The organism is Mucilaginibacter oryzae (genome assembly GCF_003148845.1).
GTDB lineage: Bacteria > Bacteroidota > Bacteroidia > Sphingobacteriales > Sphingobacteriaceae > Mucilaginibacter > Mucilaginibacter oryzae.
This window is the reverse complement of record NZ_QGHA01000002.1, coordinates 312,929-418,783: the sequence shown is the minus strand read 5'-3', so window position 1 is coordinate 418,783 and position 105,855 is coordinate 312,929. Positions and strand designations below refer to the sequence as shown.

The 105,855-nt window shown below is 44.0% G+C and carries 80 protein-coding genes and 1 other RNA gene; 44 read left to right on the top strand and 37 right to left on the bottom strand.

Features of this window, described 5'->3' with window-relative positions:
* Positions 1–178: 178 nt before the first annotated feature.
* The 3 genes from LX99_RS07100 to LX99_RS07090 all read left to right on the top strand — a co-directional run bounded on the left by LX99_RS07100 (position 179) and on the right by LX99_RS07090 (position 4,708).
* Complete coding sequence (locus LX99_RS07100; protein WP_109607225.1) at positions 179–1,474, top strand: DEAD/DEAH box helicase; 1,296 nt, start codon at positions 179–181, stop codon at positions 1,472–1,474.
* Between the two features lie 153 nt (positions 1,475–1,627).
* Entirely contained in the window at positions 1,628–3,934 is a 2,307-nt protein-coding gene (locus tag LX99_RS07095) for a family 20 glycosylhydrolase (protein WP_109607224.1), read from the top strand.
* 21 nt (positions 3,935–3,955) lie between these two features.
* On the top strand, positions 3,956–4,708 hold the full coding sequence (locus LX99_RS07090; protein WP_109607223.1) for a PliI family lysozyme inhibitor of I-type lysozyme: 753 nt from the start codon (positions 3,956–3,958) through the stop codon (positions 4,706–4,708).
* A gap of 182 nt (positions 4,709–4,890) precedes the next feature.
* Here the strand turns inward: LX99_RS07090 and LX99_RS07085 are convergent, their stop codons facing one another.
* The 6 genes from LX99_RS07085 to LX99_RS07060 form a co-directional block, all read right to left on the bottom strand.
* Positions 4,891–7,170, bottom strand: a complete 2,280-nt coding sequence (locus tag LX99_RS07085; protein WP_109607222.1) for a GH92 family glycosyl hydrolase — start codon at positions 7,168–7,170, stop codon at positions 4,891–4,893.
* Positions 7,171–7,275: 105 nt separating this feature from the next.
* Positions 7,276–8,790: a RagB/SusD family nutrient uptake outer membrane protein gene (locus LX99_RS07080; protein WP_109607594.1), complete on the bottom strand. Its 1,515-nt coding sequence runs from the start codon at positions 8,788–8,790 to the stop codon at positions 7,276–7,278.
* A gap of 21 nt (positions 8,791–8,811) precedes the next feature.
* The gene (locus LX99_RS07075) at positions 8,812–12,216 is read right to left on the bottom strand and encodes a TonB-dependent receptor (RefSeq protein ID WP_109607221.1); all 3,405 of its coding nucleotides are present in this window, start codon (positions 12,214–12,216) and stop codon (positions 8,812–8,814) included.
* A 275-nt stretch (positions 12,217–12,491) separates the two neighbouring features.
* Positions 12,492–13,688: a FecR family protein gene (locus tag LX99_RS07070; protein WP_109607220.1), complete on the bottom strand. Its 1,197-nt coding sequence runs from the start codon at positions 13,686–13,688 to the stop codon at positions 12,492–12,494.
* 102 nt (positions 13,689–13,790) lie between these two features.
* Positions 13,791–14,387 carry an RNA polymerase sigma factor gene (locus tag LX99_RS07065; protein ID WP_022829819.1) on the bottom strand — a complete coding sequence of 199 codons (597 nt, stop codon included), beginning with the start codon at positions 14,385–14,387 and terminating at the stop codon, positions 13,791–13,793.
* A 171-nt stretch (positions 14,388–14,558) separates the two neighbouring features.
* Complete coding sequence (locus LX99_RS07060; RefSeq protein ID WP_109607593.1) at positions 14,559–15,110, bottom strand: pyridoxamine 5'-phosphate oxidase family protein; 552 nt, start codon at positions 15,108–15,110, stop codon at positions 14,559–14,561.
* A 471-nt stretch (positions 15,111–15,581) separates the two neighbouring features.
* Here LX99_RS07060 and LX99_RS07055 point away from each other — a divergent pair, with 471 nt between their 5' ends.
* From LX99_RS07055 to LX99_RS07035, 5 genes are all read left to right on the top strand, one after another.
* On the top strand, positions 15,582–17,171 hold the full coding sequence (locus tag LX99_RS07055) for an alginate lyase family protein (protein ID WP_109607219.1): 1,590 nt from the start codon (positions 15,582–15,584) through the stop codon (positions 17,169–17,171).
* A 156-nt stretch (positions 17,172–17,327) separates the two neighbouring features.
* Positions 17,328–19,526, top strand: coding sequence for an outer membrane protein assembly factor BamB family protein (locus LX99_RS07050; protein WP_109607218.1), 2,199 nt, complete (start codon positions 17,328–17,330; stop codon positions 19,524–19,526).
* 15 nt (positions 19,527–19,541) lie between these two features.
* Positions 19,542–19,979, top strand: a complete 438-nt coding sequence (locus LX99_RS07045; RefSeq protein WP_109607217.1) for a hypothetical protein — start codon at positions 19,542–19,544, stop codon at positions 19,977–19,979.
* A 165-nt stretch (positions 19,980–20,144) separates the two neighbouring features.
* A complete protein-coding gene (locus LX99_RS07040; protein WP_146203075.1) occupies positions 20,145–20,684 on the top strand; it encodes a M15 family metallopeptidase in 540 nt (179 codons plus the stop codon).
* A gap of 196 nt (positions 20,685–20,880) precedes the next feature.
* On the top strand, positions 20,881–22,089 hold the full coding sequence (locus tag LX99_RS07035) for a glycoside hydrolase family 88 protein (protein ID WP_109607592.1): 1,209 nt from the start codon (positions 20,881–20,883) through the stop codon (positions 22,087–22,089).
* A gap of 192 nt (positions 22,090–22,281) precedes the next feature.
* Here the strand turns inward: LX99_RS07035 and LX99_RS07030 are convergent, their stop codons facing one another.
* The 3 genes from LX99_RS07030 to LX99_RS07020 all read right to left on the bottom strand — a co-directional run bounded on the left by LX99_RS07030 (position 22,282) and on the right by LX99_RS07020 (position 25,645).
* Positions 22,282–23,595 (bottom strand): hypothetical protein, encoded by a 1,314-nt coding sequence (locus LX99_RS07030; RefSeq protein WP_109607215.1) that lies wholly within the window; start codon positions 23,593–23,595, stop codon positions 22,282–22,284.
* Positions 23,596–23,660: 65 nt separating this feature from the next.
* Positions 23,661–25,007, bottom strand: a complete 1,347-nt coding sequence (locus tag LX99_RS07025) for a porin family protein (protein ID WP_109607214.1) — start codon at positions 25,005–25,007, stop codon at positions 23,661–23,663.
* A complete protein-coding gene (locus LX99_RS07020; protein WP_109607213.1) occupies positions 25,004–25,645 on the bottom strand; it encodes an RNA polymerase sigma factor in 642 nt (213 codons plus the stop codon). Before LX99_RS07020 ends, LX99_RS07025 begins: the two co-directional genes overlap by 4 nt.
* A gap of 277 nt (positions 25,646–25,922) precedes the next feature.
* Between LX99_RS07020 and LX99_RS25595 the strand changes: the two genes are divergently transcribed.
* Positions 25,923–26,099, top strand: a complete 177-nt coding sequence (locus LX99_RS25595) for a hypothetical protein (protein ID WP_022829832.1) — start codon at positions 25,923–25,925, stop codon at positions 26,097–26,099.
* A 231-nt stretch (positions 26,100–26,330) separates the two neighbouring features.
* Positions 26,331–27,134, top strand: a complete 804-nt coding sequence (locus LX99_RS07015) for a glycosyltransferase family 2 protein (protein ID WP_109607212.1) — start codon at positions 26,331–26,333, stop codon at positions 27,132–27,134.
* A gap of 27 nt (positions 27,135–27,161) precedes the next feature.
* Here the strand turns inward: LX99_RS07015 and LX99_RS07010 are convergent, their stop codons facing one another.
* Together LX99_RS07010 and LX99_RS07005 are read right to left on the bottom strand one after the other, a co-directional pair.
* The gene (locus tag LX99_RS07010) at positions 27,162–28,364 is read right to left on the bottom strand and encodes a glycosyltransferase family 4 protein (RefSeq protein WP_109607211.1); all 1,203 of its coding nucleotides are present in this window, start codon (positions 28,362–28,364) and stop codon (positions 27,162–27,164) included.
* Positions 28,361–29,779 carry an oligosaccharide flippase family protein gene (locus LX99_RS07005; protein WP_170122651.1) on the bottom strand — a complete coding sequence of 473 codons (1,419 nt, stop codon included), beginning with the start codon at positions 29,777–29,779 and terminating at the stop codon, positions 28,361–28,363. Before LX99_RS07005 ends, LX99_RS07010 begins: the two co-directional genes overlap by 4 nt.
* A 207-nt stretch (positions 29,780–29,986) precedes the next feature.
* Here LX99_RS07005 and LX99_RS07000 point away from each other — a divergent pair, with 207 nt between their 5' ends.
* The 6 genes from LX99_RS07000 to LX99_RS06975 all read left to right on the top strand — a co-directional run bounded on the left by LX99_RS07000 (position 29,987) and on the right by LX99_RS06975 (position 37,201).
* Complete coding sequence (locus LX99_RS07000; protein ID WP_109607209.1) at positions 29,987–31,663, top strand: hypothetical protein; 1,677 nt, start codon at positions 29,987–29,989, stop codon at positions 31,661–31,663.
* On the top strand, positions 31,656–32,675 hold the full coding sequence (locus LX99_RS06995; protein ID WP_109607208.1) for a glycosyltransferase family 2 protein: 1,020 nt from the start codon (positions 31,656–31,658) through the stop codon (positions 32,673–32,675). Before LX99_RS07000 ends, LX99_RS06995 begins: the two co-directional genes overlap by 8 nt.
* Positions 32,665–33,867 (top strand): glycosyltransferase, encoded by a 1,203-nt coding sequence (locus LX99_RS06990; RefSeq protein ID WP_109607207.1) that lies wholly within the window; start codon positions 32,665–32,667, stop codon positions 33,865–33,867. The genes LX99_RS06995 and LX99_RS06990 overlap by 11 nt, the downstream gene beginning before the upstream one ends.
* Complete coding sequence (locus LX99_RS06985; RefSeq protein ID WP_109607206.1) at positions 33,806–34,933, top strand: DUF1972 domain-containing protein; 1,128 nt, start codon at positions 33,806–33,808, stop codon at positions 34,931–34,933. Before LX99_RS06990 ends, LX99_RS06985 begins: the two co-directional genes overlap by 62 nt.
* Positions 34,911–36,176, top strand: coding sequence for an O-antigen ligase family protein (locus LX99_RS06980; protein WP_109607205.1), 1,266 nt, complete (start codon positions 34,911–34,913; stop codon positions 36,174–36,176). The genes LX99_RS06985 and LX99_RS06980 overlap by 23 nt, the downstream gene beginning before the upstream one ends.
* Positions 36,177–36,238: 62 nt before the next feature.
* Positions 36,239–37,201 (top strand): hypothetical protein, encoded by a 963-nt coding sequence (locus LX99_RS06975; RefSeq protein ID WP_146203074.1) that lies wholly within the window; start codon positions 36,239–36,241, stop codon positions 37,199–37,201.
* 60 nt (positions 37,202–37,261) lie between these two features.
* Here the strand turns inward: LX99_RS06975 and LX99_RS06970 are convergent, their stop codons facing one another.
* From LX99_RS06970 to LX99_RS06955, 3 genes are all read right to left on the bottom strand, one after another.
* The gene (locus LX99_RS06970; protein WP_109607203.1) at positions 37,262–38,725 is read right to left on the bottom strand and encodes a hypothetical protein; all 1,464 of its coding nucleotides are present in this window, start codon (positions 38,723–38,725) and stop codon (positions 37,262–37,264) included.
* Positions 38,726–39,004: 279 nt separating this feature from the next.
* Positions 39,005–39,538, bottom strand: a complete 534-nt coding sequence (locus tag LX99_RS06965; protein WP_109607202.1) for an OmpA family protein — start codon at positions 39,536–39,538, stop codon at positions 39,005–39,007.
* A 798-nt stretch (positions 39,539–40,336) separates the two neighbouring features.
* Positions 40,337–40,624 (bottom strand): hypothetical protein, encoded by a 288-nt coding sequence (locus LX99_RS06955; protein ID WP_022832425.1) that lies wholly within the window; start codon positions 40,622–40,624, stop codon positions 40,337–40,339.
* 109 nt (positions 40,625–40,733) lie between these two features.
* Here LX99_RS06955 and LX99_RS06950 point away from each other — a divergent pair, with 109 nt between their 5' ends.
* Positions 40,734–41,885 (top strand): tetratricopeptide repeat protein, encoded by a 1,152-nt coding sequence (locus LX99_RS06950; protein ID WP_109607200.1) that lies wholly within the window; start codon positions 40,734–40,736, stop codon positions 41,883–41,885.
* Between the two features lie 82 nt (positions 41,886–41,967).
* On the opposite strand, the gene LX99_RS06945 is transcribed toward LX99_RS06950, so the two are convergent.
* Positions 41,968–42,552, bottom strand: coding sequence for a riboflavin synthase (locus tag LX99_RS06945; protein WP_031266918.1), 585 nt, complete (start codon positions 42,550–42,552; stop codon positions 41,968–41,970).
* 76 nt (positions 42,553–42,628) lie between these two features.
* Positions 42,629–43,129: an SRPBCC family protein gene (locus tag LX99_RS06940; protein ID WP_022832428.1), complete on the bottom strand. Its 501-nt coding sequence runs from the start codon at positions 43,127–43,129 to the stop codon at positions 42,629–42,631.
* An 80-nt stretch (positions 43,130–43,209) separates the two neighbouring features.
* Here LX99_RS06940 and LX99_RS06935 point away from each other — a divergent pair, with 80 nt between their 5' ends.
* Positions 43,210–43,671: an NUDIX domain-containing protein gene (locus LX99_RS06935; RefSeq protein WP_022832429.1), complete on the top strand. Its 462-nt coding sequence runs from the start codon at positions 43,210–43,212 to the stop codon at positions 43,669–43,671.
* Here the strand turns inward: LX99_RS06935 and accC are convergent.
* Entirely contained in the window at positions 43,668–45,152 is a 1,485-nt protein-coding gene (gene accC / locus LX99_RS06930; RefSeq protein ID WP_109607199.1) for an acetyl-CoA carboxylase biotin carboxylase subunit, read from the bottom strand. The genes LX99_RS06935 and accC overlap by 4 nt on opposite strands.
* 474 nt (positions 45,153–45,626) lie before the next feature.
* Positions 45,627–46,106, bottom strand: coding sequence for a c-type cytochrome (locus LX99_RS06925; protein WP_109607198.1), 480 nt, complete (start codon positions 46,104–46,106; stop codon positions 45,627–45,629).
* A gap of 327 nt (positions 46,107–46,433) precedes the next feature.
* Between LX99_RS06925 and LX99_RS06920 the strand changes: the two genes are divergently transcribed.
* Both LX99_RS06920 and LX99_RS06915 read left to right on the top strand, forming a co-directional pair.
* Positions 46,434–46,790 (top strand): BlaI/MecI/CopY family transcriptional regulator, encoded by a 357-nt coding sequence (locus LX99_RS06920; protein WP_022831839.1) that lies wholly within the window; start codon positions 46,434–46,436, stop codon positions 46,788–46,790.
* An 11-nt stretch (positions 46,791–46,801) separates the two neighbouring features.
* Positions 46,802–48,715 (top strand): M56 family metallopeptidase, encoded by a 1,914-nt coding sequence (locus tag LX99_RS06915; protein ID WP_109607197.1) that lies wholly within the window; start codon positions 46,802–46,804, stop codon positions 48,713–48,715.
* Between the two features lie 94 nt (positions 48,716–48,809).
* Here LX99_RS06915 and LX99_RS06910 read toward each other — a convergent pair whose 3' ends face one another.
* The 6 genes from LX99_RS06910 to LX99_RS06885 all read right to left on the bottom strand — a co-directional run bounded on the left by LX99_RS06910 (position 48,810) and on the right by LX99_RS06885 (position 61,296).
* Positions 48,810–49,895: a DNA topoisomerase IB gene (locus LX99_RS06910; protein ID WP_109607196.1), complete on the bottom strand. Its 1,086-nt coding sequence runs from the start codon at positions 49,893–49,895 to the stop codon at positions 48,810–48,812.
* A 236-nt stretch (positions 49,896–50,131) separates the two neighbouring features.
* A complete protein-coding gene (locus LX99_RS06905) occupies positions 50,132–52,405 on the bottom strand; it encodes a GH92 family glycosyl hydrolase (protein ID WP_109607195.1) in 2,274 nt (757 codons plus the stop codon).
* A gap of 67 nt (positions 52,406–52,472) precedes the next feature.
* Positions 52,473–54,590: an alpha-L-fucosidase gene (locus tag LX99_RS06900; RefSeq protein WP_109607194.1), complete on the bottom strand. Its 2,118-nt coding sequence runs from the start codon at positions 54,588–54,590 to the stop codon at positions 52,473–52,475.
* A 9-nt stretch (positions 54,591–54,599) separates the two neighbouring features.
* A complete protein-coding gene (locus tag LX99_RS06895; protein WP_109607193.1) occupies positions 54,600–56,894 on the bottom strand; it encodes a family 20 glycosylhydrolase in 2,295 nt (764 codons plus the stop codon).
* A 12-nt stretch (positions 56,895–56,906) separates the two neighbouring features.
* Positions 56,907–59,579 carry a glycoside hydrolase family 2 protein gene (locus LX99_RS06890; RefSeq protein WP_109607192.1) on the bottom strand — a complete coding sequence of 891 codons (2,673 nt, stop codon included), beginning with the start codon at positions 59,577–59,579 and terminating at the stop codon, positions 56,907–56,909.
* A gap of 277 nt (positions 59,580–59,856) precedes the next feature.
* Positions 59,857–61,296: an alpha-L-fucosidase gene (locus tag LX99_RS06885; RefSeq protein WP_109607191.1), complete on the bottom strand. Its 1,440-nt coding sequence runs from the start codon at positions 61,294–61,296 to the stop codon at positions 59,857–59,859.
* Positions 61,297–61,478: 182 nt separating this feature from the next.
* Here LX99_RS06885 and LX99_RS06880 point away from each other — a divergent pair, with 182 nt between their 5' ends.
* The 5 genes from LX99_RS06880 (at position 61,479) to LX99_RS06860 (ending at position 69,390) form a co-directional block, all read left to right on the top strand.
* Complete coding sequence (locus LX99_RS06880) at positions 61,479–62,123, top strand: RNA polymerase sigma-70 factor (protein WP_157446218.1); 645 nt, start codon at positions 61,479–61,481, stop codon at positions 62,121–62,123.
* 51 nt (positions 62,124–62,174) lie between these two features.
* Complete coding sequence (locus tag LX99_RS06875) at positions 62,175–63,275, top strand: FecR family protein (RefSeq protein ID WP_109607190.1); 1,101 nt, start codon at positions 62,175–62,177, stop codon at positions 63,273–63,275.
* Positions 63,276–63,464: 189 nt separating this feature from the next.
* Positions 63,465–66,785: a SusC/RagA family TonB-linked outer membrane protein gene (locus LX99_RS06870; protein WP_109607189.1), complete on the top strand. Its 3,321-nt coding sequence runs from the start codon at positions 63,465–63,467 to the stop codon at positions 66,783–66,785.
* A 23-nt stretch (positions 66,786–66,808) separates the two neighbouring features.
* Positions 66,809–68,974, top strand: coding sequence for a glycoside hydrolase family 3 N-terminal domain-containing protein (locus tag LX99_RS06865; RefSeq protein ID WP_109607591.1), 2,166 nt, complete (start codon positions 66,809–66,811; stop codon positions 68,972–68,974).
* Positions 68,975–69,051: 77 nt separating this feature from the next.
* On the top strand, positions 69,052–69,390 hold the full coding sequence (locus LX99_RS06860) for a TfoX/Sxy family protein (protein WP_109607188.1): 339 nt from the start codon (positions 69,052–69,054) through the stop codon (positions 69,388–69,390).
* A gap of 34 nt (positions 69,391–69,424) precedes the next feature.
* Here the strand turns inward: LX99_RS06860 and LX99_RS06855 are convergent, their stop codons facing one another.
* Both LX99_RS06855 and LX99_RS06850 read right to left on the bottom strand, forming a co-directional pair.
* On the bottom strand, positions 69,425–69,799 hold the full coding sequence (locus LX99_RS06855; protein WP_109607187.1) for a DUF779 domain-containing protein: 375 nt from the start codon (positions 69,797–69,799) through the stop codon (positions 69,425–69,427).
* An 84-nt stretch (positions 69,800–69,883) separates the two neighbouring features.
* The gene (locus LX99_RS06850) at positions 69,884–71,386 is read right to left on the bottom strand and encodes an aldehyde dehydrogenase family protein (RefSeq protein ID WP_109607186.1); all 1,503 of its coding nucleotides are present in this window, start codon (positions 71,384–71,386) and stop codon (positions 69,884–69,886) included.
* A 151-nt stretch (positions 71,387–71,537) separates the two neighbouring features.
* Here LX99_RS06850 and LX99_RS06845 point away from each other — a divergent pair, with 151 nt between their 5' ends.
* A complete protein-coding gene (locus tag LX99_RS06845) occupies positions 71,538–72,479 on the top strand; it encodes an AraC family transcriptional regulator (protein ID WP_109607185.1) in 942 nt (313 codons plus the stop codon).
* A gap of 15 nt (positions 72,480–72,494) precedes the next feature.
* Here the strand turns inward: LX99_RS06845 and LX99_RS06840 are convergent, their stop codons facing one another.
* The 4 genes from LX99_RS06840 to LX99_RS06825 form a co-directional block, all read right to left on the bottom strand.
* The gene (locus LX99_RS06840) at positions 72,495–73,838 is read right to left on the bottom strand and encodes a PhoH family protein (protein ID WP_109607184.1); all 1,344 of its coding nucleotides are present in this window, start codon (positions 73,836–73,838) and stop codon (positions 72,495–72,497) included.
* Positions 73,839–74,489: 651 nt separating this feature from the next.
* A complete protein-coding gene (locus LX99_RS06835) occupies positions 74,490–75,248 on the bottom strand; it encodes a TIGR03915 family putative DNA repair protein (RefSeq protein ID WP_109607183.1) in 759 nt (252 codons plus the stop codon).
* A gap of 2 nt (positions 75,249–75,250) precedes the next feature.
* Positions 75,251–76,507, bottom strand: a complete 1,257-nt coding sequence (locus LX99_RS06830) for a putative DNA modification/repair radical SAM protein (protein ID WP_109607182.1) — start codon at positions 76,505–76,507, stop codon at positions 75,251–75,253.
* A gap of 141 nt (positions 76,508–76,648) precedes the next feature.
* Positions 76,649–77,092 carry an Hsp20/alpha crystallin family protein gene (locus LX99_RS06825; protein ID WP_109607181.1) on the bottom strand — a complete coding sequence of 148 codons (444 nt, stop codon included), beginning with the start codon at positions 77,090–77,092 and terminating at the stop codon, positions 76,649–76,651.
* 137 nt (positions 77,093–77,229) lie between these two features.
* On the opposite strand from LX99_RS06825, the gene LX99_RS06820 reads away from it, so the two are divergent.
* Entirely contained in the window at positions 77,230–77,676 is a 447-nt protein-coding gene (locus tag LX99_RS06820) for an acyl-CoA thioesterase (RefSeq protein ID WP_022833334.1), read from the top strand.
* Positions 77,677–77,837: 161 nt separating this feature from the next.
* Here LX99_RS06820 and LX99_RS06815 read toward each other — a convergent pair whose 3' ends face one another.
* Positions 77,838–79,235 (bottom strand): FAD-binding oxidoreductase, encoded by a 1,398-nt coding sequence (locus LX99_RS06815; protein ID WP_109607180.1) that lies wholly within the window; start codon positions 79,233–79,235, stop codon positions 77,838–77,840.
* Positions 79,225–79,596 (bottom strand): dihydroneopterin aldolase, encoded by a 372-nt coding sequence (gene folB, locus LX99_RS06810; RefSeq protein ID WP_109607179.1) that lies wholly within the window; start codon positions 79,594–79,596, stop codon positions 79,225–79,227. The genes LX99_RS06815 and folB overlap by 11 nt, the downstream gene beginning before the upstream one ends.
* 523 nt (positions 79,597–80,119) lie before the next feature.
* Here folB and LX99_RS06805 point away from each other — a divergent pair.
* From LX99_RS06805 to LX99_RS06795, 3 genes are all read left to right on the top strand, one after another.
* The gene (locus LX99_RS06805) at positions 80,120–81,301 is read left to right on the top strand and encodes an acyl-CoA dehydrogenase family protein (protein ID WP_109607590.1); all 1,182 of its coding nucleotides are present in this window, start codon (positions 80,120–80,122) and stop codon (positions 81,299–81,301) included.
* Positions 81,302–81,394: 93 nt separating this feature from the next.
* A complete protein-coding gene (locus tag LX99_RS06800) occupies positions 81,395–83,509 on the top strand; it encodes an ATP-binding protein (RefSeq protein WP_109607178.1) in 2,115 nt (704 codons plus the stop codon).
* Between the two features lie 290 nt (positions 83,510–83,799).
* Positions 83,800–85,740, top strand: a complete 1,941-nt coding sequence (locus tag LX99_RS06795; RefSeq protein WP_170122650.1) for an ATP-binding protein — start codon at positions 83,800–83,802, stop codon at positions 85,738–85,740.
* 36 nt (positions 85,741–85,776) lie between these two features.
* Here the strand turns inward: LX99_RS06795 and LX99_RS06790 are convergent, their stop codons facing one another.
* Entirely contained in the window at positions 85,777–87,141 is a 1,365-nt protein-coding gene (locus LX99_RS06790; protein WP_109607176.1) for a GH1 family beta-glucosidase, read from the bottom strand.
* A gap of 292 nt (positions 87,142–87,433) precedes the next feature.
* On the opposite strand from LX99_RS06790, the gene LX99_RS06785 reads away from it, so the two are divergent.
* From LX99_RS06785 to LX99_RS06745, 9 genes are all read left to right on the top strand, one after another.
* Positions 87,434–87,901 carry a DinB family protein gene (locus LX99_RS06785; RefSeq protein WP_109607175.1) on the top strand — a complete coding sequence of 156 codons (468 nt, stop codon included), beginning with the start codon at positions 87,434–87,436 and terminating at the stop codon, positions 87,899–87,901.
* A gap of 46 nt (positions 87,902–87,947) precedes the next feature.
* Positions 87,948–88,358 (top strand): lipoprotein, encoded by a 411-nt coding sequence (locus LX99_RS06780; RefSeq protein ID WP_022830866.1) that lies wholly within the window; start codon positions 87,948–87,950, stop codon positions 88,356–88,358.
* Entirely contained in the window at positions 88,358–89,011 is a 654-nt protein-coding gene (locus LX99_RS06775; protein ID WP_109607174.1) for an SCO family protein, read from the top strand. Before LX99_RS06780 ends, LX99_RS06775 begins: the two co-directional genes overlap by 1 nt.
* Positions 89,008–89,424: a c-type cytochrome gene (locus LX99_RS06770; protein ID WP_109607173.1), complete on the top strand. Its 417-nt coding sequence runs from the start codon at positions 89,008–89,010 to the stop codon at positions 89,422–89,424. The genes LX99_RS06775 and LX99_RS06770 overlap by 4 nt, the downstream gene beginning before the upstream one ends.
* A gap of 2 nt (positions 89,425–89,426) precedes the next feature.
* On the top strand, positions 89,427–89,879 hold the full coding sequence (locus LX99_RS06765) for a hypothetical protein (protein WP_022830869.1): 453 nt from the start codon (positions 89,427–89,429) through the stop codon (positions 89,877–89,879).
* 31 nt (positions 89,880–89,910) lie between these two features.
* Positions 89,911–90,295, top strand: an RNA gene (rnpB, locus tag LX99_RS06760) — RNase P RNA component class A.
* A 179-nt stretch (positions 90,296–90,474) separates the two neighbouring features.
* Positions 90,475–91,860: a sigma-54-dependent transcriptional regulator gene (locus tag LX99_RS06755; RefSeq protein WP_109607172.1), complete on the top strand. Its 1,386-nt coding sequence runs from the start codon at positions 90,475–90,477 to the stop codon at positions 91,858–91,860.
* A 99-nt stretch (positions 91,861–91,959) separates the two neighbouring features.
* Positions 91,960–92,436, top strand: a complete 477-nt coding sequence (locus LX99_RS06750) for a hypothetical protein (RefSeq protein WP_109607171.1) — start codon at positions 91,960–91,962, stop codon at positions 92,434–92,436.
* Positions 92,437–92,582: 146 nt separating this feature from the next.
* Positions 92,583–94,208 carry a hypothetical protein gene (locus LX99_RS06745; RefSeq protein WP_109607170.1) on the top strand — a complete coding sequence of 542 codons (1,626 nt, stop codon included), beginning with the start codon at positions 92,583–92,585 and terminating at the stop codon, positions 94,206–94,208.
* On the opposite strand, the gene LX99_RS06740 is transcribed toward LX99_RS06745, so the two are convergent.
* Positions 94,205–95,071, bottom strand: coding sequence for a fructosamine kinase family protein (locus tag LX99_RS06740; protein WP_109607169.1), 867 nt, complete (start codon positions 95,069–95,071; stop codon positions 94,205–94,207). The two genes, LX99_RS06745 and LX99_RS06740, sit on opposite strands and share 4 nt — an antisense overlap.
* A gap of 93 nt (positions 95,072–95,164) precedes the next feature.
* Here LX99_RS06740 and lepA point away from each other — a divergent pair, with 93 nt between their 5' ends.
* Positions 95,165–96,952 (top strand): translation elongation factor 4, encoded by a 1,788-nt coding sequence (lepA, locus tag LX99_RS06735; protein WP_109607168.1) that lies wholly within the window; start codon positions 95,165–95,167, stop codon positions 96,950–96,952.
* Positions 96,953–97,341: 389 nt separating this feature from the next.
* Entirely contained in the window at positions 97,342–98,223 is an 882-nt protein-coding gene (locus LX99_RS06725; RefSeq protein ID WP_109607166.1) for a bifunctional 5,10-methylenetetrahydrofolate dehydrogenase/5,10-methenyltetrahydrofolate cyclohydrolase, read from the top strand.
* Between the two features lie 73 nt (positions 98,224–98,296).
* On the opposite strand, the gene LX99_RS06720 is transcribed toward LX99_RS06725, so the two are convergent.
* Positions 98,297–98,629 carry a Rieske (2Fe-2S) protein gene (locus LX99_RS06720; protein WP_109607165.1) on the bottom strand — a complete coding sequence of 111 codons (333 nt, stop codon included), beginning with the start codon at positions 98,627–98,629 and terminating at the stop codon, positions 98,297–98,299.
* 11 nt (positions 98,630–98,640) lie between these two features.
* Positions 98,641–99,405 (bottom strand): hypothetical protein, encoded by a 765-nt coding sequence (locus LX99_RS06715; protein ID WP_109607164.1) that lies wholly within the window; start codon positions 99,403–99,405, stop codon positions 98,641–98,643.
* Positions 99,406–99,642: 237 nt separating this feature from the next.
* Here LX99_RS06715 and LX99_RS06710 point away from each other — a divergent pair, with 237 nt between their 5' ends.
* Complete coding sequence (locus LX99_RS06710; RefSeq protein WP_022831340.1) at positions 99,643–100,266, top strand: 7-carboxy-7-deazaguanine synthase QueE; 624 nt, start codon at positions 99,643–99,645, stop codon at positions 100,264–100,266.
* Between the two features lie 40 nt (positions 100,267–100,306).
* Positions 100,307–102,208, top strand: coding sequence for an OmpA family protein (locus tag LX99_RS06705; RefSeq protein WP_109607163.1), 1,902 nt, complete (start codon positions 100,307–100,309; stop codon positions 102,206–102,208).
* Positions 102,209–102,294: 86 nt separating this feature from the next.
* Here LX99_RS06705 and recQ read toward each other — a convergent pair whose 3' ends face one another.
* On the bottom strand, positions 102,295–104,487 hold the full coding sequence (gene recQ, locus LX99_RS06700; RefSeq protein ID WP_109607589.1) for a DNA helicase RecQ: 2,193 nt from the start codon (positions 104,485–104,487) through the stop codon (positions 102,295–102,297).
* Positions 104,488–104,743: 256 nt separating this feature from the next.
* Between recQ and LX99_RS06695 the strand changes: the two genes are divergently transcribed.
* Positions 104,744–105,829, top strand: coding sequence for a mannose-1-phosphate guanylyltransferase (locus tag LX99_RS06695; RefSeq protein WP_109607162.1), 1,086 nt, complete (start codon positions 104,744–104,746; stop codon positions 105,827–105,829).
* The last annotated feature ends 26 nt before the right edge of the window (positions 105,830–105,855 follow it).

Genomic DNA, 105,855 nt, shown 5'->3' with positions numbered 1-105,855 from the left:
AATGCCTGGCAGGCGGTTATTATTTAAACGAATTACACGAATTATTTTATGAATTTGTAAGAGGCCTGGTACACTTGCTTGTAGCCAAAATTGGTGTCATTAGTATCAATTCGTGAAATTAGTGTCTAATAGTTATTAAATTGGTACCTTTGCACCCTCATTTTAAATTTGTATCCTGATGGCGTGGTCTGATAAATTGAAGCTTAATAAACAACTGTTACGTTCTGTAAACGAGGCAGGTTTTGCGAACCCAACCGAGGTGCAGCTTAAATGTATTAACCGTATTATTGGCGGCCAGGATATCATCGCCGTTGGCCCCGAAGGCTGCGGCAAAACCACTACCTATGTTTTAGGTGTTTTAAACCGCTTTAATTACGCGCCCGAAGGTGTACCCCGCATTTTGGTGCTTGTTGCCGATAAAGAACAGGTATTTGCAGTGATTGAACAGTTTAACAAACTCAATAAAAACCAGGCGATCAGGATTGTGCCGCTGTATGTAACTCCGGGTACCGAAGCCCAGATGGACGACCTTGCCGAAGGTGCCGATATTGTGGTGGCCACACCCGATCGCGCACGCGCTATTTATCTGAAGTTAGGCCTCAATTTGAATAAAGTTGACCTGCTGGTTGTTGACAATGCCGACCAGATTGTAGCTAAAGGCCTGCAATTACCTGTTGTTGAGCTGGCTAACAGCATTGACAAAGGCCAGCATCTGGTTTTTACCGAAGTGCTGCATGCCAAGCTTGAGAAAATGATTGCTCCTTTTATGAGGCAGCCGGCTTTGATAGAGGTAGATGAATTTGGCGATGAAGCGGTTGAAACCCATGAACAATTGCTTTACAACGTACCCAATTTTGGCACCAAGCTTAATCTGCTTAATTTATTTATGTACGATGAAGAACTGTTTACCAAAACAGTTTTGTTTGTTAACACGCAAACAACTGCCGAAACTGTTTTTAAAAACTTAAAAAGCCGATTGGGTAAAGGCGTAGCTTATTTTAATCCTAAGTTTTTTGATACCAAAGGTTTTAAAAACATTGATGATTTTAAAGCCGATAATACATCGCGCATACTGATAGTGGTTAACGAAAACCATGATGAGGTTGATTTGACCGGAATCCCCTTTATTATGCAGTTTGACATACCCGAAGATGCGGGTCAGTTTGTCAGCCGCATTAAAAGGTCCGGCTTTCAGGAATCGAACGATACGCTGGCCATTACTTTTGCTACCGATATTGAAATGAGCGCGATGAAGAAGATAGAGCAGCTTATCGGCAAAAAAATCCCTGCTGCACAACTCCCCGAAGATTTGGTTATCATAACGGAGCCTAAACCTAAAAAAACCGAAAAGGAAGATAAAAAGCCTGCAGGAGTTGGTGAAGCTTTCCACGAAAAAAAGGCATCCAACGCTAAAGATTATAACTACAGCGCCAGTTCAAAGGCAAAAATGAATAAGAAGAAAAAACACGGATAAATATCGGCCGCGTTAATTCGAGTGCCCGGCATATGACCTTGTAAGGCGTTAAACTGTACCAATAAGCCGTTAAACTTTTTACACGCCAAAACTTCTTATATTTTTTTAAAATCTTTTATCTTACAGGCCTGTACTAACCTGATAGATATTTATATGTTAAAAAAATCCTCATTAGTGCTGCTGGCATTGCTCGCGGTAGGTTTCACTACGGTTAAGGCCCAACAAAACACCGATCCGAATATGGGCATTATCCCGGCGCCGGTTTCTTTAAAAAAAGCTCCCGGCCAATTTGTTTTAAGCCAGGAAACAACCATCCAGGCCGATACCCCATCAAATAAAGCTGTATTGTTTTTTAAGGATTACCTGGCCAATAACCAGGCCTACAACAAACCTGTTAAGGTTAAAGGCAATGCAACAAGCAATGTAATTACCCTCACCGCCGCCGGAACTGACGGCCTGCCGGCCGAAGGTTACCGTTTAACCATTACGCCGCAGCAGGTAACTATAGCAGGCAAAGGATCAGGATTGTTTTACGGTGTACAAACCCTTTTGCAATTAATGCCGCTTGAACATGCCGCTACCATCAAACTGCCATGTGTACAAATTGAAGATTACCCGCGCTTCGGTTACCGCGGTGCCATGCTTGATGTAGGCAGGCACTTTTTTGGCGTAGAAATGGTAAAAAAATACATCGATCTGCTGGCAGCCTATAAACTCAATACATTTCACTGGCATCTTACCGAAGACCAGGGCTGGCGTATCGAGATCAAAAAATACCCTAAACTAACCCAGATTAGCAGTATGCGCGCTCAAACCCTGATTGGAGGCTACCGCGACCGTACCCCGCAGCAATTTGACGGCACACCTTACGGCGGTTTTTATACACAAGACCAGATTCGCGAGGTGGTAAAATATGCTTCAGACAGGTTTGTGACCATCGTACCCGAAATTGAAATGCCCGGGCACTCGCAGGCTGCTCTGGCGGCCTATCCGGAGTTAAGCTGCGATCCGTCAAAAACCTATAAACCGGCTGAAACCTGGGGCGTATTTAAAGATATTTATTGCCCTAACGAAAAAACGTTTGCCTTTTTACAGGATGTGCTGACCGAAGTAATGGAGCTTTTCCCGAGTAAATATATCCACATCGGTGGCGACGAAGCACCCAAAGATGCCTGGAAAAACTCGGCCTACTGCCAGCAGCTTATCAAAAAATTAAAATTGAAAGATGAGCATGCCCTGCAAAGCTATTTTATACAACGGATTGAAAAATTCCTGAACTCAAAAGGCCGCAGCATTATTGGCTGGGACGAGATCTTAGAAGGTGGCCTGGCCCCTAACGCCACGGTAATGAGCTGGAGAGGCGAGGAAGGCGGCATTGCGGCGGCGCAGCAAAAACATGATGTGATCATGACCCCGGGTAGCCATGGCCTGTATATAGATCACGGACAGGGGAAACCAAGCCAGGAGCCTTTGAGCATAGGCGGGAACGAGCCGCTGTCAAAAATTTACAGCTACGACCCTACCCCCTCGGTGCTATCGCCCGAGCAGCAGAAATACATTAAAGGCGTGCAGGCCAACTTATGGACAGAATATATCGCTACCGACGCCAAAGTACAATTTATGTTACTGCCACGCTTATTAGCGCTTTCGGAAGTAGCGTGGTCGCCGCTCGCTAATAAAAACTATAGCGATTTTGCCGATACCCGCCTACCCGGGCATTTGGCCTGGTTAGATAAAGAGGGGTTGGATTATCACGTACCAACAGCTATTGGCGCCAGCGACACCGTAATGATAGGTAGTACCTTAACGGCTGTATTGAAACCATCGGTAGAAGGTGCAAAGGTTTATTATACTATCGACGGTTATACGCCCCGGGAAACTGACCTCATTTACACAACACCGATAAATTTACAAATCCCGGCCGATCAGTACCGCGAATTACAAACCATTGTGATCACACCGTCGGGAAAACGCAGCAACGTTACCCGTACGGTTGTTTATAATAAGGCACCGATGCCTACGGTTAGTTATACAGGTTCGGCAACAGGTGTAAAATATGTTGTTTACCCGGGTTCGTATACCAGTACGGGGCAATTAGGTGTTATGCCTGCCGACAGTGGTGTAACCAAAACGTTTAATACCGCCGACCTGCGCAAAAGCAAAGGTAAATATGGGGTGATTTATACCGGCTATATCAATATAGATAGCGATGGTAATTACGGCTTCGCAACAGCATCCGCCGGTGGTTCGGTATTATTGATAGACGACCAGACTGTTGTTGATAACGATGGCAAACATACGATGAACGAACAAATGGGTGCCGCACCATTATTAAAAGGTTATCATAAAATAACAGTAAAATACTTTGATCAGGGTAGCGGTCAAAATACTTTGAAAGTGTTTATCACCGCGCCAGGAAAAGCTAAAGCCGAGTTAACGCCCGATACATTATTTAATTAAGCCGATATTATAGCAGATAACATGAACAACAGGTTTTACCTTTTTGCGCTTGCGATAAGCGCGATAACGGCAGGATGCGGCGGCCCTGAAAAAAAACAGGCAACCCTGCCCCCTGCTCCTAAAAAGTCGGAATTAATGAGTCCTTTCAGGTACCATAAACTGATTGAAGTATCGCCGGGCCAGAGTTATGATATTTTAAGCTGGGGCCGCGGCTCGGAAGAAGCAGGCGCGTTCATGATCCTGCATTCCGATTCGGCAGGAATAAAATACACAACCACAACCGGCGATTTAAACGGGGCCATTGTGGACGTATATAATTCGGATATGGATGCTGACGGAAACCCGGAAATTTTGGTGCAAACCAAATCAAAAGATACTGTGAATTATGTATCGGTAGCCGCATTTGAGTTTAACGACAATAAAGCCAACAAGCTTGATTTCCCGAAGCTAACCGGTTCGCAGCGCAAAGGCTACCGCGGAGGTGATAATTTTTATATCAGGGACGGTAAGCTGATACGCGAGTTCCCTATCTATGATGGCGGCGGCAAAGATGCCAAGCCATCCGGCGCAAAACGCCAGTTTGAATACGGCTTGCGCGGAAATGAGTTTACAGTTAAACAGTTGAGTAAAGATTCGACCACCACTGCTGCTAAATCTCCCGCCGAACAGACTGCGAAAAAGGAAGAAAAGAAAACATCCGACAATAAGAAATCGGAAAACAAAAGTTCATCATCATCTTCCTCAAAGAAAAAGCACAAAAGGCATAGGGACTAAGGCATCTCCTTATTTAAATTTGTACACTTGAGTTAATAAACTTATGCTATTTTAAAGCAGGGGTACATTGCGCTAAACCCGCGCCAGTTATGAGTGACAAAATTAACAAAGGCGAGGTGAAACCTCGCCTTTGTTAATTTATAAAATATCCGCTATAGTTTCCCCTTCAGGGGTTTTGGGGGTTACTCCGTAGACAGGGAATACGGCACATCACTTACTTTAGTGCCCCTTGCTTTATTGGGCTGAGGCGCCATGTTAAAGTTAAGCACCGCTCCTTTTTTAAGTTCAGAGTGGCTTAACCAGGTTAAACCATATGGTTTACCGTTAACGCTAAGCGTGTTGATATATTTATTCGCGGGACTGTTATTAGCCGCGTTGATCTCGATCTTTTTACCGTTTTCGAGATTGATAGTTACCTTTTTAAACAGCGGCGTACCCAAAACGTACTGATCGCTGGCTGGTGTTACCGGATAGAAACCCATAGCCGAGAATACGTACCAGGCCGAAGTTTGGCCATTATCCTCATCTCCGCAATAACCATCAGGCGTTGCCTTGTACAGTTTTTCCATAGCATCGCGTACATGGAATTGCGTTTTCCATGGCTCACCGGCATAGTTGTACAGGTAGATCATGTGCTGAATGGGCTGGTTGCCGTGCGCGTACTGGCCCATGTTCATAATCTGCATTTCGCGGATCTCGTGGATGGTTTCGCCGTAATAGCTATCATCAAAAATTGGTGGCATGCTGAATACCGAATCCAGTTTCATGATAAATTTATGACGGCCGCCCATCAAATCAACCAGTCCCTGCATATCCTGGAATACGCTCCAGCTATAGTGCCAGCTGTTGCCCTCGGTAAAGGCATCGCCCCATTTAAACGGGCTGAAAGGCTTTTCAAATGTGCCGTCCTGGTTTTTACCGCGCATCAGCTTGGTTTCCGGATCGAACAGGTTTTTATAGTTCATGGCACGTTTTTTATAAATGCCAATTTCTGATTCCGGCTTGCCCAATGCTTTGCCCAATTTGTAAATGGCAAAATCATCATAAGCATACTCTAAAGTACGGGCAGCATTTTCGTTAATCTTGACATCATAAGGCACATAACCCAATTTGTTGTAATACTCAACACCTTCCCTGCCTGTGGCTTGCGGACCAGCATTGTTGGCGCCATGCACCAAAGCATCCCATAAGGTATTGATGTCGTAACCACGCAAACCTTTCAGGTAGGCTTCAGAAACAACCGAAGCCGAGTTGTTACCGATCATCACTGCGGAATAACCTGGGCTCGACCATTCGGGCAACCAACCGCCTTCTTTGTAATCGTTGATGAGGCCTTCCTGCATCTCTTTGTTGATAGATGGATATACCAGGTTCAGGAAAGGATATAAAGCCCTGAAAGTATCCCAGAAACCGGTACCGGCAAATTTATACCCCGGAAATACTTTACCGGTTGAGGCGCTGTAGTGAACAATTTTATTGTCTTTGTCTATCTCGTACAATTTGTTCGGAAAGAACACCATGCGGTAAAAACAGGAGTAAAAAGTGCGCATCTGATCAACCGATCCGCCTTCAACCTGTAAATGGTTCAGGGTTTGATTCCAGGTATCTTTCGCTTTTTTACAGGTTACGTCAAAGCTGTCTTTACCTTGCTCACGCTCCAGGTTAAGCTCGGCTTGCTCAATGCTGATAAATGACGATGCAACGCGCAAATGCACTTTCTCGCCATGAGTTGTTTTAAAACCAACTAAAGCGCTGGCATGTTCGGCTTTCAACTCCAAACCATCGGCCTGAACGGTATCGCTGAATACATGAGCGTAGGTGATCGGCTTATCTACATAAATAACAAAGTAGTTTTTAAAGTTTTTAAGCGGACCGCGCGCGTATTTGGTTGAGTAGCCAACAATCTTTTTCTGATCGGGCATGATCTTTACGTACGAACCTTTGTTTAAAGCATCGATAACAATGAACGAGCTATCCGTTTTAGGATAGGTAAACCTGAACTGCGCCGAGCGCTCGGTAGGCGTAATCTCGGTAGTTACGTCATGATCGGCCAGGTAAACGCTGTAATAGTACGGCTTGGCGGTTTCAGCTTTGTGCGAGAACCAGCTGGCCCTTTTATCCTGGTTTACCACGGCGTGTTTGGTAACCGGCATAATGGCAAACTGGCCGTAATCATTCATCCATGGAGATGGCTGGTGGGTTTGTTTAAACCCGCGGATTTTGTGGGCATCATACGTGTAGGCCCATCCATCGCCCATGGCGCCGGTTTGCGGTGTCCAGAAGTTCATGCCCCAAGGCAGGGCTATGGCCGGGTAGGTATTGCCGGTAGAAAGATCATAATGCGAATCAGTACCCATCAGCGGGTTAATGTACTCAACGGGATCGGTAACCTTATTTACCTGCTGCGCAAAGGCACCTGCGGCTGAAAGCAGGGAGGTGATAAGTACCAGGGCTTTTTTCATGTGTTAATGTTGATTATGTTTTTGGTTAAACGTTTTACTGGCCGTAAATATAAAAGACCGGCATGGTATTGCCAGTCTTTTATATACTTTATTTATTAAACTTTATTACCAACCGGGGTTTTGGGTAAGCTTATTGTTTGTACTGATCTCACGCTGCGGAATAGGCCACAGGTAATATTGTGCTTTAAAGGTTACCCCTTGTTCGGTTTGCGATGCAGTAGGATCTGCAAAACTGTTTGATTGCGGCAGATAAGCCATATGCGTACGTTGCATGTCAAAATAGGCCTTGTTTTCGTAGGCAAGCTCATGGTAACGTTCTCTCCAGATGGCCTGGCGGAAAGCATCTTTTGACAACCCACTTAAAGCAGGCAACTGAGCACGGGTACGAATGGCGTTAACAGCGGCATAGGCATCGGCGGTTGGCCCGTTAACCTCGTTCGATGCTTCAGCATAAATCAGCTGGGCTTCGGGCAAACGCAGCAGTGTCCAGTTTTCATCGCATTTGCCGCTGATGGCGGTATTGGGAACCGAGCTTTCCACATGGAAATATTTGTAAAGCGCATGCACACCAAAGTTGATAATTTTAGTGGTATCGTCGCTTTGAGGATATTTCGAAAAATAGAACTGCCTTTCCTGGGTACGCAAATCGCCCGCCTCATAGCTGGCCACAAATTGATTTGTAGGGATCATAGCGCCAAGGTGGTCGCCCCATACGCCAACCAACAGGTTAAACGGTACAGTTAACTGCGCTATGGCGTTGGTTGATGTACCTGCAAGGTAATTGATCTGGAAAATCAATTCTGTTTGATTTTTATGCGCGTTATCATGCAGGTAAGCATATTTAGGGAATAGCGAATACCAATCCAAAACAGGCTTCACTTCTTCAGCTGCCTTGGCGTAGTTTTCTGTTTGCTTAAGCGGGAAGCCGGCAGTAGTTAAGTATACGCTTGCCAACAAGGTTTTAACTGCACCTAATGATACACGACCTGTTGCATCAGTGTTAGGCATTCCTGAAGCTTCAGCCGCCTGTAAATCGGCAATAATTTGCTTGTAAACATCAGCTACCGGCGACCTTGAAGGATATAAATCCGGGCTGTTAACTGTTTGGCTCTGCAATATCAGCGGAACATCGCCGTATAGACGTACCAAATGATAATAATAAAATGCCCTAAAGAAATAAGACTCGCCGATCAGCTTCTTTTTCAACCCTTCATCCATCGGGCTAATGCCGGGGATATTTTCAATGGCAAGGTTAGCATTGGCTATGCCCTTATAGCAATTTGACCATACAGTTTCAAAGCCTGGGTTAACAGGATCGGTACGCTGATTGATCACGTTACCGTTGTTAACGCTCTGCCCTAACGAGGTGGCGTGCCCGGCAAACAATTCCATCGTGATAAACGGACTTTCACCATAGGCATCGCCATTTTGAAAAAAGTACATTACCTGGTATAAACCATTAACAAAGGTTTGTGCCTGGTTTGCGCTTTGAAAATAATTACTCTTAACAAAGTTGCCTTTATTTTTTTCATCAAGGTATTTTTTACATCCGCTGCTTAATGCAACAGTAAGGATAAGTAAAAAAGCCCCTGCACTATATTTTCTAAAATTAAATTTCATAACTGTACGTTTTAACATTAATTAAAGACTAACATTTAAGCCCAACAGGAAAGTACGTGGTTTTGGATAATCATAAAACTGGATACCCTGGGTAAAGTTGCTCGACCCGTTATAAGTTGAAACCTCCGGATCATAACCGGTATATTTGGTGATCAGGAACAGGTTTTGAGCTTGCGCGTAAATACGCAGGCGGCTTAGTTTTATTTTCTTAACCAGTTTATCATCAAAAGTATAACCCAGAGTTACCGCTCTGCCGCGGATAAAGTTTCCGCTTTCCACTTTGGTTGAGTAGATCTCGGTTTGATAACGCACATAAGCTGGTCTCCACTGTGCAATGCTGGTATTTTGATTTGTTGGTGTCCAGGCGTTTAATACGGTAGCATAACTATTCGCTTGTCCGGTACGGTCCTGGCCCGAATGGCGGGTAAGGTTCATAATCTGGTTTCCATAGTTAAATTGCAGATCTACGCCCAGATCAATATGCTTATAACGGAAGTTATTGCTGAATGTACCATAACCATCCGGAATAGATTTGCCAAGTACCACCTTATCATCGGCATTAACCTTACCATCGTTATTGGTATCCTGAATTTTCAAATCGCCGGGAAGCAAGCCATATTTAGCAGCCTCGGCGGCTTCGGCAGTGCCCCAGGTACCTAATACTTTATAACCATAATAACTTCCCGCAGGTAACCCTACGCGCATTAAGTTAAACTGCGAAAGGAACGTTGGCGCCAGGAAGATATCATCGTTTGACGCGCCCAGTTTAAGGATTTTGTTTTTAAGGAACGAAATATTGAAAGCGGTATTCCAGCTGAAATCCGCCGACTGAACCGGTGTTGCATTAATGGTAATCTCGATACCTTTGTTCTGGATGCTGCCGATATTCTTCAAAACGCTGCTAAAGCCACTTGTTTCGGGCAGCGGAGCATCAAGCAATAAGGCCTGCGTTTTTTTCAGGTAGGCATCTGCCTCAATGTTTAACCTATTGTTGAATAAACCCAGTGAAAAGCCCAAATCGTACTCACGGGTTTTTTCCCACTGCAGGTCTTCGTTGCCGATAGAGGTTTGGCTGGTACCTACGGCCGGCGCGCCGCCAAACACATAGTTTACAGTGCTGATATTGGCCAGCGAACGATACTCACCAATCTCTGAGTTACCGGTTAAACCATAGCTTAATCTTACTTTTAAGTCGGAAATAGTTTTGTTATCCTTCAGGAAATCTTCCTGCGATACACGCCACGCTAATGCTGCCGAAGGGAAAAAACCATATTTTTTATTGGTACCAAAACGCGACGATCCGTCTTCACGACCGGTTACTGTCAACAGGTATTTATCGTGGTAGCTATAGTTCAACCTGCCAAAAAATGATTGCATTTGCCATGCATCATAGTTTGAGCCCGGGCGGCCGGGTACAATACCCGCACCGAGGTTATAATACTGGTAAAAATCGTCAGACAGCGTACTGGTTGAAGCACTAAGGCCTACCTGCGCGAAATTCTGCCGCTCAACACCTAATACTACATTTAACGAATGTACCTTATTGAAGGTTTTATTATAGGTAAAGTAGTTTTGCCATTGCCAAAAGGTATTGTTGTTTTCGCTTATAGAAGCGTTGCTATAGCTTTGGTCAATAAGTGAACCGCCCACCAGGCTTGAGTTGAAACTTGGAAAGTAGTTTGCCGCGGTTGTAACGCCAACCACTGTACGGAATTCTAACTCTGGTAAAATGGAGATGTTGGCATAAGTATTGCCGCTGAAAATCCTGTTTTTAGTAAGCGACTGGATCTCGTTGGCCTGCGCAACCGGATTATCACCGCCCTCAAGGTTAGGATAGTCGGTACGTTTACCATAAGTGCCATCCGGATACCTGATCGGGATAAAAGGAACCATCTCAATCAACATACGGGGAATGTTATTACCACCTGTACCCTGGCCCTGGTTACGGCCCTCCTGGTAGTTATAATTCAGGGTAGCCCCTACTTTCAACCACGGTTTTACTTGATGATCGAGCGTTAAACGTGCGTTATAACGTTTCAGGAAGCTATTGATAATGATACCTTCGTCATCAACATAGTTGAGAGATAAACCATACGTAAGTTTTTCAGTCCCGCCGGTAAACCTCAGGTTATGGTTCTGGCTAACAGCTGAACGGGTTGTGGCTTTCTGCCAGTCAACATCATACAGCGGATTGAGGTTTTTATCAAACAATTTGCCTATTAACGCGGTGCGTTGTAATACAGGGTTACGGCTTGCATAATTACCGGCCGCCCACCCGGCAGGGTCGTATTTCTGAATATTGGCATACGACTGATCCTCTACCTCCATAAACTGCTTTGAGTTTAGCACCGGGATCTCCTTTGCCATATTGCTTACGCTCACATAACTATCGTAATTAACTACACCATCACCTTTTTTGCCTCTTTTGGTGGTTACCAGGATTACACCGTTTGCGCCACGGGTACCATAAATGGCGGTAGAAGAAGCGTCTTTCAGTACGTTAATAGTTTCGATGTCGTTAGGATTAATGGAATTTCCACCTTCTGTCCAAACAACACCATCAACCACATAAAGCGGGTCGGTATTGGTATTGATAGAGCTGTAACCGCGGATCCGTACCTTGGTGTCGCCGCCCGGCGCACCCGAGTTAACGGATACGTTAACGCCGGCTATTTTACCGGCAAGTTCCTGTTCAAGGTTGGTTTGCGGGCGCTCCTGGAGTTCCTTTGATCCTACGCTACCAACCGAGCCGGTTAAATCAACTTTTCTGGCTGTACCATAACCAACAACTACAACTTCACTCAATGCTTTAGGTTCTTCGGCTAAGGTAACGTCAAGCTGGGTTTTGCCCGCAATAGGAACTTCCTTGGCTGTATAACCGATAAATGTAAATACCAGGGTACCGTTGCCATCGGGCGCAGTAATATTATATTTACCATTGATATCTGTTTGTACGCCAACGTTCGTGCCTTTCACCTTAACGGTAACCCCCGGAAGCGGTCCTTTGGCATCGCTTACCGTACCTGTAATTTTAACCGGATCAACGGCTGCCTGGGTAACAGCCTGCTCGTCCTTCTTCTTTACAACAATGGTTTGATCAAAAATTTTGTAAGTAAGCGGCTGATCTTTAAAGCATTGATCAAGCGCAATTTGAATAGATACGTTTGCAACCTCGATGTTGATGGCACCGGCTTTTGCAACATCCTGCTTATCATACATAAAGTGATAACCGGTTTGTTTTTCTATCGAGCGGAGTACTTTTTCAACGGTGGAGTTTTTTTGGTGCAAGGTAACTATCTGGCTATAACTTTTGGCGCTTACATGGGCAAGGGCCGCAATTATAATAAAGGCAGTTAGCTTCATGGCCAATATAAATTTGCGTAATTGAGGCCATGCCAAAGGCGTGGCCTTAGAATTAAAATTCATAAGTTTGTAGAGTTTGGGTTAAACATTAACTTTCAATTCATCGATTGTACTTTTTTGGGACCCAGATCATTACGCCGGGGAAGTACTGCGAATACTCCCCGGTTTTTTTATCGTGGTAAATGAGGTTCAAAAAGCGTGTTTATGCACTCAGTAAACCGTTTTACCAGTATGATCCCAAACGCTGCGGCTAACTTGTTTTGGGTATTTCTTCCATCATAGGGTTGTTTAAATTGTTAACAATTGGTTGTTTAATATAGTAGGTTATTATATAGCGGTTATTGCAGCACTGTGATGTGCATATTTTCAATTTTAAACTTTACACCGGCGTAACTCAGCATATTGAGCAATTGCGATACCTTTACATTGCGCGATATCCGACCGGTAAATTGGCGTTGGGGTATTTTTCCCTCGTAGCTCACGTCAACATCATACCAGCGTACGGCCTGGCGCATAATAGCGTCGATCCCGATGCCGTTAAATTGAAAAATGCCGTCTTTCCAGGCTGTTACCTCATCTACATCTATATCGTTCAGCACTTTCATCCTTCCCTTTTTGTTTAGTACGGCCTGCTGCCCGGGTTTTAAAACACCGCTTTCACCGCCACTATTTATTTTTACAGCGCCCTCAAGCAGGGTGGTTTTCATTTCGGCTTCGTCATTATAAGCCATTACATTAAAATGGGTGCCCAATACCTCTATAGTGGTTTGGTTACTCTTAACCAAAAAAGGCATATTATGGTTTTTAGCCACTTCAAAGTAGGCTTCGCCGGTAATACTTACATCACGTGTTTTACCGGTAAAAAATGTCGGGAAACTTAATGACGACGCCGAGTTGAGACAAACTTTACTCCCATCAGGCAAAATCAACTGGTACTGCCCGCCGCGGGGGGTGCTTATGGTATTAATCTGCGGCGTGGTAGTTGTTTCGCCTTCGGTGTTATATACGAGTTGCCCGTTACGGGTTTTGTTTATCCGGGTTGTGCCCTGCCGGGCCAGTAAACCATTTCGGGCACTATCAAGCGTAATGGTTTTACCATTGGCCAGTGTAAGTATAGCTTTATTTCCACCGGGCAACGCGTCATTTTTGGGCTGATTGCGCGCTATATCTTTTTTTGATACTACGGCTTTTTTCTGGCTGTGAAAAATATAGGCCCCCAAGCCAACCAAAATCAAAAATGAAGCGGCCACACCCAATTTCTTCCACTGCGAGCTGTTATTGCGTCCACCAGAAATTTCGGTTTGCGGTGCCTGTTCTTTTAAAATATGATCAAGCATATCCCGGCTTTTTTCAAAACTAAAAAGCGTCGTTTCTTCTCCCGAATTATCCCAGGCCTGTTGAATGAGCGCGGCAAGTTCGACATCGTTTGCAGATGAATGGATGAGATCAAAAAGCTCATCACGTTCATCGGGCGTAGCAATGCCTTTGTAGTATTTATCGAATAAATAGTTAAGCCTAACGTAAAGTTCGCTCATAGTAAGTGTTTTTCGCAGTGCTGTAGTATAATTGGCTACCTGAGTTTGGGGCAGAACTCATTTACATGACACCAACCGGATAAAAAAGGGGGTATCGTTTTTTTAAAAAAAACAAAAAAATTGAATGATGCCCAAAATAAGCGCGATAGCATCCATGTGCTCATGCACATAATCCTTTATTGAAGTAGTAGCAATCTGCAGGTATTTTTTCACGGTTTCGCGCGAAAGCTCCATCTGATCGGCTATTTCGTGATATTTTAAACGGTTATGCCTACTCATAAGGTAAACTTTTTGCTGCTGCGGGGGCAGGTGATCAATAGCTTCATCAATTAAATTATAATATTGATCAGCATCCTGGCTGTCAGTTTTAAAGGGCACCATGTTTGATGCTTCGAGTTTTTTTAACAAAAGCTGTTCCTTAACAACTTTGCGCAGGCAATTCAGCGCATGGTTTTTTGAAATAACAAATAAATAGGCTTTGAAATTATCTACGCGCGACAGCGTTTCGCGGCTCATCCAAATTTTCAGAAACACATCCTGCACAACTTCTTCGGCCAATTCGGTTGATTGGGTAATGCGGAAAATATGCATACCTAAACGCTGGTGGTAAATTGCAAACAGGCGGCGAAAGGCAAATTCATTACCCTCGGCAACCTGCATAAGCAGTTCCTTCTCATTTGATTGAGTAATTTCAAACATAGGTTGATCTTGGTGTTGCAAATATTATAAAATTCGCAGTATTTGCAACATAATAATTATGCTGATAAAACGATTTTATAACTATAAAGCAACAGAAATGTTTGAATCTTTTTTTTACAAAAACCAAATGCCTTAGTGTTTAACTAATAAGCATGTATTAAATACGCTACATTAATACAAGGGCGTTGGTAACCCATCCAAGCTAATCCGGTTTTTCTGTTGCTTATAGTCGGCCAGCCCTTGTTCTCCTTTGGTTTTGGCCCATTTTACAGCATAGTCGCGTTCTCCAATATAATCGTAAAGGGGTACGCTGAAGCCGCAGGATGTTTGTACTAAATCAATATCAGCCACAATAATTTGTCGTGTGGCAATATGGCCTGCAAAGTTAGGAGCCAGATCATTCCATTCCTGGTTATTCCCGTCGGGCAGCACACTCCTCCCCTTTCCGTAAAAGCGCAGAATATTTGGGGGGCCGTCAAAAGCGCAGAACATAAAGGTAATGCGGCCATTATCTAACAGATGCGCGGCTGTTTCATTGCCCGAACCAATAATATCCAGATAAGCCACCTTAGTATTTGAAAGTACCCGGAAACTGGCATTATCCTTCGGCGACAGGTTAACATGCCCGTTAGCGAGCATTGGCGCTGTAGCTACGAAAAAGATTTTTTGATGCGCCACAAAATCCTTATGCTGTTCAAGTATCTCGTTAAAAAACTTGCCCATAATTAACAGGTTTAACTTCAATATATTCAAACTTAACAATTATCAGGTTAAACCAATATTAAAATTACGATAGCTGATGTGTATTTTGTTTTATCAATACAACTCTGTTTTAAAATCAGGAGAACCCGTATGATGATGATCGGCATTTCTCCTCTAAAACAACACTACAACGCTTTTTTTCTCATCTTAAAATTTCATTTTCCCGGCTACGATGGTTATTATGAGTGTCGTTTTCAGCCGCCTTACACTAAGCGTTAAGCAACTATACATCAATAAGTTACTAAAACGTTGTAGTAAATAAATTCTCTCAAAAGCTATATTCTATTCACCCGGTTCAATAGTTTTGGATTATTGAACACGTTGGTTTTCAGCCATCATTGTTTTCTCCTGTAATCCTGCCCCCTCGGAATAAGCCGGAGAAATAACGCCTTAGCAATTAACTACATCTTATAAACCAAATATTACCATTTTATGAAAAGAAGCAACTTTTTTTACAGGCTGTGCTTTATGCTGCTCACAGGCACGGCTGTAATTTTCACACAGTGTAAAAAATCATCATTGGGCACTAAAGCGTTTGCCGCAAATACCGAAAAAACTACGGTAACCCGCTCGGTAACCTCGTTTGTGCACCCGGGTGTATTAAATACTGCGGCCAATCTTGATCTGATACGCAACCAGGTAAACAGCGGCGACGCCTCCCGCACTGCAGCTTACCAAAAAGTGATCGATTTTATTAACAACAACCCAATGCCTACGCAATTTTATTCTACGGTATATGTAGGATCTAACGGGCATACCAGTCCCTCAAAATCGCAGATCAGAAAAGATGCAATCCTTGCTTACGCGCTGGCTTTACGCTTTGCCAAAACAGGTGATACCCAGTGGTCTGATAAATGTAAGTTTATCCTGAACGGCTGGGCATCTACTTTTCAAAACTACGCGCCTATCGATGCCTCAGACAACCCGCATCAATCAGATCTTGAGGCTTCGTGGACAACACCAAGCTTTGTCGCCGCCGCCGAGATCATCCGTTACTATCAGCCGGGAGGCGTATCTGCCAACTGGGCCGCTTCAGAAATTACCACGTTTACCAATTACCTCAACAACGTTAAGGATAACTATATCAATCATACTTTCGGCGGTTATGGTTACAACTATAATAACAACTGGAATGTATCGGCAGGTTATGCAAAAATGGCTGTAGGGGTGTTTTTAAACAGCGCAACTGTGTTTAACGATGGCGAAAACCAGCTCAATATCACCTTGCCGGCCATGATCAATACCGACGGCACCATGCCCGAAGAATGCGACCGTACCGATTGCGTACATTATCAATACTCGCTAACAGGTTTCACCTTCGCTGCCGAAATAGCATTGATGCAGGGAGACAATTCCCTTTACGCCGCCTTGTCAAACAGGATCAGTTCGGGGTACGATTTCATGTACCGCTCTTTTTTTCAAAACATTACCTGCGATTATTGCTCAACTTCAAGCGCGGTTTATCCGGGTCTGGAGGTTGCCTATCATCACTACGGCACATCTAACATGAATGCCCTGCGCACCGTAAACGGAAATGCAACCCCGGTTTATGCGCCTGCCGACAACACTTTTCTGGGTTTTACAACCTATACACACTATAATGTTGGTGGCGGAAACACAACGCCCCCACCGTCAAATAACCCGCCCATAGGCACTGTGATTTCACTTAAAGGTTTTAACGGCAAATATGTAAGCGGCGAAAACGGCACCCAGGCCATGACCTGCACCCGCGCCACAGCGGGCGACTGGGAGCATTTTACCGTACTTGATGCCGGTGACGGTAAAGTATACCTGCGCAGTATGGGTAAGTATGTGTCATCAGAAAACGGTACGCAGGCCATTACCTGTAACCGCACTACGCCCGGCGACTGGGAAAAATTTACCTGGGGCGTAAATGCCGATGGTACCATAACGCTGCAGGGCTTCAACGGCAAATTTGTTTCGAGCGAGAATGGCACACAAGCCATGACCTGTACACGTACTACGGCTTCGGGCTGGGAATCATTCGGGCTTAACCAATAATTCGCCCACAGTTATAGCTGCCATGCCATAGTCCTGACCCGGGCTATGGCTTTTTATTGAATGCATGTTGCGGTCTTGTATTTAATCAGATAAATAATAGCTTTATAACAAATTAAGTTAACGCTCCTCTGCGTTCTGTAAACCAATTTTTAACCGATGAAAATTAAACTGCTCCCATTGCTTTGCTTCGCGATATTAATTTATGCATCCTGTAAGCAGGATTCAACCCAAACTGAACCTTACAGCGGCTGGCCGGCTTATGCGGGATCAAAAGAAGGAATCCGGTATTCATCAAATCAGGAAATTACAAAGGCTAATGTTGGGCAGCTAAAACAGGTTTGGGTTTACAGCACGCACGATAAAGACACGGCTAACCTCAGCCAAAACCAGTGTAACCCTATTATGGTTGATGGCATTTTGTATGGTACCAGCCCTAAACTGAAGTTGTTTGCCCTAAACGCGGCTACCGGCGAACAGAAGTGGCTTTTCGATCCCGCAAAAGATGACACCACCAATAACGGCGATCCTATGGCTTATTACAAGGTAAGCCGGGGCGTAATTTACTGGCAAAACAATAATGGGGGCGAGAAACGAATTTTTTATAGCGTAGGCGCTAAAACATGGGCCATTGATGCAGAAACCGGCAATCCGGTTCGGTCGTTTGGTAACAAGGGCTATATCGATTTAACCAAAGATCTCGGCCGCGATACCAAATCGTTTGTGGCAGGCACCACACCCGGTGTTGTTTACAAGGATCTGCTGATTGCAGGCACGCGCGTGTCCGAATCGGCCGATGCCGCACCGGGGCATGTGCGGGCGTATGATACCCGTACCGGGAAACTGAGATGGATTTTTCATACCATCCCGCAACCGGGCGAGCCGGGCTATGAAACATGGCAGGACACTACCGCATATAAAAAGTTTGGCGGGGCCAACAGCTGGGCAGGCATGGCACTTGATGAAAAGCGGGGAATAGTTTATATACCTACGGGCTCTATCGGCGGCGATTTTTACGGCGGTTACCGTAAAGGGATGAACCTGTACGGTAACTCCTTACTGGCGCTGGATGCCGCTACCGGGAAGTTGAAATGGCATTTCCAGGTGGTACATCATGATTTGTGGGACCGCGACCTGCCTGCCAACCCCAATTTGGTAAGCATCGTAAAAAACGGTAAAAAGATTGATGCCGTGGCACAGATTACCAAGCACGGTTATATTTTTTTATTCGACAGGACCAATGGAAAGCCTGTTTTTCCGATAGAGGAAAAAACTGTACCCACCAAAGCCCTGCCGGGTGAAGCGCCCTGGCCTACACAACCAATCCCAACCTTGCCGCAGCCATTTGCCCGGCAAATGTTTAACCCCGAAGACGTAACAGACCGTAACCCCGAAATACATGCCGAAATGCTGGCGAAATATAACCGGGTTAAAAATCGTGTTATGTTTACCCCTCCTGCTAAAGAAGGCGGCTGGATCTTCCCCGGTTTTGACGGCGGCGGCGAATGGGGAGGTGCGGCTGTTGATCCCGAAACAAAAATACTGTACGTAAACTGCTCGGAAATACCCTGGGCGCAGGTGATGATAGATGTACCTAAAACCCCGGTAAATGATAATTCGCCGCAGGCTATGGGACATACAGTTTACAACACCAATTGTATCGGTTGCCACGGCGCCGGTTTGAAAGGTAACGGAACATCCTATCCGTCGCTGGTAAACATCGGTAAAAAGTATAGCGCCGCGCAGTTAAACGGTATTATTACCAATGGGCGCAACATGATGCCTTCGTTTAAACAAATTTCGGCTACAGATAAAAAGAACCTGCTGGCTTTCCTCCTCAAAATTCCCGGTGCTGCTGCCACTAAACACATTGATAAAGAACCCGTAAATAAGCGGGCGGTTAGCTCAGCACTGGAGAGGAAAGTGGTTGATGAAGTGCCCTATGCAATGAACGGCTACAACCGTTTTTTGGATAAAGATGGTTACCCCGGTATAAAACCGCCCTGGGGAACATTGAATGCTGTTGATTTAACCTCAGGCAAATTACTGTGGAAAGTACCCCTGGGGGAATATGCCGAATTAAGCAAAAAAGGCACACCGGTTACCGGTACCGAAAACTATGGCGGCCCGCTGGTTACCAAAGGTGGTTTGGTATTTATTGCCGCCACCAAAGATGAAAAAATCCGTGCTTTTGATAAGCGTACCGGCAAAGTGGTTTGGGAAGCGCAGTTACCGGCTGCCGGTTATGCAACCCCGGCCACTTACGCCATTAATGGTAAACAATACATTGTGATAGCCTGCGGCGGCGGAAAAATTGGAAGTAAGTCGGGAGATAGCTATGTTTGTTTTGGATTGTAGAATAAAAAGCTAACTATGGATTTGTTTGAAAGCGTTTTTGAATTATACGAACAGGTGAGGTTAAAAGCCGAAACCGATTTTCAGGATCTGATTAAAACCCAGTACACGCAGCAATGCTACAGCGACAACGGCGCGTTTTGCCTGGTATTGGAGATTTCGGTTTTGAAAAACAGTTCGGAGGATGACTACGGCCTGTTGCTTTCCATAAACGCGCAAACAGAACCCAACCATGGCGGCGTTAAGCATGACACACCGGGAATTTATCTCGTAGCAGAATTGCTTAGCGGTGATCATCAGCACCTTGAAACCACCGAAGAACTATTTTTCGACCCGGCTAATGAAGCTGAAGTTGAATTGGCTTTTAGTAAGATAGCTCAGTTTATTAAGCCTTTAACAGCTAACATCAGTTTAATACTGGCTAATCGTTATGATGTGCAGCCGGCAGGCGCGTAGTGGCAGGTTAAGGTGTAAAAAAAGCGTTTGTTATTTATATTGATTTACCCGCAAAAATACCGTGTTTTAACGGGTTGATCAATAAGGCTTGTGTTGGTATATTTATATCAACTTAAACTTATTAAAATTTACAATAACCATTCACAACCTTTAACACACCAAGCCATGTCATTATTAGATTCATTACTACCTGCCTTTAAAGACAAAGTTGTTCAGCTTTTAGCAAACTGTGCTGCTTTGGGTTACGAAATGCGTCCTAACGAGGGCTTACGTTCTCCGGTTAAACAGGGTTTATACTGGCGCCAGTCACGTACTAAAGCCCAGATTGACGAAAAGATAGAATACCTGCAAGCTCACGGAGCACCTTTTCTTGCAGATTGCATTATTAAGGCGGGGCCGCATGATGGGCCCGAAATTACCAAATCAATCCCTGGCATGTCATGGCACCAATGGGGCGAAGCTATTGACTGTGTATGGATTGTGAACGGACATGAAGAATGGTCCACATCGAAGGTTGTAAACGGGCACAACGGCTACGTTGTTTATGCTAACGAGGCAAAAAAACTGGGCTTAACCGCCGGCGGCCTCTGGACCTCATTTAAAGACTGGCCGCATGTGCAGTTTCATTCGGCACCGAGCCCGGCCGGTAATTACTCGTTGCAACAGATTAATGATATTATGAAGCAGCGCTTTTCATTAACATAAAGAAAACTGCTTGTTTATAACGATTGTGCCGGCCGGTAATCTGCAAACGCTGTCGGCACAATCATCATACTATATCGTTGTAGTAGAAAAATATGGCCGCTCCGGATTGAACCGCTTGTTTTTATAAAGGTAAAATCTGCACTTTTATAACCTCAAGCATGTTTGTAGAAGCATGCAAACCAGTTATACAATAGCCATGAAATATAAAAACCTGCGATTGCCGTTTTTGGCCCTGTTTTTAACCTTTATAAGTTCGGCGGTACTTGCCCAAAACACTTTTAAGCCGAAAAAAGATGTTTTAGCGACGATCAAAAAAAACTTTGCTGATGCCGACATCCAGTATAAGTACATGGCTAAACAATTTACTGATGGCCGGTTCCCCAAAACTTACCACCCCGATAAAGATCAATTTGAAACCAGCAACTCCGGCTGGTGGTGCAGCGGTTTTTACGCAGGCTCTTTATTAAAGCTATACGAGGCAACAAAAGATACCGCTTTACTTACGCAAGCCAACCATAATTTAAAAGGGCTGGAAAAAGAGCAGTTTAATAAAACTACCCACGACCTTGGTTTTATGATGTATTGCAGCTTTGGCAATGCCAACCGTATCGAACCGAAACCTGCGTATAAAGAAATCATAATCAATAGCGCTAAATCATTATCAACCAGGTTTAACCCAAATGTTGGCTGTATCCTTTCATGGAACTCCAAACCCGATGACTTTTTGGTAATCATCGATAACATGATGAACCTCGAGCTACTTTTTAACGCTACCAAATTAACCGGCGATTCGAGTTTTTATAAAATAGCGGTTGCCCATGCCAATACCACCATCAAAAACCATTACCGGCCCGATTTCAGTTCATACCACGTAATTAATTACGATCCAAAAACAGGCGCCGTAAAAGAAAAGAAAACAGCCCAGGGTTTTGCTAATGAATCGGCCTGGGCCCGCGGGCAATCATGGGGTTTGTACGGTTTTACGGTAACGTACCGCGAAACCAAAGACAAAAAATACCTGAACCAGGCAAAGGGCATCGCTCATTTTTTACTGAGTAACCCTAATTTACCTGCAGATAAAATCCCCTATTGGGATTATAATGCCAACAATATTCCGAATGCCCTTCGCGATGCTTCGGCCGCGGCCATCATGGCCTCTGCCCTTTTGGAGCTTTGCCGTTACGTTGATAAAAAAGATGGGCAGGAGTATTTCAATGTGGGGCAAACCATCATCAGGAATTTATCATCCCCAAAATATAAAGCTGATCTGAACACCAACGGGGGCTTTATCTTAAAGCACAGCGTTGGGCATTTCCCGGCAGGCACCGAAATTGATGTACCTTTAACTTACGCCGATTACTATTTTATTGAAGCGATGCAGCGCTATCAGGAATTTGCCCAATAATGCTACAGTAAATATAACTTTCGGTCATAGCAGCTTGGCACGTTTATTAACAGTATTGCTGTCATTATCACCACCCTTACGGTGCTCAGCAAGGCAAAATAATTGTTACAAAAAACGGAGGGTTGCATAAATGTGCGGTATCCGAAGAATAGCACAATTATACAACCCTTTAGCAGCTTTGCACTGAAATCTCTACTTCTTCACCAAATTAACCGGCTCAACTTCCTGGCTCAGCAACTTGCCAAATAACTCCCATCTTTTTGCAGCATTACCGGCAGTACCGCCATTACTTTCGATATAATTCTTTACCAAATCCTGCCCGTAATTGTAGTTAATTACATAGCTGCGATATTTTTTTATGAAGCTGAGTGATTTTTGAGCGGTTTCGTCGTTCATCAAACAGTATTTACGCAGGTAACTTAGCGCCTTATCCTTGCTCATGGTATTGTTAATCAAACCCCGGGCAGCCTCGTTGCGCGCGTAATTAAGTGTGCCTTTTATGGCGAGGGCTTTAAAATAAAGCGCGGCGCCCGCAGTATCTAAACCGGCCAGCGGCAACAAAACGTTTTTTGCAAAGTTGATTTTATCATTACCCGGAAACGCGACTTCAATACCGTAATTGGCGCTACCCTCGGCAATAAGCGATTGCGGGCTGAACAACGGATATAATGAAATCTCTACCCAGCCCTTATCATGATACAGGTTCTTCTCAAGCAGCATGTTGTATACATGGTGGCCGGGATAACTTTCATGGCTGCCCACATCAATAGCACGGTCAATAAAAACCTTTAAATCGGTATTGATCTGCACGGTGCTTTTATAGCCTCCCTTGTACCAGTTATAGCCAGACCAGGGCTTGTTGGTAACATATTCAAGCGTAAAAGTTTCGCCGGCGGGCAATTTATAGTGCGCCAGGGTGCGTTTGCGGGCTTCGGCTATGGCCGCTTTAATAACAGGGTCCAGCTTATCTTTAGGGATAATAAATTTATTGGCCAGTTTTTGAAAACGGTCATTTACATTGCCCTTGCCCGGCAAAATGCTATCCAGTAAAGCTAACCGGCTTTTAAAAAAATCGTCGGTATAAACAGGTGCCGCCACGCCAAACAACTCGATAGATTCTTCATCAAACGGGCGTTCCTCACCCGAAAAAATCCTGATGCGCCTGCTAAAAGCGATCAATTGATCGGCCATCCAGTTAGCCCTCATCCTGTTAGTATCAATTTTTGAGGCATGTGCTATCTGCCTCAAATCATTCATAATACTGTTAGCAGTAGCCAGCAGGCTATCCTTAGGGAAATTATGGGGTAATAATTCCGTTTTAGGTTTTAGAGAATCGGGGCCGTAATAGGCATCTACAAAATCTCCGTCGTACTGCCCTATGGTTAAACCAAGCTTTACATAATCGACAGCGAGACTATTGAGTTTCTTATTTTCTATTTGCTGCAGCTTATCATTAGCGCATGAAAAAATAAATAATATGGGTATAAAAAACAGCAGCTTTTTCATGAATTGAATTATCTGGTACGGGTAAATGTGCCGCAAGATAAGCATTCCGATTGTTTTACGCCGAATCAGGGTTTTCTGAAAGCATTGATATTATACGTAACACCCACAGCCACACCGGTTGACTGCAGTTTTAAATCTGAATAGCCAACACCCGAAAGCGGCACCTTCATGTACGGCTGCACACTTATTCCAAATTTTGAATTAATCCGGTGCTCATAGGTGGCGTTCAGGTTTAATATGCTCAGGTAATAGCCTTTACTGTTGGGCACTGTATAATTTTGCGGAGATTCAGGATCAACATAGCCCGCATAAGTAAAGGTATATTTTTCGTGCAGCATAATGTACGATGACAAGCCCGTACCTACCGAAACCTTGTTACGAAAGTTGCCATAAACCTGGTAAGCGATATTGATCGGGATATCCAGCATTTTACAGTCGGCCAATACATCGGTTGGTTGATTTTTAAACACATACGATGTATTGTAGTTGGCAAAACTTGTGGTATAAGGTTTTGAAGAATAAACCACGCCGCTTGTTATGGTTAACTTTTTGGTTGCAGCTAATGATAACAAGGCGCCATAATTACTCCCGACTTTACCCTGAAAGGTATTGGTACCGTTTACGTCCGAAGAAGCCAGCGCGGTAACAGCCCATTGAGGGCGGTAACCCAAGCTTTGTTTTGTCATTTTTTTTGCAGGTTTATCCGGATTTGGGGCCGTTGTAGGAATATCGATCTGTGTTTTAAAATCCGGCGAAGACATCGGCACCTGGGTTATGTGAAGTGAGTAACCCTGATTAGCCAACATATACGCGAAAGTACCACGAGCCGGACCAATACCAGCCATTTGCGCCTTATTTTCCAGGCTATCGGTACTATGGGTGTTTTTGGCAGGGACCCGTTTGCCGCCCATATTGTTACTACCACTACGAGCAGTTGTGGTTAACGCCAACTGTTTATTGCCGTAAGTGTGTTGCCTATTTTCCCCTAAGGCAAGCTGCCTGCCGCGCGATTGCAAATTCCGCGCAGAATCTTTTTGCGATTTGGTTACAACCATGTTTTGAGTCCGCTGATCAGTGTTCGCAGTGCTGTCTTGAGGCTGTTGCGATATATCGCCGCCTCTTGTTACGGAAGGCGTTGCCGGCTTGGTTACAGTTGGTTTTACACCGGTCTGCATCTGACCATTATCAATGGTTTTTACCGGTTTAACAAAAAACCACCAGCCTAAAGCCAGCAATAACATAGCTGCTATGCCACCGGCCAAGGGTAACCAATAAACAATACCACGGCGCTTTTTGCCCGCATCAAACATTTGTTCAAAGGCGTCCCAGTCGTCCTCGTTAAACGCGCGATGATTAGCCGGGTCTTCCATCGACCTTTTAAATAACTTATCTAAATCCTCTTCGCTTTTCATCCCCTTATCCCGTTATTTAAAAAAGTACTCCGAACATCTATCCCGTTATAAGCCACTATCGGGTTAAAATCCATACCCCTGTTGTAATTGGTTTTATTAGCAGTTTCCTCTGCTTTTAATATCATTTGTTTTAATTTATGCCTTGCCTTATGCAGGTTTGATTTAGATGTACCCGGACTGATATTCAACATCTCCCCTATTTCCTCGTGCGAGTAACCATCAATAGCAAAAAGGTTAAACACGGTGCGGTAAGCCTGGGGTAACTGTTGGATCATGGCCAGCAAATCTTCATAATTTAAATTATTATCGGTTAAATCACCCTCACTCATCCCTTCGGCTTTTTCCAGGTCTTCGGTATAAGCCATTTTGAGGTTGGCCCGGTAATAATCAATGGACACATTCATCATGATGCGCCCCAGCCAGGCTTTAAAAGGCCGCGTCGTATCAAACCGGTCTATGTGAGTAAACACCTTCATGAAACCCTGATTCATTACTTCGGCTGCCTCGTCGCGGTTACCGGCATAGCGCAGGCAAATACCCATAGAAAAGCCGTAAAACGCCTTATAGAGCATTTTCTGACATTTCCTGTCCTGTTTTACACAGCCATTAATCAGTTGATTTAACTCTTCTTCGCCCATGGGGTCAATAAACCGTAACCAAACGTATAAATTTAATTTTATATACCCACATCACGGCATTAAATATCAAAAGGTTGCCTTAAACACAAAATATTTTTATCGCTCCGTAAACTTCTTATTTACAGAGATTCCACCTAAAAACCATCTAAATCGCGCTTTAACTAACCTTATGTGACAAAGAACTTTCAGGAATAAATTTATTTTACTGCGGGAGGCAACCGCAGGCAGGTTTATATCGTAGTTATCACCAATAAGCCAATCCTGCCGAAGCCAAATTATGAGTATTCAGATCAACCCTAACATCCCTGTTAATAACTGTAAAATTTGCGGTGCCAGACCGGTTATTGAACAAACCAAAAACAGCTGGATTATTGTTTGCCCTACCCCTGCCTGTAAAAACCAGGTTGCGGATAAGCTGATAAATTTTGATGCCTGGAACAGGCAGAATGTCTGAATCAGAATTCACAGATTTTTTCAATTAACTGAATCATTCCCGACCCGAAGATCTAATCGGAAAATTTTATAATTCTGTAAACTCCTAAACAGGTAAAAAGTATTCATGATCATTAGTGTAATCCTAAAACAATTTAAACAAGGAGGCAACCACAGGCAATGGATCAACGATATACTTTATAACCGGCACGCGAAGCCGGGCTTGTAATTTATATACTTTATACTGTTGCTGATGGTACCCGTGTCTGTTGTGATCATTACTAAAAACGAAGCAGCCTTTATTGCCAATTGCATAAAAATGGCCTGCCTCATTACAGATGATATTATTGTAGTTGATAACGATAGCAGCGACGGCACCCCGCAAATAGCGGCCGACTTAGGTTGCCGTGTTTATAAAAAAAACTGGAGCGGCTACGGGGCTAATAAAAATAAAGGCATCGCTAAAGCCCGGCACAACTGGATCCTGAGCTTAGACGCTGATGAAGTGCCCGACCATGAACTGGTTGAAGCCATACACCATTTAAAGCTGGATAACCCGAACGTGGTTTATGATATCCGCTTCAAATCATACTTCGGTAGAAAGCTCATCAGGTATGGCAACTGGGGCAATGATCATCACCCGCGTTTGTTTAACCGTACTTTGGTTAAATGGAGCGAAACCGAGGTTCATGAAACGTTGGTTTTGCCGCCTGCCGCCAAAATTGTCAAAGTTAACGGCTACCTTCACCATCACTCAGTTACTGATACTGATGATTTTGATACTAAGGCCGTTCATTATGCCCGGCTGAGCGCGGCTAAGTATTATAAAGCAGGCAAAAAGGCCACCTTTTTTAAACTGCACTTTTCGGCGTTGTTTGGTTTTGTACGAAATTACATTGTTCGCCTGGGCTTTTTGGATGGAGCCGAAGGCCTCGCCATAGCCCGGATTAGCTACAAAAATACCAGGCTCAAATACAGATATCTGAAACAATACGAAACAAAGCCGGCTACCGGAGAAAATGTTTACCGGAATGACCTGGTGGTTGAACGGGTTTAAGCGCATAAACTGAACACCAAACTTATTTTAACCCCTCAACACCTCTTCGTAAAACTCCAGCGTTTCCCTTGCAATAATATCTATATCAAAAAGAGTTTTTACTTTCTTATTTCCGGCTTTGGCAAGCCCGGCACAAAGTTGAGTGTTGTTTAATAAACGTAAAATGGCTTGTGCCAGTTGATTGATATCATCAGGATCGATCAGCAAACCGTCTACGCCATCATCAATCAATTCTGGTCCTGATGTACGGTTTGAATTAATCACCGCCGTGCCGCAAGCCATAGCCTCCAGTGGCGCCAAAGCGAAAGCCTCGGCATAGGAAGGAAAAACCGCGATAGCCGAACTGCTTAAAATATCATACAATTGCCTGGCTGGTACGTGCCCTTTAAATGTTACGCTGCCTTTCGCTTCATCGCTTAAATAGCTAACAACATCTTTTTGTCGGCCCTTACCAAGTATTAGCAAACGGGCTCCGGGCATCATTTGCTTAACGATGTTCCAGGCTTTTGCCAATTGATAAATCCCCTTTTTTCGCACCAGGCTACCGGTAAAAACCACCTGCGACAGATCCCGCGGTTTATCACTCAACATGGGGTTGGTATCAATACCATTGTATAATACCTTTATCGGCTTTTCGTAATTCAAATAACAGGCGCTTTTTTCGGCAGTATAACGGCTGGCACTACTTACAGCTTTTGCCTGGTTAAGAATAGCCTGTTCCGTTTTAATGATGTGTGGTTTTACTGTCCGCCCTGCTTCGTTATTGAAATAGGTAATAGTACCATTCATTTTCACCACAACGGGTGCGGATAGTTGCGGAAAGGGCACATGTGATTTACAAAAGCGGATATAATCATTATAATCAGGCATTTCGATGATATCAATCTGCTCATTGCATATAATCCGCTCCAGTTGTGCCCCGTATCGGGAGAGGCTTCGCTTTATATAGTTCTCAATAACGCCCGTCTCCTGCAAAATCCGGTTGGTAAGTTTACTTAAAAGCGATTGCCTGTCGTTTGCCCAGGCCCCGCCGTTTAACCATCTAAACCTGTATACCTTTACACCCTCATCAATAAACCGGTCATCGCCCCCATAACCGATGCTGTATATTCCTGCTACGATAACTTTATGGCCCTGCTTCGCCATTTGCCGGGCTATAAGCTGCACATAGGTGCCGATACCGCCGTGCCGACCGGGTGGGTACTCATCGCATAGGTAAAGGATATTCATCGGGCTAAAAACTGTTTACTTTTTTGGAGGTGAACTTTACTAACTTGTTTGGATAGCAGCACTGCCGCTACATAAATAGCAATGGCCAGCAAAAGCCTCAATATAACATGAACGTTTATCACTCCAGTAATAAACCAGGCAAGGAGGCCTGCAACCACAAAAAAAGCGAAAGCAAAAAGGCGAATGTTCATTAACCTTTTATTAACCAACCGGTAATATAAAAATGCCTGCAGCAGGTTAGTAAATAAAAATACCAAAGCCGATCCCATCCCGCCAAGCAAGGGTATCGCTATTAAATTTAAAACGATATTAGCCAGGGCACAACTTACGGTAATAGCTGAAACCGTTTTATATTTTTTTGCGCTGAAACTAACCGACCATAGCAGGTTGATAAAAAATTGTAACGGGATACAAGCCGAAAGGATTAAAAATTCGGTTGCGTTGGTAGCGCCGTACTTCCCGCCGGTTATCATACCAACTACCGGTGTCCATAATATATTTAACACCAGCGTAATCAATACCGCGGCAAACAACTCCACCCGGTTTAAAGCGTCAACCTGTTCTTCAAACTGAATGCTGGCTTTAGCGGCCATAAAACGGGCAAGCCGGGGCAAAATAACCGGGGCGATAATGAGCATGGGCAAACGCGATAATTCATAGGCCCGGTAGGCGAAACTGTAATCGGCCAGCACAGTTTTACTGGCCATAAAACCCAGCAGCAGCCAATCCATACGCGAAAGGCTCATGTCAAATATCACGGATATATATTGTGCCGATGCTTCCTTCAGCAGCTTTATATAGGCCCGGAACCGGACTTTAAAACTAAAGCCGGTTTTGGTGACTATATAGATTAGAAGAGCTAACCATTCGGCAGCGGCGGTAAAGATCATAGTAATAATGATAGTATTTACCGTTAACCGGCGATTATTGATCAGCCATAACGCTAAGGCAATCCTCGCGCTGTTGGTTATAATGGCTATAACACCATAAGGCATAAATTTTTCCTTAGCGTTGAGGTATTGTTTTAGGGGGATGCCTATAAACAGCAGGCCTTGCGCCACAAAAAACCAGGGGAGTGTTTTATACAGGTCTACCTGATCCTTAGCCAGCATGCTCAATAGCATCAATAAGAGCAATGCTGCAAAGAAAGCTGCGACAGCATGAAACAGAAAAGCAGCAGCAGCCCAATCCGACCGGCCGGAAGCTGCGATCCGCCTTACTACCACCTGTTCCAGTCCGAAACCCAAAATGGTGGTAATAAAAATTGACAAGGCATTCATCCAACTGATAGCCCCAAAACTCTCCTTACTTAAATAAACCGAAATGAGGTAAAAGAAAACGCTGCCAAGCACCTGCACGGCAAGGGCCTGCAAGCCCGACGAGAAAATTTTAACAAACGCTTTGTTCCTGAGCAATGCCGTGCTTTTTATAAGGCTATACTACCGTTTTTACGCCGGGGTTGCCTGTAATATCATTATTGATGATATAAATATCTGCAATATACGGCTCATATCGAGGCAACCATTCTATTTTCTCGCCCGTAACTCACTTTAAACGTGGTTGGGCAATGTAGCCTGTAAATGAATACGAGACTTTGCCCAATCAATTAATAAAAAGCGAAAATGACTGCAGGCCTGAAGGTGTTTGATATCAAAAAATGGAAAAGTTACGCCGATTGGCGGCTGCTCATCTTCCTGCTGCTTTTTATGAATGTAAAAATACCTGCAAAAGCAATCGCTATACTTTTTGTTTACCTATCGCAACCCGATTTTAAATTCGGCTTCCAGCTTAAAAACAGCAGGTTGCCCCTTTTTTACCTCCTTGTTTTCCCGATAGCCGCAATAGCCTTTATTACCGATAAAAGCCTTTTTACTATAAACTATCTGATGGTATTTGGCTGGGCATTAACCTGCTGGGCAATGGCATTATTAGCCATCCACCAGCTTAAGTTAATGGTTGAGAAGTTAACTACCGAAACCATATATCATACGCTGATCGTTTTTTTCATCATCAACGCCCTCTTCTCGGCAGGTAACCTCATTTACATCATGTGGGTTACCAAGACTATCAATCCCTATACATTCAGGGGCATGAACCAGCAGTATTTTATCAATACCGGCGACAACATAGCAGGCGTCAGCTTCGATATATCATCAACCAATGCTATTATCTGCGCGTTCGGGGCGCTCTTTTTTATTTTTAAACGCAACCTCACCATGGCGCTTGTTTGTATGGCTACACTCGCGCTTACGTTCAGCAACATGGTTAGTCTGCTGCTTTTGCTGGTGCTGGCTTTCACCTTTATTTTTAAAAGCACCCGCGACCAAAAAAGTATCATTGTTGCGGCTATACTGGTGTATGTAGTTTCATTAGTGAAAATATCACCTGAAAATGCAAACTACATTGATGAGATGATGAAGGAAATGTTTGCCAAAGCCAAGGTTACAAGCCCGAACGGCAGCTCATCACCACAAAAAAACGATATTCCGGACCGCCGGGAACAACGCCGCAACTTTGCGCAGCATTATCTCGACAGCCTGAGCAATGCCCGGGACAAAAGAGAAAAAGTAAACGCGTTTGATGAAAAGCTAAGGAAACTGCCCCAAACAGATGGAGGCCGGGTGTACATTCCGCCGCCTGATACCTTTAAGCCCGAATATTTTATCAGCCATGATACCACACCCGACAGGAAGCAGCTGCTTGATTTTATCGCGCTACACCAGGCTCAACTACCGCTTTCACAGATGAAGGATGTTATACCACGCCAGCAGGGTAAAATAACGGCGATGATTCAAACAGCAAATTATCTCAAAGCCCATCCGCAAAAAAGCATTTTTGGCTTAGGGCCAGGCAATTTCTCATCAAAAATAGCCTTCAGGGCAGCGGGAGCTGGTATAAGAGGTCAATATTCGCCCCGCCATGTATATATCCACCCGGCTTTTATGGCCAATCACCTCGATCTGTACCTTAACTATTTCAGCAGGAATATAAGTTTCCGTTCGGTGCGGAACAATCCATGTTCAACTTATGATCAGCTATTAAGCGAATACGGCATTGCCGGGTTGATCATTTTCGTGGTGTTTTACCTTGGCTACTTTGCCAGGCATTATAAAAAACTGAGTTACGGTCTCCCTATCCTGCTGCTGGCTGCCGGTGTACTTTTTATCGATTACTGGTTTGAGCAACTTTCGGTAATGGTAATTTTTGAACTGCTGCTTTTGCTCGATATCAAAGAAAGCACTACTACATTTGCCTTGAAAACAGCAACTAAAAAAATGGAAGGGCTAATATATGCTTAGCCCTAAAATTACCGTGTTAATGCCTGCCTATAATGCAGGACAATATATTGGCGAAGCCATTAATTCGGTACTGGAACAAACATTTACCGACTTCGAACTGCTGATTGTGAACGACGGATCGACCGACGATACCCTCCGGGTTATACGCTCATTTAACGACGAGCGTATAACCGTTGTAAGCCAGGAAAACAAAGGCGTAGCCGCAGCGCTGAATATAGGATTACAGCATGCCCGCGCGCCATACATAGCCCGTTTTGATGCTGATGACGTTTGCTACCCGTACCGCCTTCAGGTACAATATGATTTTATATGCTCGCATCCCTGCTACACCATCATCGGATCGGCGGTGGATTACACTGACGAGCGCGGCGACCCGGTTTTTACCTGGCAGCCTGATGCATTTAGCCATAACGAGATCAAGCAGCTAAGCTACAGGATTTGCCCTTTTATCCACTCGAGCGTGTTTTATAAAAAGGATGCTATTTTAAACGCGGGCGGCTACAATGAATTGGCCTATACTTTTGAAGATCATTTTTTATGGGCGGGGATCCTGAAACACCAAAAGGCTTTTAACCTCAATCAACCGCTGATAAAAGTACGGCTCAACTCCGCATCTATCACTATTGATGAAAAATGGCGGACCAAACGGTTCAGGAACATTAAATACAAAGCACTGCGCAAACTAAGTATTACCGCCGAAGAAGGAAGGGAATTAGCCGTAATCGGCGCCAGGCAACTATCGCCCCGTATTAAGAAAGGCGCGTATTATGCCCTGCTGGGCAAAAAATATCTGTGGAATAATTACCAGCCCGAAAAAGCAAGAACTAACCTGGCAAAGTCACTGTCAATTAGTCCGCTGCATGTTCAAAACCTCTTTTTACTGTTGATGTCATTCCTGCCTGAAAATACCCTGAGCAGGATTTACCGGCTAACCAAAAACAATTTTCGTTTGAAGGAAGTAGAGACATCCGCGCCGGTTTTAACACGAAAGGAGTTGAACTATGGCAATTAACAAGATCAAAATTTTTGTTGACGCCCACTCGTTTGATAAAGAATTTCAGGGGGCTCAAACTTTCATCCGCGAGTTGTACAACCGCTTAATAAACGATTATCCCGAACTGGATATTTATATAGGCGCACGTGATACAGCTAACATCCGCAGGCTGTTTCCGAATTTGCCCCTAAAAAACATCCTTCAGTACAAGAACCGCGGACTGAACATCCTGCGCTTTGTTTTTGATATCCCAGGCTTTATTAAAAAACACCATTTCGATTTCGCTCATTTTCAGTACGTCAGTCCGCGTAAAATAGCGGGCTGCCGGTATATCGTTACCATGCATGATATCTTGTTTAATGATTTCAGGGAGGATTTCCCATGGTTGTTCAGCAGGTTGCGCAATTACCTTTTTGGGCGGAGTTTGATAAATGCTGATATCAAAACCACGGTATCTGAATATTCAAAAAGCCGTATTTGCCATTATTATGGCATTCACCAAAACCAGGTGCATATCATATCAAACGGTGTAGGTAATTCGCTGCTGCAATTCCAAAACTCAAAACAGGAAGCCGTTGAACTGATTGAAAAAAAATTCGGCATTAAAAATTTCATTCTATACACCAGCAGAATCGAGCCGCGTAAAAACCATCTATTGCTGTTAAAAAAATATCTTGAGTTAAACCTTTACAAGCAAGGAATCGGGCTGGTGTTCATCGGCAAGGAATCCATCAAAACTCCCGGACTACAGGAATTGATAGCCGGCTTAACAGTCGAACAAAAGCGCCTGTTTCTGTGGGTAAAGCAAGCCGGACAAGCCGATCTGGCGGCGTTTTACCGCGCCTGCCGCCTTTTTGTATACCCATCTAAAGCCGAGGGATTTGGCATCCCGCCGCTGGAAGCGGCCATTTGCGGCGCACCGGTGCTTTGTTCATCAGAAACAGCCATGCAAAGCTTTGATTTTTTTAAGCCGCATACATTTAACCCGGCTGATGATTCGGTTTTTGAGCAAAAATTACTACAAATGGCGCTGTATCCACCAACCGAAACCTTTACGGCATGGGTGGCCAGGCAGGTGGAACAGCGCTACAACTGGCAAAACAGCAGCGCCCTTTTTTATAATCTGTTAAAAGCAAACTACAAACAACATGAAACTGAGCATAGCGATTTTAGGCACGCGCGGAATCCCGAACTATTATGGCGGGTTTGAGCATATCTCGGAGTATGTATCGGCCGGTTTAGTAAAAAAGGGGCACTCGGTTACGGTTTACAACTCGCATAACCACCCCTATACCGCCAATAGCTGGAACGGTGTGAATATAGTTCATTGTTATGACCCCGAATACCTTATTGGCACCGCCGGGCAGTTTGCCTACGATTTTAATTGTATTATGGATGCCCGCAGGCGGAAATTCGATGTGGTGTTGCTGATGGGCTATACCAGCAGCTCGGTTTGGGGAACCCTGTACCCAACCGGAAGCACCATCATTACCAACATGGATGGCCTGGAGTGGAAACGGAGCAAATACTCCCGACCGGTTCAGAAATTTTTAAAATATGCCGAAAAACTGGCTATAAAGCACAGCCAATATTATATCTCCGATTCGAGGGTGATCCGCGCTTACCTGCAGGACAAGTATTGTGTTGACAGCCGTTATATCCCTTACGGTGCCGACCTGTTTTCGGAACAGGAACGTGAACTGTTTGACAAAAGCGAGGTACTAAAGGAAGATTATTTTTTGCTGATGGCCCGCATGGAACCCGAAAATAACATTGAAACCATTTTAGAGGGTTTTAACAACAGCTCGTCCAGAAAGTGCTTTATGGTTTTGGGCGATACAAGTAACCGTTTTGGTAAATTCATTACCCATAAATTTAAAAATGACGACCGCATCCAGTTTAAGGGAGCAAACTTTGATAACTCGGTAGTGCGGGCGCTGCAAAATAACAGTTACCTGTATTTTCATGGGCACAGCGTTGGGGGCACCAACCCATCCCTGTTAGAGGCTATGGCCAGCGAAGCCCTGATAGCCGCGCATAACAACCCCTTCAACAAATCGGTATTAAACTCGGATGCCTTTTATTTTGACAACGCAGCCGAAGTAAAGCACCTGGTTGAGAACGTGCAGCGCCATGATACCGAGCGCGCCATGGTGAAAAACAACCTGAAAAAAATTCAATACCAGTTTAATTGGGATGTAGTGATAAACGATTACGAAGATTTTATAATTGAATGCTACCGCAAGCAAAAAGATGGAAAAATTATTGAAGCCTGACGATACGCTAAGCAACCGGATAAGCTATTATTTAATCGCGCTGTTATTGCTTAGCCTGCCATATAACCTGTTTTACAGTCACCTGCTTTTAACAGGTTTGGCTGTGCATACCCTTATACAGATCCGTAAAAGCGATATTAAAGCCGTTTTTACAAAGGCTAACTTCGCACTAACGGCTGTGTTTTTTATTACGCTTTTCAGCATAGTTTATTCTACCAATAAACCGCAGGGCTTTACCGAACTGGGCAGGCAGGTAACTATTTTGCTCATCCCGCTAATCTGCTGTTTTAACACCCTTGATTTGAAAAAATACCGGGATAACCTGTTGCTTATTTTTTCGGCGGGCTGCGTTATCACCATCATATATCTGTTTTTTCATGCGCTTTATACCGTGCGCTATTATCATTTGCCTGTGCGGGCGCTGGCTTCCCCGGCGTTCACCAATCATAACTTTTCAGAACCGCTTGAAATGCATGCCACCTTTTTTTCTATGCAGATTGGTATCGGGTTAATTTACTTCATTTACAGGCTTATTTTGCAAAAGCGGCGACCAATTAAAATAACTTATTGGGTGTGTTGTGCCGTACTTGCGGTCGGCATTGTACAGTTAAGCGCCAAATCGGTTTTTGTTGCGCTGATGCTGGCCGTCAATATCGCTGTGCCGCTGTTTTTATTATCGAAACAGGTACGCAAAAAGTTCGTGATGGTTGCCATGTCGGCATCTTTACTGGTGATAGCGGGCATTTTTGCTACCGGTGCTTATAAAAATCGTTTTGTTACCGACCTCAGGAAAGACCTCAGCAAATCTACCGGTGCAGAACTTACCGACCCGCGGCTGGCCCGCTGGGGCGTAGCGCTGAAGGTTGCCGCGCAATCGCCGGTTATAGGGCACGGCGCCGGTACGGAGATAGCCCTGTTGCAGGATCCTTTTTTTGATCATCACTTTTACCGCTCCTACATCGCCGAACTTAACGCGCATAACCAGTTTATCAGTTTATTTATCAAATCGGGCCTTACCGGTGTTTTGGTCTACCTGTTGGCGCTGCTGTTCGGCTTCAAAACAGCCGTAATTAAACAAGACGTTATGTTGCTGAGCTTTATGCTGATCATCACCTGCGTTTCCTTTTCAGAAAATTTTTTGGATGTAGATAAGGGTATATTTTTTTATGGTGTTTTCTTTTCATTGCTCGTTTTCTCTGCCGCCGGGCAAGCAACTGAAAATCAACCTGAAATTAAGGTGTAAATTATTTACCAGAGGCAACCAGCGCATATATAACCACGTCATCATTATATAAATAACCAGACGTGAAAAGTATAGCGACGATATCCCAACAAAACAACAGGCAATTGCTAATTACCCGCAATAATATTTTAGCTGCACTTGCATATTTTGACATGTGGGATTATCCCCTTACCCGGGGCGAGATCTACCTGTTCCTGGAAAGAAAACACGGGCAGAATGAATTTGATCAAGCCCTGACTTACCTCACAAACAATAAACTGATTTTCCGTTTTGATCAATTTTACTCGCTTAAAAACGATTATATGGTGGCCGCAAGGCGGCTTAAGGGTAACAAGAAAGCCGCCGGGCTAATGACCAAAGCGAAAGAAGCGGGCGCTTTCCTGATTAAATTCCCCTATGTGCGCGGTATAGCCATTTCAGGCTCACTTTCAAAAAACTGTGCCGACGATAATTCGGATATCGATTTTTTTATCATTACCACGGCCAACCGCCTTTGGCTGGCCCGCACCTTTATGCACCTGTTTAAAAAGCTTACCTTTTTGGTGGGCAAACAGCATAACTATTGCATGAATTATTATGTTGACGAAGCACAGCTACAGATAGTTGAAAAAAACATTTATACGGCTATTGAGGTAGCCACCATTATCCCGGTTGAAGGCGATACAACCTTCGAAAATTTTTACAAAGCCAATACCTGGATCAGCGATTTTTTACCCAACAAATGCATGCGCCTGGCTACGGCCAATCCGTTAAGAAAGCACCGGATTAAAAGTTTTATCGAATTACTGTTCAACAACAGGTTGGGTGCCTGGCTTGATCATACTTTGATGCACATTACAGCAGGCCGCTGGAACAAAAAAACCGAGCAAAAAAAGCTGAACATGCGCGGCGCTGTAATGAGTATGGCCGCTGGCAGGCATTTTGCAAAACCGGCACCTGAAAATTTTCAGCAAAGGTTAATTGAAAGGTACAGGTTAAAGCTTTCGGGATTGCTGCAGGAACAGGAAGATAGCCTGATGCGTTAAACACCCGGTTCATTCCCCAAACCAAATACGGTTCAAGTTAGCAAGCAACCCCGACACCGGCTAATCCTTTCGCACAATCTGGCTGTTTACCTCAATTTCGTTAACAAGCCCCGGGGCGCTTACCGAACTGCTAAATCCTTTGTCAGGATTTGATTGCGAGATCCTGGCAAGATCACTGTTAATCTGATCCAGTTGCTTAAACAGCTCGTTGATCTGTTTTAAATGCGAATTATAAAATTTAACTTTATTGTTATAGGTATCAATTTTGTAGTTATTCGCTACTGCGGATGCCTGCTTTGTAGTATCGGAAGGCAGTAAGGTGTATGGTGAGAGGTTACTGATCGTAGTTTGGATGGACACCAGCGATGGGCTCGCGTCTTTCGTATCAATTGCCTGCAGGCTTAACCGTACCGGGTCCGGGTTGTAGGCTACCAGGCTTTTATATTCGTCAACTATTCCCGCGATGATCTTGTTCTGGTTGGCATAGGTGCTGGCAATGATCTTATTCTTCACATTGTTTTTAAAGCCGTTAAATAACTGGGAAGTAAAGTCGTAAGCCTTGGTGCGTAAAACCGCCCCCTGTACCGAATAATAATTACTCAAGGTTTTGTTTTTGGTATACATCACACCAAGGCTGGTGCTGAATACCTCGGCGATATTACCTAATGACAAGTCCGTCTCGTTACCGAAGTTATAATACTGCTTTCCGAATATTTCCAGGTCATCTATCCGTTCATACGACGAAAGAAAATAAAGCCGGTAGCGCTGGTATTCAATATCGGGATTATCGATCTGGGCATAGCAATTCTGGAGAAAGCCCTGTACGGCTTTGTCATTAAACACCTGGTAGATATTGGCGCTGGGTGTTGGCTTCCATCTTAAAAGGGAAAGCCTGGCCTTGAATTCCAGCTCAGCAGTATTGTTTACCCGCAAAGAATCAAACATTTTTGCCACAAAATAAGCCACCTGCGCATTGGCCATACCACGGTGATCTGCATTTACCATCGCGTAAAGGCTATCCTGTATCGTGAGGTAAGTTTCGTTACTGTTCCAGAACGATGGCTCCAACGGGGGAAGCAATAACCGGTTGGTTTTTGTATCCACAAAAATGAAAGTACCAAGCGGATAGACGTTCTGAAAGTTGTTTTCCAGCATTGACAGACTGCTCATCGAGGTAGAATCCATCTTTAGCAGAAAACTAAGTACTTTGTTATGCTCCAGTTTTACACTGAGACCATCCAGCGACTCAAAATTTGAGTTTTCCTTCTGGGGGACAATAATCGGCACATAGCAAACCCCGTCTTTATTTTTCTCCAGTGAAGCGTAGTCCCTTTTTATCATTACGGAAGTATTATTTTCCGCGTCCTGCCCGTAGAAAGCCACGGTATCTTCCTTATCTAACTTGATATCCTTCAGTTTTTCCTCACCGGGCTTCAGGTTCATCAGCGCTTTAATTTTAGCTGATCCTGATTTTTTGCTTACCTTATAAAATACAGCAACATCGGTTTTTGAAGTATTCTTCAACTTAAACGTGAACCCGCGTGCCCGGGAAGTTGCCGGAAAACAAATAAGGGGAATTGCCAATATAGCAAACAAGGTGCTTATCCTATTTAAGGAAAAAAGCTTCCGCGCTAAATTAGCAGGTTGGTTTGCTGAATGAGCTGGACTGAAAATTTGTTGCACGTATTTAAACATGGCGTTAGTTTTAAATAAATAAAAGTATCTGTAAGAAAAAGGTATTGAAAACCCGCTACCGGGGCTTGTTTGATACCGGCCGAACAGCGGGTTATGCTCCCCATATTTTTAATAGCTTGTTTTGATTTCAACCCGGCGATTCAATTCCCTTCCGCTTTCTGTATTATTGTCTGCCACCGGGTTGCGTGTGCCAAATCCCTTGACTTTTAAATTATCTGGATTTACACCCGAATTAACCAGATAGGTTTTAACAGCGTTCGCCCGGTCTTTCGATAAGATCATATTATGCTCCGGTGTTCCCTCAATGGACGCATAGCCATTTAAATGATAGGTAACGTTGGGATTAGCCTTTATTACCGATGCTGCCTGATCAAGGATAGCATAAGACCCGGTGCGTAAAACACTGGAATTAAAATCAAACTGAATTTTAACTTCATCTATATTAAGATCCGCTTTTTTAACCGGTGCAACAGGAGGCTGCGTTTCGGCAACCGGCTTCGGTTGCTGCTGTGGTGCCGGGTCTGCGATTGTGGTTTGCGGAGATACCGGTTTCTGAACTAACTTTTTGGCTTTGCAGGCCTGCAAAGCAATTATTGACGACAACAGCAGCACAGGCAACAAGCCTGAATTTATAGCTTTCATAAGTGATTTTATTTTAGTGATGAAAATTTGAGTTTACAGTAAAAGATATGCCCCTTCCGTCGGCCTTGGGTCAGGAAAAAGCAGCAGCAAATGGCCGGGAAGCCATCAGCTTAAAATCAATTTGAAAGCTCATCAAATTCTCAAAATACAAAAAGTAAGATAGGAATGCTGTAAATCGGTTACCAGATAACGAGGATACGCCATTGGACGCCTTTCCATACGAAAAAGCCGATATCCAAAGAATGCAATGAGGAAAAAAACAGGCGACGATTTAATAAAATTCAGCGAGTCGTCGTCTAACACAGTTCTCTCGCCAATATTGATAAAACCAGGCGTGTCGTAATTAGTTTGTATACTTTGCAGTCTTATTCCATGGGCGTAAATAACCCTGGCAGGCGAAGTTTTGTAATCAGGGAAAAAAAACAAATTGGTTAACACATAAAACAAGTATACCAAGAGAAAAAATACTGCCCAATCCTTAAAAAGACCGTTAGACCTATACGTGTTCATGTGTTTTGAAAAAACCACAACAGTTATTGAAACTATGATTAAAACCAAATAGAAAGAAGCAGAATTATTATCGCCGGTACCTCAAGCGAAACAGGCTTTAACATTCCTGCTTATTCTATTTCATATAAACTAAAAATCCGGAATATAATTGTTTACGCCTGAATAAAAATTTGATTACTGCCGGAAGATTTTTAACGGCATGTTTTGTGATATTTGCGGAGATCCTGTCTACGACTCGAAAAACCCCATAAACAGAAAATCCCCTTGCGGGGATCTTCCATTTGTATACTATTTACTTAAGGCTTCCTGCTCTTTAAGCGCCGCTATGTTATTGCTGTCGCTATAGCTTGCTGTCTGGCCGGCAAAATCCTCGAGGATGGCCGTAATGGCGTCGAGGTTATCTGATACACGCTGGTGCATATCCGGCAGATCTTTCTCCAGGCGTTTATCACCCAGTTCAATGTTATCTACTTCTATTTTAGCTAATTTGGTTATGATAGCCTGCTGGCTGTTTTTCAAATCTTCCAGTTCATGGACAATTTTCTCCATCAGTCCAAACTTCTTTAACTTATCCATAATGTGTGGTTTTAGTTATTAATATCTTTCTAACCCATCACCTAAAAAATTGTTTTGATTTGGAATTATCAGAATCAACTAATATCTTAGTTTAACTAAATATTTAGTTATGAAAAAACTATTTACAACCTTTATTCTATTATTATCAGCAGCAAGCACCTTGTTCGCCCAGAAAGGGGCCAGCGACTCATTACTGCTCGATTATTATCAAAACCAGCGTTTCGCCGAAGCAGCCGACTACCTGAAGGCTACCTACCCCGAACCTGTAACTGATTTGAAGATATTAAACAAACTGGCGTATACATCAAAAATGGCCTCCCGCCTACCCGAGGCTGACCAGTACTACCGGCGGGTTTACGAGGCTGATACCACTAACCTCACCAGCATTTACAACATGAGCGAGATCAGTAAACGCCGGGGCAAAAACAAAGCTGCCATCACTTTTATAAAAAAAATCCTATTGAAGGATACCACCAATTTTGACGTTTACAAACAACTGGCCGATCTGTCATACAATATCGGCGACCTGCAAGGTAATATTATCTACCTGCAAAAGGCCAATAAAATCAATCCCACCAATCCGGATGTTGCTTATGATCTTTCTTCTTATTACATCAAATTAAGATTATATGGCAGCGCCGAACAGGTTATAGATAAAGCACTGGTGGCCGATACCGCCAACATGTTGCTATTGCAAGGCAAGGCACAAGCAGACTATGCCCTTAAAAAATATCCTGAAACTATTGCGATTACCCAAAAGCTGGTGGATGCGGGGCAACAGACCGGAACAATCATTTCCATGCTTGGTACTGCATACTATATGACTAATAAATACACCGATTGTATTAAAACTTTTAACCAGCTCAATGATAATCAGTTAGGATCTGAATCGTCATTTTATTATACAGCTATGAGTTACAAGGCATTGCACAATAACAAACAGGCCATTGCTTATCTTGACAGAGCGATTGATGCAGCTATTTCAAGCGGAGTGGGTTCTTATTACGCCGAAAAAGGCGATTCGTACGATCACCTTCATGAATTGGATAAAGCGGTTGCGGCTTATCAAAAAAGTTTACTTTATAAGCCCGATCCAATCACTTACTACGCATTGGCTACATTGTATGATAGTGAACTGAAGAATAAGAAAGCAGCCCTTAAATACTACAGGAAATATCTTTCCGGAAAACCAAAAGGCACAGAAAATAAATATGCAGCCTATTCCTACGAACGTATTAAAGCATTAACTACAAACCTGTAATCTGATATATCCTGTGCGAAGCATTAAGCCAGGATGAAAATTCGGACTATAGACTTAAAACTTGCGACTTAAGCCTATTAAATCAGCGTTGCATTAAGCGTGCTACGTATTTGCCTATAATATCAAATTCAAGGTTTACCTTATCGCCCACCCGCACATTGTGCAGGTTGGTATGCTCATAGGTGTAAGGGATAATGGCAACCGAAAAGCTATTGGCATGCGAATTAACTACGGTGAGGCTGATGCCGTTTACACAAATGGATCCTTTTTCTACGGTGACGTTGCCTAATGAACTATCGTACTCAAAAGTGTATTCCCAGCTGCCTTCCAGTTCTTTAAAGGCGGTGCAAACAGCTACCTGGTCAACATGGCCCTGCACTATGTGGCCATCCAGCCGGGCATTCATCTGCATGCAGCGTTCTAAATTTACCGGGTCGCCAACCTTAAGCTGGCCAAGGCTGGTTTTATTCAATGTTTCCTCAATAGCGGTTACTACGTGCAGGTCATCGGCAAGCGCTACCACCGTGAGGCAAACACCATTATGGGCTACCGACTGGTCGATTTTTAACTCGTGCGATATAGCCGATTCAACAGTGATATGCAGGTTGCCTTTTTCGTGTTGCAGTTCAGTGATCCTGCCTAATGTTTCAATTATTCCGGTAAACATATATGCCTTTTTCCAATTTAGTATTGGTGTAAAGCTATTGATATTTTGGGAAAGGATTTGTCAGGATAAAATGGATTTATTTAAAACTGGAGAAGAGGTCTTTCCGTTTGTTGCGCAGATCTTTACCGCCCTCCATTACCGATTTTAAATTGGCCAGGTAAAAAGTCCAGCCCAGTTGGCATTGAACATACAGATTCTTTTCCGGGTCGTTTTCTTCCGGGATATTCTCCTGTGTTAACTCAACAATAACTACGCCTAATTTACAGGTGATATAAACGCTGACAATAGTACCGCCGGTAAATGTAAATTTTAAAAAATCACTCCCATTGGCTTCCAAAATCTGTCCGCTTTCCACGGTAGTGTCATCGTAGCCGTGCCAGTACCAGGTGTAAGTATCTTCCTTTTTGATAAATTCATTCGTTTCGCGCTTTCGGCCTGCAATGGCGAAAAAATCGGCCTTGCGTAAAAACCAGGTTTCCAGGCCTTCAGGCGTGGCCCAGGCTTCGTACATGCTGCGCACATCGGTATCAACGTCGGCAGTTAATTTAAACGTGCTCCATCTGTCGTCTGTTATCATGGCAATAATATCCAGGTATTTAGTATCAAAAATAACGATTATAATTTTCGGTTTCGTTAACTTGGCTTTAAATCTTAACTATGGCTAAGCAAAGCGCGGGCATTTTGTTGTACCGCAAAACGGGCAAAGTTTTACAGGTATTTTTAGTGCACCCCGGCGGGCCTTTTTTTAAAAATAAGGATGACGGCGCCTGGTCGATACCCAAGGGTGAGTTCGAAGCCGATGAAGATCCGCTGGAAGCTGCCAAACGTGAGTTTGAGGAAGAAACAGGGCAAGCTGTTTCGGGCGGGTTTATCGCCTTAAACCCGGTTAAACAAAAAGGAGGTAAAACGGTACTTGCGTGGGCTGTATCGGGAGATATTGACCCGGAAACCATAACAAGCAACACCTTCGAAATAGAATGGCCACCCCGTTCAGGAAAAAAACAAACTTTTGCAGAGATAGACCGCGGCGGGTGGTTTGAGATTTCTGCAGCAAAGGATAAGATCAATAAAGCGCAGGCAACTTTGCTTGATGAACTTGCCGGGCTTATAAAGCTTTAGTTCTGCTTCCTGTTTTTAAACCAGTTGCTTGATGCTACTTCAACTGCAGGCGCATTTGGGGCAGTCTTTTTCCCGCTTAAAAGTTTATCCATCACCATAGCGGCAATCAATGCCTCTTCTTCATTGTCGTGTTGCAATACACCGGGCGTGAAATATTTTTGTACAAAATGCGTATCAAAATTTCCGGAAATAAAGGCCTCATGCTGCATTACAAATTTACCAAAGCCAAGCGTGGTGGTAATTCCGGTAATTTTATATTCGTCAATGGCACGTACCATCCTGTTGATGGCTTCCTGCCTGTTATCGCCATAGGTGATTAACTTGGCTATCATCGGGTCGTAATAAATGGGGATTTCCATGCCTTGCTCAAAGCCGTCGTCCACCCGCACACCCGGGCCATGGGGCGTTACATAGGTTTGCAACTTACCGATATCTGGCAGAAAGTTATTAGCCGGATCTTCGGCATATACACGTAACTCAACGGCATAACCGCGAATGGTAAGCTCTTCCTGCTTAAAGCTGATAGCCTCGCCCCTCGCTATCCTGATCTGTTCCTTTACCAGGTCAATCCCGGTGATCAGTTCGGTTACCGGGTGCTCTACCTGCAAACGGGTATTCATCTCTAAAAAATAGAAATTAAGCTGATCATCCATAATAAACTCAACAGTACCGGCACCGGTGTAATTAACCGAACGGGCTACATCTACAGCGCATTTACCCATCTGTTCCCTGATGGCGGGCGTAAGAATGGCCGAGGGCGCTTCTTCAACTACCTTTTGATGCCGGCGCTGTACAGAGCAATCGCGTTCAAAAAGATGAACGATATTGCCGTGCGAATCGCCCAGCACCTGGATTTCGATATGTTTTGGAGATGCAACATACCGTTCAATAAAAACAGAACCATCGCCAAAAGCTGAAGTAGCTTCAGATACTGCCAGTTGCATCTGTTCTTCAAAATCGGCAGCGCTGTTTACAATGCGCATGCCCTTTCCCCCGCCGCCTGCGGCGGCTTTAATCAGTATCGGGAACCCTACTTCAATAGCGCGTTTCTTTGCATCGGATACATCTGTAATAGCCTGCTCAGTACCTGGCACCATCGGTATGTTATATTGAAGCGCGACGGCCTTTGCGGATAGCTTGTTGCCCATCACCTCCATCGCTTCCGGCGAGGGGCCGATAAGTATCAGCCCTTCCTCCCGCACTAAACGCGCGAAAGCGGCATTCTCGCTTAAAAAGCCATAGCCGGGATGGATAGCTTCGGCACCGGTTTGCCGACATGCGGCTATGATATTTTGGCCAACAAGATATGACTGGCCGGAAGGCGGAGGACCAATAAGCACGGCTTCATCGGCATAACGCACATGTAAGGCATCCCGATCCGCCTCCGAATAAACGGCAACGGTTTTAATACCCATTTCACGTGCCGAGCGCATAATACGCAAGGCAATTTCGCCGCGGTTGGCAACCAGTATTTTCTGCATAAAACAAATGTAATTGATTTGATTTATTAAATGCAGCTAACTTAAAATGCCAACCTGCTATTTTGTGGGCACCCAACGGTAAGTTTTACGGGCACACTTAAAGCACATATACTTTTTAAAAGGCATGCCGAATAAAAAGAACTTAACGAAACCGCTTCGCGGTATCCGTCTTAATTCGCCTTTACATTTACGGCAAACTACACTGTTAATTTTTTGTTCTGGGGAAGGGGAAACCCTGAATTCGGCAGTCATAAGGGGAAAGGGATATTCGATAGTTAAAAGGGGGTTAATCAATAATAACTTCGTAAAGTAAGGCATACGCCCAGGCACTTACTGGTTACTTTGTATAAAATTAGTTACAAAGTATGAAGTTCTTATGAACCTACGTTTTAAAATCAGGCCAAATTTCGCCTAAAACAAAACGCCTCCTGACAAGATATCAGAAGGCGTTTTTTATATTGTTATGGATAAAAATTACTGACCGGCAGGAGGAGTTGGTTGCTGACCTGCAGGTGGCGGACCTGGCTGGCCTCCTGGGCCTCTTCCTTCAGGTACCACAACCTCAGGATGAGCCGTACCACGGTGGCAGGTATTGCAGTTAACCCCTGCTTTCATGACCATACCCAACGAATCTTTTTTAGCGTGAAAATATTTCTCGTTAATTTTATTCATCATTTTAAACATGTCACGGGTCATCTCTTTTTCAGGTTTGGCATCGCTTGCCCAATCCATCTTTTTGGTTTCCTCGTTGCGGGCGTGGCAAAAATTACAGTGTACGCCCAGGGAGTGTTCCCACTCTTCCATTACTTTGTGCAGGTTATCGCCCGAAATATTTTTTGGCAATACTTTAAGATTTTTGAAACCTTCGTCCTGCGGTTTGCCCGATGTCATGGCACCAAATACCACTATCGATAACAATCCGAGGGTAACTAACAGTTTTTTGTTCACAGGCATAATTGTCATGTTTAAGTCATCTAAATTAAAACATAGCTTTTAATGTTGCAACATTTTCAGGTAAATGATTAAACAATTCATGGTAACTTCATAATGGCCCGATGAAATCACTTTTAAGAGTTGAATGATTAAGAGTCAAAATAAAGTTTCAGATGCCTGTAAAAACGACCATCCTAAGAAGAGTAGAAAATTCATGTTCTTAATACAACCTAACCTCTGATCTCCAACCTCTAAGCACTCTCTTCAAACGTTAATTTTCGTTAAAAAATGAAAATAAATTTGTTTAATTACGAATAGTTCGTAGATTTACGAAACAATCGTAAATAAATGGAAAAATTATCTCAACAGGAAGAAGAAGCAATGCAGGCGGTATGGCAATCTGGCCCGGGATTTATCAAAGATTTTCTGGATGCCTTAGCCGAGCCAAAACCACCCTACACTACCCTGGCATCAACCATTAAAAACCTGGAGCGCAAGGGATTTTTGAAAAGCGAAAAAATGGGCAACTCGTTCCGCTACCTTCCGCTGATACAGGAAGAGGAATATAAAAAACGCTTTATGAGCGGCTTTGTGAGCAACTATTTTGAAAACTCATATAAAAACCTGGTCACCTTTTTCGCCAACGAAAAGAAAATCAGCGCCAGCGATTTAAAAGAGATCATTAAACTGATTGAAAAACAATAAACCTTACCAACATGCCAGCAACTTTTGTTTTGCTACTCAAAATAAATGCAGCGTTGCTTTTGTTTTGCGCCGGTTACTACCTGGTGTTGCGCAAGCTTACTTTTTACACTTTAAACCGCGCCTACCTGGTAACCGCAATATTGTTTGCCAGCATTTATCCATGGATCGACTTTTCGGCCTTTGTTCAGCGGCATGAAGAACTGGCCCGGCCTATTGAACAGATTGCCATTAACTGGCAGGCGCCCACGCAAATAATACCACAGCCGCAGCACGTTGTTGATTACTGGTATTGGCTCGGCATCATATTTTGGCTTGGTGCGGCGGTGTTGCTTACCAGGCTGGTGATGCAGTTATTTTCATTACAACGATTGTACAAAACATCGCGCACCGGATATGTTAACGGATACCTGGTGCGAATTATGGATCAGGATGCCGCGCCGTTTTCCTTTTGGCGCAGCATCTATATCAACCCTCAAAAACACCAGCCTGCCGAACTGGAGGCTATTTTACAGCACGAGCAGATTCACGTAAACCAATGGCATACCGCCGATATTTTATTGGCCGAGTTAAGCAGTATTTTTTACTGGTTTAACCCGGGCGTTTGGCTCATTAAAAAAGCGGTACGTGAAAACATCGAGTTTATAACCGATCAAAAGATTCTGAAAAATGGCATCGATAGCAAAACGTACCAGTACAGTTTGGTAAACGTAAGTTTTAATAACACCCAACCCGGAATAGTAAACCATTTTAATATTTCAACCCTAAAAAAACGGATAATCATGATGAACGCGAAAAGATCGTCGAAACTTAACCTCACCCGCTATGCGGTTGTGGTGCCTGCCGTAATGGCCCTGTTATTGGTATTCAGTATTTCGAAAGCTGATTTTGCCAAACCTGTGAAAATTACCCTTGCCGCGGCTGTACAGCCCCTGGCCAGAATTATTAACATTACCGATGAGATTGCCGACCCGGCGGCTAAAGCTGCAAAACCTTCAAAAAAGGCAAAAGGCCCTAAAACTGCTACAGTAATTTCAGGGCTTGCAAAGCCATTAGCCAATCCCGCCTCGCTTGCGCCTCCATTGGCTGCACAGGGTTCGCTTGCAAAACCATTAGCAACATTCGGTTCAATTGCGGCCATCACACCACGGGCAGCAAGAGCCGACACGAACAAAAGACTAAAGCTGATTTTAAGGGATTATAAAAGAGATTCGCTGGTATTTGTGGTAAACGGCAAAATATCAACCGGTAAAAACCTCGACCCCTCCAATATCGAAAATATGTATATGATTACCGGCAGCGAGGCGCGCAGGTTAGCTAAAGTTGATGATGATAAACCTGTAAAAGTAGCCTACGTAATTACAAAAGATGCCGGTAATAAAGAAGAACTTGAAAAAGCGGTTGCCCGTAATATTTTGATCAGAAAAACTGCTTCAACCAATTTAAGCGGCAACGTTACATTAAGCGACGATGATGATGTGGTTATAGCATCCGGCAATAACGTTTCTACCGGCAAAGCTTACAATAGTGCAGGAACTATCGTTTTGAATAGCACAAGCAGTTCTTTAAACAGCACAGGCAGCGGTACTATAACCATTAACGGTACCAAAGGCAAACCATCAACTAATGCCTATACCATAGTTAGCGACGGGACCTCTGTATCATCGGGCGACGAGGTGGTTGTAACCGGCTACCAAACAAAACCGGCGATGAAAACATTTAAAATGAAAGGACTGAGCTTTGCTACCAACGGAGATAAAGACCCGATGATAGTTATCGACGGGAAAAACAGCACCATAGACGCCCTGAGAAAAATCGCCCCCAATAAAATTGAAAGCGTATCAATACTTAAAGGCGATGATGCTACTAAAAAATATGGCGATAAAGCCAAAGACGGCGTAATTGTAATTGACACCAAAAAAAAGTAATTGATTGATTTTGATATGGATTTTTAAAGATCAGTTATAGTTAAATCGTTCTTTATACGTCTTGAAAATCAATCCGTAAAACTATTCAATCAACTTAACTGGCCTCGGCCAGTTTTTCCGTTTGCAACAGGTTGATCAATGCCTTCTCAGCAACATTCAGTTCAGCGGCCTTTACATCTTCGCGTTCATCAAGGCCGCTGATATATTTAAAAATGGTGCCCTCCTCATAACTTTTTATAACCGTTGGGTGCACGTAGTACTTTTTGCAAACAGTACGCGTGTTCCCAAGGTTTATAGCTACCTCATCTAACACACTTACTATTTTCTTTTTGCATTCGCTAACGGTACTAAACTCACCAGCCGCCTTAAAGGCATACAAAGCACTTACACTACCGGCCCAGGTACGGAAATCTTTAGCGGTAAAATCTTCGCCGGTTATCTGGTGCAGATAGTGATTGATATCGCCCGAACCTACGCTGCACCTTGTACCATCGGCATTGTAATATTGAAAAAGCTCTTTCCCTGGTAAATCCCTGCATTGTTTCACCAGCCTGGCGAGTTTACGGCTTTGCAGTGCAATTCTATGAAACACCCCTTTCTTACCCTTAAACTCGAACCTGAGTTTTGATCCCTCTACCTTTACATGCCGGTTTTGCAGCGTGGTTAAGCCAAAGGATCCATAAAGCTTTTTGTACGATTCGTTACCAACCCTGATACTTGTTAATTCCATGAGCCGCACTACCAATGCCACTACCTTATCATGATCAAGATTTGGCCTGGCGAGGTCTTGATCAACCTTTGCACGGATAGCCGGCAGGTGCTCGGCAAAAGTTTGCATGCGGTGATATTTAGACTGGTTGCGGATCTGGTTCCAATAAGTGTGATAACGATATTGCTTCCGCCCGGCAGCATCAACGCCGGTAAACTGCAGGTGACCATTATCGTAAGGTGAGATCCAGACATTGGTATAAGCGGGTGGGATCACCAGTTTATTGAACCTTGTGATGAGCTCTTTATCTTTGACGAGCTTACCTTCGGCATCATAATAACTCCAACCCTTGCCCGATTTTTTGCGGGTGTACCCCGGTGATGAATCAGATACATAACGCAGGCCAACAGCCTTTGCAGTAACCCTGGGATCGCGGCCTATTTTTTCTAGTTTTTTGATGAGACGGTTCATACAGGGATAACATGCGGAAGCGAGATTAAGTTTTGATTAGAGATTATCATATGGATATAATCTTCTCTTTGTCACTTCGACGGGTGAAGCGTACGAAAAGGAAAGGGCGAAGAAAAATCTTACACGAGCGATAAGCAAATTGCCAGGTCGCACGCGTAAGATTTCTCCTCGCCCTAATGCTCCTTCCCGCCCACTGCTCGTCGAAATTACAAGCAGTAGAGGAATGAAAGTGTGTTTTATTTCAACACCGAAACAGCCTTATTAGCCTCACCAACACCCCAAACAGTACCCGGCTTATCGCCCATCGTGATCACCAGTTCGCCACCGGCCATCACATCGGTATGTTTAATATAGGTTTTGGTATAGTTAGCGCCATTAAGCGTCATAGCCTGGATGTACTTGTTTTTTGGTCCGTTATTTTTAACCACCACATGGAATTTTTTATTCCCCTGCAATTGCAGCGTGGCTTCGTTAACTACCGGGCTGCCGAATACATACATACCATTAGCCGGGTTAACCGGGTAAAAACCAACGGCCGATAATACGTACCAGGCCGACATCTGACCAACGTCTTCGTTACCGATAATACCATCCGGCTTGTCGGTGTAAAAATCGTCAAGTATAAACCTTACCTTTTCGGCAGTTTTCCAGGGCTTGCCCGAGTAGGCGTAGTAATAGCTCATCGGGTGGCTTGGCTCGTTACCATGAGCGTACTGACCGATGAGACCAGATACATCCGGCGATTTGAATTTGCCCATATCACCCTCAGCAATAAACAACGAATCGAGCTTGGTATTGAATTTATCAACGCCGCCCAGCATATCAATCAAACCCTCCACATCCTGCGGAACAAGAAAGGTATATTGCCAGCCGTTACCCTCGGTAAAGTCGCCGGTTTCATGAATGGAGATAAAAGGGCTGTAAGGTGTACGCCAGGCATCCTGCGATAAACGGCCACGCATAAAGCCAACCTTCGGGTCGTAGTAGTTTTTGTAATAGGCACCACGTTTGCTGAAGTAGGCATAGTCTTGTGTTTTGCCTAATTTTTTGGCTACCTGCGCCAGGCTCCAATCATCAATGGCATATTCCAGGCCCATCGATACCGATTCGCGGCTGCTATCGGCCGGAATGTAGCCGTACTTTTTAACGTATTTAATGCCGCGGTCATCGGCCATGGCTGTGGTTTTCATAGCCTCGTAAGCCAGGTTGGTATCAAAACCTTTATAACCTTTTAACAAAGCGTCGGCAACAACCGGTACGGCGCTGTACCCCACCATACAATTGGTTTCGTTGGCCATTAAATGCCAAACCGGCAAGCTGCCCTGCTGCTGGTAAATGGCCAGCATGGAGTTGATCATATCATTCACATGCTCCGGATGGATAATGGTTGAAAGCGGGTTATTTGAACGGTAAGTATCCCATAACGAAAAAGTAGTTACATTATTAAAACCCACGTTTTGATGTACCTTTTTATCGGTTCCCCAGTATTCGCCGTTCACATCGTTAAAAATTGACGGCGCTATCATGGTATGATACAAGGCGGTATAAAACTTCTTCATTTGTGATAATGAATCAGCCTTAATGGTGATCTTGCTCAACTGCTTGTTCCATGATGCATCGGCACCGGCAACCACTTTATTGAAATCCCAGCCCGGTATTTCGGTTTTGATATTGAGCATGGCATTTTCCGCACTAACCGGCGAGATACCCACTTTAGCATAAACCACCTCACCTTTAGTGGTAGCAAAACTGATCACGCCTTTCACTTTTACGCCTTTAAGCTCAGTACCTTTTACGCTGGCTGTACTATCATAAACCGTGAATGTTTTGATAGGCTTTGAAAATACAGCGGTGAAATAGATCCTCTGGTCACGGGCCCAGCCTTCTGAAAAACGGTAGCCGCAGATGGTGTTTTTATCAACCTGCTTAATGTAGGTTTCCACCGGCCTGTCCCAGCCTATCCCCTCCTGCAAATCAATGAGAATGTGCGCGTTTTTTGACGCGGGGAAGGTGTACTTGTGCATGCCTACTCGGGTGCTGGCGGTTAGCTCAACGCCGATATCGTACTTTTTAAGTTTCACCTTATAATAGCCGGGTTTTACAACCTCGTCTTTGTGGCTAAAAAGCGATACATAGCCGCTTTTCAGATCCTTGTTACTGCCTTTATACACATTGATAGCACCGGTTGTGGGCATAAAAGAAATATCACCCAGATCGCCGATGCCGGTACCGCTGAGGTGTGTATGCTGAAAGCCGATAATGGTGGAATCAGAAATATGGTAGCCCGAGCACCAGTCCCAGCCTTCAGAAATATTGGTTGGGCCTAACTGCACCGCGCCAAAAGGTACGCTTGCCCCTACAAACACATGGCCATGGAAACCGGTGCCGATATAAGGATCGACGTATTGTGTTAAACCAGCTTTTTGCATAGGCTGCGACTTGTGCCGCTGTGCCTGCGAGCTTAAATTAACAAGGGCCAGCAAACCGGCCAAAACGAGTTGTTTTTTCATTCTTTATTTTAAATGATGATCCGGGTTTATAATACCTGCAAAATAAACCCCGATACTTAATAGATGATTAATATACGCTTAATTCGGCCACGGTAATTCCGTTTCCGGCTATAACATGCTGCGCCTCAAACTTAAAATAACGCGCGCTAACTTCCTGCTTCAACGCCACAGGCTGCTCAATTGGATTGGATTTGATGTTAGAGAATTCGCCCGAAGCAACTTTTTGCCAGGTTTTGCCATCGTTGCTGATGTAAAACGCATAACTATCCACTATGCCATCGGCCTGTTTATCCTGTCTTGGTAAATAGCCGAATGCTTTTATCTTCTGCGCTTTCCCCATATCAACGCTTATTTGCTGCGGGAATTGCGCGTTGTTTTTTTTCAGCGTGTTGTAAAGCGTACGGGTGTTCTCATCGAAAGCGTTTTCTGCTCTGCCCCATTCATCAGCGGCTGTGGTAGCATCCAATACTTTCCAATCTGCTTTAGCATAACCAAAGGAAGCGTAGGTACTTTCGCTTTGCTGCCCCTTACCTTCAAAACTGCGGGCTTTAACTATACCGCCGCTATTCAGGAAAAAAGGTTTGGTGTAAACCGGCGAAGCGGCGGTAGGTTCGTGGCCATCTAAGGTATACCTGATTGCACTAACCGGAGCTTCGGTACTGATAGAGATCTCACCGTTTTTGCTGCGGCCGATTTTTGGAGCGGTAAGATGTACAGGTTCTTTGTAAATACCAAAATCGCTCAGGGCAATACCTACCGGCGATTGGGTGATCCTTAACATCAGCTTGCTTGCGGTGATATTTTGCGATAAGCGGATCAGCCTGTTGCCGCCAATGCTGGTTGCCGAACCGATCTCTTCCCATTTGCCTCCAATATAAGCATCTACAGCAACGGCTTCAATCCGCTGACCAAGCTTGATATTTTCCCTCAAACGGATAACGTTAAATGTTTTCGGCGTATGCAAATCAATAGTTAACTCGGGCGTGGTAACCTGATCATCGGTAGCCCAGTAGCTGTACCGGTTATCATCCACCAAAAACTGCGGACCGAACTTTGCCTTATTACCACCCCGCACATTGCTCGCTGTTAAAGTTGCGCCTTTAGCCAAATTAACGGCGAAAGTTTGTTTAAGCAGGTTACCAAATTCAGTTAACGATCTAACGTCTATTTCATTAATGATCCCACGGGGATCGGGAGATAAACCCAGATCAAGCGCCGCGCCGCGGCCTACGCTTTTGTAATACAGATCGAGCAGTGTGTACGGTGATTTTACACCTTCATCCTGCGCCTTATGGTAAAACCATCCCGGGCGAAGCGATACATCGCACTCTGCGGGCATCCAGTATTTGCCATTGCGGGTTCCCTCGGTGCCCTCGTAATCTTTTACGTAACCATTGGCCGGAATTTTGCCTTCTTCGGGCGCATGGGGCGTATAGGTTGCCCAGCAGGTTTCACCGGCGTGGCCTTCTTCGTTACCTACCCAGCGCACATCCGGGCCAACGTCGCCGAATAATACGGCGTTGGGCTGCAATTTGCGGGTAATAGCCCAGGTGGTATCCCAGCCATAATAGGTGGAGCGGTCAATTTTTCGCACCTCCCGTTTGCCGCCATAGTAGCCATCGCCCCCATTAGCGCCATCGTGCCATGAAATAAATAACGGACCGTAATTGGTGTATAGTTCCCTTAATTGCTCGCGGTAAATCTTCACATACTCAGGCGTACCATAGTAAGGGCTATTCCTGTCCCATGGCGAACAGTACACACCCAGTTTCATACCCAGCTTATCGCAGGCTTCCCGGTATTCTTTCAAAATATCGCCTTTACCGTTTTTATAGGGGCTTTTGCTGATATTATGGTCCGTAGTTTTGGTTGGCCACAGGCAAAAACCATCGTGGTGCTTAGCTACTACCACAACGCCCTTAAAACCGCCTGCTTTTGCGGCTGCAACAATTTGCAGCGCGCTGAACTGCGAGGGGTTAAATATTTTCGGGTCTTCATCGCCATAGCCCCATTCCTTGTTGGTATAAGTATCCACCCCATAGTGAATAATGCAATACATCCCGGTTTCCTGCCAGTTAAGCTGGCCTTGTGTAGGTAGCGGTCCGTAAGGCTTTGGAGCGGTTTGGCCAAAGCCATTTAAACCCGCTGCCAGTAGTAACATGGCAATGCCTGTAAACTTTTTCATAATTAGGTATTAGTTTTTAAACCACGATGGTGGCACATCCTGCGGCGCCGAGCCATTTACACTATATTTCAACAGCAACTTAAAGCCGCCACCGCCTTCAATAAAATCAAGCTTGAACGGATGCGCCCCCATTTTTAAGGCTACCTGCCCGCTGCGTTCCTGCGCCGAGTGGTTACCATCGTTATCAACAACTGTTTTGCCGCCAATATACAGTACGCCGCCATCATCGCAGGTTAAATAAAAGCTGTAAATACCATCGGCCGGTACATCTATATAGCCTTTGTAGGTTATCCCAAAGGATGGCGCGTTAACTGTGGCAGGCACTTCTATCCTGTCGGTAGTAAAAGTACTATCCACTTTGGCATTTTGCATTAAAGCTGTCTTTTTGAAGAAAGCTTTATAGTAGGTTGCCGTTAATCCCGGTTTTGGCGAAGCAATTTTAACAGGGCCAAGCAGTTGCTGTTGGGTATAGTTCAGGTTGTAAACATCGCCGCGGGTACCGGCTGGTGTAAACGCGGCAACCCTTACCAGTTCAGATTTTTTAATGGCTAAAGGGGATGGCAATACCGGCGATTTGGCCGTTGGCAAAGTACCATCGGTAGTGTAGCGGATGGTTAGTGCAGGGAGCGGCGGCACGATGCTTAGCTTGCCTTCATCGGCAAACACATATTCGTTGAGTAAATTTGGTAGGTCCGGCAAACGATAGTTGATCTTCATGGCATCCATCCGTTTGTATTGTTGAGTCAGCCTTTGCAGATACGAATCATATTCGCTTTCCTTGTGCGTCCAAAGCATTTCGGCCAGAGCCGTCATCCTTGGCATCACCATATAGTCGGCACGTTTTTCTGAAGGGATCATTTCCGACCATACGTTGGCCTGAGCGCCGATGATCGATTTGGCTTCTTCGGCATTTAAGGCTTTGGGTACAGGGTTAAAGTGATAAACCTTACTGATGGCGTACTGATCAGGCTGGTTATCAAAATATAGCGGTTCGCCAGGCGTCATAATCACGGTGTTACCATTTTTTACCGCTTTTACCGGTGCATCGGGCACCCAGGTGCGCCAGTACATAATGATAGCCGTTGGACTGATACCGCCTTCAATTACTTCATCCCAACCAATTAACTTACGCCCTTTGGAATTGAAAAATTTCTCCATCCGGTTAATAAAATAGCTGTGCAAACCAGCCAGATCTTTAATCCCCTCTTTAGCCATTAAAGCTTTGCAGGCGTCAGATTTACCCCAATTAGTACGGTCAACCTCGTCGCCACCGATGTGGATGTATTTTGACGGGAAAACCTGCATAATCTCGGTAAAAACATTCTCGGCAAACTCAAAGGCACTTTCATTACAGGGGCAGATGGGTTTGGTAAACAGCTCGCCCCATTTATTTTCCCCATCGCAGGTTAAAAACGGGTATGAGTTGATGGCAGCCATCATATGGCCGGGCATGTCAATTTCAGGTACAATATCGATATGCCGGGCGGCGGCATAAGCTACCACACCCTTCATCTCGGCCTGGGTATAAAAACCACCGTATAGGGTTTTACCATTTTTTTGTACGATGTGTTCTTTATCGATCACAAAGTCCGGGTTATCCTTGGCCTTTTTCATACAGGCCGAATCCTGGTTATTAAAGGTTCGCCAGGCCCCGGCCTGGGTAAGCAGTGGATATTTTTTGATTTCGATGCGCCAGCCCTGATCGTCGGTTAAATGCAGGTGCAGCTTGTTCATCTTGTACAAAGCCATCCTGTCGATATATTTTTTCAGATAACCCACCGAAAAAAAGTGCCTCGACACGTCCAGGTGCATGCCTCGCCATCCGTAAACAGGCGCATCTTCAATAGCCACAACCGGCAACGATAGTTGCTTTTGCGCAACACCTGCCTCAATGCCTGCAGGCAATAACTGGCGGATAGTTTCAACCGCGTGAAACACTCCGGCAGGATCTTTCGCGCGGATCACTACCTGATCTTTGGTAACGCTCATGCTGTAAGCTTCAGGAGCGGTTATGCTATCATCATAAATAAGGTTAATAGCGTGCGCTTTCTTTACCTTGCTCACTTCAACCGGTTTACCTAAACCTGTGCCTAATAATTCCTTTAAAGCATAAGCCTCGGTGTTAAAAGTATTGGACGTTACAATGCCCGTTTTGGCGGTGATTGTAAATGAACCCTCTCCTGCTGTTAAGTGAGCGGGATAAGGGACCAACGGGAATTTTGAGGCTGCTTCCTGGGCGCTTACTGTGCCAACACAGGTTAAAACCAAGGCCGATGCCCACAAATATTTTGAAATAGCATTCATATCCGGTTCCTGTTATTTGTCGATAGAGATGGTTCTTTCAGCTACATTCCAGCCACCAATAGTTACCGCCAGGTTTTTATCTGCCCCGGGGTTATGGTCAATAACAACCTTTTTAGTTTGTCCCGGCAAAACTGTTACATAGTTATCACTGTAAAATGCAGGCAGGACGCGTTGTTTGGTATCGGCGTTAACCAATGATAGACGGTTAAAGAATGCCAGCGGCACATTGCCCGGATTGCCCAGCGTAACCTCTACCTTACCCTCTTTAGTATATTTAGCGGTAGCGGTTAAATCACCCTTGGGCATTTTCTGCAGACCAGAGAAATTACCATCGGCATCGGGTAGCCAGTAAATATTTTCGCTGATCACCTCTTTATCCGATTTTAGCAATTGCAGGCAAAGGAATACGCCCTTGTCTTTCGCCTCTTTTTCAATATCTTTTTTTAACGACAGGTAGCGTTTGGTGGTAGTTGGCGTTACATCGGCAAAAACCTGGGTCAGCATTTTCTCTTTGCCATCCATATCATAAGTTTTGGCAACAAGTAACATATTACTGTGGGTTTTAAAGGTATTGTTAGCAACCATCACCATACCATCGGTTTGGTTGTACATAATGTGCAGGGGCTCGCTGCCATTATGTAAGCCATACAAACAAGCGTTAGGGTCAAGGTAATAATCATACATCTGGCCGCGCATGGCTGTCCATGGGTTTTGGGTTTTCCAGATGATGGTACCGGTATACCAATCCCACATGTGCGAACTGAAACCTTCCATCAGGGCGCGGTATTGATCGTAATTTACCAGCTGGGCTTTGGTGGCAAAATCTTCAACGTTTTTGGCTTTGCCGTATTTATCTATAAAACCATCATAACCAATGTATTTGTGATAATCCCAAACCGGATCGGCTGTTGTTTTACCGGTTGAGGCATCATACTTAGGCACAACCATATTTTCGGCGGGAATGAAACGTTTTAACGATTCATAATCGCTTACACCAACCGAACCCACTTCCGAGTTGAAGGGAAAGGTTCTGTAATCCCAGAAAGTTGTAAGCGGCTGTATACCGTAAGGCCCGTCGCCATTACCCCCCTGCACATTGCGCGACATCTCTTCGGAGTTTGAGTATGGAATAAACCAACGGGTGTTATCCAGCTTAGGCATAATGGTATCGCGCAGGGCCGCGAAAATATCCTCAGGCGGCGTAATCTCGTTGCCGCCGCACCAGATGGCCAGCGATGGGAAATTGCGCACCAGCTTTACCTGGTCTTCTATCGATTTTAAATACAGATCATGATCATCCGGGTATTTACGGCGGGTCCATTGGTCGTCAAGTTTCATTGGGTCCGTCCAGCGGCCATTGCAATCGCCCGATCCCCACATGTCCTGGAAAACCAGCAAACCATATTTATCACAGGCTTCGTAAAATTCAGGGCGCTCTATTAATGCGCCCCCCCAAACACGGATCAGGTTCAGGTTCATATCGCGGTGAAAACGAACTTCGGCATCGTAGCGGGCATCGCTAAAACGCAGCATCTGGTCGGATATGATCCAGTTACCGCCTTTAATAAAGATCTTTTGGCCGTTAACATTAACCTGGCGGCTTTCAGTCTTAGCGTTCCATTCGGTTGTGATCTGGCGCACACCAACTTCAATCGCTTTCTGGTCGGATAATTTACCACCGGCCACAAACTGCAAATTAAGCTTATACAAATTTTGCGGACCGTAGCCGCTTGGCCACCACAGCTTAGGGTTTTTCAGGCTGTAATCGGCCAGTTTTACTTCCTGTTTAGAATTGGCCTTAAGTGTAACCTGTTGTGATACCAGTTTACCATCCAAATTATATTGTAAAGTTCCGGTAACAGGATCGCCGGTAGCATTCTCCAGCTCGGCTGATACCTGTACAATGGCGGGGGCCTGCGGGCCTTCCGGCATCCGTACGCCCGGAACCAGCGTAACCACATGCGGGTCTTTAATTACTACGGCGCCGGTGTGTTCAATAGTTACTTTATCCCAGATGCCGGTATTACGGTCGCGGATGGGCTGGATCCAGTCCCAGCCGGCAGTGTATTGAATGCCTACACCGCGGGCAATGGTGCCATCACCACCCTGGCCGCCGTTAGGATTGCCCACAACATCGGGCGGGTAAACAATAACCGCTAAACGGTTGCCGCCGTTTTTATTAAGCCATTTGGTAATGTTATAACTCTGGCGCAAAAACATGCCTTTATGCAGCTTGCTGTTCAGTTTGTGCCCATTCAAAAAAACATCGCAGCTGTAGTTAACGCCGCGAAAGTTCAAATAAGTTTGGTTGCTGCCGGTTGGCGCGGGTTCCTTAAAATCCTTAACAAACCAATAGGTATAGTAATCGCGGCCAACCTTATATATATCAGGAATCTTTTCATTGTTCATGCCATAAAAAGGATCAGGAACCTGTTTATTGGCTACCTGGTTGGTCAATACCGTACCGGGTACAGTTGCAGGGTTCCAGGCTGTAAGATCATAATTAGGTTGAGATATGGTTATACCGTTATCCTTTACACTATTCATCGAAGCAGTTTTCCAGCCGCTGTTAAGCTCATAGCGGGTTTGGGCCATGGCGTTTTGTAAAACGCCCAAACCAAGAACAGGTATTACTAATAAAAATTTAAACAATGCAGATTTCCCTGCTGTGCGGGTTGTTGTCATTTATTTGGATTGGATGAATGATCAAAATTAAAAACTGCCAAAACAATTTAGCTATAATTTTTGGCGATATTTTGTGGTGTTTTGTTAGATAAACTAACTTAACAACTTGTCATTTCGACGAGCGGGCTGGCTTTGTGTTATAGGGGCGAGGAGAAATCTTGTACGCCTCGCAATCCGGACTTGCTTAGTTCGCTTATCGCACATATAAGATTTCTCCTCACCTACTTCTCTACCCTGCCCTGTTCGTCGAAATGACATCGTGGTTTTGTACTTGTGTTTAATAAACTATCTTAAAACCCGCCGCTTCGCTCAGCCCGCTGGCTTGTTGTAATTTTGCGGGGATGCTGATATCAATACCATCGGCCACTTGTTTCCATTTAAGCTTTTGGGAGTTGCCGAGCAGGGTTACTTTTTTTACTTTTTTAATATCCTTCAGTTTTACAGATACTGTTGCCGGCAACACCACCTTTTCCTGATCGCTCAAAGCAAAGGCGTAAATAGTGTTGCTGTTTTTGGCTTTGGTGTAATAGATATTGCCTGTTGAGTATGGCGCTACTGATTGGGTGGCATAAATACCTTCGCCGTTAATTTTCATCCAGCGGCTGATGCCTTCTAAACGCTGATAGGCAACCGGATCCCAGTCACCATCCGGCCCGGGGCCGATATTCATTAACAGGTTGCCCCCACGCGATACGATCTTTACCAGTAACTGCACAATTTGCTGTACCGATTTGTAATGATCGCCGGGAACATAGCTCCAGGAGTTACCCATTGTAATGCAGCTTTCCCAGGGGTGATCAAGCGGTACCGTCGGTACTTCCTGTTCAGGAGTGGTATAGTTTTCATATTTACCGGCCACGGTACGGTCAACCACAATTAAACCAGGTTGCTTTTGCCTCGCCATTGTTGCTATACGGCCCATATCAATATCCTGATCGAATTTAATTCCACGCTGCCAGTCAACGGATGTATCGATACTGCTTTTAGGGCGAACCCATCCCCCATCCAGCCATAAAATATCAACCTTGCCATAATCGGTCATCAATTCGCTGATCTGGTTATAGGTAAAATCTTTAAATTTTTGCCACCGCTCAGGATATTTGGCAGGGTCATAATTTACGTTACGATCTTTAGGCGGAAAGTATGGCCACCAGTAATTTTCGTTATGCCAGTCGGGCTTTGAAAAATAAGCGCCGATCATGAAGTTATCTTTACGGAAAGCGTTGAAAATCTCTTTGGTTACATTGCTTCTGGGGTTGCTTGAAAAAGGCGTTTTGGCGCTGGTAATTTTATAGTCGGTTTGTTTGGTATCAAACATACTGAAACCATCGTGATGCTTGGTGGTAAAAATTACGTATTTCATCCCGGCATCTTTAGCTGCCTTTACCCATTTTTCGGGGTTAAACCTGGTTGGGTTAAAGGTAGTCTGCAGGTTTTCGTAAGCGGCTTTATAACCATTATAAGTTTCGGCGTAAGGGCCGCGGCGTTGGGTCCAGCCCTCATCCTCAGGGCAAATGCTCCAGCTTTCAACCACCCCCCACTGGCTGTATGTTCCCCAGTGCATAAAGAGGCCAAACTTGAGGTCCTGCCAATTGGCTATTTTTTGTTCAACAACAGGGTCGCCGACAGGCACGTATTGCTTTGACATATTATGCTGCTGCCCAAAAGTTTTAAAGAACACCGAAACCAAAAGAAATACCGTAAAAAATCGTTTCATCAAGCTATTATTTTATAAATTACTGACAACTTTATAAGGTGTATTGCTTACACACTTTTTAAAATATTTTAAAAAACTTTCGAACTTACCTATAAAAATTTCATTTTTCAGTTTTAATGTGTTATAATTGTTACACCATTATTAAGTTTTAAATTTAGTTGATTAATTAAAAATCTTTGGCTTTGAAAGACAAAAAAGTTGATACGCTAAAGTTATGGAAACTCATTTGTTGCGATGACGATGAGAACGCTTTCGAGCTTTTTTTCCACTTGCTCAACAACTCGCTTATTAAATTTTGTGTGCTTTATGTGCATCAAAAGGAAATTGCGGAAGAAATTGTATCGGATGTATTTGTAAAATGCTGGCTTAACCGTAAAAACCTTACAGATATCCAAAACCCCGAAACCTATCTTTTTGTAGCGGTAAAGAACCAATCGCTCAACCACATTAAAAAGTACTCCACCATCCATCTGGTACAAATTGAAGAAACCAATTCTGTCGAATTTGTAAACACCTATAATCCCCAAAAGGAAATTGAAAACAAGGAGCTGATGTTCAGGATGGACCAGGCAATTGCAGGCCTTCCGCAACAATGCAGGATTGTTTTCAGGCTGATAAAGGAAGACGGGATGAAGTACAAAGAAGTGGCCGAAATTTTAAACATTTCGCCGCGTACGGTACAAACCCAGCTTTTCAGGGCAATTAAAAAGCTTAGTGTCGTTTTGACACATTACAACAAACACCTCGAATTTCCTGCTAAATCGAATATAGTCAATGTTTTAGGATCAATAATTGTAATAATGAAATTATTTTTTCTATCCTTGTAGGTAATTAACCTAAAAAAGTTGTCCTATCAAAAAAGAGGATGCTATTTAACGATGGGCAATGACAGATTCATAGAGCTGGCAAGCAAAAAACTATCCAATGAGATCAGCTCTGACGAGGAGAAAGAACTTCAGCATTGCTTAGCTAACAGTAGCGGCTACCGGATTCAGTTTGAAGCCCTGTCGGCTTATTGGAAAAGCAGCGATACCGAATACGCCGATAATGCCCTCGCCTTCCAAAAAATCAAATCGAAGATAAAATCGCAGGAAGTTGCCCCCGAAAATCATCCTGAAACCAGAACTTTAAAAAAACGCCCGCTTTTCTATTTATGGCGTGCGGCGGCGGCAGTTGTTCTTGTTGCAGGTTGTTCTTACTTTTTCTATTCAAAACTTAGCACTCCAACCAACAGCGCTGCCGGGCTTAAACCGAGCACATGGCAAAACAAAAGTACTTTTGTACGCGAAAAATCAGCCATCCTTTTAACCGATGGCACCCGAATTACGCTCAACTCAAAAAGTTCATTACGCTATCCTGCCAGTTTTACCGGCAAAACCCGCGAAGTTTATTTAAGCGGCGAGGCTTTTTTTGACGTTCATAAAGATCACGACCACCCCTTTATTATCCATACCGAAAAAATGAACATTAAGGTATTGGGTACCTCGTTCAATGTAAAATCATATCCAAACGATTCGTCGAGCGAAACGACCCTGATCAAGGGGGCTATTGAAGTTACCTTAGATGACCGCCCGTCGGACAGGATTATTTTGAAACCGAGTGAAAAACTGATTGTAAAAAAGGGCACGATTGCTAACGTTCAAAAAAAGCAGGATAAACTTGTCCCTGCGGCGGATGCCGACAGCGGAACACAATATGTATTAACCAGCTTTACCCGTTTACACCCGGATGATAACGTTGTGCTGGAAACGTCATGGACACAAAACAAACTTATTTTCAGGGACGAAAATTTTGCCGACCTGGCAAATCGTATGGAGCGCTGGTACGGCGTGAGCATTCAGTTTAAAAACGACGACATGAAAAAATATCGCTTTACGGGTACCTATCAAAAGGAAAGTATCAACGAAGCTCTTGATGCGCTGCAACTGACAGAAAAATTCCATTATAAAATCAAGGACTCAGCCGTTTATATCTATTAGCGCCTTATTTTAAGGCGTCGCCATTTATTATTGGTTGTACATCAATTTACAGTTATTTGCTTTTGAATTTGACAATAATCATACAGCCCCTTTATCATTTTATACTATTACCTGTGCTAATTATAAATTTTATGTAAATTTAGGCATCGTTAAAAGTTGTCGGCGCCAGGTTTTAGGTTATCATCATAAATGAAAATACGGTTTACGTTAATATTGTTCTTCATTTTACTGTCTATATTAACTGTACATTCTCAAACCCGTGTCACCATTAACTTAAAGTCAACCGATTTTAAAAAGGTAATTGCCGCCATTGAGCATCAAAGTATCTATCACTTTGTTTACAGTGAACGTAAAATTCCGGTATTAAATACAACGGATGTCAGCTTCAATGGCGAAGAGGTTACCAAAGTGCTTGATAAAATTTTAGCCAATTCAGGTTTTGCTTATACCGAATTAGCCAACCACCTGATCGTAATAGCCCCTGCCGATGAAATTGTAAGTGTAATTAAGATAGAAGGCTTTGTAACCGACGAAAACGGAAGCCCGCTTACAGGCGCTACAGTAAAGGTAAAAGGATCCACCATGGGGTCATCCACCGATGCCAGGGGCTTTTTTTCGTTTGAAGCACCTTCTCAGTCTACATTGGCAGTGAGCTTTGTGGGCTATGTTACCAAAGATGTAAAACCCGAGGGGCCCATGCCCCTAACCGTTACGCTTACGGTAAGCAACGTTTTAAACGAGGTGGTAGTAACCGCGTTAGGTATCAATAAAGATGAACGAAAGGTTGGCTATTCGGTAACCACCATCAACGGCGAAGTATTGGATAAAGCAAAAGAATCCAACATCGCGTATTCGTTAGAGGGGCGTGTTGCCGGCCTCAGTATCAACGGCGTAAACGGCGGCCCGGCTTCGTCGGCGCGGATCCTGTTAAGGGGCGTTACCAGCTTTGGCGCGAGCGCTCCGCTGTTCATTATCAATGGCATACCGATAGACAACACCCAGCGCGGATCGGCCAATGAATGGGGCGGCGCTGATTTTGGCGATGGTATCAGCAACATCAACCCCGATGACGTAGAAAGCATGACGGTATTAAAGGGCCAGGCGGCATCGGCACTTTACGGAGCGCGCGCGGCTAACGGCGTAATTTTAATTACCACAAAAACGGGTAAAAAAAATTCGGCCTTCGGCGTGGAATTTAATACAAACTACCAGGCCGACAGAGCCATCAACACGTTCAATTATCAAAACACCTACGGCCAGGGCTTATACGGAATACGGCCTGCTACGGTAACAAGCGCTATATCATCAGGCAATTTCGGCTGGGGCGAAAAACTGGACGGTAAGCCTACCATTCAGTTTGATGGTAATTACTATCCTTATTCGGCGGTAAAAAATAACATCAACGAGTTTTATCGTTTAGGTTATACATTTACCAATACGGCGGCATTTAGCGGCGGTAACGATGAAGGCAGCTTCAGGCTGTCGTTATCCAGCTTAAACAACGGCTCCATAGTACGCAACAGCAACCTCAACCGGAAAACTTTCAACCTGTCGGCCAATCAAAACGTTACATCCAGGCTCAATATCAACGTTGTAGCCAATTATATCAACGAAACATCCAACTTAAAGCCCAACCTAAGCGATAGTCCATTCAATGTCAATAACATCCAATACCTTGCCGCCAACGAAGACCAGGCGATACTCGCGCCCGGCTATACTTCTGATGGCAGTGAGTTACGCTGGAACGGCGATACATATACCACCAACCCCTATTTTACAGTAAACAGATTTATAAATGATGTTAGCCGCAGCAGGCTGATCTCCGCGCTCACCGCCAGGTATAACTTTAACCAATGGTTTTATACACAACTGCGTATTGGCGATGACATCCTTTACGATAAGCGTAAAACAGTTACACCAACCGGCACGGCCTACTATCCCGGCGGCCTTGGCGGCCTGGATGAACAGTCATCCACTCAACGCTCAGAATTTAATGCAGATTTACTGCTTGGGGCAAAACATGATATCATACCTAAAGTATTGAACTTTGATTTATCCGCAGGCGCCAACCTTCGTAAAAACACTTATGAATATACCCGTCTTTTTGGCGACCCGTTCATTCTTCCGTATTTTTACAGCTACAGCAATGTAAGTATCAAAAACAGCTCGTACGCATACAAAGGCAGCGAAACGCAATCAGCCTACTATTCTGCCGATTTTTCGCTGAAAGATTACTTAACGCTTTCTACAACCGGGCGATACGATACCTATTCAACCTTACCGAGCGATAACAGGAGCATCTTTACGCCTTCGGTATCGGCAAGTATCTTATTTTCCGATTGGGTACACCTTCCCTTCCTCGATCTTGGAAAGTTAAGGCTATCATACGCGCAAACCAGCGGCGAACCCACCGATGTTTACGTAACAACCCAATACTATACCACCTACAACTCTATAAACGGTGTTTCCATAGGCGGTTTTAGCGACAGCCTGCCCAACTTATTTTTAAAACCTTATACCTTAACCGAGATGGAAGCAGGCGCCGAGCTCAAATTTTTAAATGGCAGGTTGGGTATCGACATGGCTTACTTTCATCGCAAAACCAGAAACGAGATCATTAAAGGAGATCTTGACCTGGCCACCGGCTTTGCACGCAGGTTCATCCCTACCGGATCTACACAGAATAATGGTATTGAGATCGAACTGAGCGGCACCCCTATCAAAACCAGGAACTTTACCTGGAACACATCACTTAATTTCACCAACGTACAAAACAAAATCCTGCAAACAGATGGCACACCGGAATCAGCCAACATCAGTTTCGGCACCTACCGCCCTTTAAATGCAACTACCGCGCTTGTGAAAGGCTTACCCGGCCCCCAGATTATGGCCAACGATTATTTACGCAATAGTAAGGGACAAATAATTTTTGATAACAACGGTCTGCCCCAGGGCGGTAAACGGGTACCCATGGGCAGCGCGGTGCCTAATATTTATGGTGGCCTGAATAACACTTTCGTTTACGGTAAAATAAATCTTTCGTTTTTGGTAGATTACCGCTTCGGCAACAAGATCCTGTCGGCAACAAATTATAATAGTATTTACCGCGGCTTTAACAAACTTACGCTGGCAGGAAGGGAAAGCGGTGTTATTGGCGACGGTGTAAATGCAAACGGCGAAAAAAACACCATTGCCGCCCCAGCGCAGAGCTATTACCAGGCGCTTGCCCAAAACGTATCGGCATTAAATGTTCTGGACGGCCGGTTTATCAAATTGAGACAGGTTACTTTTGGATACACCTTTTCAAAAGGATTTTTAAACCGTACGCCCTTCGAAAACATCACCTTCTCGCTGGTTGGCCGCAATTTATGGACCATCATGAAACGATCAGACAATATCGACCCTGAGTCGGGCTTTTCGCCAGACCTGAAATATGCCGGTATTGAAGGCGCCAGTTTGCCGCCTACACATACTTATGGAATAAATATTAATTTTAAGCTCAAAAAATAAATCATCTAAAAATGGCTCGCACCATGAAACAAAAACCCCTGCGCTACCTGGCTATTCTCGCCGTATCGCTAAATTTTTCTACTGTAAAAGCCCAGGCTCCTATTTACAAAGATGCTTCACAATCGATTGAATTACGGGTAAAGGATCTTTTATCAAAATTAACCATCGAAGAAAAGATCTCCTTACTTGGGTATCAAAGCCATGCGGTGCCACGTTTGGGCATCCCGGCGTATAACTGGTGGAACGAAGCTTTGCATGGCGTGGCCCGTGCGGGTGAGGCTACCATCTTTCCGCAGGCCATAGGCATGGCCGCTACATTTAACGATGATTTGCTTAAACAGGTATCAACCGTGATATCAACCGAAGCGCGTGCCAAATATAACCTGGCCATCGCGCAGGACAGGCACCTGCAGTACATGGGCCTTACATTCTGGACACCAAACATCAATATATTCCGCGACCCGCGCTGGGGCCGCGGGCAGGAAACCTATGGAGAAGACCCATTCCTGACCGGCCGTATGGGATCGGCATTTGTTAAAGGTTTGCAGGGTGATGATCCGAAATACCTGAAAACTTCGGCCACGGCCAAACACTTCGCCGTACACAGCGGCCCCGAAGCCACCCGCGACAAGTTTAATGCGCTTGTTGATGAAAAAGACCTGCGTGAAACTTACCTGTATGCTTTTCACGAACTGGTACAAAACAAAGTTGAATCGGTAATGAGCGCTTATAACGCCATTAACGGTGTGCCTAATTCTATCAATAAAGTATTGCTGACCGATATACTGAGGAAAGAATGGGGTTTTAAAGGGCATGTGGTTACAGATTGCGGCGCTTTAGATAACGTTTATACCCAGCATAAAGCTTTACCAACAGCTGTAGAGGTAGCTGCCGCAGCTATTAAAGCAGGGGTTGACCTTGATTGCTCAACTATTTTACAAAACGATGGGATTGCCGCCATTAAAAAAGGGCTGCTGACTGAAAAAGAAGTTGACCAGGCATTAGGCGCGCTGTTACGTACCGAGTTTAAATTAGGCTTTTACGATGACCCGGCAGCCAACCCTTACCACGGTTACGGCGCAGACAGTGTGCATAACGAGGCTCATTTGGCACTCGCCCGCAAAATAGCGCAGCAAAGCATGGTATTGCTAAAAAACAATAATAATGTGTTGCCGCTTAAAAAAAGTAATTATTCCAGCATTATGGTGGTGGGACCAAACGCCGCCTCGCTCGATGCCATGATAGCCAACTACCACGGCACCAGCAGCAAGGTAATTAACTTTGTTGAGGGTATTACCGGCTCGGTTGATAAAGCTACCCGCGTTGAGTATGACCTCGGCTGTGATTATAAAGACACTACCCACTTTGGCGGCATCTGGGCAGCAGGCAATGCCGACGCTACCATTGCTGTTATTGGCCTGTCGCCCGTATTGGAAGGCGAAGCAGGTGATGCTTTCCTTTCCGAAAGTGGCGGCGATAAAAAAACCCTAAGCCTGCCAGCCAGCGAAATAGCCTTCATGAAAGAACTGCGCAAAGGCATAAAGAATAAACCGCTTATTGCAGTGATCACAGCAGGCAGCGACGTTGATGTATCGGCCATTGAACCGTATGCAGATGCGATTATTTTTGCCTGGTACCCCGGCGAGCAGGGTGGCAACGCTTTGGCCGACCTTGTTTTCGGGGAGGTTTCGCCGTCCGGACACTTGCCGCTTACTTTTTATAAAGATATGAGCAACCTGCCCAACTACAGCGACTACAACATGAAAGGCCGCACGTACCGCTATTACAACGGACCTGTACAATATCCGTTCGGCTTTGGCTTAAGCTACACCTCTTTTGCCTACAACCTTGACGGCAAACTAAAAACAGCCTATAAAAAAGCTGATACCTTAACCGTAAACGTAAACGTGAAAAACACAGGTAAATTTAATGGCGATGAAGTAGTACAAGCTTACATCAAATATCCCGCTATTGACAGGATGCCCGTTAAAGAGCTAAAAAGTTTTAAACGGGTAAGCGTTGAGCAGGGCAAAGAAGGCTCGGTTACATTGAAAATCCCGGTTCAGGACCTGCAGAAATGGGATCTGGCTACCCATAAATGGAAGCTTTACCCCGGCAATTACAAGCTGGTGCTTGGCAGTAACTCGGCTGATGAAAAGCTGGTTGCCGATTTTAAAGTGAGTAATTAAACATAAAGTAAATGCCCCCGGCCAAGGCCGGGGGCATTTACTTTATATTATAACTTTATATATAAAGATTACCTATCATGCCCTACAACCAACAGTTAGCCGACCGTGTGCGCGAGGCATTAATGGATCAACCCATTATTGAAGAAAAGAAAATGTTTCAGGGTGTTTGTTTTTTGGTTGATGATAAAATGTGCGTATGCGTAAGTGAGCACAGCCTGCTTTGTCGCATTGGACAAAAACAGGCGAATTTGGAACTGGAAAAAGGCAACTGTACGCAAATGATGAATAACGGCCGCGTAATGAAAGATTTTGTTTACGTAGACGAGATGGAAGTTGCTACCTCCGAAGAGCTTAAATATTGGATAGCATTATGTATCGCATTTAATCCCTTAGCCAAATCATCAAAAAAGAAATAACCGGGGCTCCCCCCTTGTATCCGGCAATTAGTGATCAGGGCTCAATAAAACTTACCGGCTCCAGGTTGCTTAACTCATCTTCGGTAAATAACCTTGAGTGGATCATAAACCTGTACCCCGTAGGAATTTCGATAGAAAAACTGGAACCACGGCCTTTGGTAATATCAAGCTGCAACTGCGTATGCTGCCAGTATTCATACTGATCCTTACTCATCCAGAACCCGCATCCATCCACCTCACCTAACTTAACATCGCTGCTGCCCAGTATAAATTCTCCTTTTTCGAAACACATAGGCGATGAGCCGTCACAACAGCCGCCGCTTTGGTGAAACATCAACTCGCCAAAGCGGGTTTTCAGTTCGCTTATTAGTTTCGAAGCTTCGGGTGTTACGGTTACTCTTGGAATCATGATAGTTGAATTTACAGCAGGGCGCTAATTGCCAGGCTCGTACCAATAACAAACCTGGCCGTTAGCGCCCCTGTTTACTTATTTTTAAAAAAAGCCAAGCTTATTTTTATTATAAGAGATAAGCATGTTTTTGGTTTGGCGGTAATGTGCCAGCATCATTTTATGATTTTCCCTGCCGAAGCCCGATTTTTTATAACCACCAAACGGCGCGTGAGCCGGGTAAGCATGGTAGTTGTTAACCCAAACCCTGCCGGCCAATATAGCACGCGGCACCTGGTAAAGCTCGTGCGCATCGCGTGTCCAAACACCGGCGCCTAAGCCATATAGGGTATCATTTGCTATCGCGATGGCCTCTTCGGTAGTTTTAAATGTAGTTACACAAGCCACCGGCCCAAAAATCTCTTCCTGAAAAATACGCATCTTGTTATTGCCTTTAAACAAGGTGGGTTGAATATAGTAGCCGCCAGCCAGTTCGCCGTCCAGCTTTTTTACATCACCGCCGCATAATACTTCGGCGCCTTCTTCCTTGCCAATTTTAAGGTACGACTGGATTTTTTCATACTGATCGTTCGAGGCCTGCGCCCCCATCATCGTAGCGCTATCCAGCGGATTGCCCATAATAATAGCATTAGTGCGCTCTATTACCCTCGAAATAAATTTATCGTAGATATTTTCATGTACCAAAATCCTCGACGGGCAGGTACACACCTCTCCCTGGTTAAGTGCAAATAACACCGCGCCTTCTACCGCCTTATCAAAAAATTCATCATCGGCATCTGCAACCGACTCGAAGAAGATATTGGGAGATTTACCGCCCAGCTCCATCGTTACGGGAACAAGGTTTTCTGATGCATACTGCATAATAAGTCTGCCTGTGGTGGTTTCGCCGGTAAACGATACCTTAGCAACCCGTGGTGAGGATGCGAGAGGTTTACCAGCTTCGGGCCCGAAACCGGTAACAATGTTCAGCACTCCCGCTGGTAGTACATCCTGTATCAGTTCCATCAGCACCATGATAGATGTGGGTGTTTGCTCGGCAGGCTTCACTACGCAGCAATTACCGGCAGCAAGCGCCGGTGCTATTTTCCAGGTAGCCATCAATAAAGGAAAATTCCAGGGAATGATCTGGCCCACAACGCCAAGCGGCTCGTTCAACACAATGCAAACCGTATTTTCATCATGCTCAGAAATACCGCCTTCCTCGGCACGGATCACACCTGCAAAATATCTGAAATGATCCACTACCAGCGGCAAATCGGCAGCGCGGCATTCGCGAATGGCTTTGCCGTTATCTATACATTCTACCACAGCCAAAGCCTCCAGGTTGGTTTCAATGATATCCGCTATTTTATTGAGCAACAAAGATCTTTGAACTGCGGAGGTTTTACTCCAGGCCGGAAACGCGGCATGGGCGGCATCTAAAGCAAGTTCAATATCTTCTTTGGTTGACCGGGCTGCCCTGGTGAATACCTTGCCGTCAATTGGCGATATATTATCAAAATATTCGCCTTTAACGGGCGGAACAAATTTGCCGCCAATAAAATTGTCGTACTTATCCTTAAAGGATGGTTTAGAAACAGAACTCATAATGTTTATAATTTTGGTTGAACTAAGGTAAAGCCCCACATTTCAAGGCATTTGCATTATTGTATCAATTGGTAGCACAATGTTCGCATTTTTTGCGACTGCTTGTTAATGCTGATAAGTATGCCTAATTTGCTTTAAATTATAAACGGCTATGAATAACAAAACCCTGTTATCTCCGCTAAGCCTCTCACACGGAAAAGAACTGAATACGCTGGTAGAAAACCGGAAGGCTTATACCATGAACCACTGCGAGTTAAATGTTTTTGAAACCTTTCAGCGAAGCGAACTGGTGCCTTTAACTTTTAGCGACCTGGTAGTTACCAGTATGCTTCGGGGTAAAAAAGTAATGCACCTTTTTGATAAGCCGGGCTTTGATTACCTGCCGGGCGAAACAGTGATCGTTCCGCCGAATATTACCATGAAGATCGATTTTCCGGAGGCATCTATAAATCAACCGTCACAGTGTACAGCCCTTGCTATCAATCACCAGGAAATTACCAACACGCTTGATTTTTTAAATGAAAATTATCCCCGCGAAGACAACAAGACGTGGCAACTTAACTATAACCAGTTTCACTTTTTTAACAATTATGAGCTTGCGCAACTCATCAATAAACTCATCCGCATCAGCACCGGCGACGCGCTTACTAAAGATGTGCTGGCGAACCTCACGCTGAAAGAATTACTGATTCGCATTATGCAGATGCAAAACCTGCACGAAATTAACCACAACCTCCACGAACTTTCAACCGACAGCCGCTTTGCTTATGTGCTGGAATACATCAGGGTACATTTAACTGAAAAGCTCAATATTGACGCGTTGAGCCAAATGGCCTTTATGAGCAAGGCAAGCTTTTTCCGGGCGTTTAAACACGAACTCGGGATTTCGCCGGTTGATTATATTATTAAAGAGCGCCTGCAATTAGCCAAACAGCTAATGAATAACCCCAATAACAGCATTTCTGAAGCCTGCTTTAAGGCAGGGTTTAATAACCTCAATTATTTTAGCAGGGCATTTAAAAAAATCGAGGGTATTACGCCCAGTTACTACAAGGCTAAAAAACGGCAGAAGCAAACAGGTGTCTCTACTTAATATTTTGATACCATCTTACAACAAATCGGTTGCCAGGTTGGCCAGTTCGCTTCGCTCGCCTTTTTGCAGGGTAATGTGGGCGTAAAGCGGATGCCCTTTAGCTTTGTCGATCAGGTAAGATAAGCCGTTACTTTCGGCATCGAGGTAAGGTGTATCTATCTGGTAAATATCACCCGTAAATACAAACTTGCTGTTCTCGCCGGCGCGGGATATAATGGTTTTAACCTCATGGGGCGTGAGGTTCTGGGCCTCGTCAACAATAAAAAATATCTTACTTAAGGTTCGCCCCCTTATAAAAGCGAGCGGCGCAATCGAGATTTTTTCGTTATTAACCAGTTCATCAATCTTGGCCTGCATTTTTTCGTCATCCGCAAACTGATCTTTAATAAATTTCAGGTTATCCCATATCGGGGCCATGTAAGGGTCGATTTTTGATTTGATATCGCCGGGCAAAAAGCCGATGTCTTTATTGCTAAGGGGCACAATGGGCCGGGTAACAAAAATCTGCCTGTAATATTTGCGTTGCTCCAGCGCGCTGGCCAGCGCCAACAAGGTTTTACCGGTACCCGCGTTACCCTGTATAGTTACCAGTTTAATATCGGGGTGAAGCAGCGCGTGGATAGCAAATGATTGTTCGATGTTACGCGGATAAATATTGAGTACCGGTTGTTCGGTTACCTTTTCAAGCTGTTTGGTTTGCGAGTTGTAAAAACCTGCGGCCTCATTTTTCTTACCCTTTAATACGTAAAAGTGATTGTTGATATATGGTGTTAAGCTGAGGCTTTCGGCCGGCAAATTTTCGTTTTTGTTAAAGGTAGTGATTAGTTTCTCCGTTACCTTGTTTACATCGGTTTTGCCGGTATACAGTTCGTCGAGGTTCTTGATTTTACCGGTTTCGTAATCTTCGGCATGCAGGTTCAAAGCTTTGGCCTTTAGCCTGAGGCAAATATCCTTTGATACCAGCACCACCTTTTTTTCGGGGTTTTCATCCTGCAAACCCAGCGCGGCATTCAGGATGCGGTGGTCGGTTTTATCCGAACCAAAAACCTGTTCGGCATCAAGCCCGGTATTTTTCGCATCCATGGCAACCTTAAACCTGCCTTTGCTTTTACCGTTAAGGGGCAGCCATTCATTAACCACGTTACTGTGCGACCACTCGTCCATCAACCGGATAAAGCTGCGGGCTTCAAAATTACGGGTATCATTGCCGTTTTTTTTATTATCAAGCTCTTCCAATACCTGGATGGGTATGGCTACATCATGCTCCTGAAAATTTTGAAATGCGTTGTGATCGTAAAGGATCACCGAGGTATCTAAAACAAATATTTTCTGCTGGTTACGCTGGCCGTCCTTATTCATATCCGTTAAAAATAATGATTTTGGTTATTGAAGACAAAATATCTCCAACAGCCAAACCCTTTAAAAGCGAAAACGGGAGTCATCTCTTGCGATCTGAACTCCCGTTTCCAAACTATTGCTTAACCGTAGTTGCACAATAGCATCAAGTTTTGTGTATTTCTGACAGACATGATCTTCATCCGTTGCTCTCACGAGCGGTCGACTAACCTTCAATGTCACCGGTTTATGCTGTTTCACTCCGTAGAGGTATTCATCCTAATCCCGGCACCTCCTTTAACCGCTTTCTTTTTTCTAAAGACTTTCGCCTTTTTCATTTTTTCTTCGGCCCAGGTACTTCCATTGATCTTTAGCGCCCCCGAAGGTTTGCCCGATTCAATTTCTGTTTTCCTGAAAGGCTGTCAAAGTACGTCGTTCTTGATGTTTTAAATATCGGGACATAGCGGCGATTTGGCAAATATTTTTAATTGTTTTTATTAACCGGTTTTTAACATTAAATCAACAGTTATCAACACTTCTTAAAAAGCATTTTCAGCTATAAATACCGGCAACGGACTTACAAAAACTGAGGTTATCAACATCGCACTTTATTCACAAAAGTCCCTTATCACAAGATTTTCCTATCAACAAAATCTCTTAAAAACAACCTGAAGGTTAAAATTTTTCAGTTAAATGCTTCCAATAGCGCTTAGGAATATGGCGCACATGCAGCTTGGTATTTTTGCGCGAAGCGATGTTTACACTGCTAAAATAGTTTTTCCAAAGGTTTTGATAAATACCTTCATCCTCACTATAAGCGGCAATTACATCTGAAGGCTTTCCCGATCCGGCAAAATCCATTTCAATAAATTGGGTATCGTGCAAATCATAATACAGACCGTAATTTCTTTTAATATCGTAAATCATCCATTGCTGATCGGCGTAGCGGCTTTTAAAATGTTTAATGAGTAAGGGCAGCACATTAAAATCAGGTTCGATGCCTGCGTAAAAAGTGCCGTCGTTCAATTTTCGGAACCGTACAAAGGCCTCCATCCTGTGTTTTTCGCACCTTACCATTTTCAAAATTTCGGACAGGCGCATTACATACCTGTTGCCGTAATCCTCCTCAATATTTTGTTCGCTATTGAAAACGTAACGAATAAAACCGAGCACATTACAATCTTCATCCGCTATATCGGCCATATGTGCTATATATAATCGCTGAACACCGGCTGCCGAAAGTTTTTTCCGAAGGCCGCGCAATACGCGTGATGCCCTGACTTCATCCTTTACAACGGGGATCACCTCTTCAAACAACGCGCTGCTTTGCCACCGGCCTTTCAATAATTTTACCGGCTCCAATTTGCGTTCATAAATCTCAAACACAGCCGTCAGCAGGCCTTCAAACGTACCGTCGTAAACCAGTGTATACATAGCTAAAACAAGTTAAGTTGTGTTTGCGTGTTTTTAAGGTATTTACTTTGCGAAGATGCCAGGATAAATTGTTTGATGTTTTGTCCGCTTAAATCGCGCCGCTCAAATTCACGGCTGTTACAGGTAATAAAATACCGCGCCCTGTTAATGGCCACCCCAATTTTTTTTAACTGCTCCCACCCCAGTCGGGCAAACCTGCGTGCGCCTACTATTTTTTGTGCGGATTGCAGGCCGATACCCGGCACCCGTAATATCAATTGCAAATCGGCCGTATTGATATCTACAGGAAAAACGTGCATATTACGAATAGCCCAGCTTAGTTTGGGGTCGATATCCAGGTCGAGCAGCGGGTTACTATCATTCACAATTTCGTTAACATGAAAACCATAAAAGCGCATTAGCCAATCGGCCTGGTAAAGCCGGTTTTCGCGCACCATAGGTACCGCGGTATGGAGGGCTGGCAGCCGCTGATCGGCAAGTATCGGAACGTAGCCCGAATAATAAACCCGTTTTAAATTGAAATTTTTATAAAAATAATTGGCCGATTGCAATACCTGGTGATCGCTTTCGGGCGTAGCGCCTACAATTACCTGCGTACTTTGCCCGGCAGGAGCAAACAGCGGGGTACTTTTAAAAAGCTTTTTCTCCTCCTTATTCTGTATGATTTCATTTTTCAGAAACCGCATCGGATCGATCATATCCTGGCGGTTTTTATCGGGTGCCAGCAACTTCAATCCGGCTTCGGTAGGCATTTCTAAATTTACACTCAGTCTGTCGGCGTAAAGCCCGGCCTCGCGCATCAGTTCATCACTGGCGCCCGGAATAGACTTCAGGTGGATATAGCCATTGAAATTATGTTCGGTACGGAGTTTTTTCGCCACACGCACCAGCCGCTCCATGGTATAATCAGCATCTTTAAAAATACCGGAACTTAAAAACAAGCCTTCAATATAATTGCGACGGTAAAAATTGATGGTAAGGTCAACTACCTCCTGCACCGTAAAAGCAGCACGTTTGATATCATTGTTTTTACGGGATACGCAGTAGGCACAATCAAATATGCAATGGTTAGTAAGTAAAATCTTCAGTAATGATACACAACGCCCGTCTTCGGTATAGCTGTGGCAGATACCGTTACTGGCATTTCCCAGGCCTTTATCTTTATTTTTCCTGTTGCTTCCGCTCGATGCACATGACACATCATACTTCGCCGCGTCGGCCAATATATTGAGCTTTTCCGTTATCCTGTCCACGTTCATATCAAACCAAAAATACTAATATTTTTAGCAAATACAAATAAAACAGTAAAATCAACTCTTCAAAAATTAAGAAAAAAAAGGGCCGCCCCAAACGGAGCGGCCCTTAAACCAAACTAACTACTTTATGAAAACGCTCTTTAATTATTTTACAACAATTTCACGCGACTGAAATTTAGCTTCTTCTCTCTTGGCTACAGTAAGTTTCAGGATCCCGTCGGTGTAGTCAGCTTCAATTTTTGACTGATCTGCACTTTCAGGTAAAGTGAACGACCTTACGAATGAGTTGTAACTGTATTCGCGCTTGCTGAATTTTTTGCCTTCTTCAACGTTTTCAGCTTTCCTTTCGGCAGCAACGCTCAATACATTTTTATCTATGCTGATTTTAAAATCTTCTTTCTTCAAACCGGGAACGGCTAATTCAATATGAAATTCGTTTTCGGTTTCTGCAATATTAACAGCGGGCACGCGGGCAATCAGCTTATCGCTTAAAAACGAATCGTTAATTAATGAATCGAATACATCGCTAAAAAATGGATTAGCTGAAGTGTTGTTTTTAAGGCCGTTGTTGAATTTTACTAATGTCATGGTTATATCCTCCTAAAAGTTTTGTTTTTTATTAACTTCGTAACCTATTGATCAACTGCTGTACCAACAGCAAAACCGCCTAAAACAGAAGACAAAAAGTCATACATATTTATTTTAGGCAGACAAAACGACCGAAAATGGCTGAAAAACTTACTGATTACAAATATAAAACACCTATTCCTATCCGCTTTTCGGATATCGATTCATTTGGGCACGTTAACAACGCAGTTTATTTAACCTATTTTGAAATTGCCCGCATAGGTTACTGGAAAGAAATTATCAACTGGGACTGGAGCAATACCGGTATTATTTTGGGGCGGTCTGAGATAAATTATTTAAAGCCGCTTACCGTTCACGATACTATTGCCTGCTACGTACGCACAATACGTATAGGTAACAGCAGCTTTGATATGATGCATGTGCTGGTAAAAATCACGCCCAATGGTGAAGAGATTGTAACCACCGGCAAAACGGTTTGCATCAGCTATGATTACTCGGCCAATAAATCAGTTCCCATTCCGGTACCAGAGCGGCACAGGATGATAGATTACGATGAGCCAAGGCTGATTTTGAATACAAATTGATGTGCGGGTTTCAAATGTGCGGATGTGCAGATTCAAACGTCCGGATCTCAGATGTTCAGATTTAAGAAGCCCTGATGGCAGATGGTAAAGCATTCAAGCTACAATCCTATCATCTGCATATTTGCACATCTGAAATATGCACATTAATATCCTTACATTTACTAAAATATCTTCCCGGGGTTTAAGATCCCTTTAGGATCGAAAACCTGTTTAATTCCCCTCCAAATAGCAAAATGCGTATCTGAGTATTTGATTGGCATAAACTCTTTTTGCACCAAGCCAATACCATGCTCGCCCGACAGTGTACCGCCGAGAGATACCGTTAATTCGAATATTTCGCGAATGCCGGATTTGAGCTTGTTATTCCAATCTTCATCGCTCATATGGGCCTTTATAATGTTTACATGCAGGTTGCCATCTCCGGCGTGTCCGTAACAAACCGATTCAAAACCATATTTGGCCCCCGTTTCCTTGATTCCCTTGATGAGCAGGGGCAGCGCGGCCCGCGGCACAACGGTATCTTCCTCCTTATAAACCGAGTTTGATTTAACAGATACCGCCATAGTGCGCCTTAAGCGCCAAAGCTCCTCTTTTTGAGCCGACGAATCAGCAAAGAGCACATCGCGGCATTCATATTCTTCTAAAACGGCGTTAATCTTTTCGCAGTCGGCAAAAATCACATCCTGGTTGGTTCCGTCTACTTCTATCAATAAAAAAGCTTCGATACCGTCCTGTAAATCAAAAGCGATGTCATCGTGTTCTTTTACCCACTCCACCCCTCTCCGCTCCATAAACTCCAAAGCCGAAGGGATAACGCCAGCCCTGAAAATAGCCGACACCGCCGCGCAGGCCAGCTCATTAGCCGGGAACGAAGCCAGCATCAGCGCATCCTGCGTTGGGGCGGGTACAAGTTTTACCACTATTTTGGTAACAATGCCCAGTGTACCTTCCGACCCGATGATCAGTTGGGTTAAATTATAGCCGCTGGCATATTTCAGGGTATTGGCACCCGTCCAGATGATCTCGCCGGATGGCAGCACCACCTGCAGGTTAAGCACATATTCGCGTATGGTGCCATATTTAACTACCCTTGGCCCGCCCGAACCGTGCGATATATTACCGCCAATAAAACAACTACCCTTGCTGGCCGGGTCAACCGGGTAAAGGAGGCCTTTGGCAGCCACCTGGTTCATAAATTCTTCGGTAACAACACCCGGCTCAACGGTGGCCTGCAGGTTTTGCTCATCTATTTCGAGCACCCGGTTAAAACGCTCCATGGCTATCAGCAAACCGCCTTTTACGGGCAACGCGCCGCCGCTTAGGCCGGTACCGGCGCCACGGGGGGTAACCGGAATGGTATTTTCATTACAGAGTTTCAGCAGGGCCGAAACCTGCTCCGGCGTTTGCGGTTTAACTACCACTTCAGGGTAATAAACCAGGTCTTCCGTTTCATCATGACTGTATTTTTCAAGGCTTTCCTGCCCTGTTAAAACAGCGTCATCGCCTGCTATAGCTTTGATAGCATCTAATATTTGCGGGCTTATTTTATTAAACTCCATGTTCAGGCTTTTTGTAATTGATAATGACAGCCGAATGCGCAACCTTGCCGGTAAGCGGCGGTGTTAGCTTTTTAATCACCACCTCTATACTTTCAACAAAGGGATATTTCTTTTTAATCCTGTCGATAATGGATTGTCCTACGGTTTCTATCAATTTACGCGGATGCTTCATCTCTTCGCAGGTTATGATATACAACCTTTCGTAATCTACCGTTTTGTTGAGGCTATCTTCAAGCAAATCACCGGGAGGTATAAAACCCACATTTACATCAACCACAAAGCGGCAACCTATTTTTTGTTCTTCAGGATAAAATCCGTGGTACGCGAAAAATTCCGCGCCCTGCAGGGCTATATTGATCATGCGCCAAATGTAAATAACACCCTGTAAATCCCCCCGCCATAACCAGAAAAAGTTTTAAACAACTAATTGCCGCGACGTTAGCTATAGTATTTTATTCGGTTATGTTTACAATTTGCCTCTGTAACAAACAGGTAAATCGCCTTTAAATACTTATTGCTTTTATAGAAATGAATAAGAAATTTTCACGCGAATTATCTTTAAATCTTACCCAATTAAACGAATTACACGAATGGTGATTTTTCTATTATTGCAGGATTAGTGTAATTCGATAATTCGTAAAATTTGTGTGAAAATTTTTAAGCTACATATAACGATAGCCTTTGTAACAGATAAGCGATCTCCTGCTGTAACAAATTATACACTCTTAACCTTTCTTTTATTTTTTATATTCTGCAAAAACATGCTTTAAACCGTTTAAACCAACTTTTTACTAAAAACCGCCTCCACATATCAAAAAACAGCTTTTTTCATTTGCTTTTACCACTAACAAATCCGTTATATTTGCTTACCAACTATAATGATTATGGCGAAGAAAGATCTGTATGAGGCCCCCGATTATTACCTGTTAGATGAACTCCTTACCGACGAACATAAGCTGATCCGTGCCTCGGTACGCGATTGGGTAAAGAAAGAATTAAGCCCAATTATTGAAGATTATGCCCAGCGCGCCGAATTTCCATCGCAATTATTAAGAGGCATAGCCGAAATTGGCGCTTTTGGGCCCACTATACCGGCTGAATACGGAGGCGCAGGCCTGGATTACATATCCTATGGTATTATTATGCAGGAGCTTGAACGCGGCGATTCGGGCATACGCTCAACAGCATCGGTACAGGGATCGTTGGTGATGTACCCCATTTATACTTACGGCAGTGAAGACCAGCGTAAAAAATACCTGCCCAAACTGGCTACCGGCGAACTGATGGGCTGCTTTGGCCTTACCGAACCAGATCACGGATCAAACCCCGGCGGCATGACCACCAATATTAAAGATGCCGGCGATCATTACATTTTAAACGGCGCTAAAATGTGGATCTCGAACTCGCCATTTGCTGATATAGCTGTTGTTTGGGCCAAAGATGAAGAAGGCAAAATCAGGGGACTTATTGTTGAACGTGGTATGGAGGGGTTCAGCACCCCGGCTACACATAACAAATGGTCGTTACGCGCTTCGGCTACCGGCGAATTGGTTTTTGATAACGTTAAAGTACCAAAAGAAAACATCTTTCCGAATGTCGCCGGCATTAAAGGTCCGCTGGGTTGTTTAAACCAGGCGCGTTACGGCATTGCCTGGGGGGCTTTGGGCGCAGCTATGGATTGTTACGACACAGCCCTTCGTTATGCTAAAGAGCGCGAACAATTTGGCCGCCCCATAGCTGGATTTCAGCTTCAGCAAAAAAAACTGGCCGAAATGATAACCGAAATTACCAAGGGCCAATTAATGGTTTGGCGACTGGGCACCTTGAAAAATGAAAACCGTGCCACCCCTGCCCAGATCTCTATGGCTAAACGGAACAGCGTTGAAACAGCCATCACCATAGCGCGGGAGGCCAGGCAAATACTTGGCGGCATGGGGATAACCGGCGAATACCCCATTATGCGGCACATGATGAACCTTGAATCGGTAATTACTTACGAGGGTACGCATGATATACACCTGCTGATAACCGGCATGGATATTACAGGCCTTGATGCTTTTAAGTAACATACAATCCACCCAATTTAATTATTCCAACAATACCATCTTAACTATTGTTTATCGCTATAAATTATTGTTCGAACCAGGCCCGGATGCTATATGTGTATTGATGTACAGTTAACGTTTTCGCGCCCCAATCGCTTAAACCAATTTAAACTTCTTTTACGTAAGCGGGCTTACCTGTTGGCCGCGGCATTGCTGCTGCTTTTCAATTCGTGTACTAACAAGGTTGCCGATACGGGCGAGTACTCACCGAAGTTCAAACCGGTATATGATACCGTAACGCTTTACAACACTACCTGGAAAAATCCGCGTCGCGCTATTCAGTACCTTGATTCGACCTACAGATACGTAAAAGATCCTTTTATTGCCGACCGGTTTCGTTATTACGCTTTTCATTTTCTTTATAACCGTAAAGAACTTAAAGATCCCAAAACAGCCATAATTTATGCCGACAGCATGATAATGATGGCCAAAAAAAGCATAACCCAAAAGCAATACGAGGTACAATACGCCGAGGCAAGCTTCGCAACCGGCGATGCCTATGCCGACCTGCAGCAGTACGGCGACGCTTATAAGTTTTTTTACCAGGGATATTACATCGGTAAAAATACTCTGGACGATGCTATACTTGCCGAATATACTTACCGTATGGGCATGATGCTGTTTAAACAGGGGCATTATCGCGAAGCAGCCAATTATTTTAAATTAAGCTATAAACAAAGCTTTGCTTATAGAGATGATTTCAGGGCCTTTTATCAGCGCCAGGAATTGCTGGATAATATTGGCGAAAGCTATAAAAACAGCGGCGACATTGACAGCGCCAAACTATATTTCCAAAAAACCCTTGATTTTATTGACATGAATTCGCGGCGCTATGGCAGCGACCCGGAAAAGTTAAACATAGCCCGCGGTGTTGTTTATGGAAACATGGGCGACCTGGCCTTTAATATCAATGATTACCCCAGGGCCGAACAGTTATTAAAGAAAAGTATAGCTATCAACCTCCGCCCCCATAACGATAACAGCGACGCGCAATTAACAGAAATAAAGCTTGCCCGCCTTTATCTGAAAAACAACCGCATAAACGACCTCTTCAAAATATTACAAGCCCTGCGTAACCAGCTCGATACACTTAAAAACGAAGAAGCGGAAACGAATTGGAACAAATTGATGAGCAGCTACTACATTCATCAAAATGACAATCAGAACGCGCTTTATTATTTAAAAAACTACTCGGCTTTAAAAGATTCGCTGGCAAAAAGAACATTATCATTAAAACGGACAGACATTAACCAGCAACAGGCCAGCCTTGATAAGCAGGACCAGATCGAAAACCTACGCGATCATAATACCTTGCAACTCATTTATATTTACCTGGCTGTTTTATTCTCGGTAATGGCTGTCATTATTATCTTCCTGGTATTCCGAAACCTTAAACGTTCAAAACAGGACGTTATCGCTGTAAAGAAATTGAACGACCAGATCAGGATGCAACAAAAAGAGCTTGAAAATACGCTTGAGGAATTAAACGAGGGAAGCCGCGAAAAAGACCGTATTTTACGCGCGGTTGCTCACGACCTGCGAAATCCTTTAGGTGGAATAGCCTCATTATCAACAGCGATGGCCGACCCTGGGAATACAGAGGAGCAAAAGAACCTGATTAACCTTGTTAGAGATACATCATTTAACTCGCTGGAGTTGATTAATGAAATTTTAGAGGCCGCCAACACCGCTACATCAACCTTTAACAAAGAGTGGGTTGAAATTAACAGCCTGGTAAGCAACAGTATTGAACTTTTACGGTTTAAAGCGGCCGAAAAAAAGCAGGAAATTATACTATTGCCACTCCTAACCCCTGCAGAGCTCTATATCAATCGCGAAAAAATATGGCGGGTAATGAGTAACCTAATCAGTAACGCCATCAAGTTTAGCCCCAAAGGTTCAGTGATCAATGTGCGTGTTACCTCAAATGGCGATGGTATTGAAATATGCGTTGAAGACCACGGCATAGGCATTCCGAATGGTTTACAAAAGCAGGTGTTCAATATGTTTACCGATGCCAGGCGTTCAGGTACAGACGGTGAAAAATCCTTTGGCTTGGGTTTGTCTATTTGCAGGCAGATAGTTGAAAAACATAATGGAAAAATCTGGCTAAAAAGCGACGAAAATAAAGGTTCGAGCTTTCATATTTATCTTCCCCGCGAAACTTAAATTGATTCGAAGCGGCAAATCGAAAAAAAATTTCACTAAAGAAAATAAATTAACAATATTATCAGAAAAGTCCGTGAAATTTTTAAAATTATCTTTAGCTTGACACTGTTTTAACACGCCGCTATCCCTGCCCTAATTTATTTTTTTCAATGCTGATAAACAGAGGCTTCGTATCGAAATGTATATTCAGTAATTTATGGATATGCCTATTCGCTGCCTCTTTGTTTTTATGCATAACCGGCTGCCAAAAACAGCATAAGGGCCATTTATCTTCATCCGCCTATAACCGCGTGGCCGATACAGCCAATAAAATGTACTATGCCGGGCGCAAGCAACAAGCGGTGCGCTACCTTGATTCGGCCTTTCACCGTTCAACCGGGCTTGGCTTCAAACAGGTTTATGATTACTATTTTTTTGTTTACAACTACGCGCTTTATGTAAAAAATGATCATGAAATGGCTATGCTGTATGCCGACAGCATGCTCAGTATTTTTGATACTCCCGAAAAAAAATTAAAATTCACCACCGAATACGGACAGGCGCACCTATCCAAAGGCGATGTTTTGTTTGAGTTGCACCGTTACAACGAAGCATACAGCAATTTTTACAGCGGCAAAGTAATTGCCGCCAATAACCTTGATAATTGTACCCTCGGCGATTACAGTTACCGCCTCGGCATGATCCTATACAAACAGGAGCATTACGGCCGCGCCGCGGGCTTTTTCAAAAAAAGCTTTGATGAAACAACATCCTGCGATGCCGACTTCAACTATTTTTACCGGCGCCAGGAATTACTGAACAACATTGCCCTCTGTTACAGTAAAAACAAAATGAACGATAGCGCCATGTACTTTTACCGGGAAACGCTTAGCTATTTAGAAAAAAACAAAAACCGGTTTAAAGATAAACCGCAAATGGGTGAAGTTGCGCAGGGGGTTGTTTACGGTAATATGGCTGATGTTTACATCAGGCAATCAGATTTCGATAAAGCAAAGGAGCTACTTAAAAAAAGTATATCCATTAATCTTCGCGAAGGGAATGATAACACTGACGCGCAATACGCTGAACTAAAACTTGCCGCGATATACGATAACCAAAATGCCAACGACTCGTTATTAAATATTCTTAATACGATTCAGCTTCAGTTTGACAGCGTTAAGAGCCTTTATGCCGAGCAGGACTGGAACCTGTTCATGTCACATTATTTTTCAAAGCAAAATAATTATGCCCAGGCTTTGATGCATTTTAAACTGTATGATAAGTTTAAAGACAGCATCAGAAACAACAACCGTAAATTAAAAGAAGACGATGTTGCCGAGGAGGTTAGGAGCCTTGAAAAAGACAACGAATTTAACAACCTGAAAAAGAATAATGAGTTGCAGCACCTGTACTTAAATGTAACCGGCGTGTTTGCAATCATGCTTATCATAATTATTTCGTTGTTTTTTTTCAACTGGCAAAAATCAAAAAATAACATTAAAGTGCTGGATCAGCTTAACAGCCGGATTTATAACCAGAATCGCGAAATGGAAAAAGCCCTGGCCGAGTTACAGGTTAACAGCCAGGAAAAAGACCGCATATTACGTGCTGTAGCGCATGATTTACGTAACCCCATAGGCGGTATAGCCTCGCTTACCGGCGTTATGGCCGACGAAAACTTTAATCCTGAACAGCAGGAGCTGATCAACCTGATCAGGGAAACATCAATTAATTCGATGGAGCTGATCAATGAAATATTGGAAGCAACCAATTCAACATCTGTATTATTAAACAAGGAGCCTGTTGAAATTAACGCGCTGCTCAGTAATAGTACCGAACTGCTTCGTTTTAAAGCGGCTGAAAAACACCAGGTCATTAGCCTGATCACCCTACCCCGGCCACTGCAGATCTGTATCAGCCGCGAAAAAATATGGCGGGTTATCAGCAACCTCATCAGTAATGCTATCAAATTCAGTCCGGAGGGCTCTGCTATTTTGGTTAAGGCCGAAGAAACCGAACAGGAAGTTAAAATATCAGTGAAAGATAACGGGATTGGCATTCCTGATAAACTTAAAAACCAGGTTTTTAACATGTTTACCGATGCTAAACGCCCCGGCACATCCGGCGAAAAATCATTTGGCCTCGGTTTATCCATCAGCCAGCAAATTGTAGAGAAGCACGGCGGTCGCATCTGGTTTGATAGTGACACCGAAAATGGTACTACTTTTTATTTTACCCTGCCTAAACAATAGCGGCAAATCAAATGTGCCGGCTGTAAGGTTTATCCCCTATCGCCCGCTTAAAAACTCCCCATACCAGCGGCCCGAAGCTTTAACGGTTCGCTTTTGCGTACGATGATCAACATGGATCAGCCCAAACCGTGGGTGATAACCTTCTGCCCATTCAAAATTATCGGTGAGAGTCCAAACAAAATAGCCTTTAACCTTGCTGCCTTCCTCTTTAGCTTTTAAAACCTGCGCAAGGTAGCTTTGAAGATATTGAAGCCTTTGAGGATCGTTCACTTCTCCATCAATAACACTATCCGGAAAAGCGGAACCATTTTCGGTTATGATGATTTTTTTTACACCCGGATAAGCATCGTATTTCTTGATCATATGATAAATAGAAGGCGGATAAACCTCCCATCGCATGGCGGTGAGTTCTACTCCCCTTTTTTCGGCCTTTACCATGCTGGCCTGTATATAAGGTGTAAAAAACGAATGTTTTACTATTTCGCGGGTATAGTTCTGGATGCCTATAAAATCAAAATCAAATTGCAATTTATCCTCATCTCCCGGGTGAAAATATTTTTTCAGGTCGCGGAGCGCGGGTAAATCGGCTATAGGGTAACCCATGCCCAGTAAAGGCTCAATATACAGGCGGTTAATCAGGGCATCGGCCCTTACGGCTGCGGCAACGTCGCGTGGCTTGTTGGTATAAGGTTCAATTTGCGAGCATGAAAAAGTGGTGCCTATTTGTGCCGATGCAGGCAGTAACCGGCGTAAAATCCTGCCCCCCTCGGCAATGCTCAGCGTAACATGGTGTATGGCAGGTGTAAAGTTTTTCATGCCACTGCGACCTGGCGCATGGATGCCGAAAAAATAGCCCGCACCGGTAAAAACAACCGGCTCATTCATCACCATCCAATGTTTTACCCTATCGCCAAAGTTTTGGGCGCAAATGGCAATAAACTCACTAAACCAGCTTACAGATTCGCGGTTTGTCCAACCGCCCTTTAAATCAAGCACATGGGGTAAATCCCAGTGATAAACGGTAAGCCAGGGCTCAATTCCCTGCTTGATGCAGTAATTGATAACCCGGTTATAATAATCAATTCCGGCCTGATTTATGCGGCCCGTACCGTCGGGTAAAATCCGTGTCCAGGATATAGAAAAACGAAAGTTAGGGATATTAAGTTGTTTGATGAGGTCGATATCCTGCTCGTACCTGTTGTAAAAATCGCAGGCTTCAATGGCATGATCGCCGTTAAGGATTTTGCCTTTTTTAGCAGTAAATACATCCCATACAGATAATCCTTTACCATCAGCGTCGTGCGCGCCTTCAACCTGGAATGCCGCGGTGGATACCCCCCATTCAAAGTCGCTGCCAAAAAGTTGTTTACTTAATTTTATTTCCGCGTCAGTCAGTTCCATCAATTTGAGCTAAAAAGCCCAAAAGTGCAATTATATTTATAAATGAAAAACTATAAATGATTAATGTATGAACGAAGATCGCATACTTTTAAGCATCATCCACTGACGGAAGCCGGTGATCAATTTTGAAATATTGAAGATGAATTTCATAACATTGCCTTTTAGATATATAAAGGTAACCAGCGGATGTTTGCTAAATATAACAAACATGTTATATAATTGTTAACCACGCTATTTCATCCATCCTATTGCAAAACCGTTATTAAAGGATCTTTGCTATTTTTGCTGATATATGAAAGCCTATTTTGTTAAACTGTTTGGCTATAACCAATTTGCCACCAACCAGATATTGGAGACCATGGCCGCCAATGGCGCACCCGGCGCCACGCTGAAACTCATGACGCATTTGCTCGCTGCCGAACTGATTTGGCTGGAAAGGTGCCAACTTATTGCCCCTACCATGACAACACCATGGCCCGCGCCCTTATCCCTGGAGCAATGCAGACAAACGGCAGAGACTCGGCATAAGGCATGGCTTGAATTTCTGAACGGCTTAAGGACGGAGGATTTTGATCATGTTATTCCGTATGAAACATTCAGCGGTGTTAAACATGAAAACCTGCTGAGCGAAATTATCACCCACGTAATTAACCACGGTACACATACCAGGGCGCAAATTGGGCAGCAGCTTAAATTTGAAGGTGCCGAAACTTTGCCCTTAACTGATTATAGTTATTACTTACGCCTGTTAAACAACTAAACATTTAGCATATTTGCAGGGTACATCCCAACCTACCGTTAAAAATATGAAAAAAATACTTTTGGCACTTTTTGCCGCCGTGGCTTTAACCGCCTGCAACGATACAAAAAAACAAGAAAAAGAACTTTTAAACCAGGTAATTACCATACACGATAAGGTAATGGCCGGCGACGAAGAACTGATGAAAAATAAAATGCTGCTGGATAGCCTTGTTAAACATCCTTCGCCTAAAATTAACCAGGATACCGCCAAAGCCTACCTCAAACAAATTAACGATGCCGACAATGCCATGAGCGACTGGATGCATCATTTTGATGCTGAAAACAAAGGCAAATCTCACCAGGAGATCATGAACTACCTGGATGAGCAAAAAAAACTCATCATTAAAATTGATACGCAAATTGCCGCCGCGGTGGCTGGTTCAACTAAATATATTACCCAAATACCGGCAAAATAATGAATAAATTATGGACAGGCTTTATAGCCTTAATTATTTTTAACGGCTGTAAATCAAACAATGGCGGGGGTACCGCGCTACCGATATTAGGCAATAAAGCAACCGTTACCAAAAAGGTTAATGGTAAAGCCGTAACCGACACCGAGTATGCCACTATACCGGCATTTAAATTTGTAAATCAATATGGCGACACCATTACGCAGAAGAGCCTTGATGGCAAAATTTACGTTGCCGATTTCTTTTTTACCACCTGCCCTTCCATTTGCCCAAAAATGCATGCCAATATGCTGAATGTATATAAGGAGTTTAAGGCCGATGCCAACTTCAGGATCATATCGCACACCATCGATCCTAAATACGATACCGTGCCGGTTTTAAAACGTTATGCCGATAAGCTTGGCATTACAGGTAACACCTGGTGGCTGCTGCACGGCGAAAAAGGCGATACCTATAAAATATCCAAAAGCTATCTGCAAAGCGTATCCGAAAAAAACCCGAAAGGCGAGTACATCCATGATGGCTTTTTTATCCTGATTGATAAGCAAAAACGCATCCGCGGTAGCTATGAAGGTACCGACCCTGCCGAGGTTACCAAACTCATAGCCGATATTAAAACCCTTAAAGCAGAACCTGATCAAATCAATTTTAAATGAAATTAAGGATTATCGGCTTAATTGCAGGCGCCGTGCTCATTTTAGCGGCATCCTGCCAAAGCGAGCAGGAAATGGAATTTGCCCGTTATTACTCGGCCGGGAGCCTGGTTTACCAGCAGCATTGCCAAAACTGTCACGGCGATAAAGGCCAGGGGCTGCAAATTCTTATCCCGCCGCTTACCGACTCCGTTTTTTTAAAAAACAACAAAACCAAACTGGCCTGCTTTGTTAAAAACGGCCTGGAAGGGAAAATTACCATTAACGGCCGCGTTTTTGACGATCAGATGCAGGGCGATGACCTCTCACCGCTCGAAATCGCCAAGGTGCTTACTTACATAGCCAATTCGTATGGCAATAAGTTGGGCACTATTACTCTGCAGCAGGTGCAGAATGATTTAAAAACCTGCGAATAAGTATGGGTACTTATAATAGCATTTTATTATACAAAAGTTTCAATATTCCTGTTTCTTTTGATGTTGCAACAATGGCTTTATTATCTTATAATAAAAGTGAATTCAACATTGAAAAAACAGGCAATAGTGAATATAAATTACTGTCGCACTTTTCGTTTGGAGTTGGAAAAATGGGAGCAAAAAGGCTTGAAGGCATAAACCTTCAATTACAACTAAAAGCTATTAACGACACAACAACCGAAATTACGTTAGAAAGCTCTCTGCGCCCGGAGTTGATTATCATTTCAATAATAACACCATTTGCAATCTGGAGCATTCTAAACAATTCAACACAAGTACCGCATTGGATAGCTGCACTGTTCCCGATAGCTATAATTTGGTTTTGGTTAGTATACAGATTCCAGGAACAGCGGCTCGCTTTAAAAACCGAACGATACCTGATGTCGCTTTCATAATGGCTATTCTTTAATTATTCCCTATCTTTACCCCGCAAAACGTTCTATCGCTGCCAGCTTGTATGGCGGAGGAAAGTCCGGGCAACATAGAGCATCCTGCTTCCTAACGGGAAGGCGCCGGCAGCCGGCGACAGCAAAGTGCCACAGAGAAAATACCGCCCGCTTAGGTGGGTAAGGGTGAAAACGTGAGGTAAGAGCTCACGGCATAACCGGGCGACCGGCTATGACGGTAAACCTCAGGAGTTGAAAAACCAAATAGGTCCCGAAAGCGGAGTTGCTCGCTCCCGTATTGGCCGCAAGGTTAATCGTTGGGATGGGTAGGTTGTTTAAACCTGTTAGTGATAACAGGGCCAGATAAATGATAGAAGTTGCCTTTTGGGGCAATACAGAACCCGGCTTACAGGTTTGCTGCTGTATTACCCCTTGCTGTAAAGCAAGGGGTTTTTTTGTTACATGGCGATATTGAAAAAAAATGAAAAAACATGCAAACATTTACGCCTTTCAAACCTTTTAAAGCACATTAAAAGTGTTTGTTTTTCTATACAAAACCTATATATTAGCGGTTAACACAACTACCTGGATTTAAATATAAAACATGGCTAAAATTTTAATAATAGATGATGAGCGGTCCATCCGTAACACGCTTCGCGAAATATTGGAGTATGAGGATTATGAAGTTGAAGATGTAGATAACGGCGTTGACGGTTTACAGCTTATTGAAAAAAAGGATTACGATCTGGTACTTTGCGATATCAAAATGAACCGCATGGATGGCATGGAGGTATTAACCGAAGGCCTTGCCATTAAACCCGATTTGCCATTTATCATGATATCCGGCCACGGCACTGTTGAAACAGCCGTTGAAGCCAGTAAAAAGGGCGCCTTCGATTTCATATCGAAACCACCTGATCTGAACCGCCTGCTCATCACTGTCCGCAATGCGCTGGACAGAGGAAGTCTGGTTGTTGAAGCCAAAGTTTTAAAACGCAAGGTTTCTAAAGTTCGTCCCATTTTAGGCGAATCGCAGGCTATTATTAAAATAAAAGAAACGATAGACAGGGTGGCCCCTACCGATGCCCGTGTGCTGGTAACCGGCGCTAACGGCAGCGGAAAAGAGTTGGTGGCCCGTTGGCTGCATGAAAAATCGCACCGTTCCGGGGCTCCTATTATCGAGGTAAACTGCGCCGCTATACCTTCAGAACTTATTGAAAGCGAATTGTTCGGTCACGAAAAGGGATCGTTTACGTCGGCAATCAAACAAAGGATAGGCAAATTTGAATCGGCAAATGGCGGCACCTTATTTTTGGATGAGATTGGCGACATGAGCCAATCGGCACAAGCCAAAGTTTTACGTGCGCTGCAGGAAAATAAAATCACCCGCGTGGGCGGCGAAAAAGAAATAGATGTAGACGTGCGCGTTGTGGCGGCAACTAATAAAGATCTGCTTAAAGAAATTGAGGCCGGCAACTTCAGGATGGACTTATACCACCGCCTGAGCGTGATCCTGATCCACGTACCACCGCTGGTTGAGCGAAAAGATGATATACCGCTGTTAACACAGGCCTTTCTTAATGAAATATGCAGTGAATACGGCATGCCGGTTAAAAAAATCTCGGATGCCGCGCTTGAAGCGTTAAAAGCATTACCATGGACGGGGAACATCCGCGAGTTACGCAATATGGTTGAGCGCTTAATTATTTTGAGCGATAAGATCATTACCGACAGCGATGTTAAAGCCTTTGCCAACCCCTCGGCCCCTGTGGCCGTTACTGCCGGCGAAGCATCGGCTGCCGCCCCCCAAACGGATTTTGACAAGTTCAATAACTTCCAGGAATATAAAGATTATGCCGAGCGTGAGTATATCAAGTTTAAACTTGAAAAAAACAACTGGAACGTATCCAAAACGGCTGATGATATCGATATTCAGCGAAGCCACCTCTATAGTAAAATAGAAAAATTTGGATTGAAACGCGGGGAGTAAAAGTAACTTTTGAAATTATTTTAAAAAGCATGGGCAAAAATACTTGTTCATGCTTTTTTTTATGCTATCATTGTATATCCAATAACCTTTATTAACAGCATGAAAACCTATTACTTAGCATCATTTTTAATGTTGCTTTCGGCGGCCTGCAGCAACCCGTCCAAGCAAGTTACAGAAGCACCCAAAAAAACCAAAACGCTCGACGGTACCTGGCACCTCATTTCCAGCAAAAGCATTCAGAAAGGGGATACAACCATAACCACTCCCCCCAAAGACCAGGAGATGCTTAAAATGTTTAACGCTACTAACTTCGCTTTTTTCACGCACGATCTGATGCATGGCCAAACAGCTAAACCCTTTTATTCTTCAGGGGCAGGTACCTATACCCTTAATGGCGATGACTATACCGAGCACCTCGCCTACTGTGATGCCCGCAGCTGGGAAAACCGCGATTTTAAATTTAAACTTACCGTTAGTAATGATACCCTGGTGCAAAAAGGCATTGAAAAAATTGACAGCCTTAAAGTTGACCGTGAAATCATTGAGACTTATGTTAAGATAAATAAACGCGATTGAAATGTTTTTAAATAAGTCGCCCTTTATTTGAGAACGGAAATCGCCTTAGGGCACGATGTGTCTTGACCAATACCATCTCGTTGCAGTTTTTTGCTTTTAATAATCTTAATTAAATTGTAGCTTATCGGCAAAAATAAATACGAGGCATGGCTATCTTATTCCATTATAAAATCCTGGCAACCTTATCATTATTTAGCTTATCGCTTAACCGTTGCCACACATCGCCTGCAGATAGCCTTCAACCAAACGGCCACACTATTCCAAATAACAATGTTCTTTCATCGGCTCCCTCTGTAGTGCCCCTCAAAAACATGTTCGGCGTAAACGCTTACGAATGGAACTTTTTGCAGGATCCCGCTAATCCAAATCTTAAAAACACCATTTACGAAACCAACATGTCGCTTATTAAATCATTCAGCGGCGTGAGGCATTACCTTAATTGGGCGCGCATGGAACGAGAGGAAGGCAACTATACATTTAACCCAACGCACGAGGGCGGCTGGAACTATGATTTAATTTACACGCGCTGTAAACGTGACGGTATTTTAGTTTTGGCCGATATTAAAAATATTCCGCGTTGGTTGGTAGATACATATCCTAAAAACATGCAGGATCAGGATAATACACCGATTATTTACGAGGCTAACAAGGCCGATCCGGCAAGTTACATAGCACAGGCTAAATTGGCCTTTCAGTTTGCGGCACGTTACGGCTATAATAAAAATATAAGTCCCGAACTGGTTAGGGTAGATACAAGTAAACGCTGGCCGGCCGATCCGCGCAATGAGGTGAAGATAGGGTTGGAACTTATAAAATATGTTGAATGCGGAAACGAACAGGACAAGTGGTGGAAAGGCCCCGCGACAAAACAAACCGCAGAAGAATTTGCCGCTAACATGTCGGCATTTTATGATGGGCACATGGGTAAATTAGGTAAAGGAGCAGGCATAAAACAAGCCGACCCGTCCATGCAGGTAGTAATGGGGGGCTTAGCTACTGATGATGTGAATTTTGTAAAAAAGATGATAGAATGGTGCAGAAAGAACAGAGGTTACCGGCCTGACGGAAGCATTAATTTGTGCTTCGACGTAATAAACTATCATTACTATAGCAATAACGGCAATATTTTAAGCCACACTAAACCAACCACGGGCATGGCGCCGGAGTTATCTATGGCGGGCGATATTGCCGACGAGTTTGTGACACTTGCAAAATCGTTAAAAAAACCGGTGCCGGTTTGGGTAACCGAAGCCGGATACGATATTAACCAGGGTAGCTACCAGAAAGCACAGTACATAGGCAACAAAACGCCCCTTGAAACGCAGGGCGACTGGATTTTACGAACCTCGTTACTATACATGCGCCATGGTGTGCAGCGCCTGTTTTTTTACCAGCTTTTTGATGATACGCCTAATGCTGATGTACAATACGCCACATCGGGTCTTGCTGAAAACGGGAAGCGCCGCCCGGCTCTCGATTACATATTACAGGTAAATAAATTGCTGGGGGATTATAAATACTCGGGTACAATCAATGCCGATCCGCTGGTTGACCGATACGTATCAGGTTCAAAAACCATGTACATTTTGACCATACCCGATCAAAAGGCGCGAACTGCCGTTTATGTGCTTAATTTGGGTAAATCCAGGGCAAACATTTATACCTTAACAACAGGGGCCGACAACGCGGCCAAACAAACCGTTGTTACAAATAGCGGCAAGCTAAGCGTAAAGGTGTCTGAAACACCCCTTATTGTTGAACCCCTTAACTAAATAAAACCTGCGAGGTTTTCCCTTACCTGCCGGGCATACCCGCCGCCAAACAGGGTTACATGTACCAATAAAGGATAGAGGTTCCAAAGTTTAAGTCGCTGGCGCCACCCTGCTTGTAGTGGAAACGCTTCATGATAGGCCAGGTAAAAAGCGTTATCAAAACCGCCGAACAGCGTAGTCATTGCTATATCAAACTCGCGGTTACCATAACTCACCGCCGGATCTATGAGATATGGCTTACCCCCAACGCTGATCATATAGTTACCGCCCCAAAGGTCGCCATGAATAAGTGACGGGAGCTCTTCATCAAAAAGAGAAGGCAATTTTTTATAAAGTTCGTCAAACAGATGCACATCGGCTTTAGTAAGCTCTTGCTTATCAAACCCAATTTTAACCATGGGCTGCAGGCGCTCTTCAATAAAAAATTTGCTCCAGGTATGGTGGCGCTTATTGCTTTGATGCAATGAGCCCATGTAATTGTCGGTATCAAATCCAAACATGGCAGCAGTGCAGCGATGCATTTGTGCAAGTTGTATTCCTAAGTCCGTGGATGAATGCTTTGAAGGTTGCACGGTGTTAATCCATTCCATCAACAGGAAGCTCTCATCTTCTGTTTCTCCGCCCCAAAAAACATCAGGTACAGCGATGGTTTCAGTAGCCTTGATAGCAGCTAAGCCTTCTGCTTCGCGTTTAAACATTTCCGGATATTTATACCTGTTATTTATTTTGATGAGATAATCCCTATCGGAAGCTTGTAAACGATAAACCTCGTTAATATCGCCGCCACTAACCTGGTGAACCGCGTTGATATCTACGTTTAATTTTCGTTTTACAGCATTAATAACACCGGCAGATACTGACATTTTAAAATAGTAGGTTTTAAAATAGATATTTCAAAATAGTTAATTTATTAGCTCCTGCAAATTATCAGTTTAAAAACCTATTTTTGCGGTTCAATGGAGCACATTCGTAATTTTTGTATCATAGCACATATTGACCACGGTAAAAGCACACTTGCCGACAGGTTATTAGAATATACCAACACCATTACCCAGCGCGAATCGCAGGCGCAGTTGCTTGACGATATGGATTTGGAGCGCGAGCGCGGTATTACCATAAAAAGTCATGCCATCCAGATGGATTATGAGCTGGACGGACAAAAATACGTGCTCAACCTGATCGATACGCCCGGACACGTAGATTTTTCGTACGAGGTATCACGCTCGATAGCTGCCTGCGAAGGGGCTTTATTGATTGTTGATGCTGCACAGGGCATCCAGGCTCAAACCATCTCCAATTTGTACCTCGCCCTGGAAAACGACCTTGAAATTATCCCGATCCTCAATAAAATGGACCTTCCCGGCGCTATGCCCGAGGAAGTAAAAGACCAGATTGTTGACCTGATTGGCTGCAAGCGTGATGAAATTATTGCCGCATCGGGTAAAACGGGCATGGGCGTACATGATATATTACGTGCCATTGTTGAACGTGTACCCGCACCGGTTGGCGATCCGGAAGCGCCGCTGCAAGCACTGATCTTCGATTCGGTTTTCAACTCCTTCCGTGGCATTATAGCCTACTTTAAAGTGGTTAACGGCGAGATCCGCAAAGGCGATAAGGTAAAATTCGTGGCAACCGAAAAGCAGTATCTCGCTGATGAGGTGGGTACGCTGAAACTTCGCCCGCAGGCTAAGGACGTAATTAAAACCGGCGATGTTGGTTATATTATCTCGGGCATTAAAGAAGCCAAAGAGGTAAAGGTAGGTGATACTATTACCAAAGTTGATCGCCCTTGCGAAGAAGGCATCCAGGGTTTTGAAGAGGTAAAACCGATGGTATTTGCCGGTATTTATCCTGTTGATACCGAAGACTTTGAAGAATTGCGCGAATCGATGGCTAAACTACAGCTAAACGACGCGTCGCTGGTTTTTGAACCGGAATCGTCGGCTGCTTTGGGCTTCGGTTTCCGTTGCGGTTTCCTGGGCATGCTGCATATGGAAATTATCCAGGAGCGTTTGGAGCGTGAGTTTAACATGACGGTAATTACCACGGTTCCCAACGTATCATACATGGCGCATACCACCAAGGGCGATGCACTGATTGTAAATAACCCTTCAGATTTACCGGATCCATCGAAGATAGATTATGTGGAAGAACCTTACATTAAGGCCACCATCATTACCAAATCAGAGTTTGTTGGTCCGGTTATGTCGCTTTGTATCCAGAAACGCGGCACCATCACCAATCAATCGTACCTCACATCCGAGCGTGTTGAATTAATATTCGAGATGCCGATGGGCGAAATTGTATTTGATTTTTACGATAAGCTGAAAACCATTTCAAAGGGTTACGCCTCGTTTGATTATCACCAGATTGGTTACCGCCAGTCGGATTTGGTAAAGCTGGATATCCGGCTGAACAGCGAGCCTGTGGACGCTTTATCATCATTGATCTTCCGCGGCAATTCATACGATTTCGGTAAAAAGATCTGCGAAAAACTGAAGGAGCTTTTGCCCCGCCAGCAATTCGAGATCATTATCCAGGCCTCTATCGGCGCCAAGATCATTGCCCGCGAAACCGTTAAAGCCTTACGTAAAGACGTTACCGCCAAATGTTACGGCGGTGATATCTCGCGTAAACGTAAATTATTAGAGAAACAGAAACAAGGTAAAAAACGCATGCGCCAGGTGGGTAACGTAGAGATCCCGCAATCGGCGTTTATGGCAGTTTTGAAGTTGGATTAAGCCCCCGGCTCCCTGAAGGATGCGTTAAAGGGCAAAAAATATATTGGAGATTAAGTATCGGGTAGTTACATATTATACCTTCAGAGGGCTTGTTAAAAGTGTTCACTTAGGAGACTTTGTTTACGGGGAATGGATTGTGTACCAGGATGAAGAAGCCAGGTATCACATTAACGTTTTCAAACAGAGGGCAAATTCAGATCTCATTATAAATGATTTGCTGCTGAATAATAAAAACGAAACCATTAAAACGATCATCGATAAAATAAATAAAAACCACGGGCTCAAATTATCCCTGAATAACAGGCCTTTTATACGACTGCGATTGCGATCGGAAACGGCAGATTTAAACCTGCCACCCATACCTGATCACTTCGTTAAAAACTTATAACATGCAGCTTTTAGACGGAAAATACGTATCGGAAAAACTTAAGGTTGAAATAGCTGAAGAAGCAGCTAAAATATTAGAAAAAACAGGCCGAAAACCGCACTTGGTTGCGGTGCTGGTTGGCCATGACGGTGGCAGCGAAACCTATGTGGCCAGCAAAATGAAAAACTGCGAAAAGGTTGGTTTCAAATCATCGTTAGTACGTTATGAAGATGACGTTACTGAAGATGAATTGCTGACAAAAGTAGAGGAACTAAATGCCGATCCGGATATCGACGGCATTATTGTTCAGCTTCCGCTGCCCAAACATATCGATCCTGAAAAAGTAACCGAACGAATTGATCACCGTAAAGATGTGGATGGCTTCCACCCCGTTAACCTGGGCCGTATGCAGCGCAACCTGCCATCGTTTATCCCGGCTACGCCTTATGGCATCACCTTAATGCTTAAGGAGTACGGTATTGAAACAGCCGGCAAGCATTGCGTGGTTGTTGGCCGAAGCAACATTGTAGGCTCGCCCATGAGCATTTTGATGGCGCGCAATACTAAACCGGGCAATTGTACCGTAACTATTTGCCATAGCCGCACACCCGATATTAAAAAATTCACACTGGACGCCGATATCCTGATTGTTGCCATCGGCAAAAAGAATTTCATTACTGCCGATATGGTAAAAGAAGGCGTAGTAGTTGTTGACGTTGGTATGAACCGCGAAACATCCGAGCTAACCAAATCGGGTTTCAAGCTTTACGGCGATGTTGACTTTGAAAACGTAGCGCCAAAATCATCATGGATAACTCCGGTACCGGGTGGCGTAGGTTTGATGACCATTGTCGGTTTGCTTAAAAACACGCTGGCCTCGGCTAATAAGGAAGTTTATTTGTAAGTGAGTGGTTTATTGGGTTGATTAAGTGAATGGTTGATTAAATTCCCCCTTCACTTAATCAACTGCTCACCACTCACTTTCCTACTATCTTATCCCAAAACGAGGGCACACCGATATAAACCCCGTCATCCCGTACCTCAACCGGGTAAGTTGCAATAAAATCATTTTGGCCTTCGCCGCCTTTACCTGTTTCCAGGTTGTAGGTGTAACGATGATAAGGGCATACAATCATTCTTCGTACGCATAACCCCTCGCTCATATCAGCGCCGGCATGCGGGCATCTGGCCGCTGTGGCATAAAGTTTACTTTCAAAGCTAACCAGGCATATACTTTTGCTCCCGGCTTTAACTTTTTTTATAAAGGGTTTATCCCCGGCAGGTACCTCATCAATTTTGAACCATTTCATTTACAATAAGATCAAAAATCTATTTTGAGGTTCATTACATTGGGATTACTGATCACCTCATCCATGCTGGTAACAAGAGTAACCTCAGTCCTGTCCGCCGATAGTACGGCTTTTGAGTTATCAATTTTTTTAACGGGATGGGCAAACTTCAATACTAACTTATAAGGCATATCTATCAGCATAGCTTTAGCCATCATAAAAGTGTTCTTCGTTTTTTTGAGAAAGGCATTGAACTTAACCTTATCAATAATGCGGTAGAATTTATGCGGAGTTATGTCGTACTGGTAATAGTCCTGCCCCGCCACCATTTGCCGCGCATCCAAAACCTTGTTTGCTTTATCGTTAGTTGTAACGGTATTAAGCTGGCCGTTTAATGCTATTTTCGATACACTTTGCAGGTAGTACTGCAAATCGGCAGCGTTTTTAGCAGTATGGTTTAAGGTCACCCTCATTATACTTTTTTTCAGGTTCATATTAACCGAAAGTTCGCTGGTTTTAGCCATTTCCACTTCGCCCGCGCTTAATTTTTGCTGCGAACTATCCGGGATGGCGCTGTAAAAATTAAGGGTAGTATCCTTAACCAAACTAAACTGCGGCGTTTGCTTAACCGAATCGGCCATGAGGTTAACCAATACCGATACGGCACGGCTCATATCAAATCCGTAAACAACCTTACAACTGCCATCAGCATTAAAATCATAACGCTCCTCAATATCCACGCACGAACTGCAGCAAAGCACTACCAGGAAAACGAAAGAAAGGTAAAGTTTTTTCATAAGCACACGTCAATTTGAAGATACGGATTCCTAAAGCATTTTTACGAATTACTGATTAATTGGTTTTCTTTAAAATTAGATAAAAAAGGCTAAAAGCCGAAAGCAAAAGGCTAAAAGCAAAAAGATCAAGGATTAGTAAATCAATACAATGTCATTATAGCAACCTAAAAGTAAAGCTTTCAGCCATATGCTTTAGGCTTTCAGCTTAAATAACTACCTTTGCACCCTTAAATATTTATGGCACACCAGATACCAGACGACGGCACCCTGCTTCCCTTAATGGAAGAATTTTACACCATACAGGGCGAGGGATACAATACCGGCAAAGCGGCTTATTTTATCCGCCTCGGTGGGTGCGACGTTGGGTGCCATTGGTGCGATGTTAAGGAGAGTTGGGATGCCGAACTGCACGCGCTTACCGCGGCCGATACCATTGTAGCCAACGCGAACCTGCACCCTGCTAAAGCGGTGGTGGTTACCGGCGGCGAACCGCTTATTTATAACTTAGACTACCTCACCCACCAGCTTCACGAAAAGGGTATTAAAACCTTTATCGAAACTTCGGGGGCTTACCCGCTTTCGGGCGATTGGGACTGGATTTGCCTTTCACCCAAAAAGTTTAAAGCGCCTGTACCACATGTGGCTGAATGTGCGCACGAACTTAAGGTGATTGTTTTTAACAAATCAGATTTTGAATGGGCCGAGTATCATGCCAAAATGGTATCCCCGGATTGCAAACTTTATCTGCAACCGGAATGGTCGAAAGCTAAGGACATGACGCCCCTTATCGTTGATTATGTAAAAGAAAACCCGCAATGGGAAATTTCTTTACAAACGCACAAGTACCTTAATATTCCATAATATTTGTAACTTACGGTATTATTAATTTACCGTAAAACAAATGAGGGCTGCTTTACTGTTGCTGTTAACGTTCTTTTTGTCGGCCACGGTGTGGGCGCAACAAAAAACGTACTCCAGCAGCAACAAAGAGGCGCTTAAGTTTATTTTGCTGGCTAATAAGAACATCGACGATCATCTTTACGATGAGGCTATCGACAACATCCGGAAAGCCCTTAAAGAAGACCCCAATTTTATAGATGCCCGTGCCCTGCTTGGCGATTTATACCGGATGAAACGCCTGTACAAAGAAGCCATAGAACAATACGGAAAAGTGATTGCGCAAAACCCTGAATTTAACCGGGCCGTTTATTTAAAACTTGGCGAAATTGAAATAAACGAGGCACTCTATCCCCAGTCAAAACAACACCTCGAAAAGTATCTGAACTATCCCGGCCTCGCCACCGAAAACAGCACCTATGCGCAAAAACTTTTAGCTGATGCTAAATTCAGCATCCAGGCAATGCAGCACCCCGTACCCTTTAAACCGGTTAATATTGGCGCCGAAATAAATACCGCGAATGATGAGTACCTGCCCGTAGCTACCGCGGACGAGCGTACCTTAATTTTTACCCGTAAAATTAATAACAACGAAGATTTTTATAAAAGCGACAAAACTGGCGGCAAATGGGGTACAGCCACTTATTTAAGCAACCAGATCAATACCGACACCTATAACGAGGGAGCACAGTCAATATCGCAGGATGGTAAATACCTATTTTTTACCGGCTGTAACCGCCCGGACGGCTTAGGCCGGTGTGACATTTTTATAGCACAGAAAAAAGGCGACGATTGGGCAAAGCCCTTTAACATTGGCGGCCCGGTAAATACGGCGGGCTGGGAATCGCAGCCATCTGTAAATTACGACGGGCGTACGCTTTATTTTGTAAGTAACCGCAAAGGCGGCTATGGCGGCTACGATATATGGAAAAGCACGTTAAGTGATAAAGGGTGGAGCGAGCCTGAAAACCTGGGGCCTAATATCAACACGGCCTACAACGAGCAATCGCCGTTTATACACCCGGATGATAGCACCTTGTATTTTAGCAGCAACGGCTGGCCGGGTATGGGCAATAAAGATTTGTTTGTAAGCCGGTTGGGTAAAGACGGTAAATGGCAAAAAGCCGAAAACCTGGGTTATCCCATTAACAGCAATGGCGATGAGGGAGGCCTTTCTTTGACCGCTGCCGGCGACTACGCATTTTTTTCGTCGAATAACCTGAACGGTTTTGGCGGCTACGATATTTATAAATTCGAATTGCCGGTTAATGTGCGGCCGCACAGGGTTACCTACGTTAAGGGACTTGTAAAAGACGCCAAAACCAAACTACCGCTTGAGGCCGCCGTCGAGATCATCGACCTGCAAAGCAACACTGCCGTTTACCAGGATTACAGCGGCGAGGAATTGGGCGATTTCCTGGCCACGCTCACTTCCGGCAAAAACTACGGACTTAACATTTCAAAAAGCGGCTACCTGTTTTACTCCGAAAACTTTTCACTGCGAAATTATAAGGCCAACAAGCCCTTTGATATCGCCGTATTCCTTTCGCCAATTGAGGTTGGCAACAAGGTGATCCTGAAAAACATTTTTTTTGATACCAATAAATTCGATCTCGAAGCTGAATCTAAAGCGGAGTTATTAAAACTGATTGATTTTTTACAGATGAATACGCATGTGCGTATTGAAATATCGGGCCATACCGATAACGTGGGGCAGCACCAGGCAAACCTGTTGCTATCTCAAAACAGGGCTAAATCAGTTTACCAATACCTGGTGGGACATGGTATAGCGGCCGGACGCCTGGTTTATAAAGGATATGGCGAAACTCAGCCCATAGTGCCCAACACTACTGACGACGACCGCGCCCGAAACAGGCGCACGGAGTTCATGATTATAAACAAGTAACTGAAACAAACTAAACTTTAAAAGGCAACGGCAATAAAAAAGCCTCCGGTATTTGGTCCGGAGGCTTGTACAACGGTTAAGCTTTTTTAGTTGCCTAATTCCGACATAAATTTGATGCGCATTAACTGCACTTCTTCGCGGGTATAGTCATCGCTTCCCAGTTCGGCCAGCGCCTCATCTATCGAATCGGCTTCGGCAGTGCGGAAGTAATCAAAAACCTCCTCCTGTTTATCTTCGTCAATAACCTCGTCAATATAATAGTTAAGGTTAAGCTTTGTACCGGAATTAACTATGGTTTCCACCTCTTTCAATATCTCTTCGTAAGTGAGCCCTTTTGAAGCTGCTATATCCTCCAGGTTAAGGTGCCTGTCGATGTTCTGGATAATGAAAACTTTCAACGCCGATTTATTGGCCGCGCTCCTGATCACCATATCAATGGGGCGATCAATATCGTTATCCTCTACGTATTTCTGGATCAGATCCGTAAACGGTTTGCCGAACTTCAAAGCCTTACCGGCACCAACACCCGAAATTTGTTTCAGTTCCTCGGTATTGATCGGGTAATGCGTACACATTTCTTCTAACGATGGGTCTTGAAATATGACAAACGGCGGCAGGCCTTTTTGTTTGGCCAGCTTTTTACGCAGCTCCTTCAGCATTTGTAATAACTGGGTATCCAATGCGCCTCCGCTTTGTTTTGGACCTTCGTCGTCGTTATCCTCGTCAGTAGCTTCCATTACCCTGTTCAGGATAAAGCGGATACTGTGCGGATTATCGATAAATGAATTTCCGGATTTTGTTAAGCGCAACAGGCCATACTGGTCAATATCTTTCGAAATATAATTATTGAGCAATGCCTGGCGTAAAAGCGAGTTCCAGAGGTTTTTACCCTGCTCCTTACCCGATCCGTAGTAATCCAGCTGATCGTGCTCATAATTTTTGATCTGAGCGTTTTCCTCACCCATCAAAATACTGATGATATGGTGATCGTCAAACTTTTCGCCGGTGTGTTTGATCAGGCTTAAAACTTTATGCAGGTGCTCTTCACCGTCAAAATGCTCTTTATGCGCGCAGCAGTTATCGCACATGTTGTTGCAGCCTGCTTCGTTAAAGTTTTCGCCAAAGTAATGCAAAAGCTGTTTACGACGGCAAACCGACGATTCGCAGTAGTCGATAACTTCCTTCAATATCTGCGTACCTATTTCCCTTTCAGAAACAGGCTTATCTTTCATAAATTTTTGCAGCTTATCAATATCCTTTTCCGAGTAAAAAGCTACGCAAACACCTTCGCCGCCATCGCGCCCTGCCCTTCCGGTTTCCTGGTAATAACCCTCCATGCTTTTAGGCACATCATGGTGTATTACGTAACGTACATCAGGCTTGTCAATACCCATACCAAAGGCTATGGTAGCCACAATTACGTCAACATCTTCCATCAGGAACTTATCCTGTGTTTCTGCCCGTACCTTAGGGTCTAAACCGGCGTGATAAGGCAACGCCTTTACCCCATTAAGGTTAAGCGCTTCGGCAACCTCCTCAACCTTTTTGCGGCTAAGGCAATACACAATGCCCGATTTCCCCTGGTTTTGCTTTACAAACTTTACAATCTCCTTAATTACATTACGCTTGGCCCTTACTTCGTAAAAAAGGTTAGCGCGGTTAAATGATGATTTGTAAACTGTAGCGTTATTCATCTGCAGGTTTTTTTGGATATCCTGCTGAACTTTAGGGGTAGCCGTGGCTGTTAAAGCGATAATGGGTATATTTTCGCCGATATTGCTGATCACCTGGCGTATTTTCCGGTATTCGGGCCTGAAATCGTGCCCCCACTCCGAGATACAGTGCGCTTCGTCAACCGCTACAAACGATACATGATTGAGGCGCAGAAAATCAATATTTTCCTGTTTGGTAAGCGACTCGGGCGCAACGTATAATAATTTGGTTTTGCCGCCCAGCACATCTTCCTTAACCCTGGCTATTTCTGATTTTGTAAGAGATGAATTTAAAAAGTGGGCTATACTGTCAGACCCGCCGAAAGCCCTTAACTGATCTACCTGGTTTTTCATCAGGGCTATCAGTGGTGAAATTACTATAGCTGTGCCATCGCTCATTAAAGCCGGTAACTGATAACACATTGATTTGCCGCCACCGGTAGGCATAATAACGAAAGTATCATTGCCCGCCAGGATGTTGGTTATTATCGCTTCCTGCTCCCCCTTAAAGTTATCAAACCCGAAAAAATTCTGGAGATTGTCAAATAGCGATTTCTTTGCTTCTATCATTATTTTAACAAATTCTTAAATTGTATTTAAAAGTTTAAAGTAACAAAATTTTAAGAATAAACGATGGATTTACTTTTAAATTTTATACAAAAATGATTATTAAATGAAAAACAATTTTAAAGCATAGTCATTTATAAACCCGGTGAACCTGCTTAAACTTCTCCGCTAAATAATTTAGTTTTATTTAATGGATTTTTAACAGATAATTGTTCACTTTTACATAGTTGATACCAATTAAATTCTTTATAGCCACATGAATGAAAACTATTATGCTATAATTATGGCTGGCGGGATCGGAAGCCGTTTTTGGCCGATAAGCCGCACATCCCATCCAAAACAGTTTATCGATATACTTGGAACAGGTAAAACACTCATTCAAAATACGTACGAACGCTTCCTGAAAGTTTGCCCTAAAGAGAATATTTACGTTGTTACCAACGAAAATTATACAAAGCTGGTTAAACAGCAACTGCCTGACATGGCCGATCAGCAAATCCTGACCGAACCCGTAATGCGCAACACCGCGCCTTGCGTAGCTTATGGCTGTTTTAAAATTGAAAGCCTTAACCCTGATGCCGCCATTGTAGTTGCACCGTCAGACCAGCAGATCCTTGACGAAGACGCCTTTATCTCGTCTATCAAAAAATCATTGGCCACAGCTGCCGCTAACAATTACCTGATTACCCTTGGCATAAAACCATCGCGCCCGGATACCGGCTACGGTTACATTCAATATACGGATGATGTGATTAATGATGAGTTTCATAAAGTAAAAACCTTTACCGAGAAACCAACGCTGGAGATAGCCACAACCTTTATTCAAAGCGGTGATTTTTTATGGAACGCGGGGATTTTTGTATGGTCGGCACAAGCTATTGTAAAGGCTTTTGGTCAGTATTTGCCCGATATGCACGAAATTTTTGCTGATGCCAGATCGGTATATAACTCCGATAACGAAAAAGCGCATATCCATACCGCTTACCAGCAATGCATTAACATTTCGATTGATTACGGCATTATGGAAAAAGCGGATAATGTATACGTTTTACCGTCTGATTTTGGCTGGAGCGATCTCGGCACCTGGGCTTCAATATATGACCTGGCCGAAAAAGACTATGTGGGAAACGCCGTTATCCCTGCCGAAAAAGTGATCATGTACGATTCATCAAACTGCATGGTAAACGTACCCGGCGAAAAACTGGTGATACTGCAGGGCCTGCACGATTTTATCGTAGTAGAATCCAACAACTCGCTGCTTATTTGCCCCCGCGACCAGGAGCAGAATGTTAAGCAAATAGTAAATGATGTAAAGAGCAGGTTTGGGGCTAAATACATTTAACCCCCCGGCCCCTGAAGGGGGAGTTT

Bases quoted from the DNA above. Each gene is read 5' to 3' on its own strand.
- LX99_RS07100 (WP_109607225.1), top strand. From the start codon at position 179: ATGGCGTGGTCTGATAAATTGAAGCTTAATAAACAACTGTTACGTTCT.
- LX99_RS07095 (WP_109607224.1), top strand. From the start codon at position 1,628: ATGTTAAAAAAATCCTCATTAGTGCTGCTGGCATTGCTCGCGGTAGGT.
- LX99_RS07090 (WP_109607223.1), top strand. From the start codon at position 3,956: ATGAACAACAGGTTTTACCTTTTTGCGCTTGCGATAAGCGCGATAACG.
- LX99_RS07085 (WP_109607222.1), bottom strand. From the start codon at position 7,170: ATGAAAAAAGCCCTGGTACTTATCACCTCCCTGCTTTCAGCCGCAGGT.
- LX99_RS07080 (WP_109607594.1), bottom strand. From the start codon at position 8,790: ATGAAATTTAATTTTAGAAAATATAGTGCAGGGGCTTTTTTACTTATC.
- LX99_RS07075 (WP_109607221.1), bottom strand. From the start codon at position 12,216: ATGAATTTTAATTCTAAGGCCACGCCTTTGGCATGGCCTCAATTACGC.
- LX99_RS07070 (WP_109607220.1), bottom strand. From the start codon at position 13,688: ATGAGCGAACTTTACGTTAGGCTTAACTATTTATTCGATAAATACTAC.
- LX99_RS07065 (WP_022829819.1), bottom strand. From the start codon at position 14,387: ATGTTTGAAATTACTCAATCAAATGAGAAGGAACTGCTTATGCAGGTT.
- LX99_RS07060 (WP_109607593.1), bottom strand. From the start codon at position 15,110: ATGGGCAAGTTTTTTAACGAGATACTTGAACAGCATAAGGATTTTGTG.
- LX99_RS07055 (WP_109607219.1), top strand. From the start codon at position 15,582: ATGAAAAGAAGCAACTTTTTTTACAGGCTGTGCTTTATGCTGCTCACA.
- LX99_RS07050 (WP_109607218.1), top strand. From the start codon at position 17,328: ATGAAAATTAAACTGCTCCCATTGCTTTGCTTCGCGATATTAATTTAT.
- LX99_RS07045 (WP_109607217.1), top strand. From the start codon at position 19,542: ATGGATTTGTTTGAAAGCGTTTTTGAATTATACGAACAGGTGAGGTTA.
- LX99_RS07040 (WP_146203075.1), top strand. From the start codon at position 20,145: ATGTCATTATTAGATTCATTACTACCTGCCTTTAAAGACAAAGTTGTT.
- LX99_RS07035 (WP_109607592.1), top strand. From the start codon at position 20,881: ATGAAATATAAAAACCTGCGATTGCCGTTTTTGGCCCTGTTTTTAACC.
- LX99_RS07030 (WP_109607215.1), bottom strand. From the start codon at position 23,595: ATGAAAAAGCTGCTGTTTTTTATACCCATATTATTTATTTTTTCATGC.
- LX99_RS07025 (WP_109607214.1), bottom strand. From the start codon at position 25,007: ATGAAAAGCGAAGAGGATTTAGATAAGTTATTTAAAAGGTCGATGGAA.
- LX99_RS07020 (WP_109607213.1), bottom strand. From the start codon at position 25,645: ATGGGCGAAGAAGAGTTAAATCAACTGATTAATGGCTGTGTAAAACAG.
- LX99_RS25595 (WP_022829832.1), top strand. From the start codon at position 25,923: ATGAGTATTCAGATCAACCCTAACATCCCTGTTAATAACTGTAAAATT.
- LX99_RS07015 (WP_109607212.1), top strand. From the start codon at position 26,331: ATGGTACCCGTGTCTGTTGTGATCATTACTAAAAACGAAGCAGCCTTT.
- LX99_RS07010 (WP_109607211.1), bottom strand. From the start codon at position 28,364: ATGAATATCCTTTACCTATGCGATGAGTACCCACCCGGTCGGCACGGC.
- LX99_RS07000 (WP_109607209.1), top strand. From the start codon at position 29,987: ATGACTGCAGGCCTGAAGGTGTTTGATATCAAAAAATGGAAAAGTTAC.
- LX99_RS06995 (WP_109607208.1), top strand. From the start codon at position 31,656: ATGCTTAGCCCTAAAATTACCGTGTTAATGCCTGCCTATAATGCAGGA.
- LX99_RS06990 (WP_109607207.1), top strand. From the start codon at position 32,665: ATGGCAATTAACAAGATCAAAATTTTTGTTGACGCCCACTCGTTTGAT.
- LX99_RS06985 (WP_109607206.1), top strand. From the start codon at position 33,806: ATGAAACTGAGCATAGCGATTTTAGGCACGCGCGGAATCCCGAACTAT.
- LX99_RS06980 (WP_109607205.1), top strand. From the start codon at position 34,911: ATGGAAAAATTATTGAAGCCTGACGATACGCTAAGCAACCGGATAAGC.
- LX99_RS06965 (WP_109607202.1), bottom strand. From the start codon at position 39,538: ATGAAAGCTATAAATTCAGGCTTGTTGCCTGTGCTGCTGTTGTCGTCA.
- LX99_RS06955 (WP_022832425.1), bottom strand. From the start codon at position 40,624: ATGGATAAGTTAAAGAAGTTTGGACTGATGGAGAAAATTGTCCATGAA.
- LX99_RS06950 (WP_109607200.1), top strand. From the start codon at position 40,734: ATGAAAAAACTATTTACAACCTTTATTCTATTATTATCAGCAGCAAGC.
- LX99_RS06945 (WP_031266918.1), bottom strand. From the start codon at position 42,552: ATGTTTACCGGAATAATTGAAACATTAGGCAGGATCACTGAACTGCAA.
- LX99_RS06940 (WP_022832428.1), bottom strand. From the start codon at position 43,129: ATGATAACAGACGACAGATGGAGCACGTTTAAATTAACTGCCGACGTT.
- LX99_RS06935 (WP_022832429.1), top strand. From the start codon at position 43,210: ATGGCTAAGCAAAGCGCGGGCATTTTGTTGTACCGCAAAACGGGCAAA.
- accC (WP_109607199.1), bottom strand. From the start codon at position 45,152: ATGCAGAAAATACTGGTTGCCAACCGCGGCGAAATTGCCTTGCGTATT.
- LX99_RS06925 (WP_109607198.1), bottom strand. From the start codon at position 46,106: ATGCCTGTGAACAAAAAACTGTTAGTTACCCTCGGATTGTTATCGATA.
- LX99_RS06920 (WP_022831839.1), top strand. From the start codon at position 46,434: ATGGAAAAATTATCTCAACAGGAAGAAGAAGCAATGCAGGCGGTATGG.
- LX99_RS06915 (WP_109607197.1), top strand. From the start codon at position 46,802: ATGCCAGCAACTTTTGTTTTGCTACTCAAAATAAATGCAGCGTTGCTT.
- LX99_RS06910 (WP_109607196.1), bottom strand. From the start codon at position 49,895: ATGAACCGTCTCATCAAAAAACTAGAAAAAATAGGCCGCGATCCCAGG.
- LX99_RS06905 (WP_109607195.1), bottom strand. From the start codon at position 52,405: ATGAAAAAACAACTCGTTTTGGCCGGTTTGCTGGCCCTTGTTAATTTA.
- LX99_RS06900 (WP_109607194.1), bottom strand. From the start codon at position 54,590: ATGAAAAAGTTTACAGGCATTGCCATGTTACTACTGGCAGCGGGTTTA.
- LX99_RS06895 (WP_109607193.1), bottom strand. From the start codon at position 56,894: ATGAATGCTATTTCAAAATATTTGTGGGCATCGGCCTTGGTTTTAACC.
- LX99_RS06890 (WP_109607192.1), bottom strand. From the start codon at position 59,579: ATGACAACAACCCGCACAGCAGGGAAATCTGCATTGTTTAAATTTTTA.
- LX99_RS06885 (WP_109607191.1), bottom strand. From the start codon at position 61,296: ATGAAACGATTTTTTACGGTATTTCTTTTGGTTTCGGTGTTCTTTAAA.
- LX99_RS06875 (WP_109607190.1), top strand. From the start codon at position 62,175: ATGGGCAATGACAGATTCATAGAGCTGGCAAGCAAAAAACTATCCAAT.
- LX99_RS06870 (WP_109607189.1), top strand. From the start codon at position 63,465: ATGAAAATACGGTTTACGTTAATATTGTTCTTCATTTTACTGTCTATA.
- LX99_RS06865 (WP_109607591.1), top strand. From the start codon at position 66,809: ATGAAACAAAAACCCCTGCGCTACCTGGCTATTCTCGCCGTATCGCTA.
- LX99_RS06860 (WP_109607188.1), top strand. From the start codon at position 69,052: ATGCCCTACAACCAACAGTTAGCCGACCGTGTGCGCGAGGCATTAATG.
- LX99_RS06855 (WP_109607187.1), bottom strand. From the start codon at position 69,799: ATGATTCCAAGAGTAACCGTAACACCCGAAGCTTCGAAACTAATAAGC.
- LX99_RS06850 (WP_109607186.1), bottom strand. From the start codon at position 71,386: ATGAGTTCTGTTTCTAAACCATCCTTTAAGGATAAGTACGACAATTTT.
- LX99_RS06845 (WP_109607185.1), top strand. From the start codon at position 71,538: ATGAATAACAAAACCCTGTTATCTCCGCTAAGCCTCTCACACGGAAAA.
- LX99_RS06840 (WP_109607184.1), bottom strand. From the start codon at position 73,838: ATGAATAAGGACGGCCAGCGTAACCAGCAGAAAATATTTGTTTTAGAT.
- LX99_RS06835 (WP_109607183.1), bottom strand. From the start codon at position 75,248: ATGTATACACTGGTTTACGACGGTACGTTTGAAGGCCTGCTGACGGCT.
- LX99_RS06830 (WP_109607182.1), bottom strand. From the start codon at position 76,507: ATGAACGTGGACAGGATAACGGAAAAGCTCAATATATTGGCCGACGCG.
- LX99_RS06825 (WP_109607181.1), bottom strand. From the start codon at position 77,092: ATGACATTAGTAAAATTCAACAACGGCCTTAAAAACAACACTTCAGCT.
- LX99_RS06820 (WP_022833334.1), top strand. From the start codon at position 77,230: ATGGCTGAAAAACTTACTGATTACAAATATAAAACACCTATTCCTATC.
- LX99_RS06815 (WP_109607180.1), bottom strand. From the start codon at position 79,235: ATGGAGTTTAATAAAATAAGCCCGCAAATATTAGATGCTATCAAAGCT.
- folB (WP_109607179.1), bottom strand. From the start codon at position 79,596: ATGATCAATATAGCCCTGCAGGGCGCGGAATTTTTCGCGTACCACGGA.
- LX99_RS06805 (WP_109607590.1), top strand. From the start codon at position 80,120: ATGGCGAAGAAAGATCTGTATGAGGCCCCCGATTATTACCTGTTAGAT.
- LX99_RS06800 (WP_109607178.1), top strand. From the start codon at position 81,395: ATGTGTATTGATGTACAGTTAACGTTTTCGCGCCCCAATCGCTTAAAC.
- LX99_RS06790 (WP_109607176.1), bottom strand. From the start codon at position 87,141: ATGGAACTGACTGACGCGGAAATAAAATTAAGTAAACAACTTTTTGGC.
- LX99_RS06785 (WP_109607175.1), top strand. From the start codon at position 87,434: ATGAAAGCCTATTTTGTTAAACTGTTTGGCTATAACCAATTTGCCACC.
- LX99_RS06780 (WP_022830866.1), top strand. From the start codon at position 87,948: ATGAAAAAAATACTTTTGGCACTTTTTGCCGCCGTGGCTTTAACCGCC.
- LX99_RS06775 (WP_109607174.1), top strand. From the start codon at position 88,358: ATGAATAAATTATGGACAGGCTTTATAGCCTTAATTATTTTTAACGGC.
- LX99_RS06770 (WP_109607173.1), top strand. From the start codon at position 89,008: ATGAAATTAAGGATTATCGGCTTAATTGCAGGCGCCGTGCTCATTTTA.
- LX99_RS06765 (WP_022830869.1), top strand. From the start codon at position 89,427: ATGGGTACTTATAATAGCATTTTATTATACAAAAGTTTCAATATTCCT.
- LX99_RS06755 (WP_109607172.1), top strand. From the start codon at position 90,475: ATGGCTAAAATTTTAATAATAGATGATGAGCGGTCCATCCGTAACACG.
- LX99_RS06750 (WP_109607171.1), top strand. From the start codon at position 91,960: ATGAAAACCTATTACTTAGCATCATTTTTAATGTTGCTTTCGGCGGCC.
- LX99_RS06745 (WP_109607170.1), top strand. From the start codon at position 92,583: ATGGCTATCTTATTCCATTATAAAATCCTGGCAACCTTATCATTATTT.
- LX99_RS06740 (WP_109607169.1), bottom strand. From the start codon at position 95,071: ATGTCAGTATCTGCCGGTGTTATTAATGCTGTAAAACGAAAATTAAAC.
- lepA (WP_109607168.1), top strand. From the start codon at position 95,165: ATGGAGCACATTCGTAATTTTTGTATCATAGCACATATTGACCACGGT.
- LX99_RS06725 (WP_109607166.1), top strand. From the start codon at position 97,342: ATGCAGCTTTTAGACGGAAAATACGTATCGGAAAAACTTAAGGTTGAA.
- LX99_RS06720 (WP_109607165.1), bottom strand. From the start codon at position 98,629: ATGAAATGGTTCAAAATTGATGAGGTACCTGCCGGGGATAAACCCTTT.
- LX99_RS06715 (WP_109607164.1), bottom strand. From the start codon at position 99,405: ATGAAAAAACTTTACCTTTCTTTCGTTTTCCTGGTAGTGCTTTGCTGC.
- LX99_RS06710 (WP_022831340.1), top strand. From the start codon at position 99,643: ATGGCACACCAGATACCAGACGACGGCACCCTGCTTCCCTTAATGGAA.
- LX99_RS06705 (WP_109607163.1), top strand. From the start codon at position 100,307: ATGAGGGCTGCTTTACTGTTGCTGTTAACGTTCTTTTTGTCGGCCACG.
- LX99_RS06695 (WP_109607162.1), top strand. From the start codon at position 104,744: ATGAATGAAAACTATTATGCTATAATTATGGCTGGCGGGATCGGAAGC.